This window comes from Bacteroidia bacterium, assembly GCA_033391075.1.
In the GTDB taxonomy this organism is placed as follows: Bacteria; Bacteroidota; Bacteroidia; order J057; family J057; genus JAWPMV01.
In genome coordinates this window covers 1-115,343 of the sequence record JAWPMV010000004.1, presented here as the reverse complement: position 1 = coordinate 115,343, position 115,343 = coordinate 1, and the positions used below count along the sequence as shown (strand labels likewise).

Genomic DNA, 115,343 nt, shown 5'->3' with positions numbered 1-115,343 from the left:
AATGGCTGAGTAAAATAGAGGTCAAAGGAGGAAGTGAAGAAGAACAAAGGAGGTTTTATACAGACCTTTGGCATGCACTACAGGGAAGAAGAATCATCAGTGATATCGATGGGAAGTATACGGATATGACAGGTCCGAAAAAGAGAACCGCTCAAATTCCTTTGGATGAAGCTGGCAAACCCTTATTCAATCATTACAATTCTGATAGTTTCTGGGGCGCCCAATGGACCCTTAATACCCTCTGGCACCTGGTTTATCCAAAAGTCAGTGAGGAATTTGTCAATTCCATGTTGCTGATGTACAAGGATGGCGGCCTGATTCCTAGAGGACCTTCTGGAGGAAATTATACTTATGTCATGACCGGAGCCTCTTCTACCCCTTTTATCGTAAGTGCGTATATGAAGGGAATCAGAGGCTTTGATGCGGAGCTGGCTTATGAGGGCATGAAGAAAAATCATATGCCCGGAGGAATCATGGCTAAATCTGGCTATGAACATGAGACTTTCATCGGAGGGGGACTCGATTTCTACCTCGACCGAGGATACATTCCCCATCCTCTGCCTACTCCCCAAAAAGGCTATCATGAAGATGGCACAGGACAAACCCTCGAATATGCTTACCAGGATTGGACGCTCTCGGAAATGGCCAAAGCACTGGGAAAGGACTCAGATGCGAAAATATTTGCTGAGAGAGGCCAGAACTACCGAAATGTCTACAAGCAAACGCTCGGATGGGTTTGGGTGAAAAACATCGATGATAAATGGGAAGAAAATGTAGATGTCCTCAGATACGATAATGGTTTTGTCGAAGGAAATGCTGCGCAGTTTAGTTGGTTTGTTCCCCATGATCTGCATAGTCTGGTTGATTTGATGGGAGGGCAAAAGTTTTTCAATGAAGCCTTGCAATCTTCTTTTCTCAAAGCTGCCAGACATGATTTCGTCTCAAAAAAGGGAGAAACAGAAGAAGAGACCAAGCAAAACCGTAGGGTATACATCAATTATGGCAATCAGCCCAGCATGCAAACCGCATTCATTTTCAACTATTCCGGCAATCCTTACCTCACTCAATACTGGAGTAGAGAGGTAGTCGAAAAGGTATATTCCGGAATTTCTCCTGAAGCAGGATATTCGGGTGATGAAGATCAGGGATTGATGGGGGCATTAGCTGTCCTCATGAAAATTGGAATCTTTTCTATGAAAGGGGGAGCTTCTCAGGAGCCTTATTATGACATTGGCAGTCCCATATTTGAGGAAATCAGGATAAAACTCGATCCTGAATACTATTCAGGTGCCGAATTCGTCATTGAAGCCAAAAATTCTTCTTCCCAAAACCGCTATATCCAATCAGCTAATCTGAATGGAGAAGTTCTGGATAAGCCCTGGTTCTACCACAAAGACCTGGTCAAGGGAGGTTCCCTGAAACTTGATATGGGAGCAGAACCCAATACCCAATGGGGCTCAAGTCTGGAGGCTTTACCACCAAAAATAGACAACTAAGCTAAGCGGAAAGGTTGCTTAAATGAAAACACCTATTTTTGAGGAAGCCGGGTAAAGCTGATCCATTAGCTTTCGAGGGAATTGAGTATATTTAATTTCATCAACCTCTCAAAAATACTACTACAAATGAAAGCTATCTCGAAATCCAGAAGATCATTTCTCAAGAAGAGCTTGATTGCTGGGGCCAGCCTTAGTATAGTCCCTCGCTATGTCTTGGGGAAAGGCTATGTAGCCCCCAGCGACAAGATCAATATCGCCCTCATTGGCTGTGGGAAAAAGAGTCCGGGCATTGCCAGAACTTATGCAAAAAACCCCAATGCCCAGATGGTCGCAGCATCCGACCTTTTCCCCCACAAAATCAAAGAATATCAGAACATCCTCCATAATGCTTATGCAACTTCCCGAGGAAAAAATGAGTATGAGAGTGTTGCTGCATACCTAAACTATGAGGAGATGCTGGAAAGGGAGGATATAGATGGTGTGGTTGTGGCAAGTCCGGATCATTGGCATTCTATCCATGCGATTCATGCCATGAAAAAAGGCAAGGACGTGTATTGTGAAAAACCTTTGGCCCATACCATAAAAGAAGGAAGAGACATGGTAAAGGCCACAGAAAAATACAATCGGATTCTTCAAACGGGAAGCCAACAAAGATCGGGACGAAATTTCAGACATGCCTGCGAACTGGTTAGAAATGGATATATAGGAGAAGTCCAGAAAGTATTGGTGAATGTAGGTGATCCCGCGATTGCTTATAATCTGGAGGCTGAAGATATCCCGACAGATTTCAATTGGGATAATTGGTGCGGACCTAGTCCGGTCGGCAATTACAATCATAGATTAGCACCTCCTCAAATCAAAACTGATTTCTGGCCGGATTGGCGTCTATTCAGGGAGTACGGAGGAGGGATTATTTCTGACTGGGGGGCCCATATGTTTGACATTGCTCAGTGGGGATTGGGGATGGATGAAAGTGGTCCTATGGAGTTCATTCCTCCGAGTGAAAAAGGAGCGACCCGAGGCCTAAAAATGGTCTATGCAAATGGAGTCGAAATGTATCATGAAGATTTTGGCAGAGGATGGGCCGTTCGCTTTATCGGAAGTAAGGGCAGCATAGATGTAAGCCGAAAGTTTCTTGATTCCAATCCTGCAAATTTGGTTTCGGCAGAAATCAAAGCAGGCGAAACCCGTTTGTATGATACAGGAGGAGATCATACCCAGGATTGGCTGGATGCAATGAAATCTCGCAAAGACCCCATCTGTAATGTGGAAACGGGCCACAGAACTTCCAGTATCTGCTGTGCGGCTAATATTGCCTATCACCTTGGAAGACCTCTCAAATGGGATCCTGCCAAGGAGAAATTTAATGATGGGGAAGCCAATAAATTACGGAAGAAAAAAATGCGGAAACCTTATACGATCTAAGGGGTGTAAATTTGTCCCCCTAATCGTTATAAGTAAAAGCATACAGAATAGAATAAGGATTCAATCAATTGATAAGGAAGGGATTAGCCTCGTCGGCTTTCCTTCCTTTCGTTGATAATTCCAAAATATATCAATAACTTGTTTTTCTTCCCTGATCATTTCAAGACCCTGAATAACGCAGCCCATGCCTGAAGAACAAGATCGCGCGCTGAAATTCGAGGAAGTTTTTCATGAAAGCAGGAAAAACGGAAAGAATTACCTCCTTGCTATAGGTATTGACAATTACCTGCATTGCCCGAAATTGAAAAATGCAGTTAAGGACGCAGCTGCCTTTATCGAATTGATGACGAAACGTTTTCAATTCAAAGAGGAGCATGTGAGCGGACTTTTCGATGCTGAAGCTACGCGGAAGAATATGATCAATGTATTCAGGGATTTAGCGAAAAAAATTACCGTAGATGATAATTTGCTGGTGTATTTTTCCGGGCATGGACATTATGATGAAGTATTTGATGAAGGGCACTGGATTCCGGTTGATGCAAAGCTGGAAGAAGAAGACGAATATTTCTCCTACAATAAACTCATCACCATCATTCGGGCCATCAAATCCCATCATACCTTCCTGATAGTAGATTCCTGTTATTCGGGATCGGTATTTGTTGGCGGAGATAGAAGTAGTGTAAGTGAAAGATTGGAAAGAGATCCTTCTCGCTGGCTATTCGCTTCAGGTCGAAATGAAGTAGTTTCTGATGGGAGTCCGGAGGGCAATAGTCCTTTTGCAGAACAATTGCTTTCGGCTTTGGAAAGATACTCGGGTGAGGGGATCAGTGCTTCCAGTTTGATCAATAAGGTAGTCACAGCTACTTCCTATAATTCTAAACAAACTCCTATCGGTCGGGCTTTGCAAGATGTCGGAGATCAGGGAGGAGAATTTATCTTTCGCCCAAAACTCGATGAGGCTTACGATTGGAAAAGGGCTAAAAAAGCACATAAACCAGATGCCTATCGCATTTTCATACATACCTATCCCAATGGAAAGCATACCGAAGAAGCAGCCTGGGCCATTGCCAGTTTAAAAAACACGGCTATCGCCTATGATGATTATCTCGCGGTATATCCCAGCGGCAAATATGCTGAGATCGCCCTGGAGAAACAGGGACATTCTGAAGAGGAAGATTTTTGGAACAGATGTAAAAAGGCATATTCCATTTCTCAATACCGCAGCTATCTGATCAAATATCCTGAAGGAAGGTATAAACTGAAAGCCGAGCAGGAAATCCAGACCATGAAAGCCTATGGAGATCAGGAAAGAGAAGCCTGGCAATCCGCTCAGGATGGTCATACGATTGAGACCTATACGTTTTATCTCCAAAATTTTCCTCAGGGCCCACATGCAGGTATTGCCCGTGAAGAAATTCGAAGAATAGAAGATGAAAAGAAAGCCAGAAAAGAGCGTAAACGTTTAGCCGATCTGGAAGCCAAGCGGAAAGAGGAAGAAAACAAGCGGAGGCAAAGAGAAGCAGAAGAAAGGCAGAGAGCCGAGCAAAAAAGAAAATCTGATGAAGCTGCGCAGAAAAGAAAGGAAGAAGAAGCACGAAAGAAAGCAGAGCAGCAAAAAAATACTCCCAGTACCCAAAGCAATGAGAAAAAGGGTTCGGGGAATTTCTGGACAGACTTAGTTTCCGGTTTTGTCGAAGGCTATGCTGAAGCTCAGAAAAAAAATATTCCTCCTCAGAACACCAATCCTCAGGGTCTTTATTCAAAGCAGTTAAATCTCGCAGGCAATTGGCGGGGAAATGACGGAGGTTTATACCAACTAACCCAACAAGGAAATAATGTCTATTTCCGGGGATTTAACGGATATGGGGTAGTCATGTCTCAAGGACAAGGCGTATTAAATGGCTATCAGTTGACACTGACGGTTCAATACCCAAATGGCGTCACCGCCAATGCTCAATTGTCCATTTCTGCTAATGGGCGACAGATGCAAGGAACAGTAGCCAATATGTATGGCTCTACAGCAATCTCCCTATGGAGATAATTTTTCTCCATAAACATCTAAATATTTCCAAATTGTTGAGAAGCTCTTACCCGCCATTGGGCTACGAGGAATGATATTGGTGAGGATAATTCGTCCTATGCCCGTTTCCTTGTTAAAGCGGATGAAACATACCGCACCGGGATCACCTCCATTATGCCCCATATCATTTCCCCAAAACTCCCAGAAAATGCCATAATTCCGATTCTTACGAGGACTCTGACCAGGATTTAGATGAGGCCGCATGATTTCCTGAAAGGAAGCTGTGGATAGAAAATCAGATTCTCCATAGTAGCCTTTCATCAGGGCTTGTAGATAGCTTATCAAATCTTTTGCATTGGAAAGCAATCCTCCATCAGGATAGGTGATTAGAGAATATTTGGGAATTACTTGCTGATTGTTGAAGTGGAGATCACTGAGTTTTCCCCCTTCTACCCTATCGAAAGACCAATCCGAAGCATGCATCTCCAATTTCTCCAAGACCAGTTTTCGTGTCAATTCATGATATGGCATTTCATAAACACGCTCCAGAATATAAGCAGCCAGGGTAGCTCCTGCATTGCTATAGGAATAGGTCTCTCCAGGTGCATCTTTGCGGTAATTTTTCTTTTTATAATACTTGCCACCTTTTGAAAGAATTTCCTTCAAAAAATCCCCCATCTCCATTTCCTGATTCCGGGCATAAAATTCCATTTCCTTAAATTCACCCCTGCCAATCTCTCCTTTCTGGTAACTGAAAGGTTCTTTGAGCACATAGGATCTTTCGTAGGCCTCCATTTCAGCTATGCTAGAGGTGTGATTAGCAAGCTGAGCAATGCGTATGGCTTTGTCTGGATGATAGGGATTTCTTAGTTCGAAAGGCAGGTATTGATTTACCTCATCATCCAGTTTCAGTTTACCCTCTTCCACTGCTTTCATTAAGGCAAGGCCAATCAGGGTTTTGGAGACCGAACCAATATTTTGAATACTCTGAAGGGTATAGGGTTTTTTATCCTTCAACTCTGCATATCCATAGGCTTTCTGAAAAAGGACTTCATCTTTGCTGAGTACAACCGTAGCAAAACCGGGGAGGTAGCCCTGATCTGCCCAATATTGAATGAGCTGATCGAGCTCCTCTCCGATACCTGTCCCTTTTTTCAGGCGTCTATCAATTTTCACCCGATAATTGCCGGGCTTTTTTTGTTCTTCCAGCGGCTGTGCGATCAGGCTATATCTGCCCGATTTCTGGGGATCTATGATGACCAGTTCTGGTCCTTGAGCTCCATTATTCCCATCAAATTCATCAATCAGTTCGCCAGAAGGATCAAGCACCCGTATAGCGATATCACTTCCTTCCTGCTCAAATCTCACCATAAGCAGCTCCTCAGCAGATAATTCAATCCAGTAGCTATGGCTGCGAGCCGGAGCGATACTTTTGGATTCGAATTTCTCATCTTCCAAAGAGAAGTCTTGAGAATGGCTAAAAAAAGGAACAAAGATGAGGAGGGATAAGAAGCTTATCCGATTGATAAATAAGTACATGGAAATTTTAATTGAGGCTAAAGGTTTGACTGATTTTATAGGTTAGTCCAGGATGGACTCCTTCAATTTAATATTGTTTAGATCATTGAGGTCAAAGCTGCCGTGGATCCGGCCTTTAAACCTCCCGTCTACCATATCTCCTACTGCCACATAATGAGACGTAATCTGGATGATGCGGGCAGCACAAGGCCTTACTCCATATTCGCGCAGCAATTCGAGGTAATCTCCTCTTTCAGATTCAGGAATAAGTTTCTCATTCACGGCTATACCTTCTTTTGGGAACCAAATGCGGGTTTCATCATTGCGTGAACTAAAGAGATCGTCCGATCGTAACATTCTTTTCAATTTCTGCTTGAGCTGGGTAATATCATCATCAACATCCAAGGGCTCTTTGCATGGCCCCTCGTCCAGCGTCAACTCATTTTCTTTTTTATCCGAAAATAGGGGATAGTATTCTTCAATAGGATCAAGATTGTCCAGGACGATATTTCCACTCCCCTGCAAAGTCCCCCGCAGCATGTCTCCATCTTTGTCGAAGTCGCCGATCAGAATGAACTTCTCAATCAGACGAATCTGTCTTTCGGTGGCTGTAGGGATAGCATATTGCTGCAGGAAAGCCTCATAGGGTGCAGCTTGTTCTTTTGTAAGGAGCTCTGTATTGATCCGCAGACCGTTTGGAAGGCATTGGATCGCTAGCTTTAATTTCTTGCCTTTTGCAAAGCCGTCTGACTTCAACTGTCGGAGAAGGTCTTTTTTCAGAATCTTGATGTCCGCTTCACTGATTTTAACAGGAGAATTGTGGTTGTAGTAGGTAGTTCCCCTAAACGATCGTCTCATTCTTTCTGACACCTGTACATGCTCTGCTGCCTCTTCTTTCAAAAGCTGCGAAGCTTTAGACTCAGGTATTGGAGTTTTACTAGCCGAAACATCCGCGACTCCTTCATTTGTACTTTGGGGCTCTTCTTCCTGTTGCTTAGGAATTGTGTTTTCTTTCAGAGATTCGACTGCTTCAATTTCGGGAAGTTCCGTTTCATTTGGTTCGGCCAGATTTTCCTTATCCAGGTCCAATGCTTCAAAACTCTCGATCCCACGGGTATCAATTTCCCGATAGGGTTCTTCTTTAGCAGGAGCAGCTTCTTCTACTGCTACCGCATCAACAATCATACTTGTTTTGTCTTCTGCCTGGCTGAAATAAATCAGGCCACTCAGAATACTGATAAATAACATGCTATTCATGATTATAGAATTAAGGTTAAGTCCAATACTTATGCTCAAGGGGTGCCCACCTTTGGGCAGGGGGAGGTGAGGAAGTTTGTCAATCAATTGCTTGACTTCATCCCTACTTATCTCCAGTTCGGCTTCTTGCAGATAGCTAAAGATTCTGCTTTGTTTTTCCTGCGCGCTCATATACATAGCATTTGAATGGTTCCTAAAATGCTGCTAAGGGAATGGGTATGACTTCTGTCTTCCATCATTTTGCCTAGTTTTTTCCTTCCCCGGCTAATCTTTGTCTTTACAGCTCCCGGACTACTATGCTGAATCCTGGCAATCTCTTTCATGCTAAAGCCACTGATTTCAAAGAGGATGATGGCCTCTTTCTGCTTGGTCGGTAATTGATCCAGCATGCGGTACATCAATTGAATATCCAGCAACATTTCCGGCTCAACTCCATGACTTCTCAACTTTTCAGCATGTTGATCATGAAGTGCCATTTCAAACTTCTTTTTCCTTCCTCTATTGATCGCATAAAAACGTGCAGCACGGATGAGGTAGTGAAGAAATTGATCCTTCTTTCTGATCTTATCGAAATGCTTATAGGCTGAAAGCAGAATTTCCTGTACAAAATCATCCAATTCCATTTTGCCATATGCCAATGCCGAGCAATATCGGATAAAGGCATCGTGGCAGGGATTGTAGGCCTCCATAAAAGCTGTTTGTTTTTCTTGATCCATGCGTAGCTGGCTAAGGTTTCGTGCTGTTTACGGAAAGATAGTCACATGTCCGGGCAAAAGGTTACAGGGGGAGATAAATTAATTTATCTGATAAGACTTATCAGATTGATTGCTGTGAATAAAAGTTCAGGCGCAAGTATCAAGGACAAACTCAAAGAGGACGATAATTGAACCGGAAATTTGCACTTGAACTTGAATGAAAAATCCTGGCATTTCTTTTACTCAGAATAACAAAAAAGATCGACCCCTTTTACAGAGCCGATTCCATTGTTTAGGATTATGCAATGTGCCTCATGGCAAGTCATTGAATTTTATGAGCTTATATTCAGGGCTGCACTGAAAGAGGTATTTCAAAATACTCATATGTCCTGCTCCGAAAATAATCAGTATGCGGTCTCCGGGTTCTGTGATATTCTGGATATTGCGCATGATGCGTAGGTTGCGGGAATACCAATGCATGGCCAGGGCATCTGCTCCTTCATAGCTCCCGTTTCTAAAATCTCCGACCAGATAAGCGCCCCAATCTCTATCTATGATTTTATCAGCATTCATGTGCTTGAAATAATCCAGCAAATTGTTGTTTAGGGCCAATTCATCATCTTTATCATAAAGCATGCTGTAGCGTTTTGACATTTCATTATTGTTGCTAAAATCCCAGTCCTTATAAATACTGTCCATCAAGGGTACCAGTACAGCAGAATCCGGATGGCGATACAGATCTCTGGAAAGGCCGTAGGAGTTAACCCCATAGAGCGTATCCAATCCAAACTGCTTCATAAGGGGAAAAGCGATCTGATCAATTTCATTTGCCCGGTTTTTATGGGGCTTTTTCAGGTATTTTTCATAGCGGCGAATGATGTAACCAGAATTTCGGCCTCCTTCTACTGCAATTTTATTAGGCTTGAACTGGGCGATATAGTCAACCAGCTTTTTCATTTCTGCCTGACGTTCGGGAGAAAGGACATTGACCTTGTCTTCTTCTTTGGTTTTATGAGCATCCAGGCCATAGTAGGCAAAATGAAAGCTCCCAACCAGCAGGACTTCTGGCGTTTTGTCTTCGGCTTGTACCAGGATTTGATCAGGATCGAATAAAATCGGATCGTTTTGACCAAAGCTTTCAATAAAAAACAAAAGGAGGATAGTGATTACAGAATATTTCATGATTAAATGTTTTTAAATGTGCGACTGATACATAGGTACAGCGATCTTTCTCCTTAAAAAAAAGTAATCGTTATAGGAGAAAATCATGTCGGTGAATAGAGCTATTTAACATTTAATCATGTTTACCGATGAAATTTCCCTGTTTACCGATCCCACTCTCAAAAAGTGTAAATTATCTTCATCTTTCGGCACAATATCAGGAAGACATGAAATTTAACTTAAAGGGCCTTAGCCTGTTCTTTCTTCTCTACTACTTTGTAGGTGATCCACTGCGGCAGTTGATGATGTTTGGCAAGACAGATGTCCTCAATTATGACCAGGGATTGCAAGATGTTTTACACACCTTTGCCTCCCTTTTTTCTTTTTTCCTCTATTGTTTAGCCGCATATGCCAGTTTGTACTACTTTTTCCCGAAAAAGAAATGGGGCATCATTCTACTCTTATTGACTTCCAGTCTGCTTATCCCCATTGGTATTCGCTATTTGATCCAGGAAGTACTATTTGATTATTTCTTCGGCTTTACCAATTACCCTCGAGGGATAAGCTTTTTGAGATATGGAAGGGACAACCTTTATTTCGCCTTTCGCTTCGTGAGTTTCGGTGCCATATTTTACTTGATTACCTTCAGTTTTTATAAAGAAAGGCAGGAGAAAAACCTGAGCATCGCCAATCAGAAAATGCAGCTTTCTCTGCTTCGTTCGCAAATCAACCCTCACTTTCTCCTCAATTCTCTCAACAACATATATTCTCTCGTTTTTCATAAATCCGAGAGGTCTCTTGATGCCCTGGATACCCTTTCGGACATGCTCAAGTATTCTCTCTATGAAAATCGGGAGAAAGTCAGCATACGCGAAGAGATGAATTACGTAGAAAAATTTCTGCACTTGAGTTCCTTACGATATGATTATCCCCTAGCTATAGAAAAAAACATAGAGGCGGATGTTATGGAACATGAGATCCCTCAATTTATCCTAATGCCGTTAATCGAAAATGCTGTTAAACATGGAAATCTCCGAGATCCGGATCATCCTTTAAGGCTGGCCATAAGCTCAGAGGAACAAAAACTCCGCATCTATGTGGAAAATCAAAAAGGCAAACAGCTCAAAGATGAAGTAGGAGGCATCGGTCTGGAAAATATAAGAAAGCGCCTGGATTTGATTTATGGAGACAAAGCCCTATTCGAGATTCGGGAAAATGAATATAATTTTCAGGTAGTAATCGAAATCCAGCCATGATCAGAACCCTAGTAATCGATGATGAACCTTTGGCAGGGAAACTGATTTCTTCCTATGTTGAAAAGGTTGAAGATTTGGAATTGAAAGCTTATTTCAGCAATCCTTTTGAGGCCTGGAGCTTTTTACAGGAAGAAGATGTTGATCTGATCTTTCTCGACATCCAAATGCCTGAGTTGAATGGGGTTCAATTGGCAAAATTATTAGGCGATAAGGTCTCTATCATTTTTACTACTGCCTATCCCGATTATGCCGTAGAAGGTTTTGAACTAAAGGCTCTGGACTATTTGGTAAAACCTATCAATTTGCAACGCTTCCTCCAATCTATCGAGCGTTATCGAGAGCTACATCAATCAACTACCATAGTAGATGCTGCTCTGCCTCCCTATATTTTTGTTAAAACCGAGTATCGTCATCAAAAGGTAAACCTGGAAGATATTCTCTTTCTGAAAGGCATGGGAGACTATGTAGCTATACATACACGCGAAGGACGGATCATGACCCTGGAGAATATGAAATCCTTTGAGACTCATTTACCTTCACAGCATTTTATGCGGGTTCATAAATCCTTTCTGGTTTCTATGGATAAGATTGAGTTTGTGGAAAAAAATCGCATTCGAATCGCAGAAGATTTGATACCAATTGGTGCGAAATATCAAGAGGCGTTTTGGAAACGGCTACGGTGACCCACGGCCTCATTCCCACACTCCCTTGACCTAATGAAAAATGGAGTACGCTGCAGGCCATTAACTTATCGTGTCATCGCGAGGCGGGGTCACAGATAGGCTCCTGCGCGCCGAGCTTCGAGATGACCTAAGGTCTGGCTTGCAGGTCGTTTCCTTTTTTAGCAAAACAGGCTTGTAGGGAATGGGTTATACATACTTCAAGCGTTCCCGCAGAATGATTTGCAAACGTTGCGGATCGGGATCATCTCCCGCAATCTCTCTAAATTGGGTCCAGGCTTTCATGCTATAGGCTCCATATTCATCTACGGGATCAATTGGGAAAAAGGGAATTGGCTCACCTGGATGCATGATCTCAAATGAACTAAATCCCAGTTGTTTCATTAATCCATGACAGAGTTCATCAATTTCATCTTCTTCTCGACATCCTTCCCAATAATCTGATTCCCCCTGCCCCGGCAAGCTTATCAAAACACAAGTTCTGCCTTCGCTAAATTTTTTCATATGCTCCTTCCAGATATAGCCAGACTCTCCGGGATTAGGGAGAAGCAGAAGGGGCATTTTGTCATCCCCTGGCTCTACCCACATATGGATGTTGTGAGAGTTTATCTGGATAAAACTCTGTCCTCGATGAAGAATGAAGGGAGGGAAATAAGCTTTATCCCCTTCAACTTGAGGCAGATTGCTCCTGAACACATAGCGGATAATCTCAGAACGCTCCTTCTCTGAGTCTGGGATGTCTATGATTTCAACATTATCTATGGTCTTGAAATCCACCAACTGTTTGATCAGACTATATACTCGGCTTCCTTCATCAAAAAACAGACTGGTTTTGACTTTCAAAGCCTCTACATTTCGAAGATGAGCATGATTATAGGCTGCAGAGTAAACATGTTTATAATACCTACCCGAATCCAGCATATCCAGGAAATAATCCCCGTAGTAGTCTTTATCCTCTTTCAATTCGATCCGATTTTTCTTCTCTCGCATGAACCAGGGAAAGTATCGATGCATATCCCGAATAAAAGTCCAGGTTTCCATGAGGTGTTTACCATCATAGCTGGGGCTAAGGTCCGGGAAGTAGGATTTCTTAATCTTTTCGAATTGCTTATCGGTCAAATGGATGGCATCATCCAGAAACAAGTGTTCGACCTGTTCGGGATGAATGAGGCTGTATCGAATGGCAATCTGTGCACCCGTTCCGATGCCATACAAGCCAAATTTCTTAAGCCCCATCTGCAAAAACAGCTCTTTGAAATAAGGAATCAAGGCTGCCATGGTATGGGGCGTATGCGGGACGACATCTGAAAGACCACAACCCGGTGTATCGGGCATTATCAGGGTGAAATAGTCCTTCAATTCTTCCGCCAGTCCCAACATCATGCGCGAAGAGCGTGGAGAGTCATGAAAGAGTATCAAAGGATAGCCGCTTCCCATTTTCCTCACCTGTATATCGATGCCCTTTATCTCAAAGATGGCTCTTGTCATTTTGTCTCCTTTCTTGAATGGAAAGTTAAAGAAAGGAAATTTAAAAAGCACTCCTCTTCTCAGGAGTGCTCAATCGTATATAGGCTCGTTTTTATACAACGGTAAAGGTCCGCGCAAATACGTCTACATTATTCCCTTCAGGAAGTTTTGCCCGGATCCGTTTAAAGTAAAATTCTTCCCCTTTCTCCAATTTTTTCAAATGCGCAATTGCCTCATCACTCAGGCTATGCGAATTCCCTTTGTAAACCTTATCATGGATATAAAGGCTATACTGGAAGATCTTCGATCCTTTCGCGCAACCCTCAATGCCCAGTTTACATTCAGCTTTCAATTCGGCCTGGCTGATATTTCCACCAAATTTTCCCGCCAATGTCAAATAAGCTCCCCCTGTTTTTTCAATAGAAGGATTTGCCAGACTAAGGTTTCCTCCTGTAAGGATAATGAAAGCAAGGCTTAGGCCGAGATTCATGCAGAGCATGCTGATTTTCTTTTTCATAATGGAATGAGTTAAATGGTTTTTCCTAAAACTAGAGAGGAAGTCATAAGCAAAATGAGAAAGTAGAGCATCATTGAGACTTTGTAGACAAATGGAAGAAAAGAGAGCAAAAACATCAGCCAGCTTCATACGTCTACGCTTTAAGGTCGTTCATCTACAATTTTCACTTTCTTCCCCTAAATTCTCCATCTTGAGAAATGAGTCATAGCCAAATAGCCCCAAATAAGCAGATATCTCTTCGGGAGCTGTTTTTACATATAGCCTTCTGGAGCATCTATTTTCTGGCTGAGTATCTGACACAACTCCCTCATCTTCGAACAGAAGATTATGGAAGTTTGCTCAAATACACCTTCCTGAATCTTCCCCTTCTGATGCTTTCGGCTTATTTTATTTTATACATTCTGATTCCTCGTTTTCTTAAGCAGGGGAAAAACCAGCTCTTCTTCCTTAGTCTCTTGATATTGGCTATTGCTTTGTTTTTTCTGCGGATCAGATGGGCAGAATGGATCAACTATTTAGAACACGATCAATACATCAACTTACCCGCGACCAAAGTTTTGAAAAACCTGGTGAGGGATTATGCGGTAATTGCTTTGGCGGTCTGCCTGGGCATTATAGCAGATTGGAAAAAGAGTCAAACTCAAAAGGAAAATCTGATTCGGGCGAAAGCAGAAGCAGAGGTTCAATTGCTCAAATCCCAATTGCATCCCCATTTTCTTTTCAACACCCTTAACAATATCTATAGCCTGGCTTTGAGCCGCTCGGAAAAAACAGCCCAGAGCATTTTGAAACTTACAGAATTGCTGGACTATTTTGTTTACCGGGTAAATAAGGAAGAGGTACAATTGGGAAAAGAAGTGCAGCTTTTGGAAAACTATCTCGAACTGGAAAAACTTCGCTATGGAGAGGATCTGTTTCTGGAAGTTGATATTCAGATTAAAAATGAATTCCTTAGTATCAGCCCCCTTTTGCTGCTTCCTTTTATTGAGAATTGTTTTAAGCATGGGGGCAAAGGGAAAGATGGGATTTTTCGAGTGAATATATCCCTTAAACAGGATGAAAAGCTTTGGCTGGTCGTTGAGAACAGTAAAAAGCAATATCCTCAAGCAAAAAAGAGCCCGGGAGGCCTCGGACTGGAAAATGTGCGGCAGCGGCTACATTTACTGTATCCCGGCAAACATCAACTCCTCATCCTTGAGCGGGAAGATCTCTATAGAAGTGAACTATCTTTACACCTCGGATGAAGACCTATTCCTGTTATATCCTAGACGATGAGCCCCTCGCAATTAAGGTTATTGAAGAATACCTTAAGCGACTGCCACAATTTGAGATTGCAGGTAAGCAAACGGATTCTATCAAAGCCTATGCTGAGATAAAGGAGCTTAAACCCACCCTCATTTTTCTGGATATAGAGATGCCTGAATTGAATGGGCTGCAATTGCTACGATCTACGGAGCATAATGCTCAAATAATTCTTACTACCGCTTATCGAGATTATGCAGTTGAGGGTTTCGAACTCAATGTCCTGGATTATTTACTCAAACCGATTTCTTTTGAAAGGTTTATCAAGGCCATCGATCGATTCCTGGATCAATTTTCTCCGACTAGCTCAACTTCACAGAATCAGACAGAAGAACATATTCTGCTAAGAATAGATCGAAAAACCCAAAAGGTGATGCTGGATGAAATTCTGTATGTGAAAGGAGTAAAGGATTATGTAAAAATCGTACTTCAGGATCGAAATCTCCTGTTTAAATCATCTATTGGAAACTTCCATAAAATGCTTCCACAATCCCATTTTTTACGAATTCATAAATCCTATGTGGTGGCTAAAAATAAAATCAGGGCGTATTCCTCTCAGGATGTGGAGATTGGAGAGAAGCTACTGCCTATAGGGCGAGCTTTTAAAGCTAGCATAGGGGAAGCCATGAAGAAAAGTAATTCTTAAACTCGCTCATCTTCTGTATTGGGAACTTCCGTTGGCGGAAGAGGAGGGATTGGTTCAGTTGTTTTATTTTGCTGAATCCGGATATAAATCCAGAAAATAAAGGCAGAAATAGCCAGACCGAAAACCAGGGTGCTCATATTTAGCTGACTTTGGCTCAAACGGTTTTTAAGTATAAAGCTTCCGATCCCGCCTCCGATCAGTCCCAAGATCCCCCAAATCAGGACAGAGGCAGAGCCAGCCAGTCCACTACTTTCAACAAAAAAGCGGGTAAGAGACATCGCGATCAAAGCTGTCAGGATGGCTCCAAAAAGGACGAAGAGAATAGGAACTAGTCTTAACATAGGAGCAAAATTAGGGCTTGGGAGATTCCTCTACTATAAATGTAAGACTTTTCCTTCCCATTTCTCCATTGAGATTGGTAGCGCTCACGATGACTTCAAATTCACCCACCAGATCAGAGGTATAGAATTCCAGGCTTGCAGTTCCATCTGCTTTGCTGATGAGCTTGGGTTCCCATAATAAATTTGTCCTATAATCAGGTATCCGCTGATATTTCTCCTGATCCGCCTCATGATCCAGTTTATGAAAGATGCGTTCCGGACTGAGAAAGGTAAAAGGTTTGCGCAAATAGGCAGCGGGAAGATCCAGGGATGAAGCATCCCCTTTGAAGCTGACCACATTGACTATCCCATGAATCGGAAAATTATCCTGATAATAAAGAGAAGTTAAAACCTCAATCTTCTCTATTAGTTTGGAATTGATTTCCAAAAGGGCATTTACATTATTTAGCGGAATACCATCAAAAAGAACCAAAGGAGTCTCATTCATAAGGGTTCCACTGATTTTATTATAGACTTTGAAAAAGTAATTTCCTTTTTTCTTCCTCAGGCCGACGCTATAAACAATTTCATTAAAGGTTTCCTCTGTATCAAAGCGAGTATATTCATCCAGAATATATTCCCGATCCGGCGGATGGAAGAAAGTTTGAAAAGAAGGACTTATGCCCACGATACTTTCATTCAAGGTATCCTGATATGCCTTATACACTTGTTGGTAAAAAGCTTCCTTTTCCAAATAGGCCAGTTCCTCCTCAGTAAAACGAAGGTTTAAGGGAGCCGGAAAAGGAGTTTCGCCGAAATAGACTTCGTCCAATTCTATATTAAGGGGAGTTCCTTCCTTATCTACCGCCAACATACCAATCTCTCTAACTCCATATATGTTTTCCAAAACCAGGTTAAAGCGACCTCTTTCATTGGTTTTCATGGTCCGCATATAGGCATTCTTGCCAGGCAGAGAAAAGATCAGTCGGGCAGAACTCAAATCACGGCTTCTAAGGGCCTTTACCCTTCCGCTAATGGTAAGCCCGTACATTTCCGGATAAAGCCTTTTTCCTCTAGTCCTACCCGCAAGAGGCGCAGCCTGCGTCATCATCTCCATATCATTGGTCAAGTCTCTCTGAGGCTGCCTGCTTTCCGGAGACTTTCTTCTCACACTTATCGCAAGGTCTGTATAAGTCGGATTTCCACTGGCATCTGTGCTTAAAATATCCAGGACCATTTTCTCACGAGTAGCTGCTGCCTGTTTGGAAAGCTTGAGGTCCAGTTTCATCTCCTCTTTTTCCCCCCTCCAAATATACCTCCAGGCGAGTTGTTTGCCCTTTTCATCTACTACCTTCAACAACCATTTCCCGGAAGGATAATCTATTAAATTCACCAGGGTATTTGCTAAGCCCTCAGACAAACTGAGCGGGATTTTTTGCATTTCATACAACCCTTTATTTACACTCAGAAATAAGGGTCCATCAACTCCCCGGGTTTTTATCTCCAAAGCCAGTTGCATTGCATTTCGGGAAAGCAGCTGCATATTCACACCGACGGCCTGGATGTTAGCCATCGAATACAATTTGCTACTATCAGCATTTTCCAGAATACGTATGCCATATTGTTGAGCAGAATCAGGGCGCAAATTAAAAGTCGCCAGCCCCTTTTCATCTGTCTGAAAAGCTGCGACAACACTTCCATCTCCTATTTCTACTCGACCTACCGCAGACTTAGGTTTTCCATGGTCATCAGTAAGACGTATCGCAATTCGGCTTTCTAAATCATGAATCAGTTGGCCCCCTTCCGGAAAAATTTGAAGTAAGCTGTTTCGCCTGAGTCTATCATCATCTGAAGATGCTAAGGGCAAGGCCTCTGTCGGCTGGTAAATTCTGATAAGCTTTCTAGCAAAGTTCGCTGAGCTTTCATTGGCCATCCATTTGGTATAGGCTCTAAGTTCATAATTTCCACTGGATTGCTGAGAGGAAATACGCATGCTAAATCCACCCGAACCTCCTTCAGCAAGTACCTTATTCTGTTTGATGAGACTTCCTTGTGCATCCCAAAGTTCGAGGTAGACATACTTGCTCAATTGAGAAGGTTTCTCAAATAGGGCATCCTGGATATAGGCTTTCCCCCAAATCATCTCCCCGGCAACAAAAAGATCTTTGTTGAGATGGAGTTTGATCTGTTCCTGTATTCCCTCTTGTGCAAAGAGGTGTATAGGGAGATTCAGACTAAAAATCCCCAGCAGTAGTATTCCTTTGCTTAATAACTTTTTCATCTTAATCCCAAAAATCAGGTCTTTCAATACTTCCACTTAGACGACAATCGGCACATCTGGCCTGGGTTACTCCGAATCCTATCAAACTACCAAAAGGGCCATAAATATCCTCTACATATACATTCCCGGTTATGATCTCGCTATTTACATCAAAGCGATCAACTGTATCCAGCCGACATTCTTCAAAACCCGTCCGAATAGGTGCCATAGGCAAATCTGCCCGATCGATAAATATCCGTTTTTCCTGATAGCCATCTGCACTGAAATACCCCAGTACTTCTATATCTCTATTCAGGTATTTTACATTTCCCTTGATTTCTGTCGGGATCGGGTCGAAAAGGGTACCCAGGTCTTCGGTTACATTTTTCAATCGCCGCCAAAATTCATGTGTATCAGGTCCAATGCTATATTGTTTTACCAAAATGCTGTAGCGCAGCCTCAACTCATTTCCCCGAATTGAGATAAACCGAACGGGCACATCTGCAATTCTTTGTCCCACCAATCCTTCTGTAGAACCGATAAATACATCTGAGGAAATCTGGGTCTTCCAGCATGTTTGTGGTCGGAAGGAATTGGGAAAAGGTTCCGGGATATTGGTTTGGGTATTCCAAACACCTGTTGCAGGATATGGCACCCTGAAAATCCAGGTTTCTTCATATTCCCAGCGAAAATGGCTGGCGGCTCCATTCTCTGCATCTGTATCCACATAAAGTTGGACACCTTCAGTAGGGCCAATATCATCTTCTTTTTGCTCCCACTCAACCCGCACATTTTCAAGATTTGCACTAGGTCGTAAGAGTTCCCATTCAGATTCCAATTCGATAGCAGGAGGAATTTTCACATATAGTTGATAGGAACGACCCGGCACGCCGACCAGTTCAGTAGTATCAGATTCATAAATTCCGGGATCGGTCATGTTGAGCGTACTGAAATTTCCCTGATCATCGCGAATAACAACTTCCGCATCCAAAATTCTCTGTACTCGATTCTGCCCAAAATCAAAAGATCGGGAAAGGGCTATTTTTGCTCCAGCAGTCCCTTCGAGTATGTTTCCTTCAACCACAATAAGATTATCCGCACCGGGAATCACCGGTTGAAATTCTTCTATACAAGAAGCTCCCAGCAGGAAGAACAACAGAAGAGATATATAAAGAACTCTAATCATAGGATCTTGAAGTTGAAAGTTAGGGTTGTGATTGGGCGGCCGAATATGGATAGTTTGTATCCCTGTACGCCTGTCGGAGTACTTACGAAATAGATGGAGTAGACATTTTTGCGGCCCAGAATATTGAAGAATGAAAGGGACCAGGAAGTATGAGCGAACTTCGTATTCCGGTGGTTTCCTTCGAGATTGATCGAGAAATCCCAGCGATAATAATCCGGAATGCGAAACTGATTTCTCAAAGAATAATTGAGTCGGGTCGTATTGCCAAAACGGAATTGGGAGACAGGATACGTAATAGGTCTTCCTGTACTGTAGGCGAAATTACTGGATATGCTGAGACGGCGAGAAAATTTATAATTCCCTACAAAAGAAATATCATGAGGTTTATCAAAATTGGCTGGAAAACGTTCCCCGCCATTGATGATTTCATCCGGAAATTGCCCGTTGATTTCGGAAAAAACCCGTGAATAAGTATAACTGATCCATCCATTGAGTTTTCCCCGATCTTTCCGTAGCAAGAACTCTACTCCATAAGCTCTTCCTCTTGCATTGATCACATCTGTTTCTATTTCCGGATTTAACAATAGCTGTGCGCCATTCTTAAATTCGATCATGTCCCCGATATTTTTCACATACAATTCCACTGAGCTTTCTATGCTGTTTTGGCGGAAGTTTCGGTAAAAACCTAAAGACAGCTGATCTCCTACCTGAGGCCTGATATAGGGATCACTCAATTTCCAGCTATCTGTGGGAGAAATTGAGGTAGTGTTGGAAAGCATATGCAGGTATTGGCGCAGGCGATTGAAACTCAGCTTAACAGAACTTTTTTCATCTAAAGAATATCTGGCCGAAAGTCTGATTTCAGGTCCTCCATAAAACTTAACGATACTTCCAGACCCATACTGCGTACTATCAATGATGTTTTCTGGTTGTAATGGCTGTCCGGGGCGATAGAGGTTTACGGAATTGGGGCCGAGAAGTGCATAGCCCGAAAGCCTGATTCCGCCATATAATTTCAAGCGAGGATTCACATCCCATTCATCACTAAAATAGATGCTGGATTCCACGGCCTGTTCCTGTTCGAGGGTTTGATTACGAATCAAAGACTCCGGATTTAGGGGAATTTGGGTACCGGGATTGAGCTGATAATAAATCGCATTTGCCCCCATGCGAAACTGATGGTTGGGCTCCGGGATATAGGTGAAATCTGTTTTCAGCTCATTGTAGAGAATTTGGTAATTGAGCTTAAAAGCATTCTCCAGGCTGGACTCGGATTTTACATTGAATCTGTATCGGCTAAAAATTCCGGACGTAACCGCGTACAACTTATTGTTGAAGAGATGTTTCCAATTGATGGAACCATTGAGGTTATTATAGGAATAGGCAGTATCCTGGTTGAGCGTAAAATTATCCTGACTAAAATAGCCGGCGATATCCAGACGATCCTTCCGGCTAAGTTCCAAATTTACCTTTGCATTAAGATCACCAAAAAAGGCTTTACTATTTCTGAAAGAAAGCTCTTCCAGTTCTTGCAGAATCCAATTGGAGTAGGTACTTCTTGCACCTATGATGTAGGAACTATTCTGCATTTTAAGCGGCCCTTCAACAGTCAGGCGAGAAGTAACAGGACTTACCCCTCCGGAAGCGACAAATTCTTTCTTATTGCCATCTTTCATCGATATATCCAGAACAGAAGCAATCCTTCCTCCATATCTGGCGGGGATACCACTTTTATAAAGGTCAAAATTTTTGATGATGTCCGGATTGAATACAGAGAAAAAGCCAAATAGATGGGAGGAATTGAAAATAGGTGCCTGATTGATGAGTATCAGATTTTGGCCTGTACTACCTCCCCGAACATTGAAACCTGATGCCCCCTCCCCTACGGTCTGTACACCGGGCAATAATATGGCAGACTTGATCACATCAATCTCTCCCATAAAGGTTGGCATTTGTTTCAAGGCGTTTATACCGAGCGTAGTCAAGCCCATTTGGGAACTTTCTACATTTTCATCCCTTTCTGCCTCAATCAAAACCACATCCAATTGACGAATCGCATCCTCCATCTCCATATCCAGTTTTCCATCATCAAAAAGGTTTACTTCCTGCTCTTTTTCTTCTTTACCATAGCTCCTGTAAGTAAGCATATGATTTCCCGTGGGCAATGTCAGGGAATAATAGCCGTATTGATCGGTATTCACTCCCAGCTTCAAATCTGCAACGAAAACAGTAGCTCCAATAATGGGTTCTCCTGTATCCTCATCCTTCACATAGCCGACAATTGTCGCTTCCTCTTTATTGACATCTGAACTTCCGATATCATATACCCGCACTATTTCTTCATTAGAAAGGTCCGGTTTGACTGCTAATAGTTGAGAATATGCAATGAGGTCTTTGCTACCTTCAGGCACCTGCATACGCCGGGCTCGTACACTTTGAGTTTTGAGCTCCTTTCTGATGGGCGAAAGGGAAAGGATGATTCGCCGCTTATCATCTATGACAAAACTTAGTTGGCGGGATGCGAGGCTGGCAGATAAAATCTCGCGGAGACTTTGAGGACTTGTTCTCTGGATAATTTGCAGACTATCCACCCAGCTATCCAGGTAAAAGAATTTGAGCTTTCGCTCGCTTTCTACTTCCTGAACAAATTCCTTAAAATCTCGCTGGTTATAATTCTTGTGAATCATAATCTCAGTCTCCTGGGCAGCCAGCCTCCCTATCTTGCCAGTCAGCAAGAAGAGTAGACAAATACTGATGCAGTAAAGCTGTTTCATAAAGAGTCGTAGTAGCTGAATAAGCGTGCATAGCCTGCATCAGAAAGTTTTTTAAGATTTATATGGTTCTTTCTAAGGTAGGCTTTCATTTCGGTTTTGTGCTTGGGCAAAGCCCTCAACAAATGTTTTCGTTTTTTTATCAAATAAAATTTTCCATCCAGATATAAATACCTGCTGAAACGGTCATAAAATTCACTATGATTTCGGGGATCCCCACTTTTCCCTTTCAACTCCTTCCGGTTTTTGAGGTACATAAGCAAGCTGCCTTTATAGAGGAGTTGATAATATCCTTTCTCCATTTCCAATTCATCCATGGCCGCTTTTTCCTCACCTATACCTAAATGAAAAAAATGTGTCCCATTCAGGCTGAAGTATTCCACCTGGTCCTGATTTACGGCCATATAGTCTACTGAAATTGAATCCGGGAGATATAACAATAAATCCCGGTACACATCATATCGCATAGTCAGACCGGAATAATAATGAAGGTCTGTTCTCAAATCTCCCAGAAACCAGGCTTTTTGTTGCCAGAAAGGGTGGCCAAGGGTAAAGTGAAAAATCGCTTGATGCTCACGACCACTGATAAGGTCCCGAATGTCCCCAAACTCTGACTCATACATATCAGCGATTTCTTGTTTTTGGACCTGGAGCACCTCCTCTTTCAGGCCTTGAGCCTGGGTGAAAAAGCAAGCAAATAGGTAAATCAGAGAGAGGAAAAAGCAGCGTAGTTTCATGAGCGCATTGAAATTTGGGTAGCAGGTTCATCAGTACTAACGAAATCATAACAAAATACGAAGCTATTTGGATATCAAAATCCTAAAATATGTGCCTTCTCCTGCTTTTTCGGTAAACGCATGAATATCCTATGCATAGTCCCTGCTTTAAGCTTTCATTGAATCATAAGTCCTCATAGGCTCTCAAAATAAGGCTCCAGGGCAAACCTCTATAGGTAAACCTATAGAAAAAAATACAGGCCTCCCGAAAGCCTTTCATAGGGAAGCATGGATTTATTTCGGCAGTCCTTCTCTTCAACTTTGTGATGTTGCTAAGAACACTCACTTAACATTAACATTCAAAGTCATGAATAAAGAGATAAGACACATCATCATCAAACACCTCAACGGTGGCAAAGCTAACCAGATAGAGGAATTTGATTACCAGGCTAACGATACAATTAGCTTCGGACGCGCTACGCAGAATGATCTACAATTCGATTCACAAGAAGATAATGCGGTAAGCCGCGAACATGGAAACATCACTAAAGGAGAGAGTTTCGGTAGTTTTGTTATCACCGACAATAACAGCCTCAATGGCACCTATGTAAACGGACAAAAGGTAAATGGAAGCCAAAACCTGAATCCAGGAGATGAAGTCTCTTTGGGAGCAAAAGGACCTCGCTTTCAATTTGACTTGAATCCAAGAATGAGCGACAGCGCTGCAACCCAACTCATCAATATCCCTGCAGCAGATGCTACTATGGAATACAATCTCGAAGCTCAGGTAGAACCTGCAAAAGATGGTATAGGAAAAGAAACCTTCGAAAGAGCGATTGTTACAGAAAGAAAACGTTCCCAAAAAACCCTGATTTCTGTTATCGCAGCAGTTCTGCTCGTTGCGACTACTCTAGGTTACACATTCAAAGACAAATTGCTACCTGCGAATAACGGCCCAGTCGGAAAAGATACCATTGTCGTTCAACAGGACCTTCCTCCTATTCCAACCCAATTTTCACCTGAAGTAATTGCGAGAGAAAACACAGAGAAAGTAGTTTTCATCGAATTTGGCTTCAAACTAATTCATGCTCCTACCGGAGACGATATCTACCATCAATACACAAGACAAAAAGATCCCAAAACAGGCAAAGAGTACCTCATGCCTCTCTACATTGAAATGGAACAAGGAGTCATCGAACCTCTTTTAGGATTAAGAAAAGATGTTGAAGAAGGAGCACCTATTGCAATGTCTCAGTTATCTGGAACCGGTTTTATAGTAGATGAGGATGGATATATCCTGACAAATAAACACATCGCCGAGCCCTGGAAATATCCATATTCCTTTCCGCCAGAAGCTGCTCAGGGAATGCTCTATCAGTTTGTAAATGGTGAATGGAAAATCACGGGTACTGTAAATGCTCCTTCTCGCTGGATTCCTTCTGAAACCAAATTCTTTGGACGTGAGCCTATCTCCGGAAAAATTCTTGACGGACAACGGACCTACATGAACGTCACCTTCGCTAAAACGGATTCTCGCATCAATGCACGTTTTGTTCAATCCAGTCCGAATCATGATGTCGCTATGCTTAAAATAGACCATACTGCCAGTTTCAATCCTGTTGAATTGAAAGAAGATGGCTATGAAGTAGCACAGGGACAAAAGATCGCTGTTATGGGATATCCTGGTATTTCTCCTTCAGTAGTGTATGGAAGAGCTACCCGTGAGTTTGGTCGCGCAAGCTCAGAAGTGAAGATCGTTCCTGATCCGACCATCACAGATGGAACCATTGGCAAAATCATTCGCGGATCAAATATGGTCAACAATGCTGAACTGAATGCCTACTACAGTCCTATGGGAGAATACTACCAGCTTACAGCCAGTGAAACCGGATCTGGAAATAGCGGAGGCCCTGTATTTGACAAAGATGGAAAAGTGATCGCGATTTTCGCAGCCTCAACAACTTCTCAGGAAGGCGCCAGAATCACCTTCGCTATACCGATCAAATACGGTCTGGACCTCATGCACCTGAATCCTGTGATCCAATAATTCTCTTATCACTTCCATTGCAATCTTCACTCCCAAAGCTATGACTTTCCTTTTCCGGAGAAAAAAGAAACGACTCGCTGAAGTACCACAAAGTGGCCTGGTTGAGATCGACTACAGAGCAGTAGCGGCCACCGATGTGGGCTCAGTTCGCGACAACAATGAAGACCACCTGGTATTCATCAGACCTTTCGACAAAAAGATCAGAGCCAGCCACGGTTGTCTGGCATTGGTTGCCGACGGAATGGGCGGTCATAGCAGCGGAGAGATTGCCTCCAAAATGGCGAGTGAAATCATCACCAGAAATTACTTCGACACGCATTTCGAAGTACTGGATGCGCTCAAAAGAGCTTTTGACAAAGCCAACAAAGCCATTTTTCAGAAGGCTTCTCGCAGGCCCCAACTCAAAGGCATGGGAACCACCTGCACAGCAGTTGTTTTACTCAGAGACCAGATTTATCTGGCACATGTAGGAGACAGCCGGGCCTATATTCTGAAAGGAGAAAAATTGATACAGCTTTCCAATGATCATACCTATGTCCAGCATTTGCTCAACAAAGGAAAGATCACCTATGAAGAAAGTCTGAGTCACCCACAAAGGAATGTCATCACCCAGGCTATGGGAACTTCAGCCAAACTCCAAGCGGACTACCAATTACAAAAGCAAAAATTTGAAGAAGGTGATAAACTGCTGATCTGTAGCGATGGCCTATACGAGTACATCAAGGATGAGGAGATGCTTCAATTTCTGAAAAATGAAAAACTAAGCGTAGTCGCAGACAAACTCATTGACCTGGCAAAGAAACGCGGAGGACATGACAATATCTCCGTCTTGATTGCCGAGACCTTTTATCCTAATCCAGAGCTTTCTAATAAGGAAACTCAAAAAATAAAACTATCATGATTGGCCGCAAATTGTCCAATTTCCATATCAATGAACGCATTGGTGAAGGGGGAATGGGCACTGTATATAAAGCTACTGACCTACACTTGAAGCGTACAGTAGCCATCAAAATGCTGCATCCTTTTCTGGTGAATAATCCTGATTCATTCAAAAGATTTCAGAATGAGGCACATCTTTCCGCCAGAATCTCTCATCCCAATGTTGCAACCCTTTTCAATTTCCGGGAAGTAGATCATTCTCACTTCATCGTCATGGAATTCGTGGAAGGAAAAGCCCTGGATGATGTTCTTAAACTTCAGGGAGAAATTCCGGAAGAAGAAGCGGTCAAAATCTGTATCCAGGTCCTCGAAGGATTAGGCGCAGCACACGATTTGGGAATCATGCATAGAGACCTCAAGCCAGGGAATATCATGATCACTCAACGCGGATTTGTCAAACTGATGGACTTTGGGATCGCTCGATTGGAAAATACTGAGCGGATGACCCGACAAAATAGCGTCATCGGAACCCTCGAATACCTCGCTCCCGAACTGGTAACCGGCGGAGCACCCTCAAAGAGTTCGGATCTCTATGCAGTAGGTGTCATGCTTTACGAGATGCTATCAGGAAAGAGCCTGTATGCGGGAGATAGCGAAGCAGCCCTGATGTACAATATTGCTCACAAGAGTCCCACTTTCAACCTTCAGGGACATAATCGAAAGCTCGTCCAGATTATAAAGAAGCTCACTCATAAGCAGGCAGGGAAACGTTATCAAAGTACGGACGAAGCTGTTAGAGAGCTGGAAAGCATCCACAGAAATGCCAAGATCGATACCCGTCTTCTAAGTCAAAGAATCGAGAAGAAAGAAAGTAGAAAGAGCCCCGCAATTCCTGTTACCTTACCTGTTCGGAATTTCTCTTTTTCAAAGCTGAAAGACACAAAATTACCTTTCGACATTGACCTGAGAATACTGGCGGGTGCAGCTCTTCTTTGTCTGTTCATTCTCATCATGGGATTATTTGGTGGCGATGATCAGGGAACAGATCCCATAGATCCCCGACAAAGATCAGTAGAAGATAAACGAGAGTTGGTTCAGGAGGGCAATGAAAATGATTCGAGACTGCTGGGCTCAAATACGGTACTTCCCCAGCAAGCAAGTCCTCAGGAGATTGAGTTTATCGAAAAGTTTGATTCGGCTCCAAAGGAAAAGGAGGAAACAAAATCGGGAAATGGGCAAAGGAGCCTGAGGAAAGACTCGCGAGAAAAAGAAAGCAACAAAAGCAACGAAAACAAATCAGGCTCCGAGACTAAAAAAACAAGTACAACCCAGGTTGAGAAGAGTCCCGACAGAATCGTAGAAAAAGAGGAAAAGAAACCGATTCAAAAAACAGTCCGTGAAGAACGGATTGAAGAAGAGCCAAAGCCTCCGGTAGCCCGAGAACAGGAAAGCAAACCGATAGTCAAAGAAAGTAAATACAAAGGCTCCGTTAAAGTCCGCATACCGGATATGTACCTGGCAGCCAGTTTTGCAGAAACAGTTTCTACGGAAACACATTCAAGCGGCCAAACCGTTTACCTGCAAACCATCAGCCCTATCTATCAAGGGGATCATCTGATCATTCCTAAAGGTGCCAGAGTAAGGGCAGAGATCAAAAAACTCAGACGTTCTGAAGGCAAGAAAAAAGCCTTCCTCGCTATCCAGCTTCATTCGGTACAGGCCAGCAATGGCAGATGGTTGGCGATCAGTTATCCCGAGTACAGCAATCTGTCCAAAACAGTAGTAAGCTTTAATCGAGGTCAAAGAATCAATAAGATCAAACTAAAATCAACGAATATCATCCTTAACTATTAGAAATCATGCAAAACTTGAAATATATAAGCAGTCTTTTTGTCCTCCTTTTATTTTTGGGGAAAGTATCCGCACAGGATATCCGTTCAAATACCAAAGGCTTCTCCCTCAATCTCAATGGGGTCTATGGAAGCTGGAACTCAGAAAGTGTCTTTTTCGGAGAATTGGACGACCTGGAACCCGCTGGATACGGGATTGGCTTAAAAGCTGCTTACGGCATCAATCAGAATATTGAACTCATGCTCGCTTTTAGTAGCCTGGGATTCCGTCAGGAATTTGATTGGGATAGCTACTTCCTGGGCAATCTGGAAATCGGGGGACGCTACAATTTTGGAGCTACACTGAGGAGAGTACGTCCCTTCCTCGAAGTCGCATTGAGCGTACATGCCCTCAATATCGATCCGATTACCTTTGATGGAATAAATGTCTTCCGTCTGGAAAGCAGTGGAGTTGGATTCAGTGCAGGAGGAGGGCTTCATTTCTTCTTCACAGAAAACCTGAGCATCAATGCCAATGGAAAAATTGCATTTGGCAATTTTAGTACAGCCTCCCTTTCTGGTACAGAGGTAAACAATTTGGACGAAAAGCTTGACTTTACCATTACCAGCCTCCATATTGGTTTGACTTATTTCTTTCACTAAGATCGCTTTATATGTCAAAGCCTATTCGAGTCCTTTTGGTTGATGATCACCAGATCATCCTCGATAGCCTGGAATTGCTCTTTGACCTGATGGAAGGAATAGAGGTTATCAAAACAATCAATGACAGCCGAAAGGTTCTGGAAGCGCTTGAACTACTGGAGGTGGACGTTTTGATAACAGACCTGACGATGCCCTATATCAGTGGGATTGAATTGAGTTTTCAGGTGAAAGAGAAGTTTCCGGATATGAAAATCCTGATGCTAACTGTAAACGACCAGGGCGACCGGATTCAGGATGCCTTCAAAGCAGGGATTTCGGGTTATGTTATGAAGAAAGCAGACCGAAAAGAGCTGGAAGAAGCAATAAGAACAGTAGCAGCGGGACAGTTGCATTTCAGTCAGGAAGTCATGAAATCTCTGCTTACAGCAAATCCCGATGCGGATCAGGCAGATAAACTCAAACATCTGACAAAGCGAGAGATTGAAATCATCAAATTGATTGTTCAGGAGCATTCTTCTTCTGAGATTGCAGAAAAGCTATTTATCAGTTTGGGGACGGTTGAAACCCATCGACATAATATTTTCAAAAAGCTGGATGTAAGGAATTCCATCGGCCTCGTTAAATTTGCGCTGAAATACAAGCTGGTTTGAGTATTAGAAAAGCATATTTGTTGATTATCCTTCTGGGAATCACTGGCAGCCTCCAACTAAAGGGGCAAAATGCAGATTCTCTGTTCCGCAAATTTCAGGCAGAACTCCAGATAGCAGATCCTCAGGAGCGAGACAGTGTTTCCATCAGAAATTATGCGGCTTATGCTATCTATAAAATCAATGATCGAGAGAATAATCTCGAAGCATTGATTGATAGCCTGACAACTTTGTGTAAGGCTTCTGACTGGCCCAAAGCTCAGGGCATTCTACAAAGGGTACAAGCTCGCTTCTTCGAACTGGATGGCGATATGGATCAAGGCTTGCAATACTATAATTCAGCCATAGAAATCCTGAGAGAAAGCGGGCCCGACTACCAGGATTTATCTACGGCCCTGATTGGTTCCGGCTTTATCCTCCTCAATACTCAACTGCATGAACAGGCTTTCAAAAGCTTGAAAGAAGGCTATAAGTATGCAAAACTGGCAGACCATAGAAAAAACCAGATCCTGACCCTCAATTTTTTTGGAGACTACTATTACTATAGTGCCTTTCGTCAGGAAAAATTTGACTCCGCCCTCTATTATTATCAACTCACAGATCAGGTGCTGGAAGAATGGGGCTGGCAAGGTTATTTCAAAGCTGATAATTATCTGGGACTGGCCAATGTGTACCGAAGATTGGGCAGGCTAAAAGAATCTGAAAGCTATTTTAAAAAATCTCTGGAGGAAGCAGAAAAATGGCAAAACTATGGAGTGATCTATGCGCTCTACGTTGACAAAGCCGAAGTGTATGAAGATGGAGGGAATTTTGAGGAAGCCCTGGAACTTAAATTAAAGGCCTATGAATATGTAGAAGCAGCTGGCTGGATAGAATTCATCGCAAGGGCCGACAATCATCTCTATTCGACCTATAAATCTTTAGGTAAATATGAAGAGGCGCTGCATTATTATGAAAAATACATTGCGGCTCAGGACAGCATGAAAAAAGAGGAGGCTACAGCGCGTTTTGCAGAACTTGAGGCAAAGTATGAGAGTAAAGAAAAGGAAGAAGAAATTTACCGCCTGCAAAATAAGAATCTACAACAAAGCCGCGACTACCTCATGTGGCTGGCCATCATCGGAGGTATTTTGATTGGATTTATCAGTTGGCTGAATTTTAGTCTGCGGAAAAAGAATAAAGAGCTTAAGAAAAAGAACCAGGAAATCCTGCTGGCTCAATTAAGAGGTCAGAATCTCGAACGGAAGCGAATGGCTGTAGAGCTTCACGACAATCTCAATACCAAAATTGCTGCGATTCGCTGGCAACTGGAAGCTATCAATCCTTCTGTTGATGAAAAAGCGCAGAGGATTTTGAATAAAACCCTTGAGCTGGTCAATGATGTCTACGGGGATGTACGTCTCATTTCTCACAACCTTATGCCTGAGAAGGTAGAAACCCTCGGACTCATCTCGGCTTTGGAAAGTCTTTTGACGCAGCTAAAGCAAAATAATAAGGTCAAATTTCAATTGGTTGTTAATACGGGACCTGATTTTGATTTTGGTTCACTCACCTACCCCATTTACAATATTATTTTCGAAATGATCAACAACATCCTTAAGCATGCGGATGCAGATCATGGATGGATCAGTATTTCGGAAGAGGCACAACATATTCTCATTACCGTTAGCGATGATGGGAAAGGGTTTGATATAGACCAAATGACCAATGGCTATGGAATCCGAAACATCACTTCACGCCTGGAAAATATCGAAGGGAAGTGGAACATAGAAAGCGCTCCTGGCAAGGGTACAAAATTCTTTATGGAGATTCCTCGTATTGATTAAGGATTATTTCTGGCAAAGTACATATTACCCCTTCCACCACTATTCCCCATATTTCCTCTTTTGCGGCTAGTCTTTCTGGAAGTTTTGGATTTGTTTTTTGCTAAAGGCTTGACAGGCTTACAAGTCTTGGCTGCTGGTTTACTCTTTTTCCCTTTAACTGGATCCTGGGAGAGAAGGCATTGCTTTTCAAACTTGTGCTGGTTGCCCTGGCCACGAAGAGGAGCCTGACAAACAAGTAGAAGAAAGCATAGAAGCATGTATTTCATAAGGGGGTTTCACTAAGGCTGCAATAGCATTGTTAGATTTCATCCATTCTCCATGTCAATCAAGATGTATACCCGGGACTTACTAAAACATCGAAAGTCCTTGCTTCTTGTCATCACTCCCTTGTAAAAAATTCTCAAAACCAACTTAATTTTCTCTTTATCAGGGATTTAATTTGAGCCAATAATCCAAACTAAGGCTTGTTTTAAACAGTTCACCAAATTTCACCAACTTCCAGAGCAAGATTTTTCTGCGTTAGTTATCCCTGAAAATATCCTGCGATTCCTGCGCCGATTTTCCCAACTTGCTTTTGGCCAAATTAGCCATAGAAGATGGACAACCATGTGATCACATATGCAGGGGAGATAAGAGGAAAGAATCAATCCACAAGATTTTTGGACCGCAATCTTTATGGAATTGTGGAACTCGACAGGAAAGGAGTTATTCGTGATCTAAATCCTGATTTTTGCGACATTTTGAATTTTGAGCCTGAGGAATTGTTGGGCCTCAATCTTTCTTATTTTATCCCGCCAGGAAAAGAATTTCAACTTCATCAATGGTTAGATCAACAGGCTGCCGGACTCCTGGAAAAACAGATCTTTCAATGGGATCTCATGAAGAAAGATGGAAAAAGAGTTCGGGTTAAATTCAGTCTTATTAAAGATTTACGGGAAGATAAGCAGTCTGACAGTGCCGCAATCCTCGCCTTGAGTAGTGTATCCGAGAATGATCTCCTCCATCAATTTCTCAATCTGTTGAACATCACCCAGAAAGAAGAGTTCAGCGGAAATATCTTTGAAAGGCTGGCAAAAGGTATAGCAGAGGCTTTACCCATTCCCTATGTGATCATCGGAGAATACCAGCGAGAAGAAGAGAATATCCTGGCAAAAGCATTTTGGGCCAAAGATCACCTCAGAGAAAGTTCCTACAAACTTGAGGATACCCCCTGTGAACTCATTTTTGAACACAGGGCTCCTGTCTTTTTCCCTCGGAATATTCAAACCCTCTTTCCCAAAGACACTTTCCTACAGGACAAAATCCTGCATAGCTATTATGGCCTTCCTCTTTTCGATTCAGCAGAAGAGATCATCGGACACTTAGTGATGTTTGGAGAAGAAGAAATGGAGTTGGACTGGATTCCGGAAACGACCCTCATTCATTTTTCCCGTCATGTCGCCTTTGAGTTGGAGCGTTCCATCTATGAAGACAGGCAAGTCCAAAGCCTCAAAAGATTCCAGACCCTTGCACAAAATGCCCCTATGGGAATATGCCTGTGTTCGACAGAAGGAATCATTCAGTTTACAAATCCAGCCTACTCACAAATAATCGGTTACGAAATTCCTGAAATACAGGGTCAAGCATTCAAAAAATTCACCCATGAAGATGATGTAAATAGCAATTTGGGTTTATTTAAGGAGGTAGTTTCCGGAGAAAAGACATCTGCAGACTTTGTTAAACGATACATCCACAAAAATGGAGAGATCATTTATGTTAAGATGACTATATCTCGGATGTTACTTACGGGAGAAAAGGAAATTGAGGTAATAGCCATCATCGAAAACATCAGCGAACAAGTATTCAAGGATCAGGAAGTCAAGAGAATAAATAAAGCCTTTGAACAACAAAGACTCCTCATGTTAGAGGGAGAACGGGTTTCTAAAAGTTCCTCCTGGATTTTTGATCTGGAGTCTAAGAAACTTACACCTTCGCCGGGCTTGCCAAAGCTGTATGAGTTGGAGGAGTTTTCAAAAAATCCAGATGAATTATATCAGCAAATCATTTCGCGGCTTTCTAGCGATGATTTGGCTAAAATTCAGGCGGTCGCCAGTAAAAGTAAGGACCTGAAAGAATCCCAAAGTTTGGACTACCAGATACATTTACCTGATGGGCATTCAAAATGGTTGCGCAGTACCTATACAAATTGGGATCAGGGGACAAAATTGATGGGAACAACAAAAGACGTTACCCTGGAAATCAATACGTTGAACGAACTCATCAAAACCCAAGACGAACTTGAACAATGGATTTATTCCGTAACGCATGACCTACGGACACCCCTGGCTCATATAGAGGGCTTCAGTGAGTGGTTGATGGAAGAAGCGAAAGATAAATTATCTACAGAAGGTATTTCCTATCTGCAAGGGATCATTTCTGCTTCAGAAAGAATTGACCTTATGACACGGGATCTACTCGAATATGCATGGACCCGAAAAGTTAGCCTCCAAAGATCATGGGTCGATCTCAACAAAGTCTTGCGTAATTCCAGAAAAAGCATTGCACCCAAAAGAAGCTTTCCCCATATCCAGTGGGAAATTTCTCGGCTGCCCAAAGTCTATGCAGACAAATCCATGATGTATAGCATGATGGACAACCTCATATCAAACGCCATAAAATATAGTCAGGATTCTGATCCTCCCATAATCAAGATATGGGCAGAAGAAGAGCCTAATAAAGTTTTCGTACATTTTCAGGATAATGGCGTAGGATTCGACATGAAGGAAGCGGACAGATTGTTCAACTTCTTTGAGCGCCTCCATACGGGACAAAAATATACAGGTTCAGGAGTTGGACTCGCAAATGTTCAGCAAATCCTCCTGCGACATGAAGGAAATATTAGTGCAAAAGGGGAAATAGGCAAAGGAGCTGTATTTACCATATGCCTGCCCATGAATCATTGCAAGTGATACAAAATTTGCAAGTGCCCCTGAACACTAAGGTTCAATCCATCTCCATCTACGATCTCTAGCTGATCGGCATATCCCAGCTTGGAAAGGGCCTCTTTATATAATTTTTTAATCACTCCCTCTCCACACAAAAAGATTCGTTCTGGCCGCAAAGCCTCGACTTCTTTTAGTTCGGAGCCAATAATCAGTCCACTCAAATAATAGTAATTTGCTTTCTTATTTAATTTTTCAAATAAGCTATTGGTCCGTACACGGAACAAACGATTCAGTAGATTTCCTTCAGCCCCTTCTTTTACTCCATGTCTAAAAGCCAGGTAATCATGATGATCCTCCGGAAGTTCGATCGAGTGGCTCAGAATAGAATGCCTACTGATAAGTTCGAAAAACTCACCGGTCATATAAGTTTTGAAATCCAGCAGTTCATTTGTGCCGATTAACATATGCTTGGAATGGGTTCCAGGCATCAGGATAAGGCTATTATTGATATCTCTGACTTTTGAAAGGCCGATGAGTTGTGTTTCCTCTCCTCGCATGACATCCCCTTCTTTTTTCAAGCCAGATATTAACAAAATATTATAGGGGAAAAATTCTTCAGCCTGCATCCATTCATAGGGTAAGCTCACCCGATCAAATCGAAAAGGAAGTTCTCCATAGGGAAGTTCGCGTATGCCTATGGACGAACTGGCCATACCAGAGAAAATAATTGGGACATGCATCAGGGTAGCTCCGGATTTTCGCTCCAAAAGCCTGATTTTATCCATCAGAAAGCGTTTATACATCTTTTCGATCTCATCGTACTTTCCGATTTCAGATGAGAATTTGGCAAAACTGCTCTTAATCCCCTCATTAGAATGGATTTCGTACAGGATTTCAGCTGTTTCTGTCTCGACAAGGCGTAGGCGAAAGGAAGAAGTACCCCAGTCGCAACTCATAAGCACATTATACTGATACATTTACGATCAATAATTTTGATCTGGGAGAATGATTCCCAAATTTTAGCTCAATAAATACAGAAAAAGGCAAAGTGAAATTATTCTTTTATGACAAGAACGGAAATTCTTGATAAAATATTCACCCATAAACTTATGGCAATTCTGAGAATCTCAGAAAGCCAAAAGGTTTTACCTACGGCTAAGGCGATCATGGAGGCCGGCATTGAGGTATTGGAGATTACCCTTAATTCGGCAAACGCTTTGGATCATATAAAGCATTTGAGAAAAAACTCTCCAGCAAATACCCTCATAGGGGCCGGCACTGTAATTAGTAGCAAGGATACTGCCAATGCTGCTAAATCGGGTGCACAATTCATTGTCACGCCCATTTTCAAAGAAGAGATCATCGAAACTGCCCATGAACATGGAATCCCTGTTTTTATGGGCGCCATGACTCCTACTGAGATTTTGATGGCCTGGGAAGCAGGTGCAGATGTAATCAAAGTGTTCCCCGCAAATGCTATGGGTATTGGCTACTTCAAAGCAGTCAAGGGGCCCCTCAGTCAAATCCCGCTTATGCCAACTGGAGGAGTGAATATAGATAATGCTAAAGAATGGATTTCTCTGGGAGCGGTCGCACTGGGTTTAGGCGGCTCTTTGGTGAATAAAGAAGATCTTGAGCTGGAAGCCTATGATAAAATCAAAACAAAAGCCATCAATTTCCTCCAACATATCCATCAATGAGTTTATTAAATAGACTCATCTTCCAATGCTGACTGTACATTCAACAAATAATACGTTATATTTAAAGATACAGCAAAGACGACACAAAACTATCTCGCATGGAAGTCCTAAAAAATGCCCAGGGATATAAGGCAGATTTTCTGTCCTCCCCCACACCCGTTCCTTTACCTGACCTGCCACCGGAACTTCAATCTAAAGTGGCACCTGTTTCCAGAAGTAAGACTAATGTACTGAAGTATGTTCACTATTCGGTTATTCAACATGCCGAACGGAAACTACCCCTGCTTACAGCTGCCAATATGAATGGTAAATCATTTGTCAAACTAAGAAGAGCAGATATCTTCGACAATAAAGGTGATAAGTGGTATAAAGATCCCCGAATAGACAGAAAACATCAATGGGGACAGGAACTATATAGTGCTCCCAAAAGTGATTTTGACAAAGGGCACATGACCAAACGTGAGGATGTCCAATGGGGTCGAAATCGTAGCCTGGCTAAGAGAGCAGCAGCTTCAACTTTTTTCTATACCAATGCTGTTCCTCAACACAAGGATGTCAATCGTGCTATATGGAGAGAAATAGAAGACTATATTCTCCATGAAGAAACCATAGAGCACGGTCTGAAGATAAATACCTTTACCGGACCAATCTTTAAAGATAGTGACCCAGAATTCGTTTCTCCGGTAAAAGGAGAAAAAATCCAGATCCCCACCTTATTCTGGAAAGTTATTTACTTTGGAAAGAAAAAAGAACTTTTCAGATTGGGCTTTCTCGTAGGGCAGGATGGCTTATTGAAAAAGCATGGGATCGTAAAAAAGACCCGAAGTAGAGGCCTCGAAGCAGATGAAGGAAGTCTTTTTGCAGATTTTGAAGAAGCTGATACCTATCAGGTAAATGTTACCTTTATAGAAGAATTGTCAGGGATGCGCTTTCCCAATGCCTGGGAACTTTTTCATGATGACAGACCACGCAAACTGATTTTGGAAACGGTAAATACCCGAAGTCTTTCAGCAGGCCCTCCCAAAATTTCTAATCTGGTTTTTTAAAAAAAGAAAAGGTAAGCTGTTCCAGGCTTACCTTTCGTACAAAAAGCTAAGGGCTATTAGATTTCTTTAAAACAGAAGCAGGTCTTGTACCTCTGCCCTTTTGGTCGGTTTGCCGTACAGGGATTTAAATTTCATTTCTACCTGTCCATGTCTTCCCGCTTTTCCGAGAACCAGGTATTCCTTGTTATAAGAAATAAGGGAAAACTGGCGAATAGGTTCTTCGGGTCCCATACGTCTGCCGTTTATTCGTTCGACTTTTAGTTTCAAGCTTTCTTTATCAACATCAAGTTTCCATCTACCTGTCAAAATCTTATCAGATCTCACTTCTCTAAACTTTCCATTAAGCTCTATTTGAAGTTGCACTGAATTTTTCGAGCTGGTTCGCAAAGAGTTCCCACCTCTATATGGATCAAAAGTTGTTTCCAATTTCCAGGCGAGGCTCTTGTGCTTGTCTAAGTCATAATAAAGAGCTCGTGCTACGTTCTTTGTCTCCGGGCTCTTATGGATCCCAGGGAGAAAGCCAAGGTTAATGCAGGAGATTCCCAGTATGATCCACATGAGGATTCCCGCTTTGTGCTGATTTTGTGAATTGGGGTATTTCATCAATATTTATTTAAGCAATTGAGCTACTCTATTTTGGCAAGAGTTATACCTTCGGAAAAGATCAATCATAACAATCTGACTACCAGTATTTTATGATTTTTCATTTTCCATCATCTTTTCCCATTGCGGGAATTGCACGTTCAAATCGAGAATTTTTCTACTCTTTTTTGACGAAAAAGAAGGGGAGAAAACAAGGAAAAAACTAAGTCTGAGTAGAATTGGCTGAATTGGTATTCAAATAAAATATAGCTATTTTGTTATACCTTTTTCCTAAGCATACTGCGTTGCAATTTATAGGGAAAATACAAGCGTGAAACACAAGATCAGCTACATTAGGCTAATACCACTATACATGCGCCTTACTGGGTTTTTACTCCTCTTGCTCGGAGCTTTACAACTCTCTTCTTACGGTCAGGAGATATCTACCGTGTACAAGCAGTACACAGTAGAAGATGGATTGCAATCCAATAGCATCAACTATATCATGCAGGACAGCAAAGGATATATTTGGTTTGTTGGTGACGGATCTGCCTTGAAATATAATGGCCGGAATTTCAAAGAAGTACATTTTGGAGGCTTTGCAAATCGACTATGGGAAGATTCTCAAGGGAGATTCTGGCTCTGCGCAATGGGAGCCGTTGCCCAGTTGGATGAAAATGGTGTAGGCATTCCTCGTGAACATGCAGATAAGATTTTCAGTTCATTGAAAAGAACCTTTGTGCATGAGATAGCCGAAGACAGTGAAGGCAATATTTGGTATTCCGCTGATAACAAATCCACCCTGGCTAGCCCGGGAAAGAGGCTATCTGAGCCCCGATATGAGCAAGTCTTCAAAATTGGGGCGGATAGTGTAGAAATGGTCGATCTGAGCAAAGAAGAATCGGCCTTTCGTATAGCAGCCAATGGTTTTGTATATCAGCTTCCTGGAGGGCAATTTATTTATACAGGCAGATCCTTCAAATCTGTTTTAAATATTGAGAAACAGATACTCCGGAACATCCCCTTTTCAGATAGATTAATCGATTATCCCATTTCCAAATTTATTCAACTTCATGATGGGACCTATTTGGCTACAACTGTGCACGAAATCATGCACTTTGATCGTGACTCGATTTACTATTACGCCAAAAATCCCTTCGATTCAAATATTACCTGCCTGAATCAGGACAACAACAACAACCTCTGGTTTGGTACCCTGAATGGACTATGGAAGGCTCCTGAAGCAGACTTCTCCAAACTGGAGAAAATGGATAAGCTTCCCCAGTACCATATTACCAGCATTATTGAAGATTCCGAATCCAATATTTGGTACAGTACAGTCGGTGGTGGGGTAATCAAATTTTCGAGCAATGATTTGGAAAAATTATACTGGCCCTCTTTCAATCGAAAAAATCAAATCGAGGAAATCGCTGTTGGGGATGATTACCTTTGGTTTTGCAGCAATGACGGAAGCCTCAGTATTCTGGACAAAGATTATGAGTTAGAAAATATAGAGGTTCCTACCGTAAATTCTGCCTTTAGTCTGCTATCTCTCGAGGATCGGGTACTCACGGGAAATCAATATTTCTTCTCCGATAAAAATCTGGGCCTTATGGAGATAGTAAAAGGCCGCTATTTCGCCCGAGAGTATTATAATATCATGGTCCGTGATTCCAAAGGAAACATTTGGGTATCAACCCAAAGGGGCTTATTTAAATTTAACATAAAGGATAAAAAGGTTACGACTGAAGTCAGCAAAGACGAACTTAAACAAAGTATTTATGCGCTTTCTCTGGACTCCCAGGATCGGCTCTGGATTGTAGGTAGCGAAGGCCCACACATCTTTGAAGATGGGAAGATAAAGCCAGCCAAAGAGCTACTTCCGGACTTCAGCGAGGTTCCGGGACTCCGGTATTTCGAAGATATAAACATAGGATTTAATGATCATATCTACCTTACCTATGCAGGAGGGATAGTCATTGTCATGGGTGAAGATATTCAGGTACTTAAAAAGGGAGAGGATCTTACAGCCAGCAAAAACTTCTTTTGCAGCTATCTGGAAGATGAAAAAAGCATCTGGATCTCAGGATTCGGAGGCGTTGATAAATTTGGCTTTAATCCAAAGACACAAAAATATAAACGACTTGCTTCCTTGGGGAAAAAACAGGGCCTTCCCGTCCTTTCGGATGGCAGGATTGTAAAATTTAACAACAAAGTCTTTCTGGGTACTTCAGAGGGCCTCTATATGATAGACCCGGGAAACCTCCAACATAATAAACTGCCTCATATTCCCGTACACATAAACAGCATCCAAAGCAGGGACTCAGTATTTGAGACAAAGGGAGGCATAGAATTGAACCATCTGCAAAACAATCCCATCATTAATCTTGATGCGATTTCCTTCCAGAAAGAAGAAAAAATCCTTTTCAATTATCGGCTCATTGGGCAGTCAGATGATTGGCAGCAAACCGAAAACCTGAACATATCTTATACCAATCTAAAAGCTGGGAACTATACCTTTGAAGTATATGCTAGCCGGGCAAATGCTGATCTTTCTCCAGAAAACACCCAGGTCCAGAAGCTGAGCTTTAGCATCATTCCTCATTTTACCCAAACCCTCATTTTCAGAACTCTTATGGGAATTCTGTTAGCCCTCCTTGTAGGATTCGTGGTATTTTCTGCAATGAGGTGGAAGGACCGACAGGATCGCAGACAAAGAATCATTACCGAACTGAAATACCAGGCGCTTCAAAGTCAGATGAGCCCTCATTTTATTTTCAACGCAATGAATTCGATTTCATTCCTTGTTAAGAATAAAAAGTCGAAAGAAGCAGATAAGTACCTCAATAAATTTGCAGGTTTGTTAAGAGGCGTACTGGAAAATGCTCAATACAGCTTTATTACGCTGCTGGAGGAAATGGAATTGGTACAAAATTACCTGGAGCTGGAACAATTGCAGTTTGGGGACCAATTGAAGATATACATCGATATGGATCCTGAACTCATGGCCTATGACCTCCAGGTACCTCCTATGTTAATCCAGCCCATTCTGGAAAACGCAATTCGCCACGGGATCAGTCCGCGAGGATTTGGAAATCTGAATGTGAATTTCAAAAACCAGGGAGACTTCCTGAAGGTGATCATTGAAGACGATGGAGTTGGGAGAAAGTATGCAGAAGAACTGAAAAAACAATCCATCACCCATAAGTCTCGCACACAGGTCGGCATCAAAAATATTTATGAGCGAATTTCTGTACTGAACAATCTTTATGGCCTGAACATGAAAATGGAAATCAAAGATCTCCAAAATCAGGGAAAAGCAGCTGGAACCTGTGTTAATTTCATGTTCCCCAAAATCAAATATCTGCCAGAAATTGATAACTCATTATTCCGCTCATTTCAGGGATTAAGCAATACACAAAAAGAAGAATCATAAGCACAAGCGAGAAACACACGGATGAAAATCTCTATTATAGACGATAAACAACTCAATATTCAACTTCTAACGCAGATGTTGTTGAAGATGGGTATTCCCAGCTCCGTGATTTCGCATGCAATGACTGTGGAAAGTGGGGTAAAACTATTGGAAAAAGAGAAGCCCAGTCTCCTTTTTCTCGATATAGATTTGGGACACGGCTACGGTTTTGATGTGTTGAACCAAAGCAGTTACCAGGATTTTGAACTCGTTTTTGTAACCGCACATCCCAACTTTGCCCTCAAATCTTTCCGATTCAATCCCATCCACTATCTGGTAAAACCCTATTCGGAGGAAGAACTGCAGGAAGCCCTGCGGAGATTTGAAACCCGAAAGTCTAAGCCAGACTCTCCCCTGATTCCCCGGGTAAATTCTCCCCAGAAGAGAAATAAGATTGCCTTCCCGGAAAATGGACGCATTCATTTCATTGAGCTCAATGACATCATCTACCTGGAGTCCAGCAATGTGTATACCCTTTGCCATGTCCTAAATAAAGCTCCCATTGTGGTAAGTAAGTCCCTAAGCTCTTATCAGGAAGTATTGCCTGAGCCTGATTTTTGCCGTATCCATGAAAGTTATATTGTAAATCTCAATTATGTAGAGACCTATACGAAAGGAAGAGGAGGAGAAGTTGAACTAAAAAATGGAGTCATCATTTCAGTCGCTAGTCGTCGTAAGGATTTATTCCTGAAACAGATTGAAAAACTATCTATGAGATAGATTTACTTCCTTGACACAGCTACAAGGAAAATCGACACAGCTCCCAATAAAGGCTGCACAGCTACCAAGTCTTCCCTTCAGGACGCATTAATTTGAAGTATCTTTATAAGGAAATCAATATCTCTACAGCAGAACCTCAATTTGCTCATAAATACCCAAAGATCTATCTAGCATAAACACCCCACTTGATAGATTCCTTCATACCATTTAAACGCGGTCTCTTAATCTAAGAATACTTACACCAAAAAAGGACTTTTAGCAAAATCATGAATAACACAAACAATAAAGGGCGCTGATTACTCAGCGCCCTTGCTATTTATCTGGCGTGTATTTACTCTAACTTATTCATTCTTCGGCATTGCAGTTCCCTCTATCCAGGGAGCACCCGCTTTCATCAAGGCCTTTTCCAATGCTGGCAAGTCTTCTTCAAATATCTTTTCCAGTTTAGGCATCAGCTCTTTCATTTCAGCCGTCGCGACCTCTATGCTCTTTCTATGGTTGGGTGTAGGTCCATAAGTGGTCATAAGACCACGGAAGCCTACAAACATCCGTGAGCGAATCGTTGGATTGGTTCTTTCGCCAATCTCTCCTTTCGATTCATTCCCATTCATCTCAGTATTGATATCTTCCAATTGCGTTTGCATAGCATGAACACTAGCTACCAGCGCATTGTCTTCCTTATCAGTACGGGAAAGTGCTGTCTGCATAGCGTCTACTCTGCCCATACTATTGTTGAGCATATAAGAAGCAGTGGAAATGGATTGCTGAAGGGATTCCATTTGCTTTTGGAAAGAAGTTCTGTCTTTATCTGCAATCGCTTTCAAAGCAGCTTTTTCTCTCAACGGCACTACTTTGAAGTCCACGGGACCGGCAATCTGACTTACTTCCCCATCGACTACTTTGGATAAAGTTGCAGTATAAGATCCCGGCATAGCCATCCAACCCCCAAATCCTCCTCGGCGGCCGCCGCCGCCGCCTCTTCTAGCTGCGTTGGGACGAATGGCATTCTTAGAAGCATATCGCAAATCCCAGGCTACTCTATGCAAGCCTTTACGTGCAGGAGCATTGATACGTCTTACAATCCTGTTTTTATCATCTCTGATTGTCAGCATCACTGAAGGCTTATCTTCTCTACGCTCGGCTTCCAATGCATCCCATCCAGGGAAAGGAATATCCTTGCCTTCTTTAGCCAATTCTCTTTCCTTTTTCTTACGATCTCCTTTTATGGTGTTAAAATTATCTTTCAGGTAATAGGTAAAGACCGCACCAAACTCAGGATTAGGAGCTACATAATATCCGGCTCCCATAGCATTTACGCGGCTACGAGGAGCATACCAAAGAGCATCCCTTCCAGCCATCAATAAAGCCTCTGAATCCAGTTTGTCTTCCGTTATTTCGCGTAATGGACTGATATCATCAAGAATAAAAAATCCTCTGCCAAAGGAAGCAGCTACCAGGTCATTCTCTCTTCTTTGGATGGTGATATCTCTAAAGGAAATCGTAGGTACGCCTCCTTTCAATTTCATCCACTTTTCTCCTCCATTCAGGCTAAAGAAGATCCCAAATTCAGTCGCGGCAAATAAGAGGTCTTTTTTTACATGATCCTGAACCATGCGCCATACCAAATGCTTATCCGGGATATTGGCGCTGATAGACTCCCAGCTTTTTCCTCTATTAGTACTCTTTAATAAATATGGCTTAAAGTCTCCGTATTTGTGATTGTCTAAAGCCACATATACTGTATTTGCGTCAAAAAGGTCCGCACGGATATCATTTACAAAGGCTGTAGCCGGTACATCAGGCAAGGAGTTGGTTTCTATTTTCCTCCAATTCTTTCCTCCATCTTCCGTTACCTGAATGATTCCATCATCCGTACCTGCATAAATCAATCCTGCTACTTTTGGGGATTCAGCCAGGGAAGTAATGGTATTGTAATTGGACATCGCATTTACATCCCAGGGATTATCCCAGCTTTGAATTTTACCCATGATTGGCAGGGTGATCCTTTCCTGATCTCTGGTTAAGTCCTCAGAAATGGCTTCCCAGCTATCTCCACGATCCGTCGACTTCCAAACTCTTGAGGAAGCAAAATAGATGGTAGAAGGAGAATGCGGGCTCACCAAAATAGGAGCATCCCAGTTAAAACGTTCAAAGTCTTCACCCTCTCCCGGTTGGGGCTGAATGTAGACCTGCTCTCCCGTAATCTGATCAATTCTATGCAATCCTCCCTGCTGTGTTTCCGCATAGGTTATATTGGGATTTCCGGGCTCAATGGCTGATTGGTGCCCATCAGCTCCCAGCGTAATCCACCAGTCTGCATTTCGGATGCCGTGGCGATTGTCTGTCCGTGAAGGTCCTCCATGGGAACCATTATCCTGGGTTCCAGCATAGATGTTGTAAAAAGGCTTGGCATCATCGACCGCCAGTTTATAGTATTGCGTAATCGGCAGATTGTCAATGAAACGCCAGTTATCGGCATTGTCAAAACTTTCATATATACCTGCATCGGTTCCTACCAGCAGATAATTGGGATCATCCATGCGGAAAGCGATGGCGTGATTATCTGAGTGTTTCTGACGCTCAGGCAGACGGTTGAAGGTTTTACCTCCATCATCTGAAACCTGGATGCGAACATCCATCAGATAGAGTTTGTCAAATTCGTGGGGAGAAGCATAGAGTTCCTGATAATAGTGAGGTCCTGTTGCTCCGGAAACTGTATTCGAACGCTTTTCCCAGGAAGCTCCTCTATCTGTGGAGCGATAAACTCCTCCTTTGGTTCTGTCCGTTTCTATAGCGGCATATACGATGTCCGGTTTCTGGGGAGAAATGGCCAGTCCAATTTTACCCAAATTAGATCCGGGAATTCCTTTTTTCAATTCGGTCCAGGTCTCTCCTCCATCCGTACTTCTATGGATACCAGAACCAGGTCCTCCGCCCATATAGGCAGCAACGGTTCTGTGTCTGTCCCAGGTAGCTGCATACATCCAATCCGGATCGCGGGGATCAGCTACAATGTCTGTAACTCCTGTCCAGACATCATCGCCCAGAACTTTGTTCCAGTTTTTTCCTCCATCTGTACTTTTGTACAATCCTCTTTCGCCTCCGGATTTCCACAATGGTCCCTGAGCAGCAACCCAGATTACCTCTGAATTTTCCGGATGTACAATGATTTTAGAAATGTGCTCTGAGCTTTTGAGCCCCATATGTTTCCAGCTCTTTCCTCCATCAGTACTCTTGTAAACTCCATCTCCAAATCCCACATGGCGTCCTCCGACATTTTCACCTGTACCCAACCAAATCGTGTGCGGATTGCTCGGATCAATGGTGATACAACCGGTAGAATAAACAGATTGATTATCGAAGATAGGCTTCCAGGTAACTCCGGAATTCATAGTTTTCCAGACACCACCGGAACCTACTGCTACAAACCATACATTATTATTGTCAGGGTGTATCGCGATATCGGCGATTCTACCGGAAGTGAATGCAGGCCCAATATTTCTCAATTTAAGCCCTGCAAAGGTCCCATTATTCATGGGAGATCCGTCTTTCTTTTGTGCCAGGGCGGGAAGACACAATATGACGGCGATCATCAGTAATAGTAGTTTTCTGACTTTCATGTTATTGCTTTAGGTGATAAACGTTAGAATAGGAATACAATTAAGGCAAGTTATTGAGCGAGTTTTCTGTATGAAAAAACAATCTATGAGTTTCGCTTTTTATTGGGCAAATAGATTAAGTCCGTATCTTTAGTTCTCAATCCTTGCTATATGAAAACAATACACCTGACTACTTCCTTTTTATTCCTCTTATTCCTTTTTTCCTGTCAACAAGGAAAAAAAGTCGAATCTGAGAGTTCTGCTCCTACACAGCAAGCAGCCGCAACTTCTCTTTTGGGAGAGGCCCTTTATGCAGCAGAAGCTTCCGATGCTTTGCTCGAAAAATTTGAAACGCACAAAGCCAATTTTGAAGCCAATCCGGAAGATGCCGATCTTATGGTATGGTATGCTCGTTTTATTGCGTATCAGGGGAAATACGATGAAGCGATCAAGGTCTATAGTGATGCAATCAAAAAGTTTCCGGAAGATGCTCGTTTTTACCGACACAGAGGACATCGATATATCTCGATTCGTAAGTTTGATGAGGCCATTGCCGACTTTCAAAAAGCCGCCCAGCTAAGAGAAGGAAAAGAAAATGAAGTCGAACCAGATGGAATGCCCAATGCCCTCAATATCCCGGTGAGTACCCTGCATGGAAATATCTACTACCATTTGGGCCTGGCTCATTACCTCAAACATGAATTCCCTCAAGCCCTGGAAGCCTATAAAAAATGCCTGGCAACTTCCAGCAATCCGGATAATGTGGTTTCAGCCTCAAACTGGCTTTATATGATCTCAAGGCGCATGGGCGACGAAGCCGGAGCCAATGCCTATATGGAATCCATTCATGATAGTCTGGAAATCATCGAAAATTTCAACTACCACGATATTGATCTTTTTTACAAAGGAGAATTAAGTTTGGAGGAATTGCAGGAGAAAGCCGAAGCTCCCGGTTCGGGTGCTGATGCGATCAACTATGCCATTGGAAACTGGCATTTTTATACTGGTGAAAAAGAGAAAGCGAAAGCCGTTTTTGAAAAAATTCTGGCAGGGAAAAGTTGGAGTTCCTTTGGCTACATTGCAGCCGAAAAGGACATCGCTACACATTTTAGATAAGCTCCAGCAATTCTCGCAATTCTTTTTCCGCTTGCCGGGCTTCTTCCAGCTGTACCAACTCAAATCTGATGTGATCGCCGGGTTTGGCCTGAGCCAATGCGGGCATATCTGCATAGATGACATTGGCGATTCGGTTGTAGCCCCCTGAAGTTTGAGCTTCTGCCATAAGGATAATGGGTTGGCCCGAATTGCTGATTTGAATGCTTCCCGGAACTATTCCTGAAGAAATCAATTCCTGCTCAGGATGATAGCTGGGCAGGCTGGATTCAAGTCTATAACCCATTCTATTGGAGTTATTGCTCAGGACGAAATTCCGACTAAAAAAATCGGCAATGTTTCTATGTGAAAATCTTTCGAATTCTGGCCCTGCAAGGACTCGAATTGAGAAGGGTGATTCCTGGGGTTTAAGCCTTTCTATTGGAAAGACTTTCGGATTTATGCGAGGTAGGGGAGCAAGACCCATAACACTGGTATTATTTAATACGCCGAAATTAAAGGAGTTTTCCACAGAAGAAACAAAAGAGCTTCTACTACCCAGCCACTTTTCATCTTTCCAGCTTCCTCTGATTCCTAAATATGCCCTGCAAGCCCTTAGAGGTCTCCCAAAGCTCAGCACAGAGCCTGACTTAATATCTATGCCTCGATACATCTCCATTGGCTCTCCATTGAGTTTTGGGGAAAGATTCGCTCCTGTAAGGCAAATTTGACACGCTCCTTCTATTTCTATCCGAGGTCCAATGAGGGTAAGTTCTAAAACGGGATGATCATCTGGCAAATCAAGGATGCGATTAGCTAGTTGGGCAGAAAACCAGTCCATCGGCCCGGAAAGTGGAACCCCATAGGCTTGAAAGCCTGTTCTCCCTCCATCCTGCACCAAAGTCTGCAGTCCTGATTTTTTTATGTGAAAGTGAATCATTGAATCAAACTTTCGTAGTCAAAACTTTTTGCTTCTACCTTTTTTTCCATTTCCTCAAATTCAGCCAGATCAATCTGCTGAAAATGGAGTTCGTCTCCAGCATGAAAGAGAAAGGGATCAGGACGACTCGCATCAAATATTTCCAGGGGGGTCTTTCCAATTAACTGCCAACCTCCCGGAGCGATACTGGGATAAATTCCGGTTTGAAAGCCTGCCAGTCCTACAGAGCATTTGGGTACACGTAGTCGAGGTTCTTTTCTTCTTTGGCAAAACAGTGCTTCCGGAAGTTTTCCCATATAGGTGAATCCTGGTAAAAAACCCAGCATATATACGCGAAATCGTGTTTGAGTATGAAGTTTCAATACTTCTTCCCAGCTTAGTCCTGTTTGTAAAAGGACTTCCTTCCTATCCACAGCAAATGCTTCTTCATAGCAAACGGGAATATGCAGCAATCTTCCACTCTCATTTTTGTCTCTATTCTTATGTCGGGCGAAAGCAGAAATTCTTTCCATTAATTCCTCTTGCTGCAGCAAAGAGGGTTCATAAGCCAGGGTAAGAGAGCAATAAGCAGGAACGGTATATTTCAAGCCCCTTATGTCCTGATCCAGTATCCATTCATTTAAGGCTATTACCTCCTCATTGACCTTGGCATCTATCTTTTGCTCAAAGTTTATCAATAATGCACGGTCTCCATATGTCTGGATATCTTTGATCATGAGAAACTTTGTTTGGAGATCCCATTTGCTTGTAATTTTCGATCTATGGATTTGAGAATATCGACAGCTGCCGGATTATCTCCATGAATACAGACGCTTTGGGCATGAACTTCCAAAACCGCTCCATTGGAGGCAGTGAGTCTATGATCCCTGGCTATGGAAAGCACCTGATCTGAAGCGACTTCTGCATCTCCGAGTACTGAACCTTCTTTCGTTCTGGACATCAGCCGGCCTGTAGGTTCATATCGTCTATCTGCAAAAGCTTCTGCTGCAAAAGGAATTCCTTCTGATTTCGCAATTTCCTCCATAATACTGCCTGCAAGCCCCATAAAAATCAATTCCGGATCAATCGCACGAATTCCTTTTATAATTGCCCGGGTCTCTTGTTCGCTATTTGAAGCTTTATTGTACAAGGCACCATGAGGTTTCACATAGGAAAGTTTGCCTCCCAGGCTTTCCGCCATACCCTTGATTGCCGAAACCTGGTATTTGATAATGGCTGTCAATTCCTCTGCTTTCAAGTCCATGGTCCTTCTTCCGAAACCCGCTAAATCCGGATATCCTGGATGAGCCCCGATTTTTACTCCATATTTCAAGGCATTGAGAATGGTTTTTTCCATATGGACCGGATCGCCTCCATGAAAGCCACAAGCTATATTGGCGGAGGTGATATAGGGGAAAACGGCTTCATCATTTCCTACCCGAAAGTTCCCAAAGCTTTCGCCCATGTCGCAATTGATGTCGATCTGTTTCATGCTATTTATCCAAAACAAATTAGAAGTTAGCAGGCAAAATAAAACATAAAAAACAAGATTGCCTTCCCTAAACAATCTTTACAACCTTTTCACTAAAGGCTGGCACTTTCAAAAGTACTAGCCTATTTTTATATATAGAAAACTACAATCCCATGAAAACTACCACTCTAATTCTGGTCATTTCCTTAATATGCCTTGCTGATCTGTCAGCACAGATTCCCATTTTTGACCTTTCAAAATATGCTCGTCCTACTTTGAACCGTCAGAGCCTCGACCTAAGTTTCCATTTAGGAGGGACCCAATATACCACCTTTAGCAGTCCAAATAATGGTTCCTCTTTCGGGGGAGACTTTAATCTTGCTTATCAGTCCTTTCATAATTCAGCTGCTGCTCAGAAATATCATAACATTTATTTGGGAATGAGGCCTTACCGGTATTTAGCGGCCTCTGATATCGGTGAATCAAAAAGAAACGAATTTAATGGGAACCTGGGTTTTAGTTCCAGTCATCTAAAGTATTCAGACAAGCAGACCTTTATCGGCTATCGCCTGAATTTGCAATACGTAAATAACTCTCAAAATCAGTTCGTGCGGGATTTCCGGATGAATGAACTTAGAACCTTAGACAATCGTAGAGCTGACAACCGGCTTTCTATAAACATGCCGCTGGTGATTGGAAAAGGCAGAATTGAGTGGGTGGATGATGCGCGCCATGGCTTATTTATTCTTCAGGCTTTGGAGAAAAATCAATACCTCGCCAGAGAATTAAGCGAAGAAGATATCCTTGCATTTGCTGCACATATATCAGAATTGAAAAACAGACGTTATTTTGACTTTCGTTTGCAGAAAATTTGGGAACTGGAGCAAATACATGCCTTTTTGACTGAAAGGGGGATTATTGAAGAGGAAAGCATAGGTTACTTTACTATTGTCCAGGATATCTGGAGTTTTGGAAATCAGCCTCGGAGAAGAGCAGGAAGCAGATTCAGCCTGGGCGTAAATCCACACATACGATATCGCCTTAATAAAAATCAGAATACAAACATTTCTATCAGTCCGGGCACAGATAGCTCGCAAACCGAAGAAATACGAGAAAACTACAGCTTTCAACCTGCATTATATATGGATTTTTTCCATGAAAAACCTTTATCAGAATCCTGGCAGGAAGTATTTCAAATTAAAACAGAGATTGGAATAGGCAGGGAATCTTCAGATTATTTGAATCTACAAAATGGCTTGGAAATCACAGAAAATATCAGCGCCTGGGATGATAAACCTTTTATTAAGGCATCGGCTTACTATACGCTCAGCTTCTACCCCAACACACGGACCTATTTCGAGGGGAGATTCGGCTCTGAATTTTACCAGAGCAGATTTATAAGAAGCTTCAATACTCAACCTAGTCCCTTTGAAGATTTTAGTTCCCTGGAAACAAATTTAGGGCTAAATGCTTATTACTACATTTCGCCCCAAACTCGTTTAAGGATTACGTACAGAAGTCAGCTATATTCTTTTGCGGAAAGGAGTCCTTTTGACGGAAGTCCAGGCTTTTTAGATGCGCTCTTTACGAGAAGCAATCTCGGGCATCAACTGTACATTACGCTAAGTCACGCCTGGTTCTAAACCAGGTCTTGGGCTTACTTCTTCTTTTTTCCTTTATCCGAGTCCTCATCTTCCGTATCCTCGTCTTCCACTTCAATCACATTCACCTCCCAACCCAGCATCTTATCCTTAAATTCGCGTCTTTCCTCAGGAGTCATATTTTCCATTTTCTCTTTCATCTTCCGCTTCCACTCGCGACTTTTTCCTCTGGGTCCGCGTCCACGGAATCCAGGACCTCCGGTAATCACTTTCCCGAGCAACAACAATCCCAGGGCATGGAAAAACCCGATAACCGGTCCTCCGAATAAACTCGGAATCAACATATTCCAGAGAAATTTCAGGATAAATGCTCTCACGATGAAGCCAATGATGCTTCCCGGTCCCTTTCTCCTATATCTATGGCCCTCAAAATTCTTTCCGTGATGTCTCTTGCTAAAACACATATTTCTTATCAATTAATTTGTAATCAATTCCATGTATAAATTTCTCAAGCGGATTCGAAGTTTCTGTACCGCATAGCGCTTGCGCGAAAGCAAAGTGGGTACCTCAACTCCTGTATCTTCTGAGATTTCTTTAAAACTTTTGCCTTCAAATTCGTGAAGGATAAAAACTTGTCTTTGATCAGTGGGTAAGTCTTCGATAGACTCTTCCAGGGTCTCCATGATGGTTTTCCTCAACAATTCTTCTTCAGGACCGCTCTTTATATCCGGCAGAATATCCGCCAGATACAGCACATCAGATTCATCCTGTCGTTCCTTTTCTATTTGGGAAAAAGAAAGGGGCTTGCGTTTCCGATACAAATCTGTAATTCGGTTTCTGGCTACTGTATATAACCAGGCACTCAGATGTTCGATACTATCTGTTCCGGTTGACGTAAGTTGATACAGTACATCCTGTAGAAGGTCTTCCGCATCCTCTTCAGCCACTCCTTGCCTGATAAAGGCCAATAGGCGCTTACTCTCATGGGCTATGAGATCCTCTAAACCCTTCCTCGAATGCTTTGCCGATTCTTCCATCTATTAGTAAAGACGGGCGAGAAGTGTGAATGTGCTAAAGCTTTTGAAAAAAATTTAAAATTATTTTTTAGAAGGCTTATTTTTTCCCTTTCCTGGCTATTTTTTGAGAGAAATTGAAAGGTGGTTAATTTCTCTTTCTTCTTTTCCTTAGATGAATAGAAGCAAAAATCAAGCTGCTGCAAAGCCATCACGCAGTCCAGCCCCCGCACCCAGATTCAGCAGCCTGGCCCATCGCGCTTGGGTAGTGGGTAGGGACGGGGGTAGGTGAATTCCTATAATAACTACCGCTAACACCCCAACACACAAATACCCAAATACCTTTCCCCCCTGCGCTGGCCCTGCAGAGCCCATCGGGAGACGGGGCGGCAAGTGCGGCTGGCTTTGGGCTCTGCGATTTTGGCTCCACCTTTTCTAAAAAGGTGGAAAAAAGCCATTAAACAATAAATCCAGAAAATTATGCAGTCTCAACAGAATCAGCAGCCTCAAGACCAAGCTCTTTAATACTGACCTCACGCATTTCAACTTTGCGAATCTTACCCGTAACCGTCATAGGGAAATCATCGGTAAACTTGACGTAGCGGGGAATTTTGAAATGGGCGATTTCTCCTTTACAATATGCTTTGATCTCCTCTGGATCCATGTTCTCTCCTTCTTTCAATTTGACCCAGGCCATAATTTCCTCTCCATATTTTTTGTCGGGAACTCCGATGACCTGTACATCACTGATTTTAGGATGGCTGTATAAAAATTCTTCAATTTCTCTTGGATAGACATTTTCGCCCCCTCTGATCACCATATCCTTGATCCTTCCCACAATATTGAAATAACCTTCTTCGTCCATGGTTGCCAGATCGCCTGTATGCATCCAACGAGCCGAGTCGATAGCGCTTCGGGTTCTTTCTTCATCATTCCAGTATCCCAGCATCACACAATAGCCCCGGGTACAAAGTTCCCCGCTTTCGCCTACTGGAACTACTGCACCTGTTTCCGGATCAACAATTTTCACCTCCGTATGAGGAACCACGCGTCCTACCGTACTTACCCGTTTCTCTATAGGATCATTATGCAGGGTTTGCGTACTCACAGGACTTGTCTCGGTCATCCCATAGGCAATTTCCACCTCAGACATATTCATCAGGCTATTGACTTTTTTCATCACCTCTACCGGGCAGGGGGAACCTGCCATGATTCCCGTTCTCAGACTCGAATAATCGTATTGATCAAAATTGGGGTGCTCCAGCTCAGCGATAAACATAGTCGGGACTCCATACAGGGCCGTCGCCTTTTCTTCCTCAACCGCTTTGAGTACTTCTTCTGGTTCGAAGCCTTCACTGGGATAGATCATCGTTGCACCAAAAGCTACACAGCCCAGATTTCCCATGACCATTCCAAAACAATGATACAGGGGTATGGGAATAATCAGGCGATCCTGATCGGTAAACTTCATGATATCACAGACGATATATCCGTTATTGAGGATATTGTGATGGCTCAAAGTAGCTCCTTTGGGATAGCCAGTCGTACCGCTTGTGTACTGGATGTTGATGGCTTCGTCGAAAGTAAGCGTCGCCTGAATAGCTTCGACTTCTGCTTGTGAAACCTGGTCTGCATGGCTCAGGAGTTCGGCCCAGGTGTACATCCCCTCTGTAGGTTCAGTCCTCAGACTAATTACGGTCTTTAAATCCGGTACACGTTTAGCCTCTAATTTACCTGGCTTGCAGCTTCGCAATTCCGGGGCCAATTCATAGAGCATTTCAGTGTACAAAGAAGTTTTGAACTGATCAGCAGCTACGATAGCGGTGCAGCCTGATTGATTAAGGGCATACTCCAGTTCATGCAAGCGATAGCTGGGATTTATATTAACCTGAATCGCCCCGATTTTGGAAGTAGCAAATTGAGTAAGGGTCCATTCAACACGATTGGGAGCCCAAACTCCTACCCTATCTCCTTTTTTGATCCCTAAGGCCAAAAGCGCACGTGCACATTCATCTACCTTCTCTTTCATCTGAGCGTAGGTATATCGAATATTTTGGTGCCTGACAATCAAGGCTTCATTGTTGGGATATTTGGCGGCTGTTTGGTCAAACATATCACCGATGGTGATTCCGAGTAGGGGCTTCTCACTGGTTCCGCAAGCGTAGCTGAGTTTCTTCATAGTCTTAAATGATCCGTTTGCATTTAAGTTAGGAGCTATTTGTGGAAGGGGCAAGAATTTCCTTGGGAAAGTAAAGCTTGCGTTCGGAAAGGTTTTTCTTCATTCGGAAAACGCTTCTACCTTATTTCTTATTCCCTGATTTTATTGATGAAGTACTGCGAAATAATCACATCATATTTATTCAATAGAATTATGGACATATTCAGAGCTTTTTTAAAAATAAAAATCAGGGAAGGAAAGCTGGCGGAGTTTTCAAGTTCAGCTGCAGAAATGATTCAAATTGTTAAAGCCACAGAAGGAAATTGCTTACAGTATGAGGCTTTTGCAAATCAGGAAAAAGGCGAAATCCTTTGGCTGGAATCATATGCTCAAAACACAGATATTGATTTTCACCTTTCCAATCCTGCATTGGATGAATTAAAACTTCATATGATGCCCATGCAAGAAGCTATACTTGATTTCGCTTTTCTTGCGGAGCCTAGTAAAAATACCCTTGAAGGCCTCAAAGCATATGGGATTGATGCAAGAGCCCTAAAAGAAGTCCCAGGAGGCTTTAATCGCCTGACAGAGGAACGCACTTCAAATAATATACAGACGATCGAAATTGTGACCGCAAAGGACGCAGAAGCTTTCGACAGCTTTATTTCAAAAGTACGGGCCGTATCGAGCCTCCATCCGGGTTATCTATTTGCTCAAAGCTATATAATAAGTGATCAGCAAAGACTTCTAATTAATGAATTTGCCAGTGAGGAATCCCTCAGATCATGGTTAGATATATTCACTCCTCAATTTGGAACAGAATTTCAAACTTTGATTGAAAATTTTGAAATGATTTCCGCAGCAGGCTCAGCAAGTGAGTCCCTAAAGCAATTAGCTGGTCAATGGAATTCGGAAATTTTTGAGCGAGTCGGTGGCTTTAGCAGATACTCAAAAGCTGCCGTATAGCCCTCTAGTAGAAATTGATTTAGTCAATATTATTAGACTGATCTGGAATATCTGACTCAAGCAAAAAGGATTTCAGAGCAAGGAAAAGTCTCAAATCCTTCTGGATAAAAATTTATATATAAAGGTTGATCCTTAACCTTAATTTCAGGAGGCGATTCGTACAATTGCCTCCTTTTTTTTCATCCAGCAATATTTTCACCAAATTCCCCCTCTAATTCTATTGAATGACATGAATTCCAAACGCCAACTCGCTGCCATTTTATTTGCTGATATAGCCGGATATACAGCGCTGATGCAGGAAAATGAACAGCAAGCCTTGCGGGTTCTGAATCACTTCCGAGAAGATATCGAAAGCATCGTACCTCAATTTAATGGGCAGATCATTCAATTTTACGGAGACGGCTGCCTTATTATTTTCAATAGTGTAGTCATTGCCTTACACTGTAGCATTGCTTTGCAAAAATCCTTAAAAACACCTCCCAAAGCTCCTGTCCGTATTGGGCTTCATCAGGGAGATATATTGAAAGAGGGCGGAAATATTTTTGGGAATAGTGTGAATATAGCTGCACGTATTGAGTCCATGAGCATTCCCGGGGCTGTATTATTGTCTGAAAAGGTCCAGAGCGAACTAAAAAACCAACAGGATGTTCCTCTTACTTCTCTGGGGCATTTTGAATTTAAAAATGTCGGGCACCCCATTGAGGTTTTTGCCATTGCAAAAGATGGATTCCCCATTCCTCGAAAGAACGAGATTCAGGGGAAATTCAAGACACAAAGCCAGGAAAAATCCATTGCGGTTCTTGCATTTGAAAACAGAAGTTCTGATCCGGAGCAGGAGTATTTCAGTGATGGAATTTCTGAGGAAATCATCTATGGGCTTTCTCAGCTAGACAATTTGAAAGTAGCCGGACGAAAATCCTCCTTCTCTTTCAAAAACAGTCAACGTTCCTCAAAAGAAATCGGGGATGAGTTGCAAGTGGAAAACATTTTGGAAGGAAGTGTGCAGAAAATGGGAAACAAAGTGCGGATCAGGGTTCAATTGGTAAATGCGCAGGACGGATTTCAAATCTGGACCGAACGTTTTGATCGGGAATTGGAAGATATTTTTTCTGTTCAGGAAGAAATAGCCAAAGAAGTCGTTCATAAAATGAAATTGAGTCTGCTCGGCAATGAAAAAGCCAAGAACTTTACCTCTACCAAAACCCACAATGTAGAAGCCTATCAACTCTACCTGGAAGGCAGAAGTTATTTAGATAAACGCATCAACATAGATCTTGCGCTTAACTGCTTTTCCAACGCAATAGAGATAGATCCGGAATTTGCAGCGGCATATTCCAGTCTTGCCTATGCACATTTCTATAAAGTTACCTTTACAAACCATTCGCCTTTAGCAGGATTTCCTCAGGTCGAGCATGCAGCACAAAAAGCCTTGCAGATAGATAGTTCCATAGCCGAGGCGCATACCATGCAGGGCCTGGTAGATTTTTACTTTCATTACAAATTTGAAAAAGCACGCCAACAATATGAGGAAGCGCTTCTACTCCAGCCCAATTTTGCTGATACGTATCGGGTGAAAGCCTATTTCCATAGCATGCTTATGGAAGAGCATGCAGCGATCGCAAATGCAGAGCGATCATTTAGCATGGAACCTTTAAGCTTCAATAATCATTACAGCCTGGCGGATATCTACTACAGAGCATGTCAATATGACAAAGCAATTGACATTTCCCGATCCCTCGTACAAAAGTATCCCGAAAGTATGGCTGCGAAGGAATTATTGGCGAATGCCTACTTTGCTTCCGAAAATGTCTCAAAGGCAGGTGAGATATTCGAAAAGATACAAGGCTTCCCTAAACACATCAGCATTTATTCTTCCGGACGCTTCCTTTATGCAGCACAAAAGGGGAATGAAGAATTGTGTCGAAACCTTTTGGAACATATAGCAAAAGAAGAGAAAACCATCTGGATAAGCCCTGGATTTCAAGCGCTAATGCATCTGGCAATAGGAGAACAAAAATCTGCCCTTGAAATACTCTGCCGAGCTTATGAAGAACGAGACCCGGCTTTACTCATCATCCGCTGTGATCCTATGTGGAAGCAATATCGGGACCAGCCAGAAATCCAGAAAATCACAAAACAGATTCCCTACTAAATGCTCAGAAAAACGAAAGGATAAATTGTACCGCATCCTTGTTACATTCCCCTAGGCAAAAAAGCTTCGAAACACTTCTGATCTATTTTAATTAATCGTAACAGATTGCTTTTCAGCATTTATTGAGCTACCTTTCAATAAGGATCAATCTCTTTTTTTTGACCACTAGCATCTTGAAATGAAAAACGCCTTCATCTCAGGGGGATTATTGATCTCTTTACTTTTTACAATAGGGTACCCTCAGTCAAATCAGCAAGTCATTCAGGAATTGAATGCACGCCTGGATCAATTGGATGAAATCCTCAACAACGATTCCCTTCAGGAGCAAAGTTTTCAGGAGGCTCATCAGATTCTTCAGCAATCCTATCAGCTATCGGACAAAGCTACCATCGCCAAAGCTCATGGCCTCATTTCCAGTTGGCATGAATACTATAATGCGTATTTACGGGATTCTATCATGGAACATGAATTCAAGGCCCTGGCAATTTACCGGGAATTGAATGATAAGAAACAGGAAGCAGCTTCTTTGTTGGCTCTGTCAAATGTCTTTCTAAACGAAAATCAGTTTGACACCTCCCGCGTTTACCTCTTTCAGGCCCTGGACATTTATGAAGCTTTAGGGGATGAAATGGGGATTGCCAGTGTTTATTCCAGCATCGCTACCATTTATGATGTAACAGAAAATTATCCGGAGGCAAAGCGTTATGGAGAGTTGGCAAGGAAAATGTTCAGGGGATCTGAGGACTACTATGAGATTACGGTCAATTTGATGGACCTGATCGGGATTTATACCAAACTGGAAGAATACGATGCAGCCATAGAGGCCGGCAATGAGTGCATCCGAATTTATAAGGAACAGGACATGAAAGAGGTGGGAATCATTGCACGAGCTTATGGATTTCTGGGGGATGCCTACCGGGATGCGAAGGATCTGGACAATGCACTGGAGCATTATGTGCAGGCGTATGAGGAAGTACTCGAAGGATTCGGAGAAGAAGATGCAGAAAGTTGGAAACTGGACATCGGGAATATCCTGACCTTAAAAGGTGAATATGCCAAAGCTTTGCCTTATCTGGAAGCATCCATCGGTTTATACGAAGAATACAATTTTCCCAAACTCTGGATTCCCTATGGCTACCTTTCCGAATGTTACCGGAATCTGGGACAATATGAAAAGGCCCTTATTTATACCGAAAAGGCCCGTAATAAGAAGGATTCTATGTATATGGGTAGAATCAAAAATCTCGAATCCGAAATGATGATCAAATACGAGACGGGGAAAAAAGACGAAGCCATTGCCCAGAAGGATCAGCAGCTGGCGCAGGAGAAACAGATTCGCCTGCTTGCTTTTGGACTGGCTGCCTTGTTCGCCATGCTTTTGTTTGGTCTCTTCTATAACTATCGCAAAAACCAACAGATCACCCTACAGCTAAAGGATCTGAATAGTGAATTGGGAGAAAGCAATTCGCAGAAAGAGCTTTTACTAAAAGAAGTCCATCATCGCGTCAAAAACAATCTACAGGTAATATCCAGCTTATTGAGTTTGCAATCCAGAAGCATTCAGGACGATACCGTAAAGCATGCCATCCTGGATAGCCAAAGTAGGGTCAGGTCTATGTCCCTCATTCATCAGAAACTATACAGGGGTAATAATCTGGCAGCTATAGAGATGAAAACCTATTTCGAAACCCTGACCGATAGTTTGCTGGATGCTTATGTCGATTATGATGAAGACATAGCGGTTGAACTCGACATGAATAATATCGAATTGGATGTAGATTATGCGATTCCTTTGGGATTGATTGCAAACGAACTGCTCACCAATTCGCTGAAATATGCTTTTGATGGGACTTCCGAAGCAAAAATCAACATAAGTTTACGCAAAGAAGATGAAAACATGGTACTGGATATCAGAGACAATGGAGCTGGAAAAAGTACCAAAGCCTCCCCGGATCGGGAAGGAGGTTTCGGAAGTGAATTGGTATCCATGTTAACCGAACAACTGAAAGGAAATCTAACAGTGAAAGATGTTGGAGGCTATCATACAGAAATTCGATTTCCCTACTCATTACAAGCCGCTTAATCTTTTATGAATAAAGTAAAAATCCTTATCGTTGAAGACGAAATGCTGGTAGCAAGAGATGTATCACACTATCTCGAAGACATAGGCTGCACGGTCATGGGAATCATGATGGAAGGGGAAGCCGCTTTAAACTTTCTAAAAACAGAAAAGCCTGACATTATTCTCATGGACATTCATTTGAAAGGGAAACTGGACGGTATCGAAACAGTGCAGGAAATTCAGAAAACAATGGATGTGCCGCTTGTCTATATGACTGCCAATACCGATGATGCTTCTTTTGAACGGGCCAAAGCAACCCAACCCTTTGCCTTTATCGAAAAGCCTTTCAAAAAAAGAACCCTGATCCGAACCATAGACTTATTGATCGAACAGCTGCTAAGTAAAAACAATACTGATGATGAAAAAGAAATTGATTCATTCGTATTAAATGATCGAATCTTTGTTCGGGAGAAAAATAAAATGGTGAAAATCAAGCTTACAGATATCTTGTATATGGAAGCCGAAAGGGCCTATAGCAGGATTATAACTCCTGAAAAAGAGTTTGTTTTATCCCTCCCTTTGAGAAGTTTGGAAGAAAAGATCTCTGCAGATTTTCTTATGCGGGTCCATCGGTCTTATGTTGTCAATCTCAATCATATAGACGAAATGCAGGACAATTATATCCAAATCCATCAAAAATATATTCCAGTCAGCCGCTCTTATTGGGATGAATTCCTCAGAAGAGTGAAAGTAATCTAACAAGCTTGGGTCAACATTTCTGCTATTCGGAAAGAATACCTGCTATTGGGAAAATGCCGCTTTAAAATAAAGCACAACTTCTGTTGTTTGAGACCATAGAATCAATAACAGAAGGACTCATGAATGCCACACAATTTGACTTAAATCAAAGCCTCATTTTTATCCCGGATATCAGTGGTTTTACAAAATTTGTAAGCACTACTGAAATTCAGCACGCCAAGCATATCATCGAAGAATTGCTGGAAGTACTGATTGACTCCAATGAAATCGGCCTGACACTTTCAGAAATAGAAGGTGACGCTCTCCTTTTTTATCGACGTGGCAAAGCACCCACCGCAGCCGAACTCCTGGCTCAGGTGCAAAAAATGTATGTCAACTTCCATGCCCACCTCAAAAAATATGAAACCCACCGGATTTGCAGTTGTGGAGCATGCTGCGGTGCTAATGAGCTTAGCCTGAAATTTATCGCCCATTTTGGAGAGGTAGCAGATAAGCAGGTAAAAGACCGCACCAAGCTTTTTGGCAAGGACGTAATCATAGCTCATCGCTTACTCAAAAACGAAATCGAATCGGAGGAATACAGCCTATTTTCTGAAAATCTGGTAAGGGCCTGTTCTACCTGGCTCAATCTGGAAGAGGTCGCCTGGTCAGACATCAACAAACGGACTAGTGAATACGATTTTGGAAAAGCTAAATACTGTTTTCTGGAACTGGAAGCCCTGGAAGAACACATACCCGAACCGCGGATAGAAGATTATAGCATTCATGGAAAGAAAGAGAGTCTTTTGAACACCGAAGTTACGATACAGGCACCCATTCAAACCGTCTTTAATGTTATCTCAGATATGGACTTCCGCCACCATTTTATGTTTCATCTGGTGGGCAGCGATAAACTCAATCACAAAATTGCTCAAACAGGTTCAACGCATCGATGCATTATAAGTCAAAATGAAACCGATCCATTTTTTATCGCTCATGGGTTCAATTTTGATCAAAACAAGATCACTTTCGTCGAATCCAACCACAGAGATCAATACGACAATATTTTCAGTATGGTCGCCATTAGCAAAGGGATCACCCGTTTTCAGCTTTCTACCTTCGGAAAGATGAATTTTATCCAAAGGCTTAGGTTCAGGTATTTCAAGAAGAAGATGTACGACGAAATGAACGAAAAGGTCTGGAATGATTTTAAAGAATACTGTGAACAATTGGTGAAGGAAAGTAAGTCTCACAGAAGCCAGATTATACTCCCTCAAACTATGTATGCCAAAGCAAGCTAAGGCAGCAAGACTAAATTTTTAACCCTAAAAAATCATACAATGCATCATTTTCAAGAAATTACTCAAGCTCCCAATACCTTCAATGGTACAAATTCACTGGTAAGAATCATAGATGGAGCTGGCTTCAGGTATTATTGGGCTACCGAAAATCTGAGTGAAGAAGATCTGCAATTTTCCCCGGGAAATGAGGGAAGAAACTTACTGCAAACCCTGGCTCATCTGGATTATATGGCCTCTTTTGTTTGCAATACCCTCGAAGGAAAAGTTACCAGCTTCCCAGAACAAGAAAATGGGTTGAGTTTCGAAAAACTCAGAAAGACAACACTTCACAAACTGGACCGAATCAAGAATTTGCTCAGCCAATGTTCAGATGAAGATTTTCAAAGCAAAAAAATCAAGTGTTCCGTTCAGGGAAATGCTATGGAATTTGACATCTGGAATATGATACATGGTCCATTGGTGGATATCATTTACCACCTTGGGCAAGTTGTTTCTTTCCGAAGAAGCAGCGGCAATCCTATCGATCCCGGCGTTCAGCCTTTTATGGGGAAACGCATGGAAATTGCCTAAACGATAGCTCCCTAAAAAACGAAAAAGAGTCATTCACTGAGTGAATGACTCTTTTTTCTGATTCCCTGAGACTTTTAGTTATTTGGCCAACTGCCCCAATTGCTGCAATGCCCCGCATTATCTGTAGCAGTAATTACTGTATTTACCCCGGTATAACCTGCATTCATAACTGCGCGAGGAGAGAAATGGAATTTACCATTTCCGGTTTGGTGTAATTTTCCAAAATGAGCCTGACTTAATCCATGACCAGCTTCATGAAGGGCAACGGTCTCTACATCTATATTGGCTCCTATGGCCCAACTAAAGCTGTCGTTGTAATAGATATCTCGGAATGCTACATCATCCTTCCCATTATTATCAATATCTGTGGGTAGGCCTGTACTTAAATCAATCCAGACAAAAGTAAAAGCTACTCCTAATACACTTGATCCTGGGCCAAAAACCGCATCTGTAACAGTGGTATTAAATCCTGAATGCATGAGGTCTGTGAAGAAAAAACTTCCCTGAGCTCCTCCAGTTACTAGGGCCTCAACATATCCCAAATCAAAACCACTTGACCCAAGATTATTCAGCACCAAGCCCTGGGAGCAGGTAATATTATCCCAGGTATTCATAGCACTTAGAATAGCAGCATCAGTATCTCCTTGTGTGAGACCGCTGGAAGTAGCTCCTTCTGTTCCATCACGAGCAAAAGCAATATCAATAAATCCTCCTCTACGAGCATCTCCGGGGACGAAATCAGCCGTCAATTGCTTATTGCCTGTATTGTTGAAGAAAAACTGGGTACCCATACCATCAGCTCCATAAGATTCAATGGCTGACATTTGCAATGCCAGGCCTTGTGCCTGGAGAGAGTTATTTACATCTGCCATAAACTGCTCAGCATTTGAAGCCGATTTGGCAATCCTTGAAGTTTGGTCAATAATTACTTCCTGTGTTTTTTGAAATCGAGGATTGATTTCAGGTGCCTGATTGGGGGAATCTAATATAGAATCATCCGTACAGGAGAAAAAAATTAAAACGAGGGATAAGAAAATGAGGTGTTTGATGGTTTTCATTGTGTTTTAGTTAATAATTAAAAATAGATAGATAGGCCTCTGACATGTGGGAATCAGAAATATATTTCGACTTGAGAAAAAACTAAATAAGGCAGGATATTTTTAAGGTAGGAAATATTAAATAATAATTCAAATTTATGAGAATGGAATACCAGAAATACTTATATGTGTAATTTGTATTTGGCGCAGACAATGCGCGTACTATAGCCCCTGCCATTGGCCACCGTAATTTTCCCTTTAAGTTTTTTGGAAAGAATCTTAATGAGGTCTGTCCCAAATGAAGTAGACTGGCCATTTTGGGGAATGGCTTTCTCCCCTACCCCATCATCAGCGACTTCCAGAACCAATTGCTTTTCAGGATTAAGCGAAAGTTGGATCATGATATTCCCTTCTCTTCCGTCAGAAAATGCGTATTTCAGAGAATTGGTGAGTAGTTCATTGATGATCAGGCCCAGAGGAATGGCGGTATCAACATCCATAGGGGGTACTTCTATATCATAACTTATCTTAACCCTTTCCCTCAGGGAAAATGAATCCAGGAGATGCATGGCCACCTCTTCGACATAATTCCTCATTTCAACAGCAGCCAAATCATCGCCCATGTACAATTTCTGGTGAATGAGGCCCATAGACTGGACGCGATTTCGGCCTTCCAGAACAGCATCCAATGCGGCGGGATCAGCGATATAATCAGACTGCAAACTGAGCAAGCTGGACAAAACCTGCAAATTGTTCTTTACGCGATGATGGATCTCTTTGATCAGGAATTCTTTTTCTTCATTTCTTTTCTTCAGGAGTTGGTTTTGCTTCCTTTTACCCGCATAGGCTCGCAATAAAGCTACTCCCATCAAAGACAAAACAGCCAAAAAAGCCAGAAGATAAAATAATTGCTGCTCTTTCTGCTCTAATTCTGCTTCCTTCTTCTCCGTCTCATATTTGGTCTGCATTTCGATGATGGTTCGGTTGGCTTCTGCGGTAAACAGGCTGTCAGAAACAGCTTTATGCCGGGATTGGTAGGCATATGCTTCTTCATATGCCCCCATGCCTTCATAGGCTTTTGCCATTACGTCATAGATTCGCTCAAAATCCACCGCCAGTACTGCTCCTTCATTTTTTGCCAGCTCTTCAGTTTCACTTATGGTTTGTTCCAATACAGAGATCGCTTCCTCAAATCTTCGCTGGTCCACAAAGAGTCCCCCCAATTTAAATTTAGCCATGAGGTCAATCAGGATGTATCCACTTCCCTTATTTGCCGCTAAGGCTTTGTTGTAATTTTGCTCAGCCTTTTCATAGTCACCGATATCATGATAAAAGCCTCCAAGTCGGTGGTAGGCTGATCCAAGGTAGGATTTCCGCCCTCTTTTTTCTCCAGCAAGTACATAGGCTGAATAGGAAATCTCGGTTTGTAAGGTATCTTTCTTGTGCCAGTAATAACGGGCGAGTCGGAGGTAGTTGTAGCCCATCGATCTGTAGCTTGTTGACTCTTTCAATACTTCTTCTGCTTCCAGAAGTAAAGGGTAAGCATCCTCGTATCGCCCCAGGGTCTCAAAAATCTCCCCTATTCTGCTTTTAACAATCGCCGCTTCCAATCCATTGTCCATCTCTTCAAAAAGGTCCAGGGCTTCGTAGCCATAGGCCAGGGCTTTGTCATAATCCGGGATGTAGAGGTATAACCAACTCAATTCTTTGTAAGACCTGGCTATCTGGGCCTCATTCCCCAATTTGATCTGCGATTCCAGGGCAGCTTGCAAGTATATATCTGAAGAATCCTGCAAATCAATGTTGCTGTAATGTGCTCCCAGGGTTAGCTGTACGTCTGCAATGGCTGCTTCATCTTTTATCTGATTCGCCAGGGCCAAGGCTTTATGCAATTGTTCGAAAGGCAAAGGATTGTTGAAAGGATAGGCATTCTGAGCCAGGCTATCAATCAAACGGACTTTTTTGCTCGAAGGAAAATCACTTCGCCATACTCTCTCAAAATCCGCTAAGACAGCTTCCGCTCCATATAAGGCCGAGCAACTTATGCTGAAAAAAATGAGGAGGAAATATCGATAGATCATGGGAAAGACAGAATATTCATGCATGTGTCAGATTCAAAAGCGAGGAATCATGGCCAGAAAGTCTTCTTTATGGTTTTTGCTTACCGGAACCATTTGTTCGCCAAACATCACATAGGAATCACCGATTTTATCCACATGCTGGACATTGATCAGGTAGGATCTGTGGACCCGTACGAAAGAGGGAAAGATGACAGAGGCTTCAAATTTCTTGAGCGTGCTTACAATGACATGCTTTTCTTCCTTCGTGTAGATGTTGCAATAACAACTATCTGCTTCTACATAGAGAATATCTTCTAGTTTAATCTTAACCAAATGCTCTCTTGATCGAACAAAGATTCGATCATTCATCTGGTAGGAGCGACTTTCCTTTTCCCCACTTTCTACCGGCTCTTCTTCCTGATCCTGAAAAGCCAGGTCTATGCTGTGTTTGATATCTGTCAGGCGAAAAGGTTTGGATAGAAATCCAAAGGGTTGGGTGAGTTTGGCTCGGTTAAAGGTGCGCGGATCGGTATTTGAGGTGAGGTAAATGATGGGTAAAGGATGGATTTTGCTGATTTCGTGTGCAGTATCTATCCCATCCAAATCACCCTCTAATTGTATATCCATCAAGACCAGATCAGGAGGCGTCTCTTTTATAAATTCTAATGCTTCTTCGCCCGATTCAAGCGTTTCCATAACTGCATAGCCCATCTTTTTCATCGCCCGTTTCAAATCGGCTGCAATGATGGGTTCATCCTCTACAATCAAAAGCTTTATCTGTTCCATAGAATGGATGTTCGAATGGGAATGCTAATCAGGAGAAATTCTCCTTTCAATTTATGGAAATATATCCAAAGTGAATAAGCCACTCAGCACAATTTAGCCAAATATTAAGTAGAGGTGCCGAAAAATTAAGTGAAAAGCCTGCTCCCTCTTACGAGTGAATACTTAGTACGGAAATCAGAATTTTCCCTTTTTCCGGAATCCTTACTTAGAGAAAGATGCATTCACTTAGAAAAACCTCTTGTTCACTTAAATCTCCAGCATGAAAGCAAGCGAATGACTTCCTTGGAAGGAAATTAAACCTAATGAATATGATGCATTCACTTTCTACTTCGATCTTTCGCTCATTTTTTATAGGCTTGATTATCATGTATACCGCTCTGCCTTCTTTTGGGCAAGACTGTAGCAATGATACCGAGCCCCCTGTTATTGTTTGCCAGGACCTTGAATTTATGCTTCCGCTTAGTGGAAACCGTCTAATTAGCTATACTGACGTAAGCAGCTCCATCACGGATAATTGTGGCATAAATGCTAGTTCTATCTTTGTTATCCCTAATAATTTTTCCGGACCCACTACTACAGATGTAACTGTCTATGCTTCAGATTTGAGTGGCAATCAAGGCAGCTGCGTAGCCAATGTTACGGTGCTTGGAAGACCGACTACTCTCACCAATAATGGGGTATTTGCAGCGGCTGAAAATGAAACGATAAACCTACAAGCTACCTTAATCGATGATGTAACGGGAGGTCCAGCCCCTGGCGTCTTTATTCGTTTTACTATAGGTACGCAAGAGAAATTTGCCCAAACAGGTCCTAATGGAATAGCTACTGCCCAAATGGTTTTAAACCAACCAGCAGGATCCTATACGCTTTCAGCTGAAACTAACGGTGGCGCAGTTATATTTTTGAATTCTTCAGATTCAGATCCCTTTACCATAGGCTCCACAGATAGCGATGGAGACGGAGTTGCTGATGATGTGGACAATTGCCCGGATTTGGCCAATGCAGATCAGGCTAATTTCGATGGGGATTTTTACGGAGATGCCTGTGATCCGGATGATGACAATGACGGTGTGGCAGATGAAGATGATGCCTTCCCTTTTGATCAGTCAGAAAGCCGGGACACAGATGGAGATGGAATTGGCGACAATGCCGATACAGACGATGATAATGATGGACAAAGTGATGCCGACGAAGCCAATTGCGGATCCGATCCTAAAGATGCTTCAAGCAGCTCTCCCGACAATGATGGAGACGGAAGCCCTGACTGCGTGGATCCGGACGATGACAATGATGGAATAAACGATGATGTAGATAATTGCCCTTCAACTGCAAATGCCGATCAGGCCGATTCAGACGGAGACGGTGTAGGGGATGCTTGTGACAATTGTCCGACTTTTGCCAACCCCAGTCAGGCAGATGCGGATGGCGATGGCAAAGGAGATACCTGCGATCCTTGTGGAAACGATCCGCTTGAAGCGGACGACAATGGAAACGGGATTCCTGATTGCCAGGAATGTGGAAACGGCAGAGGAGCGGCCAAAGTAACAGTTACCCTCGTAAAAGGAGATGCTTGTACAGGCAAGGAGCAAGAGAAATGCATCTCAGTAAATGCGCTGGATGCCTGGTTGGCAGCACATAATGGATCAGGAGGAAACACCTCCGCATATGAAGGCCCCGCCCGACGAGCTTTATGCGCAAATGCAAATCGGATAGCAGTATCCGCTGCTTCCATGAACTTCTACCCCAATCCTGCTTCTGATCGAGCGATTATTTCCTTTGAACTAGCCGAATCTGCACAGGTAAGTATCCAAATTCTGGACTCAAGAGGAATTTTCATCAAGCAATTGATGGAGGGAGAAGCACAGGCAGGCAAACACGAACTCAAAGTCAATACACTGTATTTAGCACAAGGCATGTATTTCTATCAATTGCGAATTGATGGTGAAGTCCTGAGCCGCCCATTTATCGTCAGACGATAAGCCCTTTTTTCACAGACAACATTTATTCTATAATTCTTAGCACATGACAGCTAGCAGCAATTTATTAAGTACTCAAGCCGCCTATCAAGGCTTTGCTGAAGGAAATCTGGAACCCATATTTTCTATACTGGATGAACAAACGATTTGGAATAGCCACAGTTCAGAAGATTCACCTATGAAAGGTATCTATAAAGGTCCGCAGGGGGTTCAGGAATACTTTGGCAATTTACCCAAGATCGAGCTTGAAAGATTTGAGCTTGTATCCCTGGCAGAAAAAGACCATGTCGTCTTCGTTCTACTCGATACCAAAAGACGGATCAAATCTTCGGGCAAAACGACAGAAGGTTACAGTACCCATGTGCTGCAGTTTGAAGAGGGAAAATTGAAACGCATGGATTTGTATGAACCCTTGAATTAAAGGCTCCCTGGGAAAAGCAAGCATAGCAAGCCTGAATAATTTCTGGATTGGGAAGACATCTTTTGTGTAGCATATATTCCCTTGCTATCCCCTCATAAAGGAACCCTTAAGCATCCATTGCTCAAGGGTTTCCTTTTATTAACCCTTTATATCAATTTTCCCCGTATTTTTTCTCACCTTTGCTCTCCCATTTCAATGCTATGGAGATTAATTCCGCTCAAAGGGTTCAGGTCCCTGACAATTTTTTGCTGTTTGTGTCTATGCTGGCAGCTGTCGGGCCTTTTGCCATGCAAGTCTACGTACCTGCGATTCCCGGGATGGTGGAAGAATTTGATAGTGATATCAATGTGCTCAATTCAACCATCAGCAGCTTCATGTTGGGCAATGCTTTCGGTCAACTAATTGGAGGTCCGATTTCCGATCAATTGGGGAGAAAGCGTATTGCTATGGTCGGGCTTACAATTTTTATCCTGTCTACCCTGGCCATCATTTTCACCCCCAGCATCGAATTCCTTCTGACTGCACGCATTTTTCAGGCATTAGGGGGTGGCTTGGCTTCTGTGATCTGCATGGCCTCCGTCAGAGATGTGTTTCCTCCTTTAGAAGCCGGGCGAAAATATGCCATGGTACTCATCGTTATGCTGATCGCTCCCATGCTTTCGCCTTTCATTGGGTCCTACCTCATGGATTTTGGATGGCGCTCCATCTTCTGGGCGACTTTTGTATTTGCAGGAATTGTGATGGCATGGCACACTTTTCGAATTCCTGAGACAAAGGTGGTCGAAAATCCCCAGCTCAATATGCAGGAGATTTTTGAACAATTCGGCCGGGTTTTCAAACTAAAAGTAGGCAACTTAAGGCCTATCCTTTATTCTCTTTCCATAGGATTCTCAACCGGAGTAGTCATGATCTTCGTTACACAATCAGCTTTTGTGTACATGGAATACTTTGACATAGGCCCCAAAATTTTTCCCTTTTACCTCGCTGCAAATTCCCTGGGCCTGATGGGTGCGACTTTTTACTCAAATCAAAGGCAAACCGTAATACATCCTCATTATTTGTTTAAAAGAGGAGGATGGATTCAATTTACCAGCATCGTATTCCTCCTACTCTATTTTCTCTTTTTCGATGCGGAACTCTGGATAGCTGCCATTCTGTTCGCCATTACCCAGGCGAGCATGGGCCTTTGTTATCCCAATGGAGTTGCAGTCTTTATCAGTCATTATGAAAATTTGGCTGGAAGTGCTACTTCCATAAACCTGCTCTTTGTATATGGGGCAGGTAGTATACTCGGAACCATACCTGCCTTCTTCTTCAATGGAAGCCTGATTCCGGTAATTGGAGTTATGCTGGCAAGTTCATTGGCCTGTGTGCTCATCGCAAGTCTTATTCCCGAACCAGATCTCAAGGGTAGCTCCTTAAAAAAGCTTTAGCTTCTCACTTGTTAAATCTTTAGACAATTCCCTAAATTCAGGTCAATCAAAACGAATTGCCCATGAATATTGGCCTTTTCATTCCCTGCTATGTGGATCAGTTTTATCCGCAAGTAGGTATCGCTAGTTTGGAACTCCTGCAGAATTTGGGCTGTAAGGTCCACTACCCTATGCAGCAAAGCTGTTGCGGACAACCCATGGCCAATGCTGGATTCGAGAAAGACGCGATTCCGACTTATGAGCATTTCGTCAGGACTTTTTCCTCTTACGATTACATTGTCGCTCCCTCCGGAAGCTGTACCTACCATGTCCGCAAACACTACGACCTGCTTCCTCAAAGCCAGGAAGTAATGCATGTTCGTGAAAGAAGCCTGGATCTGGCAGAGTTTCTTGTGGATGTAATGAAGCTTGACAAAATAGAAAGCCGTTTCCCTCATAAAGTAGGTCTTCACCAATCCTGTCATGGCCTAAGAGGGCTGAGACTGGCAAGTGGAAGCGAAAGGGTTCAAAGCAGTTTTTCTAAAATCAGAGATGTCTTGAATTTGGTAGATGAAATTGAATTTGTGGAATTGGATCGGCAGGATGAATGTTGTGGCTTTGGGGGAACTTTTGCAGTCAATGAGGAAGCCATCTCTGTAAAGATGGGCAAAGATCGAATTCAGGACCATAAAAGTAAGGGAGCAGAGGTTATCGTTGCGGGAGATATGTCCTGTCTCATGCATTTGGAGGGAATTATGCGCAGAAATAAAGAAAACATTCCCGTTCGGCATTTTGTAGAAATCCTAAATGGCACCCAGCTATGAGTAAGCATCCCCAAAAAGCAGCTGATTTTATAGCAAATGAAGCCCGAACCGATTGGCATGATCAATCTTTGTGGGTGGTCAGGGAGAAGCGGGATAAACTGGCCAAAGGCATAGCAGAATGGGAAGAACTCAGAGAACTGGCCTCACAGATCAAGGATCACACCCTTTCACATTTGGACCACTACCTAGAAGAATTTGAGAAAAATGCCTTGGCAAATGGGGTGCAGGTTCATTGGGCGAAAGATGCAGAGACCCACAATCACATCGTCCATGACATTCTCCAAAAACAAAAAGTCCGAAGGCTGGTGAAAAGTAAATCCATGCTTACGGAGGAGTGTGGATTAAATCCCTTTCTGGAAAAACAGGGCATCGAAATCATTGATACAGATTTGGGCGAAAGGATCATTCAGTTGAAAGACGAACCTCCCAGCCATATCGTGATGCCGGCCATTCATTTAAAGAAAGAAGAGATAGGCGAACTTTTCCACGAAAAACTCCAGACGGAAAAAGGAGCTACCGATCCCCAATACCTTACCGAAGCTGCACGGCAACACTTAAGAAGTCATTTTCTTCAGGCTGATGCAGCACTTAGCGGTGTTAACTTTGCTGTCGCTGAAACAGGCGGGGTCACAGTCTGTACAAATGAAGGGAATGCGGACATGGGCATTCACCTGGCTCCTGTACAAATTCATTGCATGGGATTGGAAAAAGTTATTCCCCGACAAAAAGATTTAGGGGTTTTCACCCGATTGCTCGCAAGAAGTGCCACCGGTCAGCCCATCACCATCTATACCTCCCATCATCTCAAACCCAAGCCAGGAGGAGAGATGCACATTGTTATCGTGGACAATGGCAGGAGTGAACAACTTGGTAGAGAAGATTTTCGCAATTCTCTCAAATGCATACGCTGTGGAGCCTGCATGAATACCTGCCCGATTTACAGACGCAGTGGTGGACACTCGTATGACTATACGGTTCCCGGCCCTATCGGATCGATCCTCACACCCGGTAAAGACCTGAAGAAATATTCAGATTTACCCTTTGCCTCAACGCTCTGCGGTTCCTGTACCGATGTCTGTCCGGTCAAGATCGACATTCACCAACAACTCTATAAATGGCGGCAGATCATTGCAGAAGAAGGACATTTGCCAAAAGCCAAAGCAAGGGAAATGAGCATGGCGGCAAAAGTCCTCTCAAGTCCCAAGGCATATAGAAGAGCAACTAAATGGATGCGAAGACTCATGCGTTTTCTCCCCCGTCCCCTACTCTACCTGAACCGAAATGTTTGGGGAAAACAAAGAGAATTGCCCCAAGTACCCAGACAGACATTTAAGGATTGGTATAAACATGAAGGAAATGAAAGCTGATATCCTGCATCGCATAAAACAAAATAAAGCGAATCCGAAACCTCTTCCGGATTATGCTGCGTTCGGCTATGATTTTGATCCCCGGGAAAAGTTTACAGAAGTCATGGAAGCAGTTGGGGGGAAAGTTCTTCATCAGAAGGGCAAGATTAATGCAGCTCAGCTGGCGAATCTATTTGGGGAGGGAATAAGTATCTACTCAGGGGTGGAAGACTTCAGCTCTACGCTTGATGTATCGAGCCTTTCCCCTAAAGATCTACCTCCCATAGAAGTCGTCATACTTCCCGTTCAATTGGCTGTTGCAGAAAATGGGGCATGCTATCTGGACGAAAGCGTATTGCCACATCGAGTCCTCCCTTTCATCTGTCAACATCTGATTTTTGTCCTGGAAGCAAAGTCGATTGTAGGCAATATGCATGAAGCTTTGGAAAAAATTGACTTGAGTCAGCAGGGCTTTTCTGTCTTCATAGCAGGCCCTTCCAAAACAGCTGATATAGAACAGGCCTTGGTTATTGGGGCTCAGGGAGCAAGAAGTTTGACCGTTTTTATCCGACAATAAAAAACCCGAAGGTCCTCACCTTCGGGTCATGGCTAAATGACAATCTATAAAAAAAGCTATTTCGTTAAAGCTGTAAGCGTATTTGAGTTTTAGAGTGCCAGGGTATTAGTGGAATTTTTTTCATCCCTAACACACATGCACACAAACACCCTAACACTTCCCTAATTCTCAATTGACACCTTCGGTCCCCCCATAATCTTACTCAAGATTTCCAGCCGAAAGCGATAGGGCTTGGCCTTGGCGTATTGTGTTTCAATAATCTCCAGACAAACCATCAGCTCCTCCAGATTTCCTTCTGCTCTACATTTGCTCATCATCTTGAGAAGTTTCATCTCTTCCATCGTGTATTCCAGGAGTTCGTCGATCAAATTTCCAGTCTTTCGGGTCATGCTAAAGTATTTATACAAATATACTAAATACAAGAGCAAAATGAAAGCATTTTTAGTATATTTATCTATTATTTTTAGCAAAAAGCTTACATCCTGCTAAACAGCTATAGGAAAGGAAGAAGAATGGGAAAATAAAATTGCTTATTCGGGTGGAATGAAATTATTTCGAGCATGCGAAAAGAGGAACTGAGCAATTGGGGAAATTATCCGAAAGTGAAGGCAGAACTTCACTTTCCGGAAAGTGCGGAAGAAGTGCGGCAATTGCTGAGTTCGGCCCAGCGCCTGGTTCCCCGGGGAAATGGAAGAAGTTATGGCGATAGTTCATTGGGAAAAGCCATTCTTTCCAGCAAAAGACTCGACAAATTTCTGGCCTTTGATGAAAAAGCAGGTATCCTCCATTGCGAAGCAGGAGTCTTGCTTTCTGAAATTCTGGAAGTTGTAGTTCCCTCCGGATTCTTTCTGCCCGTTACTCCCGGCACCAAATTCATCACTGTTGGCGGAGCCATAGCTGCCGATGTGCATGGAAAGAATCATCATGTCGATGCATGTTTCTCCGAACACCTCCTTTTTATTGATGTAGTTGTTGAAACAGGAGAATTGATCCGATGCAGTAAAGCGGAGCATTCTGAATTATTTTGGGAGACAGTTGGGGGCATGGGAAATACGGGATTTATTCTCGGGGCAAGTTTTCGTCTAAAGCCCGTAGAGACTGCTTTCATTCGCCAGGAATCCCTCAAAGCTAAAAATCTTGAAGAGGTCATGGCATTTTTTGAGGAATCCGAATCATGGACCTATACAGTCGCCTGGATCGATTGCCTCCAAAAAGGCAAGAATCAGGGCCGAAGCCTGCTTTTAAGAGGAGAACATGCCAAAAAGGAGGATTTACCCGCAAAATGGAAAGAGAAGCCCCTGACACAGCCTAAAAAGCTGCAATTGAATATGCCCATGCAATTGCCAGGCTTTGTTTTGAATACCTTTAGCATAAAAGCCTTCAATTTCCTCTACTACCATAAGCAGTTCTCCAAAAGCAGCAAAGCCATTGTTCCCTATGAACCTTTTTTCTATCCCCTCGATTTCATCCACAACTGGAATCGCATGTATGGCAAAAAAGGCTTTACTCAATATCAATTTGTACTCCCCAAGGAAAAAAGCAGGGAAGGCCTCAAAGAGATCCTGGACCAAATCCGGATTAGTAGACAGGGTTCCTTCCTGACCGTTCTCAAACTCTTTGGCAAATCCAATCCACTGGCCCCCCATACTTTTCCTCAGGAGGGCTATACCTTGGCGATGGATTTTCCCATTCGAAAAGGACTTCCAGACTTATTGAAGAAACTGGATGAAATCGTCCTCAAATTTGAAGGGAGGCTCTACCTGGCCAAAGATGCCTTTATGTCAAAAGCCATGTACGAACATACCTATCCAGAATTTCCCAAACCTTCCATTTTTAGTTCCGACCAACAAATTCGCCTCAGCACATGAATATTCTGATCTTCGGCGCAAATTCTGATTTGGGCAATCAAATAGCGCAAATACATGCTTCACAGGGAGACAATCTTTTCCTTACGGCACGCACAGAAGTCCAATTGGATCGGATCAAAAGTGATCTGGAGATTCGCCATAAAGCAGAAATTCAAACTTTTGAATTGGATGCGATCGATTTTGAACAACATCCCCAGCTGCTGGACAGAATTGAGATTTCAGAAATGGATAGGGTGTATTGTGTCTTTGGGTATTTGGGGGAGCAGGAAAAGGCAGAAAAAGATTTCGGGGAAAGTCGCCAGATCATCGAGGTCAATTATACAGGGGCTGTTTCTTTACTAAACCCCATTGCAGAAGTTTTCGCCCAAAAAGGAGCAGGTTCCATAATTGGCATCTCATCTGTTGCCGGAGAACGGGGTCGCATGAGCAATTATATGTATGGAAGTGCAAAGGCTGCCTTTACGGCCTATCTGGATGGTATGCGAAACAGGCTGGCTCACAAAGGTGTTCATGTTATGACTGTGAAACCGGGTTTTATGCGAACCAAAATGACGGAAGGCCTTCCTTTAGCTGCTCCACTTACGGCTAATCCTGATAAGGCGGCAAAAATCATTGTCAAAGCTGCCTCCAAAAAGAAGAATACGATCTATGTCCTCCCCATCTGGCGATGGGTCATGTTGATCATCCGCAATGTGCCGGAGTTTATTTTTAAGAAGTTGAAGTTGTAAAAGATTAAATTCTTTTCATAAAACATGTCATCCCTGGATCTATCAGATGTCCGGGACCTCTAGCTATCAATTGGGTTGACAAGAGATCCCGGCTCTTGCATGAAGGCCGAGATGACAAATCTTTGATTTAATATTTATTTCTTCAAAAATTTCTCTATCCCAAAACCTCTTTCTGTTTTGATCCGGACGAAATACATCCCAGCCGCAAGCTCTTTAACCTCTAGCTCAGCATCTGTTTGAAATTCGAATTGATGTACTTGAAGAATTTTCCCGGAAAGATCAATCAATTGTACTTCCATTTCCCCAAAACTTTCCTTCAATTCAATTTCCAGTTTATCTGAAGCAGGATTAGGGAACAAACTGAAGGGAATTTTATTACGATCCGCAATACCCGCAGCCACATCTGGAACTAATTGTACATCCAATCTGGTGCTTTGCCCGTTTTGAATAGCGACGGTGAGGGTCTTTGGCAAATATCCTTCTGCAGTAAAACTCACATCATAGCTTCCTGCAAAGAGATACCTGTGATAATTACCAATAGGCATACTGGAATATACGTGCGAGCTGTCCTGATCATGCCCATCTATAAATACCCTTGCAAGCAGCGCTTCTTCACTAATGCTATCCGTTACGATCCCTCTAAGACCAAATAAAGCCTCTTCCATATAATTGACCAAGGCTGCCTGATGATAATCCCAGAAAGCCTCCAGGCTAATCGAGGGCGGGTTTTTGCTATTTGATAGCTCCAGGGTGAACTCGCGGCAGTATTCAAAGCTATTCATATAGTCCTGTCGCCCTCCGCTTACAAAAAACCAGTCGGAGCCATTGGTGATGCCATTATTAAAATCATTGAAAAATCCGACGGGACTATTGGCCTGTGTGGTATCTGCATAATCTCTGCAAACATGTATCCACCAATTGTCATCCGGATGCCTTCTTCCATAAGTGTCCCAGGGATAATTGGCGACCTCAACTCCTCCATGCAAATTGGCACTGATAGTGAAGTCCCGCTCTGCGGCAAAATTGATAAAGGCAGTAGTTTCTTCTTGCTGGGTTCCTCCCGGTCTGGGTCCATCATTAGGATCTGGATCCGGGAAATTGCGATTCAAATCAAAACCATTGGCATTGGCCCGCGTTGCTCCTGCTACCGAATTATTCCCTCCCGCATAGGCTCCATTGGGATTCGCCAGAGGATTTATCCAGATATCTACTTCATTGAGGAGATTCGTGATTTCCGGATCAGCGCCATAATTACATAATAAATAGGCAATCAGATGAAGGCTTAAATTGTAACCCGTAGTTTCATCTCCATGCATACTGGAGGTGTAGAGAAATTCCGGTTCATCTTCGTCCACATCCAAATTGTCGCCGATATGTGCCACCAGCAAACGCCTCCCACTATTGAGCTGGGCGATGGTATCTATTTTACAAATTGCCGGGTAATCAGTCTGGAATTGCAGCATCAGGTTTTCATAGGCCTGATAAGTGGGAAAGAAATTCCAGTTCATGCTACAGACTGTACTATTGGTTTTTAAACGGGAAGTCAACTCCTTCCAATTGCGCATGATGGGAGCTTCCAGGCTTGAAGGAGCAGGCAAGACCTCAAGCTGCAAGGACTCCTTTAACAATACCTCAATGTTGCGAGGATATATATAAGCATAAATAAATCCATCTCTACGGGGATTGTGATCGAGGGAGATCTCATCAGATATTCTAGCCAGACTTGCCAGCTTTGATTCCGGAAATCTCACATATAGTTCCTGTTTCCCCTGAAACAACTTCCTAAAACTATCTATGGAGTCCTGAGCGGAAAGACTAAAGCAACAAAATATTCCTATTGATAGTATGAGTAATCGTTTTTTCATTGAGCTTTCTTTAGGATAAAGATACAACAAGCCCTCTCTAGCCCCTATCCTTCCAGGGAATATTCTCCTCATTTCCTTAAAAACAACAAATAGGATGTTCAGCTATGCTTGATTTCCCAAAAGCAACAAAAGGGATGTTGCTTAGCCCTTTTACTTAAAGCAACACTTTTGGTGTGCGGAATATTGGAAGCCATTTAAAATAAATACTGCTGATAATCAGGCACTTACACAAAAGCAACAATAAGGATGTGCTAAGCAACTTGCAGAAATACACCCATTATTGGGTCTTTCATCTCTTAAAAAGGAATAAAATACAAACCCCTACTTCTGTTTAGTTGCTTTTATCTATTTAAGTATTTGTATTATTTCGGCCCTCATAATTAACTGATAAACAACTAGTTAAAGCACCTAAAAGCAACATAATGAATGTTAAGAGCAACATGATGGATGTATAAAGCAACGAGGGGGATGTGAAAAACAACGGATTAAATGTCTTAAAGCAACAGGAGGGATGTTAAGGGCAACAACTTAGATGTTTGATGAATTGTCTTCGTAACTAACTGATAATCAGGATATAATATTGAAGAATATAAAAGTTATCGCAACAGAAGGGATGTCTATCGCAACAATTTGGATGGATAAAGATTACCTATTGGCAAAAAAGGCCTGGGAAACCTCTTATGCCAATTGATTTCTCTTATAAAGCAACAAAATGGATGGGAATTAAAGCAACAGATTGAATGTGCGTCTTTCAGAAGGGAATTTTTTTTGATTTTTTTTCAAAAGCAACAGAAAGGATGGGATTATTTTCTTTAAACGAGGAATTCAGGGAATTTCAGCTATAAATGCAACAGAATTGGTGCGAAAAACAACAGATAAGATGTTAAATGCAACAGAAAGGATGTAGCTTTAAGCAATTCATTTACAGGAATTTAGCCTGATTAACGGCAACGGATTTGGTGTTTGGCAACTTTGGTTTTGATTTGTTGCTTTAATTCCTACCTTCGTTTAGAACAAAGCGCTAAATGGCAACAACAATGTCTAATCCTTTGCTACAGGGCTCCAAGTCCCTGGTCGTCAAAGATAACAAACTGATCAATGCCCACTACTCGATGAGTGTGCTTGAGATGCGTTTGTTCCTTGCTATGGTCGTCCAGGTGCACAAAGATGATCGCGATTTCAAAACCTACAAGGTCAGGGTTCGCGAACTTATGGATGCCGGAGGTGGAATGTCCGAGAATATCTACCACAGATTGGATGTCATCACCGACCAACTCATCAAACGCTATATGCGGGTTCCTCTGGATGAAGGAGGTTTTACCAAAATAGGGTTTGTCAGTAAGGTAGAATACAAAAAAAGGAAGGGAATGGTCGAACTCCGATTCGATCCTGATCTCAAGCCTTACCTCCTCCAGCTCAAAGAGCAATTCACCATTTATGACATTCGAAATGTTTTGAGTCTTCAAAGTTCTCATTCAGTGAGGATCTATGAGTTGCTCAAGCAGTTTGAACGGATAGGAGAAAGAACGATTGAAGTGGAAAGGCTCAAAGAGATGTTGGGGCTGATTGGGAAATACCGCAGTTACAACTATTTCAAAAAACGTGTGATTCTCCAAGCCCAGGTGGAACTTCAAAAGAAGTGTGATATCAGCTTTGAGTTTGAGGAGCAAAAGGAAGGACGGAGAGTTACAGCCATTCGTTTTATCATTCACAAACAGAAAACAGAACGAGTCGGACTCGAAACCGGATTGGATCAACCTGAGATGGTGACCGCCCTGAAAGAAATGGGCCTCTCCCCTACCCTCTCCGAAGAATTTGCGAGAGCCTTACCAGCTGCAGAAATTCAGCGAGCAATTCAGTACACACGTAGACAATACGAAGCCGGAAAGATCAAAAGCAGTGTAGGAGGCTACCTGAAAAAAGTACTGGAAGCAGGTGGTGTTTCGGAAAATTTATTTGATCGGGAAAGCGCAGAAAAGAAAGAACAGGAAAAGATCAGTCGTGATAAAAAGAGAGAGGAAGAAGAATTGATCAGAGAATTGCAGGATCGTTTTGATGAAGTGAGAAGAGCGGAAGTAGGAGAGCTTTTACAAAACGCAAGTGAAGATGACTGGTTGGCCTTCGCAGCCTGGGCAGATGATCATGTGTTTGTAAAACAAAAAGTTTTTGAGAATGGTCGCCTGAATAAAGAAAGTGAAGAGACTCAGTTTTGGTTTCAGAGTTTTCTTTCGGATAGACTTCCTCCCAAACAGGATGCTTTTATGAAGTGGACCTACAAAGAAACGGGCTACCAATTGAGGCTCGTTCCTGGAAATGGAAAAGATAGCTATGAAGTTATCGGCAAACAGGGAGACCTGTTTACCTTTGATAACTAAGCGCTGGAAATTTAAAAAGTGAATATAAAAGAATGGAGTCGGATCTTTGGATTCGACTCTTTCTTTATAAATAAATCTGTATATAGCTGAATTCAAAGAATCAAGCAGATACTTTGCATGCAAAATTGCATGCAGAAAAATACAGCAAATTTGCCCGCTTTTTATGTGAGTAAATCTGCGCCAGGCCTTGCCCCCTGAAAATTTGATCTAAGGAAAGTGATCTTTCAGCTGAATATTTATCTGTTTCTCCTGCTATTCTTGTTTAGAAGAACTATATGAGCCCTCAGGAGCTATGTCTGATCCTGTTTTCCACTCCATTTAGGCGTATTTCAAAGTTTTACCAAAACCGAAAGAAAAAAGCAGGATTGCCCTGTGTATCTTTTTTTCTTCCCTTTCTTCCCCATGTTTTTTTTGAAAAGCTTTTATATGCGGAAATCAAGAATGCATCATGGAGGCAAATTTTGCATGCATAATTGCATGCAAAATGAAAGAAGATGTTTGTGGCATGCTTTATGAAGACTAGCATGTAGCCGTGAATGTATTCGTGTAGATAGAATGCATGTAAAAACTTAATAAAATTTGCAGTAATAAAAATATGTATTAACTTGCATGCAGTTCTTTATGCTTTATGCCATTATAAAAGCATATTTTTCAGCATGTTATTAATGATGCAAGTTGTGTTTGCATTTATTACGATGTTTTGAATGTAGTTTTTGACTATTAATTGCATTTATAAATGAGGTAATTTATGGGTGTTGAAATGCTGTAAAAATATGTATGTAAAACTGTGAGTATTTATGTAGCTGGTAAATATGTAGATTTGCCTGATGATTGTGCGAGTAGATTTGTGGGCAAATGTGTAGGTTTGAGTGCTTAAATGCTGCATGAGAAAATGGATGGCAGGAGCGTTGGCAGAATGAATGCTTTCTATGTAGGGATTTGTTCTGCGATTTATAATTAACAAATGCAATAAAAAATATCATTCAAGCTGCATGAGTTCGATGATCATTTCCATAGCGATTCAAAAAGGAGGGACCGGTAAGACGACAACCACCATAGCCCTGGGAACAGGCCTGGCAAAATATGGCCAGAAGGTATTATTGGTTGACATGGACCCCCAGGCAAATTTGACTTTGAGCATGGGGCATCATGAAATGCTCAATAGCGTTTCTAAAACTTTGTATGAAGCCATCTGGGCCATCTCCAAAGATCAGGACTACGATGTGCCCGGGATAATTTTGCCCACCGAACTTGGAGTGGATTTGCTGCCTTCCACCAAACACCTCGGAGCAGCCGATCATGAGTTGATTCAGGTAGATCAAAGGCAGAAGGTTTTGACACGAATTCTGGATCAGGTGCGGGATCAATACGATATCATCCTTATCGATACACCTCCCAAGATCGACAACCTGACCATCAATGCCCTTTCGGCCAGTGACTATTACCTCGTTCCTTTAAATGCAGAATATTTTGCGGCCTCTGGTTTGGAACTCCTGCTGGATGCTGCAAATCGGATAAAGGATCACATCAATCCTGACCTCCAGTGTTTGGGCGTCCTGCTCAATCGCTACAATCCGCATAAGGTAGCTATGCGCAATATGGCCAGCATTGCAGAACGGAGAATGGGGGAGTTGGTTTACACCTCCTTCATCCGTGAAAATATATCTCTCATGGAAGCACAAATGAACAATATGAGCATATATGATTATGCACCTAAAAGTAATGGTGCAGCTGATTATAGCGCTTTTGTTAGAGAGACGATGTTGCGATTGGGCCTCGCCGTACCCGAAAGTAAAAAATAGCCCAGGTATTATTTAGAATAAAAGAACATCTTATATCTACAGATATGGCAAAGAAAGATTTATCTCACGCAAAAGGACTCGATGCACTCTTCAATAGTGCCCCTCCGATTACCCGCGAGGAGAGTAGTCGCCCCAAAACTGTTGCCAAGCAAAAAACAGCGCCTCCCAAAAAAGTGGCGAAAAAGCCTGTCGAGCCTAAAATTGAGGAAGTAGCGGCAGTTGAAGAGGAAATACAGGAGCAAATTCAGGAAAGTCCTCAGAAAAAAGCCAATAAGCTTAGGAAGAAACCTGCTTCTAATAAGCAACAGTTGTTTTCAGTAAACCTGGAAAGCGTAAGAGAGCGCAAGATCGAATACACCGGCATCCGCCTGAAAAAAGATCTGTTCCAGCGTTTGGAAAGCATCGCTAATCGGGAAAAGCTCAAAAGCACAAATTCCTTGATTGCTTTGGTGCTGGAAGCCTATTGTGAGGGCTACGAGGCCTAATTCATCTACTAAAAAGCTAAATTCTAGAAAATATGCTGCTGAAGGATCAAATTGTGGCTTCAAAAGAAGCCTTTATGAAAGCCATGAAGGATTATCCCCAGGATGAGCCCGTGACCATGATCAATATTCTCAAGTTCAAAGCAAAGACGGGTAGGGGAGAAGAAACGGGACAAGAAGCCTATAAGGTATATAGTAAAAATGTTGCCTCTTTAGTAAAAAAGGCAGGAGCAGAAGTTGTATGGGCAGGTGAGGTAAAAGGAACCATCATCGGCGATTATACAGATCAACCGCATATGTTGCTTTTGGTCAAATATCCGAATATGAAGGCCTTTATGGACATGGCTATATCCGAGGCATACCAAAAAGTCAAGCATGATCGGGAAATAGCCCTGGAATATGGAGGACTATTGCCAGCTATGCAAATTCCGGGTTTAGGATAAAGCCATGGCTAATCAGGTGGAATCCCACCAGATTACATGCATTTCAATGAAGGGATATAGAAAGAAGTAGCTTCCTCAAGCTTTCTCGCGAAGACTCCTGATGCTAAGACAATGGATAGCTTAAGTTTATCGCATCATCCCTATAAATCGATTGCTAGGCATAAGGAAAATAGAAAAGTAAATGAGCGAAAAGATTTATATAGATGGAAAAGAGATCTCTGTCAAATCGATTGATGAGCAGGACTATATTTCTTTGACCGATATGGTAAGAGATAGGAGAAATCCCAGTCAAGCTATAAACAATTGGTTGCGAAATCGAGATACCCTTGAATTACTTTCATTTTGGGAGAGTATGAATAATCCAGATTTTAATCTTCTCGAATTCGAGAAGATTAGAAATGAGGCAGGCAGAAATGCATTTACAATATCGGTAAAAAACTGGATTCAGGAAACCGGGGCTATAGGATTAGAGGCGAAAGCGGGCCGATATGGCGGCACTTTTGGACATAGAGATTTGGCTTTTGCTTTTGCTTCCTGGGTAAGTCCTTTATTCCAACTTATGCTAATACGTGAGTTCCAACATCTCAAATCTCATGAGTACCAGCGCCAGAAACTCGAATGGGATGCAGGCCGTTTCCTTTCTAAAGTGAATTACTCCTTGCAAGCAGATGCAATTGAAAATACCATTCTGCCTCGTATCTCTGAAAAAGATGGTAAATTCATTTATGCTGATGAGGCGGATCTCATCAATCTGGTCATCTTTGGAATGACCGCGAAAGAATGGAGAGAAGCAAATCCTGATGCCAAAGGGAATATACGGGATCATGCCAGTCTCATCCAATTAGTTGTCTTATCAAATCTCGAAACCCACAATGCCGATTATATACGTGCAGGAGCAAGTAAAGAGGCTCGTTACCGACGTTTGTGCGAAATAGCGGCTAAGCAGGTCGAAGTTTTCAAACGTGATATTCGATTATCTGATGATCGGAAGTTTTTGAAATAAAGACTTGAATCATCAGACAAAAACCAAATCCTGCGTATATTATCTCTGAACTACAAATGAAACCTATTTACACCACTATGCGACTCATATTTTCAATTTCAACCGTATTTCTCCTGCTCTGTGCTGCTGCATGTGCACAGGCTCCTACTATCCCGAATAAAGATTTACAAATAGCTACGGCGGTAATGGCCGCTGGTGAAGCTGATCGCGCAGGAGCTATGGTCTATGGCTACGATAGCGAAGGCAATGTTGTGAAACTACGTGATGGAAGTAATAACACCGTATGTGTTGCCGACAATCCCAATCAGGAAGGATTCAATATCGCTTCCTATCATATCAACCTTGAGCCTTTTATGGCAAGAGGAAGAGCCCTGAGAGCTGAAGGAAAAAATCCACAAGAGATTTTTGATACGCGCGAAAAGGAAGCAAAAGCTGGAACGCTAAAAATGCCGGAAACGCCAAGCACCCTTCAATTGGTGTATGGGAAAGAAGGTAAATACAATGCTGAAAGCGGAGAACTGGAAGGCACTAAATATCGTTCTGTCGTTTATATTCCCTGGGCTACTGGAGAATCTACAGGATTACCTCTGAAGCCCGTGGTACCCGGTGCGGCATGGTTGATGGATCCCGGGACTCATAGAGCCCATATTATGATTACACCTCCGCAAGAGTAGGGGAGGGGCGAATAAAACAAATAAGAAAAAAGGCGAAGCATATGCTTCGCCTTTTTTCTTATGGTATTTTGGGTGTTACTATTTTTCAACTATCTCACTTCGCTTATAGCCGATCCGATGAGCGACTGCTAGCAGGCTTTTCCCATCAGCAAGCTCAAAAGGTTCCTCATAGACTTCCCATCTTTCGCCAACTTCCTCTCCTGCTTCCAATATCTGATAGCCAATAGAAGCTCCTGCAGTAGAAGAATTCAGGCTGATCTTGCCATTTTCCTCTGCAATAATAGGAGCAGCTGTTTCCGGCTGAATTTGTCCAGGCCAGATGGATTCCAAATATTCATGTTCCTCGATCAGGCCTCTGTCTTTAATTTCCCCCATCCATCGATCCATCTCATCACTCAATTCTTTGATTTTATCAGCATAGGCAGGGTCTTCAGCCAGATTATTGACCTCATGAGGATCCTTTTCCAAATCATAAAATTCGAAAGGGGCTTTACTCTCCTTGAACCATAGTGCCTGTACTTCATTTAATTCTCCCGCATCTCGCATACGAAGCAGTTCTTTCATCACCGGCATATTTTCCCTATAAGCAACGGGCAAATACATAGGTTTTTCCGGCTGATAGTTTCGGATGTATTTATATTGCTTATCTCGAACCGCCCGGACCATATCATATTTGGCATCAAAGCGATCTCCTCCGGCATGTACATATTGGGCTTCCTCCTTTCGGGCATATTTCCCTAAAAAGGCTTTTCCATCCAGATATTCTCCTGGCTCTATTCCCGCCAATGACATGATCGTTGGCTTGAAGTCAATAAAACTCACAAACTGCTCATCCGTTTCACCTGCTCTGAATTTATTGGGAAAGCGAATTACCATCGGAAGCCGAATGCCTGAATCATAAACCAGGCGTTTCATGCGGGGTAGGGGACCGCCATGATCTGAATACCAGAATATGATCGTACTATCCATCAAGTTTGCAGCTTCCAGTTCAGCTAAAAGCTTTCCAACCTGGGAGTCCATAACTTTGATATTGGAGTACATGCGGCGAACATCTGTCTGTCCGACTTCATTGTCTGGCAAATAAGGAGGTACATTGACGTTCAGGTCTTCATCCACCCAAAGAGAATCCTCTGCTTTGGCCCAGATTTGAGATTCATGAGTAACTCCTAAATTGAAAATGGCAAAGAATGGCTGTCCGGCTTTGCGGTTTTTCCAATGGGCTGTTCGGCTGCTTTCATCCCAGGCCGTTGGTGTTTTTTTGTATTGCAGATCTTCCTTGGCATTATTGCTACAATAATATCCGGCCCTTCTCAAACGCTCACTATGCATCTGAACTTCCGGATCGGGCAAGGCTTCGTAAGGAGTGAGGCCTTTTGGAAAGTAGGCGGGATTTCCTCCGGTTCGCATATGATGAGCCCCAATACTCGCTGGATACATGCCAGTCGAAATCGCAGCACGACTGGGCGCGCAAACTCCGGAAGGTGAAAAAACATGGGTGTATTTCACTCCTTCTGCCACCAAACGACTGATATTAGGTGTTTCTACCGTAGGGTCGCCCCAATCGGGCAGAAAAGGACTTAGGTCCTCGGCCACTATCCATACAATATTGGGGGTAAAAGCTAATTCAGGACTGTGTGTGGGAGCTTTATCAGCTGTTTCCTGACTTGCAGGTGTATGGCAGGCTGTAATGGCAACTGCAATGAGTAGTAGTAGTAAATATCTCATAAATCTTTATTCTAACTTCAGATTTTTAGGCTTAAAGGGCAAAATATCCGGTTCCACGAACCTTGCCCTTGCTTTCAACTGAAATAAACAATCTTTGCTATAAAATTCTAATGGCAACTTTTTGGATGCCAGAGGACTATTCAAAAAGCCATTGACGATAGTCGCTAAATCCTGATCCTGCTTTTGTTGAATATAGCTGGAGATTACCCATATCCAGAAAACCGTCAGGCTTTCATGATAACCACTATCTGCTGTATTTTCTACTCCCATAGAAACATTGAGCGCAATGATTCCAGAGCGTAGATAAATCAAAGTTTCATGAAAGGAGTATTGCGAACAATAATGACAGCCTACAATCAAATGAGCTTCATGTGTCCATTGTTCTTTTGTAAGCTTTTGATCAATAAAGCCAACAAGCAGTTGAGAGATTTCGCTTTTAGAATATTCTGTCATTACATCATCCGATTATAAATAAGCTCATCCAGGCTGTATTTCCCTGCTCCTTTAAGCAGGAGATAAATAGCAATTAGCGCAAAGAGGATGGCTTTTTCTTTTCTTCCAAAAGGATCTTCAGCATGTCTTATAAAAGCAGCTACAAGCATCGTGATGGTAATAAGTACAGAGCTGGGCTTTGTGGCAAATCCCAATGCGATGAAAATTCCTCCTAAAAATTCGGACAAAGCAGCGGCCCAGGCAAATAGAGCAGGCATGGCAAAGCCCATTTTCCCTACTCCCTCAATGAAACCTTCTGTTGCAGGAATTTTCCCCAAACCGTGCCCAAAAGCCAAAGATAAACCTGCTCCTACTCTAAGAATTAATAGTCCCAAATCAGCCATGGGGCTATCCTCTGTAGTCGAAAAGAAAAATTGTTTGATTTTATTCATGAGTTACTATTTACCAGCGAAAGTAAAAAAAATCTATTTTTACTTTCTGATTTAAGTCCTGACTCTTCCAAAAATCTAACCTATGCCCACTACTTTTCCCGAATACCATGGACACTGGCTTACCAAAGGCACCTTCGAATTTGTGCGTAGTCCACTTGAATATGCGTCCAAAAATTTCGAAACCTATGGAGATACCTTTTATGGTGTATTTCCAATAGGAAAAGCATTGATGACCAGCAATCCAGGTTTGATTCGATATGTTCTGCAAGGAAATCAGAAGAATTATCGAAAGGACCAGGCATATGATGATCTGGGGATGCTTTTGGGGAAAGGTTTGGTAACGAGTAGGGGAGACTTCTGGCGAAAGCAGAGACGGATTGCTCAGCCTACCTTTTACAAGAAAAGCCTGGATGGGCTGTTTTCCAATATGCGGGAACTGGTGGAGAGCTATGCTATAGATCTCGAAGGAAAGAGAGGTCAAGAACTGGATATGAGTCAGGAAATGATGGCTTTGACGGCGAGGGTTGCGATGAAAACTCTTTTTTCGGAAGAACTGGAAGGGGATTTATTGGAAATTTACGATTGCATTTCGGTTGCACAGAAATACGTGAGTAGTAGGACTTTCAATCCGCTCTCGATTCCTTTCAGCTACATAAATGGAAGCTATCATAAATTCAAAAGAAAGAAGGCCATCCTGGACAAATTGCTCTACAACCTTATCGAGAAGCGGAAAAAATCAGCGGAGAAAGAAAGCGACTTCCTTCAAATGCTTATGGATGCGCGTTATGAAGATACGGGAGAACCGATGAGTGAGCAGCAATTGCTGGATGAATTATTGACTATATTCTCCGCGGGCCATGAAACTTCCGCAAATGGTTTGGCCTGGATGTTTTACCTTTTGAGTCAACATCCGGAAATTGTAGCGAAAATTAGAGCCGAATTGAAAGAGATTTTGGGGGATCGATCCGCGGAAGTGATGGATTTGAAGAAACTTAGCTACCTGACTCAAGTGATAGAGGAAGGAATGCGCCTCCATCCTCCCGTATGGTCTGTCGGCAGGGAGGCGATAGAAGAAGATGAATGGGAAGGCCACCCCATTAAAAAAGGCACCATCATAGGAGTATATTTTTATCATTTACACAGACATCCCGATCTCTGGGAAAATCCGAATGAGTTCGATCCAGATCGTTTTTCGGAAGCAGCCAAAAAAGCTCGGCCCAATTCACATTACATCCCTTTCGGTGCCGGCCCGCGTATGTGCATAGGAAATTATTTCGCCATGATGGAAATGCAACTCATTCTGGCAGAACTCTTGCGGAAATTTGATTTCCATTTGGTCCCCGGTCAAAAAATCGAAATGGAACCTATGGTAACCCTAAGGCCTAAATATGGGATCAAGATGGAAATTAGGTAAAGAATTTTATCATAAACCCTAGAGGCAACTCATGAGCTTCCTCGCCTCGAATACAGATACATGGGAACACGTCTCACATATAGTGAATTGCCTGAAGGCGATCTTAAGCAAGCTCTCTATCGCGATCTGGACGATTTCATTAGCTGGTACGAAAGCATAGGAAATCGCTATCCGGCAGAAATAGATTATGAGCTTTTGGAGAAGCTTCATGAACTCAGCAATTCATCCACTCAACAAGAACAAAATTCCTCTGAATTTATAGATGATTGGGCCCTCGTTTATTTGGGAGAATATTGTGACTTCGGTCCCGGCAACATAAAAGATGTTACCGATAGTAGCGCCCTTAACATCCGAAATTATGAATCGGAACGAAGGATCATAAGCTCAGGTTTTGATCGGGAAATCCTACTGCTATGGGATTTTATGATTCTGGGTCGTTCTCTCGCTCAGAAAGAAAGATATATTTCCAATAAGGATATCTTCCGTTTTGCTCAGTTTAGTGAAGGGGAATGTCAAAAGCTATATTCAGTGCTTACAGATTCTTTTGATATAAGTACCTCCGAGAAATTCAATAAAATTCCTGCCATTGGCTCGGTCATCCATGCCATCAAGCACAAAAAATGGCCTGGCTTATTGGTGAAGGTGGCATAAATCTATGCGAAATATAATTTCAGTAGGGACAGATTATAATCTGTCCCTACTACTTTTTTTGAAAATTTATTCCCCTGATTATCAGTGGAATACCTTCTTTTGGTAAAAAAAGATTCCCACCCACCATGCAATTTTCCCGCCCATCTGTCTTTTAATCGAAGCGTAATTGAAAATCGTTTGAACCAAACATTGGAATTAGTTTGGTCAGTTCTTTGGAAACCTTCGATCTCCCTCTCCTGATTTTTAATTTTTATGACCCCAGGATTACAAAACAACACCAGAAAAGGCTTGAAAGGAGAGGGGATTGAAGGCTTATGAAAATGAAATTTGACACTAGCTCATCTCGAGATTTGGCAAGCGCCAAAATAGGGGCACTGAGAGATCCTGAATCTGATTGGGTTTAAGAATAGTACAGGATTCCTCGGCATACATCCTGCTCGCATGCCAGACTCGGAATGATATATCAGTGAACATAACAATCGGTTCAACCCCTGCAAACCTGGCTTTGATGAAACTTTATCTATGCTGCATATTCCTGTTTATTCTCTCTGCGTATTCGGTCAAAAAAGGCTGGATGAGCTGGGAAGAAGAATGCCAACTCATAGATGATTTTCCCGCAGAACCCCGCTTTAATATTCCCGACCTGATGCCTGTGGCAGAAAATGTGCCTGTAAGCAGCAATTTTGGGATGCGGATTCACCCGGTTTACAAAAAGAAGCAAATGCATTGGGGCATCGATTTTCCTCTACCCGCAGGAACACCTATACGGGCAGCTGCAGATGGAATTGTTCAAAAGACCATGCAGTCAGGAAAAAAGAGCTCCTATGGAAAACATATACAGATTGGCCATGACCAGGTATACAGTTCTCTTTACGCTCATTTGTCAAAAGTCTATGTAACAGAAGGACAAATGATTCAAAGAGGAGATACCATCGGCCTTTCGGGGAATACAGGTGTAACTACCGGACCCCATTTACACTTTGAGGTATTTAAAAACGGGATTCATGTTAATCCCCTGGCTTTCTGGCAAAAACGATAATAAGATATGAAAACCTTTGTTCTAGTTTGTGTATTAGGTATCAGCAATCTCCTTGCTCCAAGTGGTATTCAAAGAGCAGATGATGTTCTGGAAAGAATGCATACTGGATTGGAGAAGGTCTATGAGCATAGTTACAGACTACAGTTAAGAGAAAGAAAGCTCGACAGAAGCTTTCATCAGGGGCAGATGCTCATTCAGGTGAAAAATAATCCCCTGAAGATTCGTGCAGAGATTTTGGGACCTAAAAAAGGCCTTTTGGTTGAATACAATGCTGCCGAAGATATGCATGAGGCTACCATCATTCCCAAGCAATGGTTACCCGCCGTAAAGATCAAGAGCGACATCCATGGGGATATCCTACGCAAAGGCCACTATGCGATCAATGAAACCAGCTTAAATTATTTTGATAAGATCATCAAAAGACTAGAACAGAAATTTAAGCAGAAAGGGGACTATGGAACCTATGTGAAAAATGTGGGCCTGGTAGCGACTCAAGGAAGATCTTGCTTTAAAATCGAACTTAGTGATCCCAGTTTTCATATCAGAAATTATACAGTAAAAGCCGGAGAAAACCTCCTGGATATATCAAAAAGACTGCTTATCCACCCATTTAAGATACGAGAACTAAATCCTCAGCTGGACAGCTATTATGAATTAGCAGCTGGCAGGCAAATCAGGATTCCCAGTTCATACGCAAAAAGATGTGTCATATACATTGACAATCAAGAATTTTTACCCAGAAGACTGGAAGTATACGACGAGAGTGGGATGTTTGAACAATATAGTTTTCATGACATTCATGTAAAAAAATAGCAGACCCATTTCTTGCACAGATCCTCCCATTCTCCCCTAGCCTTGACAGCTTTGACCCCAATGGGAGAAACCCTCCGAAAGCTCACAATTCCATGATTCCGAGCGGAGGGTGAGGGAGGACTTCCTTTACCTACAGCTTTTCCAAACCAATAATTAACATCACAATGGACTTGCTTACCATCATCGAAATTTTAGCCGTAGCCGGAGTTATTGCCTTGCAATTCATGGTCTACAGTCGCAACAGAAGAGAAATCGCCTCTTTATCCCTGGTTTACCCTGATTTTGAAGACCTGAAACTCTTTACGGAAGGAAGTCAGGAAAATGGAAGTCGCGGATATTCGGGCCAAAGAATCACCTTATTGGAAGATAACCAGCACTTTCATCCCATTTTTCAGGAAGTTGTTCATACAACCAATGCCTATTTGAGAAAAAATGGAGGAGAAGCTGACTTTGATATCCTAAAAGATATGGCAGAACGCAAATCTGCCTCTCAAGAACATATCGTTGAGTCAACGATAACCCTGCCTTTGTACATTGGACTAATCTGCACCTTTGCGGGTGTGATTGTCGGCCTTATCAAGATTGCGGTGGTAGGTGTCAATGATGCCGCCATCCAGTCTTTTGTGGGAGGAGTAATGATCGGAATGGTGGGAAGTGCTGCCGGACTAGGCCTTACGGTTCGTAGCAATTTCCTGTTTAAAAATGCAAAAAAGCAGCATGATCAGGATCAGTACAATTATTTCGCCTTTCTTCGAACCTACATCCTCCCTGCCTTGCCTCAAAGCCAGACAGAGCCTATTGCTGCTCTGAGAAAGAACCTGGCGAGTTTCAATGATGGGTTTGCAACCTATCAAAACCATATGAATGAGTCCCTGACCGAAACCCTCAGACTATTTGGGGACCTGAAACTGGTCTTCAAACAAATCCGGAATATGGAACAGGGACTCAGTGGTGTCGGGAACTATCTGAAGGACAATGACAACCTCATTGAAAAGCAGGTGGTCTCCCTGGACGGATATACGCGAAAGGTGGAAGAACTTACCCAAAAGCTGGAAGGCCATTTTACGACAGCCGGTAACCGCATCGAGCACATGATCCAGGAGAATCTTCATGCCCTCGATAAGAGTACCCTGGCCGCTTATGTAAAAATGGATCGCTACCTCGAGTCGATAGAAGATGGAGATAGAAAAGATTTTGCAGAAGCTCTCAACCGCGACCTCAAGAATATAAGAGGAGATGTAGAGCTGCTTCAAAGCAAAAGTATAGAGGTAAATGCCCTTTTGTTGGAGCAATTGTCCTATGATAATGGAGAAAAAGAAGAATTAGGTTCTCAGGTGCGAAATATGAGCAAACAGCTCGCAGAGGTCATCGACAAGCAACATGAAAGTTTCCTCAACTCCAAAGAGATGAAAGTCTTTGTCTATTCAGGAGTTGCCGCCTTCAATGCAGGCCTGGCAGGTATCGTCATCTATCTCATCAACAACTTTGTATCATGAAGCGAGATATAAACCGCCTTTTTTGGCTGAGCTACGCAGACCTAATGACTGCATTATTTATAACAGTGTTAGTGCTTTTTGTCCTAAGCTTCAAAATGTTTTCCCAGCGCGAATCCGCGCTCAAGGATACAGAGGAAGAATTGCGATTGCGAAGCCTCGAATTGCAGGAGCAAAATGGCGCCCTAATGCAACAGCAACAGGACCTGGACCGATTGAAAGTTCGAACGGCCAGTTATCGAAAAAAAGACTACGACTTTAAAAAGCTTAAACAGGCCCTGGATGAGGAAGAAAGCCTTTCAGGGACTCTCATCCAACAGATTCAGGAAGAAAGAGCGTATCTCTTTGACTTGCAGGATCAGTTGGAGGAGGAGAGGGGCAGATTAAAAGTCCTCGAAGAGGAATACCTCAAACTAAAAGAAATCCAAAAGGCGATAGAAAATCTGGACCCCAGATATTTTGTCTACCAGCCTAAATACAAACGGCATATCCTCAAGCCCCAGGTGCAATTTGCTAAAGGGGCTCACGAGATCGATTCCTATTACGAACCCATTCTTATCAATGCAGGCAAGGCGCTAAAAAAACTAGTGGGCAGGTTAAATCCTGATGACAATATCAAATACCTGCTGATCATCGAAGGTATGGCTTCGAGGGACGACTATGATCAAAACTATGAATTGAGTTATAAGCGGGCTTTGTCTCTCTATAAACTTTGGGAGGAACAGGGCATCCGATATGATAGCGATCGCTATGAGATCATGATAAGTGGAAGTGGGGAAGGAGGGATAGGCAGGGATCATTATGAGGAAGCGAAAAATCAGCGTTTTCTGATTCAGGTCATCCCCAAGATCGGAGATCTGAGCGATATCAAATTGGGCAAATCAAAACTGATGGCCCAGAAAAGGAAATAAAGATTCATGTAACAATTTCGATAGGTGCACAAGCAAAAACACAATAGCTAAATCTTTTTCTTTCCGAATATTTACTCACCTATGCCGGTGCCTTGTGATGGGGCGCCGGCTTTTTTTTAGGAAGTGTTGTAGTGTTGTAGTTCGGTAGTTTGAATTAGAAGTGTCAACAAAACTACAACACTTTAACACCACAACACTTCTTACGAACCATAAAAATATTAGAATTTAACATACTGATAATCAATTTTTTAAATCTATTTCAAAAACTTTTTTCGCAAATAATCATGCATAATGTGAAACAATCTTGTCATTAGATTACATAACAAAAACATTTTGATATGAACCCTAGCAATACCATTAATCTTTGTCAAAATCTTGCTCTACCCTTAACCTCAATGACAATGAAAAACTACTGTTTACCCTTTATCGTCCTGATTGCTTTATTAAGCAGTTGTACCCCCGCCCGCCAAGTCGCCGAATCAAGCCCTGCGAAAAAGAGTACTCCCCTTTTTCAAACCTGGGTTGATCCTAATGAAGATGTTTCAGAAGAGAAAGAAGTTGTAGCTGAAAGTACTCCTTCTGAAGTGAAACCCGCAGCGAAAGAAGAAAGTCTGGATGATGCGTATGCCCGTTTTAGAAAAGACAATCCTGCGAAAGTAAGAGAAGCTCAAGCAGCTCCACTTCCTGTTCAAGTAGAAGAAACAAAAGTCGCTGCCAAAGAAACTTACAGAGTCGCAGCCCCTCAGCCCTTGCCTAACAAAACAGAAACCAAAGCAGAAGTAATCCGCCTGTACGTAGATTCAGATCGCCCTATCGTAGTAGATGTAATCAGAGGAAAACCGGAAAACATGCCTGCAAAGGAAACTTTCTCCAGTAAAAAGAAAGTAGAAAGTCCAGCCATCGATCCGGAGGTTTTGAAAACAGCTCCTTATGTAAAGAAAGAAGAAGCGCCTAAAGAAAATGCCGATGATTTTATGATGGCTCTGATGGAAGATGAATTGGAAATTGCCAAAGAAGACCTCAAAGCGACCCGTTCTTCTGAAGCTCAAATTGAAATCCCTCAGCCCGCTCCTAAAAAAGACAGTCGTTATGTTGAAGTATATCTTTCAGGTACCCAGAGTATCAAAATTGATGAGGAACGCCTGAGACAATGGGAAAAGAAGATCGTAGATGCCCGCATGGGAATCGAGTCTCCTACACGCCTCCCCAGATGGTTACTACAGGGACTTGAGTGGGTAACGAATGCTTCTAAAGAAGAACCCATGCGCAGCCAAACAATAATGCCCCTGTATCGTGAGCTGGAATTTAGAGGACACCTGGACGATGTTAACCTCAATCAAATGACTCCTGTCCAGGTCGTGCGTAAGATCAGAATCCTGGTCGATGAACTAAAAGCCTCTGACGGACAACTCAGCATGCGATAAGCATTTCGGACAAGATATTTCCTTTACCCCTACAAATTTTCTTGTCCCGCCTTTCGACACAAACATCATCCCAACTTTCCCTAACGATGAAAAATTTAGCCCTTGTTTTATTGGCTATGCTCTCCTTCATGCCTGATTTTTCGGCCCAGGATATGAGCATTACCGATTTAAAAGCTCCCATCATTGAGCCTGCAAAAGAAAGCACTCATCCTCAGTGGAAAAAGGCCTACTTCGCCAAACTGAGAAAAGTATCCCCCAGAGTTTCCTACGGTATAGGAAGTTTCGAGTCCAGCATGAGGTACAAAGTGCCTGATTTACAAACCGCTTTGGTAGGCGCTGCGAATGATCTGGACAACAAATATCGCTGGATTCCCTGGAATCAAATAGAGCTTCAACCTACGGACCCCTACCGCACAAAGACCTTGAAGAAAAGCGGGAACTTTTACTTCACAGGTGGGATCAATCTTCCGGTATTCTTCTTAGATATTGAAGCAGGTGTAGGAAGATTTAGCGAGCCCTTGCTGACTGTCAAAGAGATTTTCCCCTTAGGAGAAACGGTGAGCAAAGAAGGATTTGGCGATCTTCTGTTAAAGCGAGTAACAACTCCCAGCAAAAGAGGAACCCTCAATATGAGGCTGGGAATTGAACTGGAAAGGGTTTTGCCAGATCACCTTTTACCCAGATTAGAATACGGCCCTTTTGCCCTGGGTATAGATGCAGGAGCTTATTACCTCCTGGGAGCAGATTTCTCTTATCGAGTGGGATTTGAAGTAGTAGGGGAGGAGGCATACGAAAAGATTCAGAATGTCTTTGATCCGATCCCCCTGGTTCCAAATAATATCAAAGAAGAAGCTATAACTGCTCTTTTGGGACATATTGAATCGCGAATTCCTGCCTATCCCTGGGCACCTGCTTTTCAGGGATATGGACTCAAAGGACAAGTTTACCTGGACATTGGTAAAGGCCTTCGCATCGCAGGAACCTACACCCACGAAAAAGCCTTCGGCCTTAAACTCAAAGGCGAATGGCTCAGCCCCGGCCCACAGATCTGGAGAAACTTCTTCACCATCGGCATAGAGTCAAAGCGTTAACATTCATTTTTCAAAAAAGCGCGTTGGAGATGGAACGGCTACTAGCGGACGGATAGAAGCGCTGGCCTGGGTTTAGCTGTTCCGACTTTTTGCCCCACTTTTTGAGAGAAAAAGTGGGAAAGAGAAACCTTTATTTCATCCCTAACAAATCGACTAATAACATGAAACGATCAATTTTTACCCTACTAATAGCAACTTTAGCCCTTTCGCTCTCGGCTCAAATCAATGACATCGAAGTCCGCATAGGCGGAGACCTCTGGAGAGTCGCCTATACCAACTCTGTCTCGCAAATCAACTGTGGATTGTGTCCACAACTCATTGGAGAAATTCCTGATGCACAGAATATCATCTTTGGTCTGCAGGATTCTGTTTCAAGCACAGCTTATGTAAAGGGAGGAGCCAATTTCTCTATCGGAGCTTCTTTCATCATCCCTGCTTTGCATGGAGAATTGCAAATCGGTCCATCTATGCGACAATTGAGTAAGCAAGCAGACCGCATTGGTCGCTATGCAAACAGAAATATAAGCCTCTTTGTAGGACTCAATCCCATGGAGTTTAGCGAGTTTGCGGGCAAGTATTATTTAGGGGAAAATCAACAGCTTTTCCTTGACTTTTCAGACATCGGCGTCTATGCCCAATTCAGCTATGATGGAGGTTTCGAAGAATTTGTACGCTCGACCAATAATATCGCTCTTTTGCTACGTGCTCAACCGACACTTTGGCTGAGCAGCGAGCGCAAAGTGGGCGTCTATGTGAGAGGAGGTGCCAGAACCTGGCTCATGGGTAATACCAATGTGGATGGACCCTTTCTCGCCCCCAATGGACTCCCTAAAAAAGTAAGACCCAAAGCCGACTGGTTTGTAGGCATGGGCATAAAGATTCGCGCCTTTTAAATAATGCTTATAAGCCGGGATCTTTTCATGATCCAAGGAAAAGACTCCCGGCCTTTCTCTTTCTTTCCATCACATTTATATCCGCTTTCCCTAACACCCTATCCTGATGCGTATTTCAGCGATATACCTCCTGCTATGTCTTAGCTTTTGCTCGACCCTCAGCGCCCAATTCAGTCGTACAGATACCTTGGTTTGTGGTGATACCCTGATCGCTGCTTTCGACCCCTCTCAAAGCAATCAATTGACAGACTCTTTTTATGTCTGGGTCGGAAATTGCCCCTCAAGGATTCGCTTTGACTTCTCCACCGCCAGTGTACCTGATGCTGCTGATATATTTTACCTGGATTTACAAGGCAATCGCCAATTTGCGGGAAGTGTGCCTTATTTTGGAGGGAATTGTACGGGAGGAAACCATTTTAGCGATCCCAGTCGCTATCCACCAGGTACGGCCCTCATGCCCCAGCATTGTTTGCCGGGATTCGTAGAACTCTATGGAGCAGGTATCCCCCTTGAAGACTCGATCCGTCAAAGAAGTCAGCTTCCTCCAGATTTTAAACTAGGCGGAGGATACTGGGAAAGTGCTCGTTTGCATCTGGATATTCCTGATCAGATTGTCGCTTTGTTGTTCGTGGTAAAGTTCAATCCCAGTGAATCGACCGTTTTACGAGCACTTTGGGATTGTACACCGGCCTGTTGTATTACAGCTTTGGGAGATACCGTCTGTGTAGGAGATAGCCTTCACTTGGGAACGCAAGAAGAAGCAATCTCTTACAAATGGAGAGGTCCTCAGGCTTTCAGTTCGACAGAAAGAACGCCCATCATCCCAAATATGAGCAAGGATCAGGAAGGATGGTATGTAGTCGAAGCAGAATATCTATTTGATTGTAAAGGTATAGACTCGGTTTATGTACAGGTAAATGGCCCTCAATTGAGTACCCAACCTCTGGATAGCATTGAAATATGTTTGGGCGGCCGGGTTGACCTTCAGGCAATCGGCCCTGCTAACAATAGCTGGGACCTTAATATGCCCGGAATCCTATCCACAAATGGAAATACACTAACTGTTTCCCCGCAAAGGGAAACCCTATATAAAGTACAAGCGAGTGATGGCCTGGGATGCACTTCTGAAGCATCCGTTAGGGTCATACCGAAAGAATTGGTGCTTGGTTTAATGGGAAAAGCGCCGACCTGCCCCGGATTGAGCGATGGCTCGATCACCGCAATCCCTGTCGGGGGGCAGGTCCCTTTTTCCATCCGTTCGTCGGGATCAAGCTGGCAGCCCGGACTGGAATTGTCCGGACTCACCGAAGGCACTTATGTTGTTGAGGTACAAGATAAGTTGGGATGTATTGCACAAAGTTCATTAGTCGTAGAAGGAGCGGAGCCTGTATCTGCTGCAGTGGGAGTAAATCCTCCTTCCTGCGTAGGTAGTTGTGATGCTGAGATTAGCCTGATCCCTATGGAAGGGCAGGCTCCTTTCTCCTTTTTCCTCGACAATGCTCCTATCGATTCCATCCAGGGAGAACTTTGCGCCCAACTCTATTCCTTGACAGTAGAAGATGATAGAGGATGTAGCTGGAATGAAATTATAGAAATCGAAAATCCTTCGCCTTTTGAAATTGACTTAGGCAGAGACCGAAAAGTCAGGGAAGGGAATTCTTTAAGCCTAAAACTTGATGGCTCTGAAAGATTGGCTAATATCCAATGGCCGGGACATTGTGAAGATAATTGTGGCGAGGAAATAGAATTGAAATTGGACAGTAGCCAGTGGGTATCGGTAATAGCTGAGAATCTCTGGGGCTGTCAGGCAGTTGATTCTGTTTTTGTTCGAGTAAAGAAAAAAGCAGAATGCGTCGAAGGCATATATGCGCCTACAGCCTTTAGCCCAAATGGAGATGGTCTCAATGAATACTTTACCCTATACGCTGACAGTGAAGAAACAGATGTAGTTCAAATCTCTCAGCTCGTCATATTCAATAAATGGGGCAATGTCGTCTGGTCAAAATCCAGCATGCCTTTCAATGCTGCTCATCTCGGTTGGAACGGCTATGCGAAAGGGGAAAAACTCCAGGAAGGCAGCTATACCTGGGCCGGGACATTTTTACGAGACGACGGATTGAGTTTTACATGTGGGGGGAGTGTTACCTTGTTAAGGTAAGTGTTAGGGTGTTTGCGTATTAGGATCTTAGTGAAGGTTCTAAAGACAAATCGCTAACACCCTAATACCCAAACACCTCTTATTCTTCCGCCTCCCACACTATCATATCATGCAAACAACCGCCTACCCAGATATTTAGGGCAAAAAGGCGGACAGTCCCGGGATTTAGGTCAATCTCATATCCGGCCAAATAGGGATAATCAGTAGTAGGGTCGCTCAAACTTGTACCATCCAGTTCCAGGGGGATTTGGGTGAACGTATGATTGCTGGAAAGGCTTAGCTCTAGCAGACTCTGCCCTCGCTCCAGTTTGAAATCAAACTGCGTACTGCTCCCCAATTTGTCCCTCATCTCATCCATCGAACAAGCATTCGAAGGACTTAGCTGTCGATGATAAATGGAATCAAGGCTTAGTTTTTCCAACATTTGCGGTAAAGCTTCTGCACTCCCACAATTCGCTTTTAAGGAATCCAGATCTAAATAATAAGGACCAACGTCACAGCCGATGGTGATATAACCACTGTAGTACTGTGATTCAGGCTGTATATCTTCCTCACAAGAAAAGAAGATCGGAAGAATCATTAGGTAGTAAAGGCAGTATTTATACATAAGCAATTGTTTGAGCCATTTTACTATAGAGACGGCTGGAATTAAGAAATGCTGCTTTCACGGATACTAAGATTTATTCTACGCTTCTAAAATCGTTCTTTCGCTTAATGAAAATAATTAATAGGATTAGGTTTTACCCCTAATTTTAAAATCATGAGAACACATAGCTTTTATTTAGCGATCATTCTGCCATTTCTTTTCCTGAGCAAGCTTCAATCGCAAGTATTTGCGGAGACTGAAGGAGGCGCCAGGATTCTTGTATTTGATGATGGAAGCTGGGCTTTTCCCGGGGAAGCAAAACCCGTTTGTGGAGATGGAAGCAGCTACATACCCCAGATATATTCATGGAAAAAGGGAGATATGATTCATTCCCATATTTTTATGGAAGAAAAAGAGATTATTCGGAAGGATAGTATCATAGTTCTGGAAACGGTAATTGATACTTCCGTAAACACTGTCAGAACTACCTATTCCCGAAAAACCCATAGGAAAATCACAAGCTATGAGTATAAATATGAATACGTAACCAAAATTCTGATTGGAACGGAGATTTTTGAATTGTGGGTTCCTGAAAAATATCGGGATGGTATGCGAATAACTTCTGAGGAAGGAAAAATAGTCTCAAAAACAAATAGAGCTATGATGGAATATCGTGGAAATTATACGATCGAAGATGCGAAAACCATCTGTGCGAATGAATTCATGGAAATATTCAGATCCAAAATCAAAAGAAATTAAGGCCATAAAGGCTTCTTTCGCCCATTTAAGCTCTTTTGTCAAAGAATTTTGAAAAAAAATTAAAATAAAGCATGCACTTGTTCAATCTATCTGTCTTTATAGTGAATTCAGACAACTGCAGGGTCTGAAAGTCTAGGAGAACCCGGAACGCATTCCTTCCTTTAGTCAAGAATAAAGAAGAATCCAGTAGCTGGAATGAATGCTCACTTGTAAGAAATGCTTTGAAAGATACAATAAAGCGAAAGATCAACGTTAGATAGAATACGGTACATTTAATGAATTGTCTGTGTTGAAATTTGCAATTACCTTGTTCATTGGAGTAATCCTTGGCTTCATAGACGAGCGTCTAAATGGATATTCTATTGCGCAATTGATCAAACGCTATAAGCAAAAAAAGGAGAATGAAATAGCCATGGAGCTGCTGGGAAGATATAATCAGCAGGACGAACAAACACAGGGCGAAATCATTTCTTCTTTACTTATCCCTCATTGGCAGGACCTCTCCAGGATTATCGCAAGTATGAAAGAGGAACCCCAGGAGGAATTACAAAAACTCTTTTTAAAGCTTCACAAACTCTTCAAGCAAGACAAGTTCCCTAAAAGCAACTGGAAATATTGGCTGGCTAGAATTGTAAAAAATGATCTAATCAACAAAAAGAAGCGTAAAAATCCATTTATCTCTTTGCCAGTCGAAGAACTCACGATCGCCGCACCCGAAACAAACGAAGCAGATCGCATCAACCCAAACAAACTCAAGGAAGCCATTTCAAAGCTCGCAGCTAAACAGAAACAGGTGGTGGAACTCCGCTACCTGAGAAGCGAAGGCAAATTGATGACCTATAAGGAGATCGCCGATCATATGAATTGCAGCGTCGGACAAGTACATGGATATTTAGACAGAGCTAAAGAAAATTTAAGAACTCATTTGAATGGACCCTTTCAACCAAAATGATATCGACCCTTTGCGAAACACTGATTTGATGATAGCCTATCTTCAGGATAGGGCAGGAGAAGAGGATACACAGAAAATCGAGGAATTGATCGAATCAGATGAGCTGTACCGCGAAAGTATGGATGCTTTGGCTGACATGATCGCCGAAGGACCCGAACTCGCCAGGATCCGCATAGCAAACACAGAAGCACACTTTGCCACCGCACTCGAAACCGCTAAAGAAAATTTTGTAAAAGAGATAAGTCAATCTCATAGTAATACAGATGATACCCAAAGCCCCGGCCCCGGCATACCCGGATGGAGCTTTCTGGGAGTGATTATACTCCTTGGGATCATAGGCTGGATCATCCTCTCTTTTCAGGGAGGAGAACTCCACAAAGCACCCGAAACAAATCTTTCAGCACTCACGGACATCCAACATGTAGAGAACTTTGTTACTGCTTGTGGTGATGACGATAAAGGAATAGGTAGTAGAAATGTGATTTCAGTTAATACTGCCATGATGGAGCAATATGCTGCCGAAAACTTCAATACGGCCGCTTCTCAATTGGATGCATTAAGTAGAAATCCATTGCTTGATCAAAATTGCCAAAATCATAGTGTTTTTTATAAAGCCCAGAGTTATCTGGCTTTAGGAAAAAGAGAGCAGGCCAGTCTGATATTTGAAGAACTCCTCAATGGAGAAGGTCTGGATCTGAAATTGAGACATGCCTCCCTTTGGTACCTGGCAAATTTGAAATTGACCGGAAAGCAAAATGATCAGGCGAGAAATCTCTTCAAAAATCTGATCGAATCAAACGAGAAAAATCCTGATCAACATATTGATCAATTACATAATGAAAAGTACCTGATCGATGCTGAAAAGTATCTGAGCTATTTGGACGGATAAGCATTTTTGGAAAGAAAAAGATAGCCCCATTACGGATGAAGTTTGCTGCCCTACTTAAAGTACTCCTTATAGGAGGATGTTTTTGTCTGCTGTTCTCAAGGACTGAGGCAAGATCACCCATCTTCGTGCCTGTTTCACCCAGTGAAGTTTACTGGGAGGGTAGGACCATTTATACCGAAAGCAATCAGGTGAAATTTGATTTCAAGCTGATTCACGATAAGATCAATAGTGTAACGATTCGTAATGAGGCGACCAAAAATGATCGTATCCTGAGCAATAGCTTTGATAGATATGAGGGAACCATCTTCCTTATCGAAGGAATCAATGATCTGAGTATCTGGGCGACTGGAGACAAAGGAAAGTTTAAAAAGCACATCCGGGTATTTTACAATCCCTTTTTGGGGGATACGAGCCGCATAGTTAGAGCAAGTGCTCCCTTATGCAATTTACAATTGTATGGAACCTATCGAATGAGTCCCCAGGCCGGGTCCTCAGATATTATCATTGACCGGGAAGATCGCAAAGCATTCAATATTCGCTTCCGCATGCCCTGTTGTCAGGACAACGAACTCAATGTAAGCATTGAAGATCCTCGCAACCAATTGGTAAATGCAGTGCGGTTGGGAGAAAATCTTTTCGAATTTCCCGCTCGCCTGACTGATTTTGATAATGTATTTACCATTAGATCCCATTGTCAGGGGCAGGCGATTGATGAACGGAGAATCATCGTTCGCGTGAAACAGGAGTTGGAGAGTCGATTGGATACTGCGGTCATTTTCGCCGTAAGTAAGCACAACAAAGACGCAAAGAAATTGGGTTGGGTCGATCTGAAATATTCTATGGATGATGCCCTTGCCCTCCAGTGGACCCTGGAAAATAAATTTGGATTCAAGACTCGTATCATTTCAGATCCCAGCTGGGAAGATATCAATACCAGTATGATGGGTTTGCAAAGAAAAAACTGGGGAGCGCTTGACCAATTATTTGTCTTTTTCTCCGGTCATGGATACAAAGGCAAGGATGGAACAGGATACTTGATTCCCAGCAATCCGGGCAATAGTATAAAGAGTTATTATAAAATGGAGGATATCCGCCAGCAAATAGATGCCATTGCCTGCAACAATATCGTTTTGAGCATCGATGCCTGTTTTGCTTCGACTTTTCTGGAAAGAGGAGCCAAGGATATCCGGGTAAGCCAGAAAAAAGATGTACATAGCCTTTTATCTTCTGATTTACCTTTCCGCTACTTCATAGGATCAGCTCCCTCAAATAGACAGGTAGCAGAAACGGGAGTTACCTTAAAGGATGTAAAATTGGCAGATGGAAAGTATAGATACCAAAGCCGCAAGTTCAAAGTATCCAAATTCATGATGGCCTTTTTAGAAGCCATTCAGTTTGGAGAGGTTAAGTATGATGAAGGACCTATTCCGATCTGGTATATTGGACGAAAGATAGAGGAAATCTACAGACCCAAAGATCTGGTTAATGGTCAGCATATGTACGCCCGTGCTACTCGCTTTGGTTCACAGAATGATAAAGGTTTCCACTTTATCCCGAAAAATAAAAGAGAGATTTACAGATAAGATGAAGGTAATATCCACATATCTCAAAATGGGCTTAGTTTATCAGGGAATACTTTTTCTCCTGATGCTATCGCTGAGCTATGTGGCTATCGCAGGCAATACTTCCTATATCAAAGAGGAAATTCACTGTAAAAAGGTTCTGAAGAATCTTTGGGAAAAGCAGGGGGGACAGGCTATGCCTAATTTACATATTGAGGATATAGCTGTTTTTGGCAAACCTGCCGAGTATGATGTAAAAAGAAAGAGCATCATTCTTGATCCCCGAGCGTATCAGCTTTGTCTCAAGGTTTCTAAAGGAAAAGATGATGCATTGGCCTTTCTTCTGGCTCACGAACTGGTTCATGCTTATCAGCATGCTTCTTTCTCTTATGAGTCTCCGGGTTTCTTTGTGAAGTCAACTTCTCTGAAAAGCTGGGCAGAAAGTCAGAAAAGACGCCGCAAGCAGATGGAAAGCAAAGCGGATATTTGGGGAGCGATTTTGTGCTACCTCGCAGGTTATCGGGTAGAGAATAGTATTCCAATCTTCATAGAAGAACTATACAATGCATTTGAGCTGAACGAAGAAGATCCTTTGTATGATTCAAAAAATGAAAGATTAGCCATTGCAAAACGGGCAAAGGCAGAAGCAAAAAAGGCTTTGGAGGTCTATGATATGGCCATCTACCTTTCCCTCTTACAGCAACATGATAAAGATACTGTCCTCTATCAATACCTGATTAGAGATTTCAGGAGTGCAGAGTTTTACAATAATTTGGGCTTGTCTTATGCTAAATCCGCTTTGCCGATGCTGGATGAGCCTTATCGATCTTATCCCTATCCCTGGGTTTTGGATACAGAATCTCGTCTGGACAAAATCAGTAAAGGACAATTGAGTGCGGAGGAGCTTTTGTTGAAAAGTATTTCGCAGTTCAACAAAGCCATCAGATCCAATCCGGATTATCTCCCAAATCGCATCAATCGCGCATGTGTATTTCATATCCTGAGTGTAAATGCGGGCGCTAACAAAGCCTACTTCCTTCAGCAAGCCAAAGCCGATCTGGAATATGTTCAGCGTAAAAGTACGGGAGTTGCTAAGGAAAGACTGCAAACGAAAAGCAGAGAATTACTCAGTATTCTGAACGGCAATACAAAACCTAAAACCGGCTCTCAAAGGCATAGCATCGAAATACCTGCCTGTAGCTTTATGAGCCTGGATGGTGTGGATATTTCCAAAGCCTATACACTGGATCGCCTCGAACCTGACTGGAAGATCAATCTTTCTTTTGAAGAAGGCATCGAACTCTTTGGCAAAAATCTTCCACAGTCCAAGCTTTTATATTATAAGGCAAAGGGTATGGGCAAAAGCCTGTGTTTTCAGAAAGTAAATCGGAAAATCGGGCATGCACCTTCTGGTATTTATCAGGTCGGCTCCATAATACCTCTGGCTATTCGGCAGAAATTGAGAAGTTCTGTTTCGCCTGTCCAATCAGTCTCCTATCTTATCCAGGACAATCAGGGACTGGTTTATAAAGTGGATACCAAAGGGAAAGTACTGGAATGGGTACTCTATCGGGAAGTTTAATCCATACTTCACAAATCTTTCTTGCATATTCTTCTTTTAGCATACAATTTGGGCTAGCACTCTGGTATAAATTCTGCCTTAGCTAAAGGCCAATACTATTTCCTATAAACACCAACACACCTATACGTTACCCATGATTGATCGTATCGAAAATGAATTCTTGCAAATATCCGTTCTCCAAAAAGGAGTTGAACTTTCCGGAATCAAATCAAAAAAGACGGGTATAGAATATATGTGGCAGGCCAATCCGGATATTTGGGGCAGTCATGCACCTGTACTTTTTCCGATAATTGGTGCTTTAAAAGAGGATAAGTATTCTTTTGAGGGAAAGACCTATACCGGCCTTCCCAAGCATGGATTTATCAGGAGAAATGAGAAAATGAAGCTGGTTGAACAGGAAGGGGAGAGGCTTCGCTATGAACTCAACTACACAGAAGACTCGCTTAAGATTTATCCCTTTAAATTTGGGTTCTCAATAGAATACCGACTGGAAGGCAATAAGATTCATGTGGACCATGAAGTCATCAATCAAGGCCAATCTGAGATGCTTTTTTCACTGGGAGGACATCCGGCCTTTAATTGTCCCTGGAAAGAAGGAGCGGAATATGAAGATTACTTTCTTGAGTTTGAGGAGGAGGAAAATGACCATACCTGGGTCTTGAGCGATCGGGGCCTGATTGATAAACCCGGAGCTCAATTGCTGGATAAGACAAATAAACTGCCTTTACATAAACATCTCTTTGACAAGGATGCCTTGATTTTTAAGAAACTAAAGTCCAGAAGTGTGCATCTGAAAAGCTCAAAACATCCAGAGGTATTGTCTATGCACTTTCCCAATTTTCCTTATCTGGGAATATGGGCCAAACCTCAGGCTCCTTACGTTTGCATAGAACCCTGGATGGGAATTGCAGATAGTGAAGCTAGTAGTGGAAAGCTGGAAGAAAAGGAAGGGATATTGAAATTGGCAGCTCAGGCCAGTTTCGGAGCCAGCTATATCATCGAAATCACAGAATAGAATTGAGCACATGGCCATAAAGCTAGGCCTTATGGCCATTATGCTCACCCATACGTAAGTTCTTCAAGACCAAAGAACTCACAACATCCGTTGTCATCAGATGAAAATATCTATGCTTATGATAAACCTTCTGTCCTTGAAGTAAGCAGCAGCCCCGAAGGGCTACCACTTAGGACATTGTGTTTTCACTTACATTAGTCCCCAAAAAAATGTCGATGTCAACATCAGCCTGAATTTTTTTGGAATTTTTTTCAAAAATCTACTTTGGCGTGATAAATGCAGCATTTTTAGCGTAAATAAACAATTTCACGTAGGGTTAAAGAGTCATTTCGGGTTATGAAGTAAAAGGCATGTTACCTGAAGAGGTTTTTATTGTCTAAAATGGTGCAGAGAAGAACACAATCGTGAGGGATTCCTTTACGATTGAGTACAAATCTTAAAAGCTGATCTTTATATAAATAGATAGGGAAAATTTCAGCGATTGGAGAATTTGGCAAGGATTAAAGTTTGTGGTAAGGAGTAATTCACAAAATTTGCTAATTTTATCTCTGAGGAAGCATCAATGTACCGCTGCTTTTTCGTTATCTATTTAATACCAGTTATTTAAGCATTACTCAAAATTAAAAACAGAGAACAAGCTGTAAACTTTATTTGACTCATTCCTGGCTGACGAACTTCTAATCATGAATTCTATTGAGGCTAAATATACAAGACATCTAAAAGCCCTTTGCCTGTCCATATTCTTATTGGGGAACCTTAGTTTTCCTCCCCAGGCTTTTTCCTTTGATACTCCTGACAAGTTCAAGGAAGTATTACAGGGAAGCGAAGATGAATATTGGGAAAAAACTAAATCCATACATACTGAGGATGCCTATCGAAAATATATCCTTCTGTCAAATCAGGGGAAGTATACGGGCAAATACCTGAGTGATGCGTCCAAAGCCATTCAGGATATATGGGATGATAAAGCCTGGGCAAGAGCCAGTGCGAAAGCTACGATTTCAGCTTATGAAGAATACCTGGCTTCCAATAGTGATGGGAAATATAGAGATGAAGCTCTCAAGAAAGTCGGTACGAAGGTAAAAACCCGATCTGCAAATCCGGGAGTAGGAGTAAAACCTCCGCCACCAAAAGTAGCAGTTAGCAAGCCAAAGCCTGTAAAAAAGTCAGAGGCTGCCAAACCTAAACCAGTAGAATCTGTGGACATTGATTTGTCGCAAATTCCCTTGATATATGAAGATTCTGTTTGGAACAGTACGATAAACTGGGATTCAGAGACTTCTTATAAAAATTACCTGGACCAGTTCCCCCAGGGAAGATATGTGGAAGATGCCTTGCGAAAAATACCCATAGAAGTTTCTTTCGTAAGAAATCAGCAAGGTCAAGGCAGAAGTATTTTCAACCTTTCCTATGCGATAAACCCTGTAATTATTTCGAAAATCAGCCTTCGTTCGGAAAGCGGAAGTAGAGATCGAGCGGCCTTCGAACTGGCAAAAGATATGCTGAAGACAGAGAATCTCCAGGGAGATTCCGTGTATACCTATGCAATCAAAGACATGGGCATCAATGCACGGATGGATATGCCGGAACCTTTGGATGCAAAAGTGGTGATGCTGGCAAATCGCTCAAATGCCTATAAAGTAGAATTTCGGGATGCACTGGGAAGGACGACAGAAATTGCCCTTGATCCCGCTTCTGACGAATTCAAGATAGAATATATCAGTGGTTATGGAACTCGTGAGGACACGCTTTTTTTCAAATTAAGTGGGGGGAAACCAGACTACACCGTTCAGTTTTTTGAACTGGATAGATATGTGGTAAGACATGAAGTAAAATTGAGAAATGATCACGGCAAGATTGATGGCGATTTGTGGTATGTTGATAAGAATCAGGTAGTAGAAATGGCCGAACTCTCAGGAGATTATTATTTGACCCTCTTCGATGCAGGGAGGGCACATAAACTTGAACACAATCGAATCGTACACTTCTCTACAGGCTTTTTTGGAGATATAGAAAACATCGTATTGATCCTGATAATTATTTTGTTCCTGTCGCTTGGGGCCGGTTGGGGATATGTAAAATTAAAAGAAAGACGCCAGCCAAAATTTGAACCGATTAGTTAGGCAAACCGATATTATTGCAGCTGTCATAATTGAATATTCCTTATTTGGAAGTATTTTTGCATTTACTGAAGCATGAGTAAAACGCAATTCTTTTCAATAGGTATTTTCCCGGGGATAGTAAATTTCTAAAAATATTAAATCGACTAGGAAACTTTTCCAGTTGAATTTGTCTAAAGGAAAAGGAATTAGATGAATACCAATAGATATGGCTCCCTTGGAAAATAGCTTTTTACCTTAACCTATGAAACTATATAACACAATCTTGAGCTGTTTCATCCTGATCCTTGGAGTATCAATACTTCAGGCACAGGACCTGATATTCCTGGAAGGGAAGGAAGCGCCTATATCCGGCAAAATTATAGACAAATCGGAGACAAGCCTCGGTCTGGATGGCAAACTGTCTTATCTCAAGGCGGGTGGAAAAAAAGGCAAGCCCATCAAGCTTGAGAAAATTTCCTTTGTCCTGACTGCGGAAAAGAAATTATTTATCGGTCCTTTTGACGCTCCCCGAATTCGGGACTTCTCAAAGGAAGATTATGGAATTATTTTTCTGGATAATGGTAAATCAGTAGCCATCAAAAGCTGGGAAGTGATAGGAGCAGATGGGAAAATAGAATACGAAGATTATTACACCGGTAATTTCAAGGAATTGAAAGAAGGGGGATTCGTCGCTATTTATAGCCCCGATCCCGATCTACGAATTTTCGGAGACCAGAACTTTGCAAAATCGCGCCTAAAGAATGCCTTCCTACCAGAGTTACCAGTTTCTGAACTGGATGCTTTGAGCAATTCCACCCTAGAGCCTCCTGCTGTAGCAGTAGCTAATGGGGACAAAGAAGTAGGCATTGCCGATGATTTTGAGGTAGAAGATGTAACAGAAAAGGCAGACGGTGAAGAAAAAACAAGTCCGAATTTATCAGAGGGAGAAGGACCTGATATGCCGGTGGATATGGACGAGTTTAACGAAAAGGCAAAAGCAAAAGTTGAAAAGTTCGCTTCTTATGTAGAAACGATCCTGGAAGGGGAGGACCGAATGAGAATAAGATCAATTACTGATCAGGCCATGATTCTTTTCGTCAGTGATACCTGCTACATTGAAGTATCCAGTTTAAACCGCGAACAACCAGTCGCATATAAAATAAGACGTTACTTCAACCGACTTAATTATCTCGCAGACAAATACACAAAAATTGAAATCACCAACGGCCAGGTAGTAAAGGTTTCCGATATCAGGAAATACAAAGACAACTGGTATGGTACCGTTACTTATGGACAGAGATTTTCTGGCTATAAAGATGGATTGTTGGTATATACAGATTATACCCAAAAAAATATAAATATCGTCCTCAAAGTATATGAACCCGAGATTGAAGGGGAATCCCAGGCCATTTGGGACGTTTTGCTTTCGAATATCTCTGTAACTGAAACCTCAAAATGAGAAAATGTTTTTTTTCGATCATTTTTCTGTGCTCCATCGCTCAGGCCCAATCCTCTTGGACCTGGGATGATCAAATGTTCGCACTTAATGTATCCCAAATCAATGAATTCATAACTCGATTTAATGGAGAAGCTGGGCCCCATATTGCAGAGATGCAGAAAGGGAAAGATGTGGCTCTCACCCGCAAAGATTTGGTGCTAAGCCTCTTTGATCGCTCGGCTAAAATGGATGCAAAATCTATCCGGGATTTTCTGGAAAAGATCGATGAAAAGGATAACAAAACCTTACTGAGTTTCTATGATGAAGAATGGTTTGCTCGACTGGAATGTAAAATCCTATATAAAGGGAAACCAGAGAGAGTAACCTTGACACTGAAAGTAGAGTCTGAAAAAGATTATTCATCCAAGTGGGTCATTCGGGGAATAGATGCGAGTTTTTTGCGTTTAAATATTACGGAAGATGAGAAGTTATTTCTTCATCCAGCAAGTGAAGGAACAAATTTTGTCAATATAAGAGAATTGTTTTCGGCTGATAAAAGAAGAGTAAAAGGATTTTTGTACCAGAATTTCCATGAAGGTAAACTGGCCCTTTTCCTCAATGAATTGATAGAAGGCAATATTGAATATGAATACATTGATCGGATCACCTACCACTTTCTTCAGGTAGAAAATTGGGCGTTCATGGTGCATAGCGTCAATAGGTCAGATCCCAATTCAGGATGGTTGATCAGTGATATTGTTAGATTGCCGGAACAACTGAAAAGCGAGTATAAAAAATCTATCTTGTACCTGGATTAAGGGTATTATTTATTTTGTAGGGAAAGAAATGCATCTAAGGATTATACAAAAGCTAAGAACACTGAGTCTGCTTATTTTGCTGGCTGGGCAATCTACTTTTGTATTTACGCAAAGTATTGCAGAAGATATTTCCCCTAAACAAGTTCAGAATGCCCAAAGCCAGGCCCGCTTTCTGATCGAATCCTTTGGCGAGTTTCTTCAAATCATTGCTCAGTCAGAAGATGGGGGAGAGGTGAGTTCGATGATTCAGATGGTGGTAGAAGATGGACAATTATCCAAGCGCCTGTTCACAGGCAAGGAGGTGCTAATTGTCAGTGATATTGATCCCCGGGTAGTAGATGAAGAAAGTACAGTAGGGGAGGGCTTTGTAGAAGTAGAAACCTATCTGGCCGATTTCGATGCTTTTTATACCAAGAGCGATCCCAATGGAATAAGCATTGATAATATTCTGGTTTCAGCTGTAAAGCGTTCCAAATTGAGTGGTGATCTCTATTTAAAAGTACGTTTCAATAGTAAATTTGAAGGCCGGCATAAGGATATTCGAAAAGCGTATTCACAAACAAACAGGATGGCCCGGGTAAAGATTGTTGAGGGGGAACAATGGGCCTATTACATAGACCTTATCAGTTTTTTCCCTCAAGGGGATACAACCCGATACTATGAGGTAGAAACCCGGGACCAGATCAAAAGCAGATATAGAAATCAGTTGGCAAGGGCGCAAAGACTGTGGGCGATCTATGACTATGATGCAGCTTTAACAAACTATATCCTCAGCAATCAGATATTCACGGTAGATAGCATTAGAGAAAAGATTGACCTCATCGAAGAAATTATCGACGATAGGGATGACAGAAAATATTATAGCCTGGATGGATACAATCGGAAGATAGGGGATGAACCCAATGACCCGAATCTGTATTACGAAAGAGGCTTGAAGAATCTGGAAGAAAATAAGGTAAAGGCTGCCAGTGATGATTTTCTCATGGCCCTTGAATTGAGCGATCGGCAATATAAACTCGCCTGGATAGCTCTGGCAGATTTGTGGGAAAAAGAAGACGGAATAAATGGAATAGAATACCTCGAACAGGCATTGCTACTTGATCCCGGGGATATTTTTACCTTAAAAAGATTGATCAGTCTTCAGGTAGAATCAGGACTTTGGACAGATGCGAAAAAGAATTTGATGAAGGTCGAGGAATTAGAAAATGATGCGGATATGCTCTTAAAATTGGGAGTAGTCAACCAAAACCTCGATCAGCATAGAGATGCAAGTCTCAATTTTCAAAAACTTATCAAACTAAATCCAGACTTTGCGCTTGCACATTTTGAATTGGGAAGGTCTCACCTCAATCTTTCAGAGTTTGAGCCTTCTATGGAGAGCTTTTTAAAAGCCAATGAGCTGGATGCACTAAACTATCCTAAAAGCAATCTTGCGAATATTTATCTGGATAAGGCCCGGCAGTATCGAGAAGAAGAAAAATCTATTCTAGCTCTTTCAGCAGTTGAGCAGGCCCTGATCCTTTTGCCCAAAATGCCGGAAGCAATCACCTTTAGAAATAGCCTTAATGGGAAAGAAGAAGAAGTACGGGTGAATAGAAGTGAAGAGAGAAAGGAAGGGGACCTCTTTTTCATGGAAGGAAATTACAAGGAAGCTTTGAAGGCGTATAAGATTCTGAAAAAGAAAAAAATCGGATCTGAACAAGAAATTACCCTAAAGATCGCGGAGTGCTATTTGGCGATGGAAGACTATAATCGTGCACTTATTTCGGCAAATGAAATCCTCTTTGTAGATGGATCTGTCACAAAAGCGCAATTATTTAAAGCTAGGGCTCTATCGGGCCAGGGCAATAATAAACCGGCCTTAAATATTCTGGATCGCTTACTGGATCAGAAAAAGGAAGAGCTGGGGGCTTTAAAACTTAAAAGTCGTATTCTTCTTGAGCAAAAAGATTATCTGGCTGCATCCTTAAGTTTAAATCGATTGGAGAGTGTGCTGAATCAAAGAGGAGAACTTCCCTCTTTGGAATTCAGGAAAGTAAAGGCTCAGGTATTTTTGGGACAAGAAAATTATCAGGAAGCACTGGATGAGATTGACGAAGTGCTGCAGGTGGAAAATTTCAATGCGGACTTTCTTTATTTTAAAGCCTTTGCCCTTTATGGTATGGCATCTTATGAGGAAAGTATCACCTTTGCTGAAGCGAGTCTGGAACAGAATGCCGCAAATGAAGAAGCCCTTATTCTCAAGATAAAATCATATATAGAGAAAGGAAGTCCTCAACTGGCCCTTTCCAGCATTGATGAATTGCAAGGGGTAAATAAGGATATTTTTACCCTTGCTTATTATAAGGCTCTCGCAAATTTTAAACTGGGAGACATTAAGTCGGCCAGAAGTTGGGTTGATAGAGCAGTCCGTGCGAAAAGGAATGATTTCCAGGCTCAATTATTGAGTGGACGCATCATGCTGGCGCAGGAACGTTATCTCGATGCTGGCATGGCCCTCAATGCCGCTTATAAGCTGAATCCAGATAATGCAGAAGCTAATTTTGAGCTGGGGAAATACTACCACTACTTTGGAAGTCGCCAGACAGAAGATAAGCGTTTGGAAGACGCTATGCCTTTCTACAACAGAGCCCTTGAACTCGATCCAGAATTATTCAACTCCTTCCCCGAAATTCTGGCAAAAATCAATAAATAGTTTAGGGCCTAATCATTGCAAGCTTGTTGAGCCAGGTTGTGTTTAAATGAGGGCTTTTCCGGTCTTCTTGCTTGATGGGTAATTCCGCATCTTCATTTTTATTCCTTATCCTTAATTTTTCAGCAGGGTAATATCTCCTTTGCAAGGCTTTTGGTTCTCATCATAAATCAGGAGATAATAATAGGTGCCTGAGGGAAGGGGACGATTGTTTTTGTCCTGCCCTGCCCAGTCATTTTGGTAGTTTACTGCACTAAAAACTTCCTGTCCCCAGCGGGTATAGATTTTCAGATCTGCACTAAGGCCTGGCTCGGGATTGATGAGTTGTTCAACGATCCACTGATCATTTTTTCCGTCCTGGTTTGGCGTAATAATATTGTATAGATTATCGCAGGAAAGACTGGGTCTGTTTACCGTCGTATCACAATCCGAGCACTCGGGTTGTTGAAAGCCCTGGGTGAACTTTTTGGAACGACCTCTTCCTGTAGCTGTCATGATCCCTCCAATGGAATAACTTACTTTCAATTTCCCACTGGGAGAAGTATTGCTTTTGCCGGCAGCGCCTACAAATTTTCGCTCCAGTTTCTCTGCCTTTTGCGCCTGAGCTTCCAGACATAAGCCAGAAAGGATAGCCAGTATGAGGATGATTTTTTTCATAAAGCTAAAGAATAAGGTAGATGCCTCCTTCCAGACCACTGCCAAAGACATAGCCGGGATTATTCAGGTAGTGATTATAAATAAAGCTGAATTTCACTTTTTCATAGTAAATACCGGCTTCGGCTCTGAGGGCTTTAGCCGCATCATATCCTACACCTGCCCATACCTGCTTTCCATGATAGGTGCCACTTGCGCGTTTTCCTGCGTTTTCTATGTAAAAGTTAATAGTCAACCCTAAATCATAGTAAAAGGGCAACTGATCAGCCGTACGGACCCATATAGAGGGTTCCAGGTAAACATCATCATCCATGAGGTGAATATATCCACCTAAAACCCCATAATAATGCTTGGATACTACTGCAAGCTGGGTATCAGGTCTTCGAAATACTGTATTGGGCAATGATGCGCCGATGTAAAAAAGGCTGCTACTATAAAAAAGCCCGATACCTGAGTTCATATACCAGCTGCTCTGGTAATTATCTATCACGACATCTGCCTGATCTCGCGCCAGTATATCTCCTCGTCCCAGGGTGTTTTGGGTAAAACGGAAAGAAATCCCTGCATGGATATAGCTATCATTTCCCAAATACTGATGATAGGAGGTATTGAGTCCGGCAGATGTGAAGGAAGTCAGGCCGGTATTGTCATCCATGAAAAATGCACCTCCCCAGAAAAATTTCTCGCCCCTCCGATCTACAGAGAGTCGTTGTGAAATTTTTGCATAACTGGTAAATGGCCCTTCATCCCCAAATCCTGTCCATTGAAGACGACTGCTCACTCCCACAATGGTATTTACATAATCTCTGGATCTCTTCCCGATCTCCAGCTTCGCAGGCACTCCTGTCATAGCCGGATTTATAAAGGCAGCATTATCCCGATTATTCAACATCAAAGGCAGCAATTGGGCATGAAGTCCATGACCCAGGCTCCCAAAACATAAAAGTATGACGATCAGTCTGCGCATAAGTGCTTGTACTTATCTTCTCAGTTCTTTTTTGGTACGAACTACTTTGAAGTTTTCATATCCCTTTCTTACAGCTTTTGCCTCCCAGTCGAACTTATAGTTTCCTTCTCCTTTCAGTAATTCCTGTACCTCAAAGCCATGCACTGTACGTTTCACTACCGCCAGTCCCTTTGAATCTGCGGACCAGGGACTAGTGCTAATCGTTAGACTTGACTCATCTATCATTAATTCAAAGTGTTCAGGAAATTCTATAATCGCTTTCCCGTCAACCAAAGTCGCCGTACCTCTCACATAAGCGGCGGCTTCAGGTCCTTCGATGCTGGCATACCAGATCTCTTTATCTGCTTCTGTGGGGTGTTGAACCCGGAAGTTCTTGACGGTTGCAGCAAGTGTGTCTACTTCTGCGGTGCCATCGAGTTTCATGCTGGCTCCAAAGAAATGTCCTCGTCCACTACCTAGAATTTCTATTCCTGCCTGAAGATCTGCTTCTCCACCGTTTCCATATAAACCGATAAATCCTTTGTTTCCGGCTACACCAGTGCTTGGACCCGTTGATCCCAGCCGTACATTTAGGTTATTTCCTGATCCAAAGAGGTCAATCTGACCTGATTTATCAACAGGATTGAATCCTGCGCGAACCCGAGTAGCCCCAGGAACAAGGTCTGTAGAATCTTTTAACTCTATAACTTCAAATTCTCCCATATGGGCAAAGACTTTACCCTGATCTGTTCCAGCTCTATTAGGATCACTTTCTACTTTCAATCCCGCCTGTAATCGTCCTAGTTCATTATGAACCCCAAAGAATCCATAATTGGGTTTTCCATTTCCAGGATGAGTTATTACTGCGTTTCGATTTCCATTAGGCCCCCGGACATCAAAGAGTCCTTCTCCGGTAAAAGCGGCTCCCAAGAAAATCTTCGAATTTCCGTTGATACTCAGGAGAAATCCTCCATCCAAATGGAGGGAAGCAATAGGGTTCGTTACGCCGATTCCGACATTGCCTGAATTGTTCTTGTGAATACTGCCATTTTGCCCGGCATCCCAGAATCCATTTCCATTTCCTCCAGCTGGTATGGTTACGGTACCTCCTCCATTGCTCAAACTTAGTTGCCGATTGCTATTATTGAAACTGAGGGTTTGAATTTCATTGGTATTGTCCAGGTCTCCGGTATTTTCGATCACATTTCCTGCGATATCAATTCCATTTCCTGCAATATATGCTGCTCCAACGGGTAAGTTTACAGAACCTCCATTTTGTGAAAGACTAAGGGTGTTTCCACTCAAACTCAGCGTTTGTATTTCATTTAAGGGATCTGGATCTGGGTCATTTACCTCATCAATTTTAGGTGTCCAATTGTTTCCATCCCATTTCATAACATGTCCAAGTAAGGCTCCTTGCTGTGCAATGTCCAGGGGAACATTGGTCCCATTTCCACTGATTCTCGGACTGGTATTAATGATGCCTAAGCCCCCACTGACATCATCGTCTGGAGCCCATATGGTACCATTCCATTTTAAAACTTGTCCTACTGTGGCTCCTTGTTGGGCTATATCCAGGTCTGTATTTACTCCATCTCCCTGTATTCTGTCACTTGTATTGACGGAGGCGATTCCAACTGCATCAATTTCGGGCACCCAGTTAATACCGTTCCATTTTAGTACTTCTCCCGAATTTGCTCCTTGCTGGGCAATATCCAGGGGAACATTGGTACCATTACCACTGATTCTTGGACTTGTACTGACATTACCTGTACCTCCAGTCACATCATCCGCCGGAGTCCATGCATTACCGTCCCATTTGAGGACCTGACCCAGATTTGCCCCTTGCTGAGCGAGTTCTAAATCTATATTAGCTCCATTTCCGCTAAATCTGTCGCTGGCACTTACATTGGTTATTCCTTCATCTGTATCCGGTACCCAATTATTTCCATTCCATTTGAGGATTTCTCCATTACCGGCACCCTGCTGGGCGATATCCAGGGGAACATTTGTACCATTACCACTAATTCTTGGACTTGTACTGACATTACCTGTACCTCCAGTCACATCATCCGCCGGAGTCCATGCATTACCGTCCCATTTGAGGACCTGACCCAGATTTGCCCCTTGCTGGGCGAGTTCTAAGTCTACATTAGCTCCATCTCCGCTAAATCTGTCGCTGACACTTACCGTAGTTAATCCCGTTTCATCTGTATCCGGTACCCAATTATTTCCATTCCATTTCAGGATTTCCCCATTACTGGCACCCTGTTGGGCAATATCCAGGGGAAGATTTGTACCATTACCACTGATTCTTGGACTTGTACTGACATTACCCGTACCTCCAGTCACATCATCCGCCGGAGTCCATGCATTACCGTCCCATTTGAGGACCTGGCCCAGATTTGCCCCTTGCTGAGCGAGTTCTAAATCTATATTAGCTCCATTTCCGCTAAATCTGTCGCTGGCACTTACATTGGTTATTCCTTCATCTGTATCC

General features: G+C 42.5%; 93 protein-coding genes (1 of these 93 running past the window's edge). 60 read left to right on the top strand and 33 right to left on the bottom strand.

Annotation, left to right across the window (positions count from 1 at the left end; genetic code table 11):
- The 3 genes from R8P61_34595 to R8P61_34585 all read left to right on the top strand — a co-directional run.
- Window positions 1–1,496 carry the 3' portion of a GH92 family glycosyl hydrolase gene (locus R8P61_34595; protein ID MDW3652257.1) on the top strand. It extends 916 nt beyond the left edge of the window, so the window shows 1,496 of its 2,412 coding nt (coding positions 917–2,412); its start codon lies off the left edge, out of view; it ends in the stop codon at window positions 1,494–1,496.
- A gap of 126 nt (window positions 1,497–1,622) precedes the next feature.
- On the top strand, window positions 1,623–2,921 hold the full coding sequence (locus tag R8P61_34590; protein ID MDW3652256.1) for a Gfo/Idh/MocA family oxidoreductase: 1,299 nt from the start codon (window positions 1,623–1,625) through the stop codon (window positions 2,919–2,921).
- A 184-nt stretch (window positions 2,922–3,105) separates the two neighbouring features.
- Window positions 3,106–4,962, top strand: coding sequence for a caspase family protein (locus R8P61_34585; GenBank protein MDW3652255.1), 1,857 nt, complete (start codon window positions 3,106–3,108; stop codon window positions 4,960–4,962).
- On the opposite strand, the gene R8P61_34580 is transcribed toward R8P61_34585, so the two are convergent.
- The 4 genes from R8P61_34580 to R8P61_34565 form a co-directional block, all read right to left on the bottom strand.
- Window positions 4,951–6,480: a serine hydrolase domain-containing protein gene (locus R8P61_34580; protein ID MDW3652254.1), complete on the bottom strand. Its 1,530-nt coding sequence runs from the start codon at window positions 6,478–6,480 to the stop codon at window positions 4,951–4,953. The two genes, R8P61_34585 and R8P61_34580, sit on opposite strands and share 12 nt — an antisense overlap.
- A 42-nt stretch (window positions 6,481–6,522) precedes the next feature.
- Window positions 6,523–7,887, bottom strand: a complete 1,365-nt coding sequence (locus R8P61_34575) for a hypothetical protein (protein ID MDW3652253.1) — start codon at window positions 7,885–7,887, stop codon at window positions 6,523–6,525.
- Window positions 7,884–8,432 (bottom strand): RNA polymerase sigma factor, encoded by a 549-nt coding sequence (locus R8P61_34570; GenBank protein ID MDW3652252.1) that lies wholly within the window; start codon window positions 8,430–8,432, stop codon window positions 7,884–7,886. Before R8P61_34570 ends, R8P61_34575 begins: the two co-directional genes overlap by 4 nt.
- Window positions 8,433–8,723: 291 nt before the next feature.
- Window positions 8,724–9,593, bottom strand: a complete 870-nt coding sequence (locus R8P61_34565; protein ID MDW3652251.1) for a DUF5694 domain-containing protein — start codon at window positions 9,591–9,593, stop codon at window positions 8,724–8,726.
- A 206-nt stretch (window positions 9,594–9,799) separates the two neighbouring features.
- Between R8P61_34565 and R8P61_34560 the strand changes: the two genes are divergently transcribed.
- Window positions 9,800–10,828 carry a histidine kinase gene (locus R8P61_34560; GenBank protein MDW3652250.1) on the top strand — a complete coding sequence of 343 codons (1,029 nt, stop codon included), beginning with the start codon at window positions 9,800–9,802 and terminating at the stop codon, window positions 10,826–10,828.
- On the top strand, window positions 10,825–11,511 hold the full coding sequence (locus R8P61_34555) for a LytTR family DNA-binding domain-containing protein (GenBank protein MDW3652249.1): 687 nt from the start codon (window positions 10,825–10,827) through the stop codon (window positions 11,509–11,511). The genes R8P61_34560 and R8P61_34555 overlap by 4 nt, the downstream gene beginning before the upstream one ends.
- Window positions 11,512–11,697: 186 nt before the next feature.
- On the opposite strand, the gene R8P61_34550 is transcribed toward R8P61_34555, so the two are convergent.
- Both R8P61_34550 and R8P61_34545 read right to left on the bottom strand, forming a co-directional pair.
- On the bottom strand, window positions 11,698–12,996 hold the full coding sequence (locus R8P61_34550) for an alpha/beta hydrolase (protein ID MDW3652248.1): 1,299 nt from the start codon (window positions 12,994–12,996) through the stop codon (window positions 11,698–11,700).
- A 91-nt stretch (window positions 12,997–13,087) separates the two neighbouring features.
- Entirely contained in the window at window positions 13,088–13,621 is a 534-nt protein-coding gene (locus tag R8P61_34545; GenBank protein ID MDW3652247.1) for a hypothetical protein, read from the bottom strand.
- A 68-nt stretch (window positions 13,622–13,689) separates the two neighbouring features.
- On the opposite strand from R8P61_34545, the gene R8P61_34540 reads away from it, so the two are divergent.
- Window positions 13,690–14,736: a histidine kinase gene (locus R8P61_34540; GenBank protein MDW3652246.1), complete on the top strand. Its 1,047-nt coding sequence runs from the start codon at window positions 13,690–13,692 to the stop codon at window positions 14,734–14,736.
- On the top strand, window positions 14,733–15,440 hold the full coding sequence (locus R8P61_34535) for a LytTR family DNA-binding domain-containing protein (protein MDW3652245.1): 708 nt from the start codon (window positions 14,733–14,735) through the stop codon (window positions 15,438–15,440). Before R8P61_34540 ends, R8P61_34535 begins: the two co-directional genes overlap by 4 nt.
- On the opposite strand, the gene R8P61_34530 is transcribed toward R8P61_34535, so the two are convergent.
- Genes R8P61_34530 through R8P61_34510 form a run of 5 tightly spaced genes read right to left on the bottom strand, consistent with a single transcriptional unit; the run spans window position 15,437 to window position 22,714 of the window.
- Entirely contained in the window at window positions 15,437–15,781 is a 345-nt protein-coding gene (locus tag R8P61_34530; GenBank protein ID MDW3652244.1) for a hypothetical protein, read from the bottom strand. The two genes, R8P61_34535 and R8P61_34530, sit on opposite strands and share 4 nt — an antisense overlap.
- A gap of 10 nt (window positions 15,782–15,791) precedes the next feature.
- On the bottom strand, window positions 15,792–18,041 hold the full coding sequence (locus R8P61_34525) for a hypothetical protein (protein MDW3652243.1): 2,250 nt from the start codon (window positions 18,039–18,041) through the stop codon (window positions 15,792–15,794).
- A 1-nt stretch (window position 18,042) separates the two neighbouring features.
- On the bottom strand, window positions 18,043–19,206 hold the full coding sequence (locus R8P61_34520) for a DUF4249 domain-containing protein (GenBank protein MDW3652242.1): 1,164 nt from the start codon (window positions 19,204–19,206) through the stop codon (window positions 18,043–18,045).
- Window positions 19,203–21,980 (bottom strand): TonB-dependent receptor, encoded by a 2,778-nt coding sequence (locus R8P61_34515; GenBank protein ID MDW3652241.1) that lies wholly within the window; start codon window positions 21,978–21,980, stop codon window positions 19,203–19,205. Before R8P61_34515 ends, R8P61_34520 begins: the two co-directional genes overlap by 4 nt.
- Complete coding sequence (locus R8P61_34510; protein ID MDW3652240.1) at window positions 21,977–22,714, bottom strand: hypothetical protein; 738 nt, start codon at window positions 22,712–22,714, stop codon at window positions 21,977–21,979. The genes R8P61_34515 and R8P61_34510 overlap by 4 nt, the downstream gene beginning before the upstream one ends.
- A gap of 346 nt (window positions 22,715–23,060) precedes the next feature.
- On the opposite strand from R8P61_34510, the gene R8P61_34505 reads away from it, so the two are divergent.
- From R8P61_34505 to R8P61_34480, 6 genes are read left to right on the top strand one after another with little or no spacing between them, the layout of a single operon-like run.
- Window positions 23,061–24,740 carry a trypsin-like peptidase domain-containing protein gene (locus R8P61_34505; GenBank protein ID MDW3652239.1) on the top strand — a complete coding sequence of 560 codons (1,680 nt, stop codon included), beginning with the start codon at window positions 23,061–23,063 and terminating at the stop codon, window positions 24,738–24,740.
- Between the two features lie 40 nt (window positions 24,741–24,780).
- The gene (locus tag R8P61_34500) at window positions 24,781–25,641 is read left to right on the top strand and encodes a Stp1/IreP family PP2C-type Ser/Thr phosphatase (GenBank protein ID MDW3652238.1); all 861 of its coding nucleotides are present in this window, start codon (window positions 24,781–24,783) and stop codon (window positions 25,639–25,641) included.
- Window positions 25,638–27,473: a protein kinase gene (locus R8P61_34495; protein ID MDW3652237.1), complete on the top strand. Its 1,836-nt coding sequence runs from the start codon at window positions 25,638–25,640 to the stop codon at window positions 27,471–27,473. The genes R8P61_34500 and R8P61_34495 overlap by 4 nt, the downstream gene beginning before the upstream one ends.
- 5 nt (window positions 27,474–27,478) lie before the next feature.
- A complete protein-coding gene (locus R8P61_34490) occupies window positions 27,479–28,111 on the top strand; it encodes an outer membrane beta-barrel protein (GenBank protein ID MDW3652236.1) in 633 nt (210 codons plus the stop codon).
- An 11-nt stretch (window positions 28,112–28,122) separates the two neighbouring features.
- A complete protein-coding gene (locus R8P61_34485; protein ID MDW3652235.1) occupies window positions 28,123–28,761 on the top strand; it encodes a response regulator transcription factor in 639 nt (212 codons plus the stop codon).
- On the top strand, window positions 28,758–30,584 hold the full coding sequence (locus R8P61_34480; GenBank protein ID MDW3652234.1) for a tetratricopeptide repeat protein: 1,827 nt from the start codon (window positions 28,758–28,760) through the stop codon (window positions 30,582–30,584). The genes R8P61_34485 and R8P61_34480 overlap by 4 nt, the downstream gene beginning before the upstream one ends.
- On the opposite strand, the gene R8P61_34475 is transcribed toward R8P61_34480, so the two are convergent.
- Window positions 30,581–30,850: a hypothetical protein gene (locus R8P61_34475; GenBank protein ID MDW3652233.1), complete on the bottom strand. Its 270-nt coding sequence runs from the start codon at window positions 30,848–30,850 to the stop codon at window positions 30,581–30,583. The two genes, R8P61_34480 and R8P61_34475, sit on opposite strands and share 4 nt — an antisense overlap.
- Window positions 30,851–31,243: 393 nt before the next feature.
- On the opposite strand from R8P61_34475, the gene R8P61_34470 reads away from it, so the two are divergent.
- Window positions 31,244–33,532: a PAS domain S-box protein gene (locus tag R8P61_34470; GenBank protein ID MDW3652232.1), complete on the top strand. Its 2,289-nt coding sequence runs from the start codon at window positions 31,244–31,246 to the stop codon at window positions 33,530–33,532.
- On the opposite strand, the gene R8P61_34465 is transcribed toward R8P61_34470, so the two are convergent.
- A complete protein-coding gene (locus R8P61_34465) occupies window positions 33,520–34,464 on the bottom strand; it encodes a 2-dehydro-3-deoxygalactonokinase (protein MDW3652231.1) in 945 nt (314 codons plus the stop codon). The genes R8P61_34470 and R8P61_34465 overlap by 13 nt on opposite strands.
- Before the next feature lie 108 nt (window positions 34,465–34,572).
- Between R8P61_34465 and R8P61_34460 the strand changes: the two genes are divergently transcribed.
- Window positions 34,573–35,208: a bifunctional 4-hydroxy-2-oxoglutarate aldolase/2-dehydro-3-deoxy-phosphogluconate aldolase gene (locus R8P61_34460; GenBank protein MDW3652230.1), complete on the top strand. Its 636-nt coding sequence runs from the start codon at window positions 34,573–34,575 to the stop codon at window positions 35,206–35,208.
- 98 nt (window positions 35,209–35,306) lie between these two features.
- On the top strand, window positions 35,307–36,254 hold the full coding sequence (locus R8P61_34455; GenBank protein ID MDW3652229.1) for a DNA/RNA non-specific endonuclease: 948 nt from the start codon (window positions 35,307–35,309) through the stop codon (window positions 36,252–36,254).
- A 66-nt stretch (window positions 36,255–36,320) separates the two neighbouring features.
- Here R8P61_34455 and R8P61_34450 read toward each other — a convergent pair whose 3' ends face one another.
- Window positions 36,321–36,857 (bottom strand): hypothetical protein, encoded by a 537-nt coding sequence (locus R8P61_34450; GenBank protein MDW3652228.1) that lies wholly within the window; start codon window positions 36,855–36,857, stop codon window positions 36,321–36,323.
- A 352-nt stretch (window positions 36,858–37,209) separates the two neighbouring features.
- Between R8P61_34450 and R8P61_34445 the strand changes: the two genes are divergently transcribed.
- Together R8P61_34445 and R8P61_34440 are read left to right on the top strand one after the other, a co-directional pair.
- Entirely contained in the window at window positions 37,210–40,272 is a 3,063-nt protein-coding gene (locus R8P61_34445; protein ID MDW3652227.1) for a histidine kinase, read from the top strand.
- Between the two features lie 21 nt (window positions 40,273–40,293).
- Window positions 40,294–41,031 (top strand): LytTR family DNA-binding domain-containing protein, encoded by a 738-nt coding sequence (locus R8P61_34440; protein ID MDW3652226.1) that lies wholly within the window; start codon window positions 40,294–40,296, stop codon window positions 41,029–41,031.
- Window positions 41,032–41,372: 341 nt separating this feature from the next.
- Here R8P61_34440 and R8P61_34435 read toward each other — a convergent pair whose 3' ends face one another.
- Window positions 41,373–44,651 (bottom strand): glycosyl hydrolase, encoded by a 3,279-nt coding sequence (locus R8P61_34435; GenBank protein MDW3652225.1) that lies wholly within the window; start codon window positions 44,649–44,651, stop codon window positions 41,373–41,375.
- Between the two features lie 150 nt (window positions 44,652–44,801).
- Between R8P61_34435 and R8P61_34430 the strand changes: the two genes are divergently transcribed.
- Window positions 44,802–45,746, top strand: a complete 945-nt coding sequence (locus R8P61_34430) for a tetratricopeptide repeat protein (protein ID MDW3652224.1) — start codon at window positions 44,802–44,804, stop codon at window positions 45,744–45,746.
- On the opposite strand, the gene R8P61_34425 is transcribed toward R8P61_34430, so the two are convergent.
- From R8P61_34425 to R8P61_34415, 3 genes are read right to left on the bottom strand one after another with little or no spacing between them, the layout of a single operon-like run.
- Window positions 45,739–46,662 (bottom strand): biotin-dependent carboxyltransferase family protein, encoded by a 924-nt coding sequence (locus R8P61_34425; protein ID MDW3652223.1) that lies wholly within the window; start codon window positions 46,660–46,662, stop codon window positions 45,739–45,741. The genes R8P61_34430 and R8P61_34425 overlap by 8 nt on opposite strands.
- A complete protein-coding gene (gene pxpB, locus R8P61_34420) occupies window positions 46,659–47,378 on the bottom strand; it encodes a 5-oxoprolinase subunit PxpB (protein ID MDW3652222.1) in 720 nt (239 codons plus the stop codon). Before pxpB ends, R8P61_34425 begins: the two co-directional genes overlap by 4 nt.
- Window positions 47,375–48,133: a 5-oxoprolinase subunit PxpA gene (locus R8P61_34415; GenBank protein ID MDW3652221.1), complete on the bottom strand. Its 759-nt coding sequence runs from the start codon at window positions 48,131–48,133 to the stop codon at window positions 47,375–47,377. The genes pxpB and R8P61_34415 overlap by 4 nt, the downstream gene beginning before the upstream one ends.
- Before the next feature lie 152 nt (window positions 48,134–48,285).
- Between R8P61_34415 and R8P61_34410 the strand changes: the two genes are divergently transcribed.
- On the top strand, window positions 48,286–49,755 hold the full coding sequence (locus tag R8P61_34410; protein MDW3652220.1) for a hypothetical protein: 1,470 nt from the start codon (window positions 48,286–48,288) through the stop codon (window positions 49,753–49,755).
- A 14-nt stretch (window positions 49,756–49,769) separates the two neighbouring features.
- Here R8P61_34410 and R8P61_34405 read toward each other — a convergent pair whose 3' ends face one another.
- The 3 genes from R8P61_34405 to R8P61_34395 all read right to left on the bottom strand — a co-directional run bounded on the left by R8P61_34405 (window position 49,770) and on the right by R8P61_34395 (window position 52,905).
- The gene (locus R8P61_34405; protein ID MDW3652219.1) at window positions 49,770–50,177 is read right to left on the bottom strand and encodes a hypothetical protein; all 408 of its coding nucleotides are present in this window, start codon (window positions 50,175–50,177) and stop codon (window positions 49,770–49,772) included.
- Between the two features lie 12 nt (window positions 50,178–50,189).
- The gene (locus R8P61_34400; GenBank protein MDW3652218.1) at window positions 50,190–50,750 is read right to left on the bottom strand and encodes a sigma-70 family RNA polymerase sigma factor; all 561 of its coding nucleotides are present in this window, start codon (window positions 50,748–50,750) and stop codon (window positions 50,190–50,192) included.
- A gap of 454 nt (window positions 50,751–51,204) precedes the next feature.
- Window positions 51,205–52,905 (bottom strand): AMP-binding protein, encoded by a 1,701-nt coding sequence (locus tag R8P61_34395; GenBank protein MDW3652217.1) that lies wholly within the window; start codon window positions 52,903–52,905, stop codon window positions 51,205–51,207.
- A 192-nt stretch (window positions 52,906–53,097) separates the two neighbouring features.
- Here R8P61_34395 and R8P61_34390 point away from each other — a divergent pair, with 192 nt between their 5' ends.
- From R8P61_34390 to R8P61_34365, 6 genes are all read left to right on the top strand, one after another.
- Window positions 53,098–53,850, top strand: coding sequence for an antibiotic biosynthesis monooxygenase (locus R8P61_34390; GenBank protein MDW3652216.1), 753 nt, complete (start codon window positions 53,098–53,100; stop codon window positions 53,848–53,850).
- Between the two features lie 229 nt (window positions 53,851–54,079).
- On the top strand, window positions 54,080–56,002 hold the full coding sequence (locus R8P61_34385) for an adenylate/guanylate cyclase domain-containing protein (protein ID MDW3652215.1): 1,923 nt from the start codon (window positions 54,080–54,082) through the stop codon (window positions 56,000–56,002).
- 178 nt (window positions 56,003–56,180) lie between these two features.
- Window positions 56,181–58,085 carry a histidine kinase dimerization/phosphoacceptor domain -containing protein gene (locus tag R8P61_34380; protein ID MDW3652214.1) on the top strand — a complete coding sequence of 635 codons (1,905 nt, stop codon included), beginning with the start codon at window positions 56,181–56,183 and terminating at the stop codon, window positions 58,083–58,085.
- Between the two features lie 6 nt (window positions 58,086–58,091).
- Entirely contained in the window at window positions 58,092–58,823 is a 732-nt protein-coding gene (locus tag R8P61_34375) for a response regulator (protein ID MDW3652213.1), read from the top strand.
- A 119-nt stretch (window positions 58,824–58,942) separates the two neighbouring features.
- Window positions 58,943–60,103, top strand: a complete 1,161-nt coding sequence (locus R8P61_34370; protein MDW3652212.1) for a DUF2652 domain-containing protein — start codon at window positions 58,943–58,945, stop codon at window positions 60,101–60,103.
- Between the two features lie 39 nt (window positions 60,104–60,142).
- The gene (locus R8P61_34365; GenBank protein ID MDW3652211.1) at window positions 60,143–60,673 is read left to right on the top strand and encodes a DinB family protein; all 531 of its coding nucleotides are present in this window, start codon (window positions 60,143–60,145) and stop codon (window positions 60,671–60,673) included.
- Between the two features lie 74 nt (window positions 60,674–60,747).
- Here the strand turns inward: R8P61_34365 and R8P61_34360 are convergent, their stop codons facing one another.
- The 3 genes from R8P61_34360 to R8P61_34350 form a co-directional block, all read right to left on the bottom strand.
- Window positions 60,748–61,731, bottom strand: a complete 984-nt coding sequence (locus tag R8P61_34360; protein MDW3652210.1) for a hypothetical protein — start codon at window positions 61,729–61,731, stop codon at window positions 60,748–60,750.
- Window positions 61,732–61,892: 161 nt separating this feature from the next.
- A complete protein-coding gene (locus R8P61_34355; protein ID MDW3652209.1) occupies window positions 61,893–63,815 on the bottom strand; it encodes a histidine kinase dimerization/phosphoacceptor domain -containing protein in 1,923 nt (640 codons plus the stop codon).
- Between the two features lie 9 nt (window positions 63,816–63,824).
- Entirely contained in the window at window positions 63,825–64,556 is a 732-nt protein-coding gene (locus R8P61_34350) for a response regulator (GenBank protein ID MDW3652208.1), read from the bottom strand.
- 308 nt (window positions 64,557–64,864) lie between these two features.
- On the opposite strand from R8P61_34350, the gene R8P61_34345 reads away from it, so the two are divergent.
- The 6 genes from R8P61_34345 (at window position 64,865) to R8P61_34320 (ending at window position 71,112) form a co-directional block, all read left to right on the top strand.
- Window positions 64,865–66,535 (top strand): thrombospondin type 3 repeat-containing protein, encoded by a 1,671-nt coding sequence (locus R8P61_34345; GenBank protein ID MDW3652207.1) that lies wholly within the window; start codon window positions 64,865–64,867, stop codon window positions 66,533–66,535.
- Between the two features lie 43 nt (window positions 66,536–66,578).
- Window positions 66,579–66,953 carry a nuclear transport factor 2 family protein gene (locus R8P61_34340; protein MDW3652206.1) on the top strand — a complete coding sequence of 125 codons (375 nt, stop codon included), beginning with the start codon at window positions 66,579–66,581 and terminating at the stop codon, window positions 66,951–66,953.
- 200 nt (window positions 66,954–67,153) lie between these two features.
- Complete coding sequence (locus R8P61_34335; protein ID MDW3652205.1) at window positions 67,154–68,386, top strand: multidrug effflux MFS transporter; 1,233 nt, start codon at window positions 67,154–67,156, stop codon at window positions 68,384–68,386.
- A gap of 62 nt (window positions 68,387–68,448) precedes the next feature.
- Window positions 68,449–69,189, top strand: coding sequence for a (Fe-S)-binding protein (locus tag R8P61_34330; protein MDW3652204.1), 741 nt, complete (start codon window positions 68,449–68,451; stop codon window positions 69,187–69,189).
- Window positions 69,186–70,556 carry a lactate utilization protein B gene (locus R8P61_34325; protein ID MDW3652203.1) on the top strand — a complete coding sequence of 457 codons (1,371 nt, stop codon included), beginning with the start codon at window positions 69,186–69,188 and terminating at the stop codon, window positions 70,554–70,556. The genes R8P61_34330 and R8P61_34325 overlap by 4 nt, the downstream gene beginning before the upstream one ends.
- Window positions 70,537–71,112 carry an LUD domain-containing protein gene (locus R8P61_34320; protein MDW3652202.1) on the top strand — a complete coding sequence of 192 codons (576 nt, stop codon included), beginning with the start codon at window positions 70,537–70,539 and terminating at the stop codon, window positions 71,110–71,112. The genes R8P61_34325 and R8P61_34320 overlap by 20 nt, the downstream gene beginning before the upstream one ends.
- 161 nt (window positions 71,113–71,273) lie before the next feature.
- Here the strand turns inward: R8P61_34320 and R8P61_34315 are convergent, their stop codons facing one another.
- Window positions 71,274–71,501 (bottom strand): hypothetical protein, encoded by a 228-nt coding sequence (locus tag R8P61_34315; protein MDW3652201.1) that lies wholly within the window; start codon window positions 71,499–71,501, stop codon window positions 71,274–71,276.
- Between the two features lie 171 nt (window positions 71,502–71,672).
- Here R8P61_34315 and R8P61_34310 point away from each other — a divergent pair, with 171 nt between their 5' ends.
- Complete coding sequence (locus R8P61_34310) at window positions 71,673–72,980, top strand: FAD-binding oxidoreductase (GenBank protein ID MDW3652200.1); 1,308 nt, start codon at window positions 71,673–71,675, stop codon at window positions 72,978–72,980.
- Window positions 72,977–73,708, top strand: a complete 732-nt coding sequence (locus R8P61_34305; protein ID MDW3652199.1) for an SDR family oxidoreductase — start codon at window positions 72,977–72,979, stop codon at window positions 73,706–73,708. Before R8P61_34310 ends, R8P61_34305 begins: the two co-directional genes overlap by 4 nt.
- A 134-nt stretch (window positions 73,709–73,842) precedes the next feature.
- On the opposite strand, the gene R8P61_34300 is transcribed toward R8P61_34305, so the two are convergent.
- Window positions 73,843–75,573, bottom strand: a complete 1,731-nt coding sequence (locus R8P61_34300; GenBank protein ID MDW3652198.1) for a M14 family zinc carboxypeptidase — start codon at window positions 75,571–75,573, stop codon at window positions 73,843–73,845.
- 1,025 nt (window positions 75,574–76,598) lie between these two features.
- On the opposite strand from R8P61_34300, the gene R8P61_34295 reads away from it, so the two are divergent.
- The 6 genes from R8P61_34295 (at window position 76,599) to R8P61_34270 (ending at window position 82,352) form a co-directional block, all read left to right on the top strand.
- A complete protein-coding gene (locus R8P61_34295; protein MDW3652197.1) occupies window positions 76,599–77,948 on the top strand; it encodes a replication initiation protein in 1,350 nt (449 codons plus the stop codon).
- Between the two features lie 992 nt (window positions 77,949–78,940).
- On the top strand, window positions 78,941–79,750 hold the full coding sequence (locus tag R8P61_34290) for an AAA family ATPase (GenBank protein MDW3652196.1): 810 nt from the start codon (window positions 78,941–78,943) through the stop codon (window positions 79,748–79,750).
- 44 nt (window positions 79,751–79,794) lie between these two features.
- A complete protein-coding gene (locus R8P61_34285) occupies window positions 79,795–80,235 on the top strand; it encodes a hypothetical protein (protein MDW3652195.1) in 441 nt (146 codons plus the stop codon).
- A 32-nt stretch (window positions 80,236–80,267) separates the two neighbouring features.
- Complete coding sequence (locus tag R8P61_34280; GenBank protein ID MDW3652194.1) at window positions 80,268–80,675, top strand: DUF1330 domain-containing protein; 408 nt, start codon at window positions 80,268–80,270, stop codon at window positions 80,673–80,675.
- A gap of 181 nt (window positions 80,676–80,856) precedes the next feature.
- Window positions 80,857–81,678, top strand: coding sequence for a KilA-N domain-containing protein (locus R8P61_34275; GenBank protein ID MDW3652193.1), 822 nt, complete (start codon window positions 80,857–80,859; stop codon window positions 81,676–81,678).
- 77 nt (window positions 81,679–81,755) lie between these two features.
- Window positions 81,756–82,352, top strand: a complete 597-nt coding sequence (locus R8P61_34270; GenBank protein MDW3652192.1) for a hypothetical protein — start codon at window positions 81,756–81,758, stop codon at window positions 82,350–82,352.
- Window positions 82,353–82,430: 78 nt separating this feature from the next.
- Here R8P61_34270 and R8P61_34265 read toward each other — a convergent pair whose 3' ends face one another.
- From R8P61_34265 to R8P61_34255, 3 genes are read right to left on the bottom strand one after another with little or no spacing between them, the layout of a single operon-like run.
- A complete protein-coding gene (locus R8P61_34265; GenBank protein ID MDW3652191.1) occupies window positions 82,431–84,077 on the bottom strand; it encodes a sulfatase in 1,647 nt (548 codons plus the stop codon).
- A gap of 6 nt (window positions 84,078–84,083) precedes the next feature.
- Window positions 84,084–84,530 (bottom strand): hypothetical protein, encoded by a 447-nt coding sequence (locus R8P61_34260; protein MDW3652190.1) that lies wholly within the window; start codon window positions 84,528–84,530, stop codon window positions 84,084–84,086.
- On the bottom strand, window positions 84,530–84,961 hold the full coding sequence (locus R8P61_34255) for a DoxX family protein (GenBank protein ID MDW3652189.1): 432 nt from the start codon (window positions 84,959–84,961) through the stop codon (window positions 84,530–84,532). Before R8P61_34255 ends, R8P61_34260 begins: the two co-directional genes overlap by 1 nt.
- Window positions 84,962–85,043: 82 nt before the next feature.
- On the opposite strand from R8P61_34255, the gene R8P61_34250 reads away from it, so the two are divergent.
- The 10 genes from R8P61_34250 to R8P61_34205 all read left to right on the top strand — a co-directional run bounded on the left by R8P61_34250 (window position 85,044) and on the right by R8P61_34205 (window position 96,848).
- Complete coding sequence (locus R8P61_34250; GenBank protein MDW3652188.1) at window positions 85,044–86,375, top strand: cytochrome P450; 1,332 nt, start codon at window positions 85,044–85,046, stop codon at window positions 86,373–86,375.
- A gap of 60 nt (window positions 86,376–86,435) precedes the next feature.
- Window positions 86,436–87,026: a hypothetical protein gene (locus R8P61_34245; GenBank protein MDW3652187.1), complete on the top strand. Its 591-nt coding sequence runs from the start codon at window positions 86,436–86,438 to the stop codon at window positions 87,024–87,026.
- Window positions 87,027–87,534: 508 nt separating this feature from the next.
- A complete protein-coding gene (locus R8P61_34240; protein ID MDW3652186.1) occupies window positions 87,535–88,065 on the top strand; it encodes a M23 family metallopeptidase in 531 nt (176 codons plus the stop codon).
- A gap of 6 nt (window positions 88,066–88,071) precedes the next feature.
- On the top strand, window positions 88,072–88,878 hold the full coding sequence (locus tag R8P61_34235; GenBank protein MDW3652185.1) for a LysM peptidoglycan-binding domain-containing protein: 807 nt from the start codon (window positions 88,072–88,074) through the stop codon (window positions 88,876–88,878).
- A gap of 164 nt (window positions 88,879–89,042) precedes the next feature.
- Window positions 89,043–90,374, top strand: coding sequence for a hypothetical protein (locus R8P61_34230; GenBank protein MDW3652184.1), 1,332 nt, complete (start codon window positions 89,043–89,045; stop codon window positions 90,372–90,374).
- A gap of 95 nt (window positions 90,375–90,469) precedes the next feature.
- Window positions 90,470–91,282: a hypothetical protein gene (locus R8P61_34225; GenBank protein MDW3652183.1), complete on the top strand. Its 813-nt coding sequence runs from the start codon at window positions 90,470–90,472 to the stop codon at window positions 91,280–91,282.
- 401 nt (window positions 91,283–91,683) lie between these two features.
- On the top strand, window positions 91,684–92,706 hold the full coding sequence (locus R8P61_34220) for a hypothetical protein (protein MDW3652182.1): 1,023 nt from the start codon (window positions 91,684–91,686) through the stop codon (window positions 92,704–92,706).
- Window positions 92,707–92,792: 86 nt separating this feature from the next.
- Window positions 92,793–93,797: a hypothetical protein gene (locus R8P61_34215; protein MDW3652181.1), complete on the top strand. Its 1,005-nt coding sequence runs from the start codon at window positions 92,793–92,795 to the stop codon at window positions 93,795–93,797.
- Between the two features lie 161 nt (window positions 93,798–93,958).
- Complete coding sequence (locus tag R8P61_34210) at window positions 93,959–94,690, top strand: hypothetical protein (protein ID MDW3652180.1); 732 nt, start codon at window positions 93,959–93,961, stop codon at window positions 94,688–94,690.
- A gap of 106 nt (window positions 94,691–94,796) precedes the next feature.
- Entirely contained in the window at window positions 94,797–96,848 is a 2,052-nt protein-coding gene (locus R8P61_34205) for a gliding motility-associated C-terminal domain-containing protein (protein MDW3652179.1), read from the top strand.
- A gap of 79 nt (window positions 96,849–96,927) precedes the next feature.
- Here the strand turns inward: R8P61_34205 and R8P61_34200 are convergent, their stop codons facing one another.
- A complete protein-coding gene (locus tag R8P61_34200; protein MDW3652178.1) occupies window positions 96,928–97,455 on the bottom strand; it encodes a hypothetical protein in 528 nt (175 codons plus the stop codon).
- Window positions 97,456–97,608: 153 nt separating this feature from the next.
- Between R8P61_34200 and R8P61_34195 the strand changes: the two genes are divergently transcribed.
- The 10 genes from R8P61_34195 (at window position 97,609) to R8P61_34150 (ending at window position 111,246) form a co-directional block, all read left to right on the top strand.
- Entirely contained in the window at window positions 97,609–98,193 is a 585-nt protein-coding gene (locus R8P61_34195; GenBank protein MDW3652177.1) for a hypothetical protein, read from the top strand.
- Between the two features lie 286 nt (window positions 98,194–98,479).
- Window positions 98,480–99,145, top strand: a complete 666-nt coding sequence (locus tag R8P61_34190; protein MDW3652176.1) for a sigma-70 family RNA polymerase sigma factor — start codon at window positions 98,480–98,482, stop codon at window positions 99,143–99,145.
- Window positions 99,123–100,034, top strand: coding sequence for a hypothetical protein (locus R8P61_34185; GenBank protein MDW3652175.1), 912 nt, complete (start codon window positions 99,123–99,125; stop codon window positions 100,032–100,034). Before R8P61_34190 ends, R8P61_34185 begins: the two co-directional genes overlap by 23 nt.
- A 35-nt stretch (window positions 100,035–100,069) precedes the next feature.
- The gene (locus tag R8P61_34180; GenBank protein MDW3652174.1) at window positions 100,070–101,617 is read left to right on the top strand and encodes a caspase family protein; all 1,548 of its coding nucleotides are present in this window, start codon (window positions 100,070–100,072) and stop codon (window positions 101,615–101,617) included.
- A gap of 1 nt (window position 101,618) precedes the next feature.
- A complete protein-coding gene (locus tag R8P61_34175) occupies window positions 101,619–103,178 on the top strand; it encodes a hypothetical protein (GenBank protein ID MDW3652173.1) in 1,560 nt (519 codons plus the stop codon).
- A gap of 133 nt (window positions 103,179–103,311) precedes the next feature.
- Complete coding sequence (locus tag R8P61_34170) at window positions 103,312–104,193, top strand: aldose 1-epimerase family protein (protein MDW3652172.1); 882 nt, start codon at window positions 103,312–103,314, stop codon at window positions 104,191–104,193.
- A 683-nt stretch (window positions 104,194–104,876) separates the two neighbouring features.
- Window positions 104,877–106,316, top strand: a complete 1,440-nt coding sequence (locus R8P61_34165) for a hypothetical protein (protein MDW3652171.1) — start codon at window positions 104,877–104,879, stop codon at window positions 106,314–106,316.
- Between the two features lie 241 nt (window positions 106,317–106,557).
- Window positions 106,558–107,754: a hypothetical protein gene (locus tag R8P61_34160; GenBank protein ID MDW3652170.1), complete on the top strand. Its 1,197-nt coding sequence runs from the start codon at window positions 106,558–106,560 to the stop codon at window positions 107,752–107,754.
- A complete protein-coding gene (locus tag R8P61_34155; protein ID MDW3652169.1) occupies window positions 107,751–108,551 on the top strand; it encodes a hypothetical protein in 801 nt (266 codons plus the stop codon). Before R8P61_34160 ends, R8P61_34155 begins: the two co-directional genes overlap by 4 nt.
- Before the next feature lie 28 nt (window positions 108,552–108,579).
- Entirely contained in the window at window positions 108,580–111,246 is a 2,667-nt protein-coding gene (locus R8P61_34150; GenBank protein ID MDW3652168.1) for a tetratricopeptide repeat protein, read from the top strand.
- A gap of 111 nt (window positions 111,247–111,357) precedes the next feature.
- On the opposite strand, the gene R8P61_34145 is transcribed toward R8P61_34150, so the two are convergent.
- The 3 genes from R8P61_34145 to R8P61_34135 all read right to left on the bottom strand — a co-directional run.
- Window positions 111,358–111,900, bottom strand: coding sequence for a gliding motility-associated C-terminal domain-containing protein (locus R8P61_34145; GenBank protein MDW3652167.1), 543 nt, complete (start codon window positions 111,898–111,900; stop codon window positions 111,358–111,360).
- 4 nt (window positions 111,901–111,904) lie between these two features.
- A complete protein-coding gene (locus R8P61_34140; protein MDW3652166.1) occupies window positions 111,905–112,864 on the bottom strand; it encodes a PorP/SprF family type IX secretion system membrane protein in 960 nt (319 codons plus the stop codon).
- A 12-nt stretch (window positions 112,865–112,876) separates the two neighbouring features.
- The coding region (locus R8P61_34135; GenBank protein ID MDW3652165.1) for a hypothetical protein at window positions 112,877–115,343 on the bottom strand (2,467 nt) is incomplete at its 5' end.

Excerpts from the sequence above, each read along its gene's own strand:
- R8P61_34520 (MDW3652242.1), bottom strand. The coding sequence starts at position 19,206 with ATGATTAGAGTTCTTTATATATCTCTTCTGTTGTTCTTCCTGCTGGGA.
- R8P61_34160 (MDW3652170.1), top strand. The coding sequence starts at position 106,558 with ATGAAACTATATAACACAATCTTGAGCTGTTTCATCCTGATCCTTGGA.
- R8P61_34310 (MDW3652200.1), top strand. The coding sequence starts at position 71,673 with ATGCGAAAAGAGGAACTGAGCAATTGGGGAAATTATCCGAAAGTGAAG.
- R8P61_34500 (MDW3652238.1), top strand. The coding sequence starts at position 24,781 with ATGACTTTCCTTTTCCGGAGAAAAAAGAAACGACTCGCTGAAGTACCA.
- R8P61_34195 (MDW3652177.1), top strand. The coding sequence starts at position 97,609 with ATGAGAACACATAGCTTTTATTTAGCGATCATTCTGCCATTTCTTTTC.
- R8P61_34295 (MDW3652197.1), top strand. The coding sequence starts at position 76,599 with ATGGCAACAACAATGTCTAATCCTTTGCTACAGGGCTCCAAGTCCCTG.
- R8P61_34510 (MDW3652240.1), bottom strand. The coding sequence starts at position 22,714 with ATGAAACTACGCTGCTTTTTCCTCTCTCTGATTTACCTATTTGCTTGC.
- R8P61_34360 (MDW3652210.1), bottom strand. The coding sequence starts at position 61,731 with ATGAAAACCATCAAACACCTCATTTTCTTATCCCTCGTTTTAATTTTT.
- R8P61_34145 (MDW3652167.1), bottom strand. The coding sequence starts at position 111,900 with ATGAAAAAAATCATCCTCATACTGGCTATCCTTTCTGGCTTATGTCTG.
- R8P61_34370 (MDW3652212.1), top strand. The coding sequence starts at position 58,943 with ATGAATGCCACACAATTTGACTTAAATCAAAGCCTCATTTTTATCCCG.
- R8P61_34525 (MDW3652243.1), bottom strand. The coding sequence starts at position 18,041 with ATGAAAAAGTTATTAAGCAAAGGAATACTACTGCTGGGGATTTTTAGT.
- R8P61_34580 (MDW3652254.1), bottom strand. The coding sequence starts at position 6,480 with ATGTACTTATTTATCAATCGGATAAGCTTCTTATCCCTCCTCATCTTT.
- R8P61_34515 (MDW3652241.1), bottom strand. The coding sequence starts at position 21,980 with ATGAAACAGCTTTACTGCATCAGTATTTGTCTACTCTTCTTGCTGACT.
- R8P61_34540 (MDW3652246.1), top strand. The coding sequence starts at position 13,690 with ATGAGTCATAGCCAAATAGCCCCAAATAAGCAGATATCTCTTCGGGAG.
- R8P61_34180 (MDW3652174.1), top strand. The coding sequence starts at position 100,070 with ATGAAGTTTGCTGCCCTACTTAAAGTACTCCTTATAGGAGGATGTTTT.
- R8P61_34495 (MDW3652237.1), top strand. The coding sequence starts at position 25,638 with ATGATTGGCCGCAAATTGTCCAATTTCCATATCAATGAACGCATTGGT.
- R8P61_34535 (MDW3652245.1), top strand. The coding sequence starts at position 14,733 with ATGAAGACCTATTCCTGTTATATCCTAGACGATGAGCCCCTCGCAATT.
- R8P61_34575 (MDW3652253.1), bottom strand. The coding sequence starts at position 7,887 with ATGAGCGCGCAGGAAAAACAAAGCAGAATCTTTAGCTATCTGCAAGAA.
- R8P61_34590 (MDW3652256.1), top strand. The coding sequence starts at position 1,623 with ATGAAAGCTATCTCGAAATCCAGAAGATCATTTCTCAAGAAGAGCTTG.
- R8P61_34390 (MDW3652216.1), top strand. The coding sequence starts at position 53,098 with ATGGACATATTCAGAGCTTTTTTAAAAATAAAAATCAGGGAAGGAAAG.
- R8P61_34185 (MDW3652175.1), top strand. The coding sequence starts at position 99,123 with ATGGACCCTTTCAACCAAAATGATATCGACCCTTTGCGAAACACTGAT.
- R8P61_34240 (MDW3652186.1), top strand. The coding sequence starts at position 87,535 with ATGAAACTTTATCTATGCTGCATATTCCTGTTTATTCTCTCTGCGTAT.
- R8P61_34170 (MDW3652172.1), top strand. The coding sequence starts at position 103,312 with ATGATTGATCGTATCGAAAATGAATTCTTGCAAATATCCGTTCTCCAA.
- R8P61_34415 (MDW3652221.1), bottom strand. The coding sequence starts at position 48,133 with ATGAAACAGATCGACATCAATTGCGACATGGGCGAAAGCTTTGGGAAC.
- R8P61_34250 (MDW3652188.1), top strand. The coding sequence starts at position 85,044 with ATGCCCACTACTTTTCCCGAATACCATGGACACTGGCTTACCAAAGGC.
- R8P61_34565 (MDW3652251.1), bottom strand. The coding sequence starts at position 9,593 with ATGAAATATTCTGTAATCACTATCCTCCTTTTGTTTTTTATTGAAAGC.
- R8P61_34490 (MDW3652236.1), top strand. The coding sequence starts at position 27,479 with ATGCAAAACTTGAAATATATAAGCAGTCTTTTTGTCCTCCTTTTATTT.
- R8P61_34230 (MDW3652184.1), top strand. The coding sequence starts at position 89,043 with ATGGACTTGCTTACCATCATCGAAATTTTAGCCGTAGCCGGAGTTATT.
- R8P61_34465 (MDW3652231.1), bottom strand. The coding sequence starts at position 34,464 with ATGAGTTGCGACTGGGGTACTTCTTCCTTTCGCCTACGCCTTGTCGAG.
- R8P61_34155 (MDW3652169.1), top strand. The coding sequence starts at position 107,751 with ATGAGAAAATGTTTTTTTTCGATCATTTTTCTGTGCTCCATCGCTCAG.
- R8P61_34445 (MDW3652227.1), top strand. The coding sequence starts at position 37,210 with ATGCGCCTTACTGGGTTTTTACTCCTCTTGCTCGGAGCTTTACAACTC.
- R8P61_34305 (MDW3652199.1), top strand. The coding sequence starts at position 72,977 with ATGAATATTCTGATCTTCGGCGCAAATTCTGATTTGGGCAATCAAATA.
- R8P61_34570 (MDW3652252.1), bottom strand. The coding sequence starts at position 8,432 with ATGGATCAAGAAAAACAAACAGCTTTTATGGAGGCCTACAATCCCTGC.
- R8P61_34450 (MDW3652228.1), bottom strand. The coding sequence starts at position 36,857 with ATGAAATACCCCAATTCACAAAATCAGCACAAAGCGGGAATCCTCATG.
- R8P61_34245 (MDW3652187.1), top strand. The coding sequence starts at position 86,436 with ATGGGAACACGTCTCACATATAGTGAATTGCCTGAAGGCGATCTTAAG.
- R8P61_34270 (MDW3652192.1), top strand. The coding sequence starts at position 81,756 with ATGCGACTCATATTTTCAATTTCAACCGTATTTCTCCTGCTCTGTGCT.
- R8P61_34200 (MDW3652178.1), bottom strand. The coding sequence starts at position 97,455 with ATGTATAAATACTGCCTTTACTACCTAATGATTCTTCCGATCTTCTTT.
- R8P61_34435 (MDW3652225.1), bottom strand. The coding sequence starts at position 44,651 with ATGAAAGTCAGAAAACTACTATTACTGATGATCGCCGTCATATTGTGT.
- R8P61_34175 (MDW3652173.1), top strand. The coding sequence starts at position 101,619 with ATGAAGGTAATATCCACATATCTCAAAATGGGCTTAGTTTATCAGGGA.
- R8P61_34375 (MDW3652213.1), top strand. The coding sequence starts at position 58,092 with ATGAATAAAGTAAAAATCCTTATCGTTGAAGACGAAATGCTGGTAGCA.
- R8P61_34320 (MDW3652202.1), top strand. The coding sequence starts at position 70,537 with ATGAAGGAAATGAAAGCTGATATCCTGCATCGCATAAAACAAAATAAA.
- R8P61_34560 (MDW3652250.1), top strand. The coding sequence starts at position 9,800 with ATGAAATTTAACTTAAAGGGCCTTAGCCTGTTCTTTCTTCTCTACTAC.
- R8P61_34355 (MDW3652209.1), bottom strand. The coding sequence starts at position 63,815 with ATGCATGAATATTCTGTCTTTCCCATGATCTATCGATATTTCCTCCTC.
- R8P61_34400 (MDW3652218.1), bottom strand. The coding sequence starts at position 50,750 with ATGGAAGAATCGGCAAAGCATTCGAGGAAGGGTTTAGAGGATCTCATA.
- R8P61_34365 (MDW3652211.1), top strand. The coding sequence starts at position 60,143 with ATGCATCATTTTCAAGAAATTACTCAAGCTCCCAATACCTTCAATGGT.
- R8P61_34555 (MDW3652249.1), top strand. The coding sequence starts at position 10,825 with ATGATCAGAACCCTAGTAATCGATGATGAACCTTTGGCAGGGAAACTG.
- R8P61_34285 (MDW3652195.1), top strand. The coding sequence starts at position 79,795 with ATGGCAAAGAAAGATTTATCTCACGCAAAAGGACTCGATGCACTCTTC.
- R8P61_34585 (MDW3652255.1), top strand. The coding sequence starts at position 3,106 with ATGCCTGAAGAACAAGATCGCGCGCTGAAATTCGAGGAAGTTTTTCAT.
- R8P61_34530 (MDW3652244.1), bottom strand. The coding sequence starts at position 15,781 with ATGTTAAGACTAGTTCCTATTCTCTTCGTCCTTTTTGGAGCCATCCTG.
- R8P61_34550 (MDW3652248.1), bottom strand. The coding sequence starts at position 12,996 with ATGACAAGAGCCATCTTTGAGATAAAGGGCATCGATATACAGGTGAGG.
- R8P61_34265 (MDW3652191.1), bottom strand. The coding sequence starts at position 84,077 with ATGAGATATTTACTACTACTACTCATTGCAGTTGCCATTACAGCCTGC.
- R8P61_34545 (MDW3652247.1), bottom strand. The coding sequence starts at position 13,621 with ATGAAGCTGGCTGATGTTTTTGCTCTCTTTTCTTCCATTTGTCTACAA.
- R8P61_34330 (MDW3652204.1), top strand. The coding sequence starts at position 68,449 with ATGAATATTGGCCTTTTCATTCCCTGCTATGTGGATCAGTTTTATCCG.
- R8P61_34335 (MDW3652205.1), top strand. The coding sequence starts at position 67,154 with ATGGAGATTAATTCCGCTCAAAGGGTTCAGGTCCCTGACAATTTTTTG.
- R8P61_34205 (MDW3652179.1), top strand. The coding sequence starts at position 94,797 with ATGCGTATTTCAGCGATATACCTCCTGCTATGTCTTAGCTTTTGCTCG.
- pxpB (MDW3652222.1), bottom strand. The coding sequence starts at position 47,378 with ATGATCAAAGATATCCAGACATATGGAGACCGTGCATTATTGATAAAC.
- R8P61_34280 (MDW3652194.1), top strand. The coding sequence starts at position 80,268 with ATGCTGCTGAAGGATCAAATTGTGGCTTCAAAAGAAGCCTTTATGAAA.
- R8P61_34165 (MDW3652171.1), top strand. The coding sequence starts at position 104,877 with ATGAATTCTATTGAGGCTAAATATACAAGACATCTAAAAGCCCTTTGC.
- R8P61_34325 (MDW3652203.1), top strand. The coding sequence starts at position 69,186 with ATGAGTAAGCATCCCCAAAAAGCAGCTGATTTTATAGCAAATGAAGCC.
- R8P61_34345 (MDW3652207.1), top strand. The coding sequence starts at position 64,865 with ATGATGCATTCACTTTCTACTTCGATCTTTCGCTCATTTTTTATAGGC.
- R8P61_34210 (MDW3652180.1), top strand. The coding sequence starts at position 93,959 with ATGAAACGATCAATTTTTACCCTACTAATAGCAACTTTAGCCCTTTCG.
- R8P61_34290 (MDW3652196.1), top strand. The coding sequence starts at position 78,941 with ATGAGTTCGATGATCATTTCCATAGCGATTCAAAAAGGAGGGACCGGT.
- R8P61_34425 (MDW3652223.1), bottom strand. The coding sequence starts at position 46,662 with ATGATTCACTTTCACATAAAAAAATCAGGACTGCAGACTTTGGTGCAG.
- R8P61_34255 (MDW3652189.1), bottom strand. The coding sequence starts at position 84,961 with ATGAATAAAATCAAACAATTTTTCTTTTCGACTACAGAGGATAGCCCC.
- R8P61_34485 (MDW3652235.1), top strand. The coding sequence starts at position 28,123 with ATGTCAAAGCCTATTCGAGTCCTTTTGGTTGATGATCACCAGATCATC.
- R8P61_34385 (MDW3652215.1), top strand. The coding sequence starts at position 54,080 with ATGAATTCCAAACGCCAACTCGCTGCCATTTTATTTGCTGATATAGCC.
- R8P61_34275 (MDW3652193.1), top strand. The coding sequence starts at position 80,857 with ATGAGCGAAAAGATTTATATAGATGGAAAAGAGATCTCTGTCAAATCG.
- R8P61_34300 (MDW3652198.1), bottom strand. The coding sequence starts at position 75,573 with ATGAAAAAACGATTACTCATACTATCAATAGGAATATTTTGTTGCTTT.
- R8P61_34140 (MDW3652166.1), bottom strand. The coding sequence starts at position 112,864 with ATGCGCAGACTGATCGTCATACTTTTATGTTTTGGGAGCCTGGGTCAT.
- R8P61_34220 (MDW3652182.1), top strand. The coding sequence starts at position 91,684 with ATGAAAAACTACTGTTTACCCTTTATCGTCCTGATTGCTTTATTAAGC.
- R8P61_34430 (MDW3652224.1), top strand. The coding sequence starts at position 44,802 with ATGAAAACAATACACCTGACTACTTCCTTTTTATTCCTCTTATTCCTT.
- R8P61_34340 (MDW3652206.1), top strand. The coding sequence starts at position 66,579 with ATGACAGCTAGCAGCAATTTATTAAGTACTCAAGCCGCCTATCAAGGC.
- R8P61_34235 (MDW3652185.1), top strand. The coding sequence starts at position 88,072 with ATGAAAACCTTTGTTCTAGTTTGTGTATTAGGTATCAGCAATCTCCTT.
- R8P61_34440 (MDW3652226.1), top strand. The coding sequence starts at position 40,294 with ATGAAAATCTCTATTATAGACGATAAACAACTCAATATTCAACTTCTA.
- R8P61_34455 (MDW3652229.1), top strand. The coding sequence starts at position 35,307 with ATGGAAGTCCTAAAAAATGCCCAGGGATATAAGGCAGATTTTCTGTCC.
- R8P61_34215 (MDW3652181.1), top strand. The coding sequence starts at position 92,793 with ATGAAAAATTTAGCCCTTGTTTTATTGGCTATGCTCTCCTTCATGCCT.
- R8P61_34380 (MDW3652214.1), top strand. The coding sequence starts at position 56,181 with ATGAAAAACGCCTTCATCTCAGGGGGATTATTGATCTCTTTACTTTTT.
- R8P61_34405 (MDW3652219.1), bottom strand. The coding sequence starts at position 50,177 with ATGTGTTTTAGCAAGAGACATCACGGAAAGAATTTTGAGGGCCATAGA.
- R8P61_34315 (MDW3652201.1), bottom strand. The coding sequence starts at position 71,501 with ATGACCCGAAAGACTGGAAATTTGATCGACGAACTCCTGGAATACACG.
- R8P61_34505 (MDW3652239.1), top strand. The coding sequence starts at position 23,061 with ATGAATAAAGAGATAAGACACATCATCATCAAACACCTCAACGGTGGC.
- R8P61_34460 (MDW3652230.1), top strand. The coding sequence starts at position 34,573 with ATGACAAGAACGGAAATTCTTGATAAAATATTCACCCATAAACTTATG.
- R8P61_34410 (MDW3652220.1), top strand. The coding sequence starts at position 48,286 with ATGAAAACTACCACTCTAATTCTGGTCATTTCCTTAATATGCCTTGCT.
- R8P61_34150 (MDW3652168.1), top strand. The coding sequence starts at position 108,580 with ATGCATCTAAGGATTATACAAAAGCTAAGAACACTGAGTCTGCTTATT.
- R8P61_34350 (MDW3652208.1), bottom strand. The coding sequence starts at position 64,556 with ATGGAACAGATAAAGCTTTTGATTGTAGAGGATGAACCCATCATTGCA.
- R8P61_34225 (MDW3652183.1), top strand. The coding sequence starts at position 90,470 with ATGTTTTCCCAGCGCGAATCCGCGCTCAAGGATACAGAGGAAGAATTG.
- R8P61_34260 (MDW3652190.1), bottom strand. The coding sequence starts at position 84,530 with ATGACAGAATATTCTAAAAGCGAAATCTCTCAACTGCTTGTTGGCTTT.
- R8P61_34475 (MDW3652233.1), bottom strand. The coding sequence starts at position 30,850 with ATGAAATACATGCTTCTATGCTTTCTTCTACTTGTTTGTCAGGCTCCT.
- R8P61_34395 (MDW3652217.1), bottom strand. The coding sequence starts at position 52,905 with ATGAAGAAACTCAGCTACGCTTGCGGAACCAGTGAGAAGCCCCTACTC.